The 115343-nt window shown below is 38.6% G+C and carries 95 protein-coding genes, 3 tRNA genes and 1 pseudogene (2 of these 99 cut by a window edge); 58 read left to right on the top strand and 41 right to left on the bottom strand.

The window, feature by feature from the left end; translation table 11 throughout:
- On the top strand, positions 1 to 496 hold the 3' end of the coding sequence (locus CTY47_RS15720; RefSeq protein ID WP_099465733.1) for a Gfo/Idh/MocA family protein. It extends 509 nt beyond the left edge of the window; only the last 496 of its 1005 coding nucleotides appear in the window; its start codon lies off the left edge, out of view; its stop codon occupies positions 494 to 496.
- Between the two features lie 33 nt (positions 497 to 529).
- Complete coding sequence (locus tag CTY47_RS15715) at positions 530 to 1927, top strand: putative oxidoreductase C-terminal domain-containing protein (protein WP_099465732.1); 1398 nt, start codon at positions 530 to 532, stop codon at positions 1925 to 1927.
- 94 nt (positions 1928 to 2021) lie between these two features.
- Here CTY47_RS15715 and gadC read toward each other — a convergent pair whose 3' ends face one another.
- Complete coding sequence (gadC, locus tag CTY47_RS15710) at positions 2022 to 3518, bottom strand: putative glutamine/gamma-aminobutyrate antiporter GadC (protein WP_099465731.1); 1497 nt, start codon at positions 3516 to 3518, stop codon at positions 2022 to 2024.
- Between the two features lie 232 nt (positions 3519 to 3750).
- Between gadC and CTY47_RS15705 the strand changes: the two genes are divergently transcribed.
- Complete coding sequence (locus tag CTY47_RS15705) at positions 3751 to 4518, top strand: potassium channel family protein (RefSeq protein WP_099465730.1); 768 nt, start codon at positions 3751 to 3753, stop codon at positions 4516 to 4518.
- A 383-nt stretch (positions 4519 to 4901) separates the two neighbouring features.
- On the opposite strand, the gene glsA is transcribed toward CTY47_RS15705, so the two are convergent.
- Both glsA and CTY47_RS15695 read right to left on the bottom strand, forming a co-directional pair.
- Positions 4902 to 5864 carry a glutaminase A gene (gene glsA / locus CTY47_RS15700; RefSeq protein ID WP_099465729.1) on the bottom strand — a complete coding sequence of 321 codons (963 nt, stop codon included), beginning with the start codon at positions 5862 to 5864 and terminating at the stop codon, positions 4902 to 4904.
- Positions 5865 to 5867: 3 nt separating this feature from the next.
- The gene (locus tag CTY47_RS15695) at positions 5868 to 7310 is read right to left on the bottom strand and encodes a glutamate decarboxylase (protein WP_099465728.1); all 1443 of its coding nucleotides are present in this window, start codon (positions 7308 to 7310) and stop codon (positions 5868 to 5870) included.
- Positions 7311 to 7517: 207 nt separating this feature from the next.
- Between CTY47_RS15695 and CTY47_RS15690 the strand changes: the two genes are divergently transcribed.
- The 3 genes from CTY47_RS15690 (at position 7518) to CTY47_RS16980 (ending at position 9892) form a co-directional block, all read left to right on the top strand.
- Positions 7518 to 8741, top strand: a complete 1224-nt coding sequence (locus tag CTY47_RS15690; protein WP_099465727.1) for an MFS transporter — start codon at positions 7518 to 7520, stop codon at positions 8739 to 8741.
- Positions 8742 to 8755: 14 nt separating this feature from the next.
- Positions 8756 to 9673, top strand: coding sequence for a DMT family transporter (locus CTY47_RS15685; RefSeq protein WP_099465726.1), 918 nt, complete (start codon positions 8756 to 8758; stop codon positions 9671 to 9673).
- A 66-nt stretch (positions 9674 to 9739) separates the two neighbouring features.
- Complete coding sequence (locus CTY47_RS16980; RefSeq protein ID WP_158228549.1) at positions 9740 to 9892, top strand: hypothetical protein; 153 nt, start codon at positions 9740 to 9742, stop codon at positions 9890 to 9892.
- A gap of 66 nt (positions 9893 to 9958) precedes the next feature.
- Here CTY47_RS16980 and CTY47_RS15680 read toward each other — a convergent pair whose 3' ends face one another.
- Together CTY47_RS15680 and CTY47_RS15675 are read right to left on the bottom strand one after the other, a co-directional pair.
- Complete coding sequence (locus CTY47_RS15680) at positions 9959 to 10297, bottom strand: pyridoxamine 5'-phosphate oxidase family protein (protein WP_099465725.1); 339 nt, start codon at positions 10295 to 10297, stop codon at positions 9959 to 9961.
- A gap of 4 nt (positions 10298 to 10301) precedes the next feature.
- Positions 10302 to 10805 carry a GNAT family N-acetyltransferase gene (locus CTY47_RS15675; RefSeq protein WP_099465724.1) on the bottom strand — a complete coding sequence of 168 codons (504 nt, stop codon included), beginning with the start codon at positions 10803 to 10805 and terminating at the stop codon, positions 10302 to 10304.
- 156 nt (positions 10806 to 10961) lie between these two features.
- On the opposite strand from CTY47_RS15675, the gene CTY47_RS15670 reads away from it, so the two are divergent.
- From CTY47_RS15670 to CTY47_RS15630, 8 genes are all read left to right on the top strand, one after another.
- The gene (locus CTY47_RS15670; RefSeq protein WP_099465723.1) at positions 10962 to 11552 is read left to right on the top strand and encodes a hypothetical protein; all 591 of its coding nucleotides are present in this window, start codon (positions 10962 to 10964) and stop codon (positions 11550 to 11552) included.
- Positions 11553 to 11555: 3 nt separating this feature from the next.
- The gene (locus CTY47_RS15665) at positions 11556 to 12434 is read left to right on the top strand and encodes a DUF2764 domain-containing protein (protein ID WP_099465722.1); all 879 of its coding nucleotides are present in this window, start codon (positions 11556 to 11558) and stop codon (positions 12432 to 12434) included.
- 2 nt (positions 12435 to 12436) lie between these two features.
- On the top strand, positions 12437 to 14194 hold the full coding sequence (locus CTY47_RS15660) for a V-type ATP synthase subunit A (protein ID WP_099465721.1): 1758 nt from the start codon (positions 12437 to 12439) through the stop codon (positions 14192 to 14194).
- Positions 14195 to 14218: 24 nt separating this feature from the next.
- Entirely contained in the window at positions 14219 to 15538 is a 1320-nt protein-coding gene (locus CTY47_RS15655) for a V-type ATP synthase subunit B (RefSeq protein WP_099465720.1), read from the top strand.
- 76 nt (positions 15539 to 15614) lie between these two features.
- Positions 15615 to 16238, top strand: a complete 624-nt coding sequence (locus CTY47_RS15650; protein ID WP_099465719.1) for a V-type ATP synthase subunit D — start codon at positions 15615 to 15617, stop codon at positions 16236 to 16238.
- Between the two features lie 134 nt (positions 16239 to 16372).
- A complete protein-coding gene (locus tag CTY47_RS15640) occupies positions 16373 to 18193 on the top strand; it encodes a V-type ATP synthase subunit I (protein WP_099465718.1) in 1821 nt (606 codons plus the stop codon).
- A 50-nt stretch (positions 18194 to 18243) separates the two neighbouring features.
- Positions 18244 to 18699, top strand: coding sequence for an ATPase (locus CTY47_RS15635; RefSeq protein WP_099465717.1), 456 nt, complete (start codon positions 18244 to 18246; stop codon positions 18697 to 18699).
- Positions 18700 to 18933: 234 nt separating this feature from the next.
- Entirely contained in the window at positions 18934 to 19467 is a 534-nt protein-coding gene (locus CTY47_RS15630) for a fascin domain-containing protein (RefSeq protein ID WP_099465716.1), read from the top strand.
- Between the two features lie 415 nt (positions 19468 to 19882).
- Here CTY47_RS15630 and CTY47_RS15625 read toward each other — a convergent pair whose 3' ends face one another.
- The 8 genes from CTY47_RS15625 to CTY47_RS15590 all read right to left on the bottom strand — a co-directional run bounded on the left by CTY47_RS15625 (position 19883) and on the right by CTY47_RS15590 (position 24623).
- Entirely contained in the window at positions 19883 to 20686 is an 804-nt protein-coding gene (locus tag CTY47_RS15625; protein WP_099465715.1) for an N-acetylmuramidase domain-containing protein, read from the bottom strand.
- 7 nt (positions 20687 to 20693) lie between these two features.
- Positions 20694 to 21113: a hypothetical protein gene (locus tag CTY47_RS15620; protein WP_099465714.1), complete on the bottom strand. Its 420-nt coding sequence runs from the start codon at positions 21111 to 21113 to the stop codon at positions 20694 to 20696.
- Positions 21114 to 21118: 5 nt separating this feature from the next.
- Entirely contained in the window at positions 21119 to 21355 is a 237-nt protein-coding gene (locus tag CTY47_RS15615) for a hypothetical protein (RefSeq protein WP_099465713.1), read from the bottom strand.
- The gene (locus tag CTY47_RS15610; RefSeq protein WP_099465712.1) at positions 21355 to 21969 is read right to left on the bottom strand and encodes a DUF2589 domain-containing protein; all 615 of its coding nucleotides are present in this window, start codon (positions 21967 to 21969) and stop codon (positions 21355 to 21357) included. The genes CTY47_RS15615 and CTY47_RS15610 overlap by 1 nt, the downstream gene beginning before the upstream one ends.
- A gap of 9 nt (positions 21970 to 21978) precedes the next feature.
- Positions 21979 to 22791, bottom strand: coding sequence for a hypothetical protein (locus CTY47_RS15605; protein ID WP_099465711.1), 813 nt, complete (start codon positions 22789 to 22791; stop codon positions 21979 to 21981).
- Positions 22792 to 22822: 31 nt separating this feature from the next.
- Entirely contained in the window at positions 22823 to 23698 is an 876-nt protein-coding gene (locus CTY47_RS15600) for a DUF2589 domain-containing protein (protein WP_099465710.1), read from the bottom strand.
- Between the two features lie 79 nt (positions 23699 to 23777).
- A complete protein-coding gene (locus CTY47_RS15595; protein ID WP_099465709.1) occupies positions 23778 to 24209 on the bottom strand; it encodes a LytR/AlgR family response regulator transcription factor in 432 nt (143 codons plus the stop codon).
- Positions 24210 to 24278: 69 nt separating this feature from the next.
- A complete protein-coding gene (locus CTY47_RS15590; RefSeq protein WP_099465708.1) occupies positions 24279 to 24623 on the bottom strand; it encodes a DUF3876 domain-containing protein in 345 nt (114 codons plus the stop codon).
- Positions 24624 to 24864: 241 nt separating this feature from the next.
- Between CTY47_RS15590 and CTY47_RS15585 the strand changes: the two genes are divergently transcribed.
- Together CTY47_RS15585 and CTY47_RS15580 are read left to right on the top strand one after the other, a co-directional pair.
- Positions 24865 to 26244, top strand: coding sequence for a BMP family ABC transporter substrate-binding protein (locus CTY47_RS15585; RefSeq protein ID WP_099465707.1), 1380 nt, complete (start codon positions 24865 to 24867; stop codon positions 26242 to 26244).
- Positions 26241 to 28319 carry a C13 family peptidase gene (locus tag CTY47_RS15580; RefSeq protein ID WP_099465706.1) on the top strand — a complete coding sequence of 693 codons (2079 nt, stop codon included), beginning with the start codon at positions 26241 to 26243 and terminating at the stop codon, positions 28317 to 28319. Before CTY47_RS15585 ends, CTY47_RS15580 begins: the two co-directional genes overlap by 4 nt.
- On the opposite strand, the gene CTY47_RS15575 is transcribed toward CTY47_RS15580, so the two are convergent.
- The 11 genes from CTY47_RS15575 to CTY47_RS15525 all read right to left on the bottom strand — a co-directional run bounded on the left by CTY47_RS15575 (position 28300) and on the right by CTY47_RS15525 (position 43172).
- Complete coding sequence (locus tag CTY47_RS15575; RefSeq protein ID WP_099465705.1) at positions 28300 to 29007, bottom strand: hypothetical protein; 708 nt, start codon at positions 29005 to 29007, stop codon at positions 28300 to 28302. The genes CTY47_RS15580 and CTY47_RS15575 overlap by 20 nt on opposite strands.
- A gap of 173 nt (positions 29008 to 29180) precedes the next feature.
- Positions 29181 to 30782, bottom strand: a complete 1602-nt coding sequence (locus CTY47_RS15570) for a DUF3857 domain-containing protein (protein WP_099465704.1) — start codon at positions 30780 to 30782, stop codon at positions 29181 to 29183.
- A gap of 5 nt (positions 30783 to 30787) precedes the next feature.
- Positions 30788 to 32749: a DUF3857 domain-containing protein gene (locus tag CTY47_RS15565; protein WP_099465703.1), complete on the bottom strand. Its 1962-nt coding sequence runs from the start codon at positions 32747 to 32749 to the stop codon at positions 30788 to 30790.
- A 2-nt stretch (positions 32750 to 32751) separates the two neighbouring features.
- Positions 32752 to 33870, bottom strand: a complete 1119-nt coding sequence (locus CTY47_RS15560; protein ID WP_099465702.1) for an AMP-binding protein — start codon at positions 33868 to 33870, stop codon at positions 32752 to 32754.
- 34 nt (positions 33871 to 33904) lie between these two features.
- Entirely contained in the window at positions 33905 to 34957 is a 1053-nt protein-coding gene (locus CTY47_RS15555) for an o-succinylbenzoate synthase (protein ID WP_099465701.1), read from the bottom strand.
- Between the two features lie 12 nt (positions 34958 to 34969).
- Positions 34970 to 35794, bottom strand: a complete 825-nt coding sequence (menB, locus tag CTY47_RS15550) for a 1,4-dihydroxy-2-naphthoyl-CoA synthase (RefSeq protein ID WP_099465700.1) — start codon at positions 35792 to 35794, stop codon at positions 34970 to 34972.
- Positions 35795 to 35802: 8 nt separating this feature from the next.
- Positions 35803 to 37467, bottom strand: coding sequence for a 2-succinyl-5-enolpyruvyl-6-hydroxy-3-cyclohexene-1-carboxylic-acid synthase (gene menD / locus CTY47_RS15545; RefSeq protein WP_099465699.1), 1665 nt, complete (start codon positions 37465 to 37467; stop codon positions 35803 to 35805).
- Positions 37468 to 37479: 12 nt separating this feature from the next.
- On the bottom strand, positions 37480 to 38574 hold the full coding sequence (locus CTY47_RS15540) for an isochorismate synthase (RefSeq protein ID WP_099465698.1): 1095 nt from the start codon (positions 38572 to 38574) through the stop codon (positions 37480 to 37482).
- On the bottom strand, positions 38571 to 39803 hold the full coding sequence (locus tag CTY47_RS15535) for a Cof-type HAD-IIB family hydrolase (RefSeq protein WP_099465697.1): 1233 nt from the start codon (positions 39801 to 39803) through the stop codon (positions 38571 to 38573). Before CTY47_RS15535 ends, CTY47_RS15540 begins: the two co-directional genes overlap by 4 nt.
- Before the next feature lie 45 nt (positions 39804 to 39848).
- Positions 39849 to 41756 carry an AAA domain-containing protein gene (locus tag CTY47_RS15530; protein WP_099465696.1) on the bottom strand — a complete coding sequence of 636 codons (1908 nt, stop codon included), beginning with the start codon at positions 41754 to 41756 and terminating at the stop codon, positions 39849 to 39851.
- A gap of 111 nt (positions 41757 to 41867) precedes the next feature.
- Positions 41868 to 43172, bottom strand: a complete 1305-nt coding sequence (locus CTY47_RS15525; protein WP_099465695.1) for an alpha-L-fucosidase — start codon at positions 43170 to 43172, stop codon at positions 41868 to 41870.
- Positions 43173 to 43270: 98 nt separating this feature from the next.
- Between CTY47_RS15525 and CTY47_RS15520 the strand changes: the two genes are divergently transcribed.
- The 17 genes from CTY47_RS15520 to CTY47_RS15440 all read left to right on the top strand — a co-directional run bounded on the left by CTY47_RS15520 (position 43271) and on the right by CTY47_RS15440 (position 61693).
- The gene (locus CTY47_RS15520; RefSeq protein WP_099465694.1) at positions 43271 to 45556 is read left to right on the top strand and encodes an ATP-dependent helicase; all 2286 of its coding nucleotides are present in this window, start codon (positions 43271 to 43273) and stop codon (positions 45554 to 45556) included.
- 196 nt (positions 45557 to 45752) lie between these two features.
- Positions 45753 to 46892, top strand: a complete 1140-nt coding sequence (nspC, locus tag CTY47_RS15515; RefSeq protein ID WP_099465693.1) for a carboxynorspermidine decarboxylase — start codon at positions 45753 to 45755, stop codon at positions 46890 to 46892.
- A 58-nt stretch (positions 46893 to 46950) separates the two neighbouring features.
- On the top strand, positions 46951 to 47904 hold the full coding sequence (gene ftsY / locus CTY47_RS15510) for a signal recognition particle-docking protein FtsY (protein WP_099465692.1): 954 nt from the start codon (positions 46951 to 46953) through the stop codon (positions 47902 to 47904).
- A complete protein-coding gene (gene rimO, locus CTY47_RS15505; protein WP_099465691.1) occupies positions 47901 to 49199 on the top strand; it encodes a 30S ribosomal protein S12 methylthiotransferase RimO in 1299 nt (432 codons plus the stop codon). Before ftsY ends, rimO begins: the two co-directional genes overlap by 4 nt.
- Positions 49200 to 49276: 77 nt before the next feature.
- Entirely contained in the window at positions 49277 to 49567 is a 291-nt protein-coding gene (locus tag CTY47_RS15500) for an HU family DNA-binding protein (protein WP_099465690.1), read from the top strand.
- The gene (locus tag CTY47_RS15495; RefSeq protein WP_099465689.1) at positions 49560 to 50828 is read left to right on the top strand and encodes an HU family DNA-binding protein; all 1269 of its coding nucleotides are present in this window, start codon (positions 49560 to 49562) and stop codon (positions 50826 to 50828) included. The genes CTY47_RS15500 and CTY47_RS15495 overlap by 8 nt, the downstream gene beginning before the upstream one ends.
- A 154-nt stretch (positions 50829 to 50982) precedes the next feature.
- Complete coding sequence (locus CTY47_RS15490; protein WP_099465688.1) at positions 50983 to 51978, top strand: AAA family ATPase; 996 nt, start codon at positions 50983 to 50985, stop codon at positions 51976 to 51978.
- A 102-nt stretch (positions 51979 to 52080) separates the two neighbouring features.
- Positions 52081 to 52950, top strand: coding sequence for a DUF58 domain-containing protein (locus tag CTY47_RS15485; protein ID WP_099465687.1), 870 nt, complete (start codon positions 52081 to 52083; stop codon positions 52948 to 52950).
- Between the two features lie 9 nt (positions 52951 to 52959).
- Entirely contained in the window at positions 52960 to 53970 is a 1011-nt protein-coding gene (locus tag CTY47_RS15480) for a hypothetical protein (protein ID WP_099465686.1), read from the top strand.
- Positions 53967 to 54953: a vWA domain-containing protein gene (locus CTY47_RS15475; protein ID WP_099465685.1), complete on the top strand. Its 987-nt coding sequence runs from the start codon at positions 53967 to 53969 to the stop codon at positions 54951 to 54953. The genes CTY47_RS15480 and CTY47_RS15475 overlap by 4 nt, the downstream gene beginning before the upstream one ends.
- A 14-nt stretch (positions 54954 to 54967) precedes the next feature.
- Complete coding sequence (locus CTY47_RS15470; protein WP_099465684.1) at positions 54968 to 55987, top strand: vWA domain-containing protein; 1020 nt, start codon at positions 54968 to 54970, stop codon at positions 55985 to 55987.
- 14 nt (positions 55988 to 56001) lie between these two features.
- Positions 56002 to 56739, top strand: coding sequence for a tetratricopeptide repeat protein (locus CTY47_RS15465; RefSeq protein ID WP_199163445.1), 738 nt, complete (start codon positions 56002 to 56004; stop codon positions 56737 to 56739).
- Positions 56740 to 56761: 22 nt separating this feature from the next.
- Positions 56762 to 58576 carry a BatD family protein gene (locus CTY47_RS15460; protein WP_099465682.1) on the top strand — a complete coding sequence of 605 codons (1815 nt, stop codon included), beginning with the start codon at positions 56762 to 56764 and terminating at the stop codon, positions 58574 to 58576.
- Between the two features lie 4 nt (positions 58577 to 58580).
- The gene (locus tag CTY47_RS15455; RefSeq protein WP_099465797.1) at positions 58581 to 59354 is read left to right on the top strand and encodes a tetratricopeptide repeat protein; all 774 of its coding nucleotides are present in this window, start codon (positions 58581 to 58583) and stop codon (positions 59352 to 59354) included.
- A 3-nt stretch (positions 59355 to 59357) separates the two neighbouring features.
- Positions 59358 to 60050 (top strand): phosphatase PAP2 family protein, encoded by a 693-nt coding sequence (locus CTY47_RS15450; RefSeq protein WP_099465681.1) that lies wholly within the window; start codon positions 59358 to 59360, stop codon positions 60048 to 60050.
- Positions 60051 to 60188: 138 nt separating this feature from the next.
- On the top strand, positions 60189 to 60464 hold the full coding sequence (locus tag CTY47_RS15445) for a DNA-binding protein (protein WP_099465680.1): 276 nt from the start codon (positions 60189 to 60191) through the stop codon (positions 60462 to 60464).
- A 116-nt stretch (positions 60465 to 60580) separates the two neighbouring features.
- The gene (locus tag CTY47_RS15440) at positions 60581 to 61693 is read left to right on the top strand and encodes a universal stress protein (protein WP_099465679.1); all 1113 of its coding nucleotides are present in this window, start codon (positions 60581 to 60583) and stop codon (positions 61691 to 61693) included.
- A gap of 532 nt (positions 61694 to 62225) precedes the next feature.
- Here CTY47_RS15440 and CTY47_RS15435 read toward each other — a convergent pair.
- On the bottom strand, positions 62226 to 63443 hold the full coding sequence (locus CTY47_RS15435) for a tetratricopeptide repeat protein (RefSeq protein ID WP_099465678.1): 1218 nt from the start codon (positions 63441 to 63443) through the stop codon (positions 62226 to 62228).
- Positions 63444 to 63483: 40 nt separating this feature from the next.
- Positions 63484 to 66090 carry a DNA gyrase subunit A gene (gene gyrA, locus CTY47_RS15430; protein WP_099465677.1) on the bottom strand — a complete coding sequence of 869 codons (2607 nt, stop codon included), beginning with the start codon at positions 66088 to 66090 and terminating at the stop codon, positions 63484 to 63486.
- Positions 66091 to 66296: 206 nt separating this feature from the next.
- Between gyrA and CTY47_RS17655 the strand changes: the two are divergent.
- The 9 genes and pseudogenes from CTY47_RS17655 to CTY47_RS15390 all read left to right on the top strand — a co-directional run.
- Positions 66297 to 66650: pseudogene (locus tag CTY47_RS17655) on the top strand (Clp protease N-terminal domain-containing protein); the annotation flags it as partial.
- A 258-nt stretch (positions 66651 to 66908) separates the two neighbouring features.
- Positions 66909 to 68852, top strand: coding sequence for an ATP-dependent Clp protease ATP-binding subunit (locus CTY47_RS15425; RefSeq protein WP_394340724.1), 1944 nt, complete (start codon positions 66909 to 66911; stop codon positions 68850 to 68852).
- A gap of 232 nt (positions 68853 to 69084) precedes the next feature.
- Positions 69085 to 71139: a molecular chaperone HtpG gene (htpG, locus tag CTY47_RS15420; protein WP_099465675.1), complete on the top strand. Its 2055-nt coding sequence runs from the start codon at positions 69085 to 69087 to the stop codon at positions 71137 to 71139.
- Positions 71140 to 71388: 249 nt separating this feature from the next.
- A complete protein-coding gene (locus CTY47_RS15415) occupies positions 71389 to 73707 on the top strand; it encodes a patatin-like phospholipase family protein (RefSeq protein ID WP_099465674.1) in 2319 nt (772 codons plus the stop codon).
- A gap of 76 nt (positions 73708 to 73783) precedes the next feature.
- Positions 73784 to 73860: transfer RNA gene (locus CTY47_RS15410), tRNA-Arg, on the top strand.
- A gap of 34 nt (positions 73861 to 73894) precedes the next feature.
- Positions 73895 to 73971, top strand: a tRNA-Arg gene (locus CTY47_RS15405).
- A 34-nt stretch (positions 73972 to 74005) separates the two neighbouring features.
- Positions 74006 to 74079: transfer RNA gene (locus tag CTY47_RS15400), tRNA-Arg, on the top strand.
- 82 nt (positions 74080 to 74161) lie between these two features.
- A complete protein-coding gene (locus CTY47_RS15395; protein ID WP_099465673.1) occupies positions 74162 to 75076 on the top strand; it encodes an ABC transporter substrate-binding protein in 915 nt (304 codons plus the stop codon).
- Positions 75073 to 76428, top strand: a complete 1356-nt coding sequence (locus tag CTY47_RS15390) for an ATP-binding cassette domain-containing protein (RefSeq protein WP_099465672.1) — start codon at positions 75073 to 75075, stop codon at positions 76426 to 76428. Before CTY47_RS15395 ends, CTY47_RS15390 begins: the two co-directional genes overlap by 4 nt.
- Here the strand turns inward: CTY47_RS15390 and CTY47_RS15385 are convergent.
- Positions 76425 to 77936, bottom strand: coding sequence for a PAS domain-containing sensor histidine kinase (locus CTY47_RS15385; protein ID WP_394340723.1), 1512 nt, complete (start codon positions 77934 to 77936; stop codon positions 76425 to 76427). The genes CTY47_RS15390 and CTY47_RS15385 overlap by 4 nt on opposite strands.
- Positions 77937 to 78087: 151 nt before the next feature.
- Here CTY47_RS15385 and CTY47_RS15380 point away from each other — a divergent pair, with 151 nt between their 5' ends.
- Positions 78088 to 80208, top strand: coding sequence for a Tex family protein (locus tag CTY47_RS15380; RefSeq protein ID WP_099465670.1), 2121 nt, complete (start codon positions 78088 to 78090; stop codon positions 80206 to 80208).
- 2 nt (positions 80209 to 80210) lie between these two features.
- Positions 80211 to 80708, top strand: coding sequence for a Cys-tRNA(Pro) deacylase (ybaK, locus tag CTY47_RS15375; protein WP_099465669.1), 498 nt, complete (start codon positions 80211 to 80213; stop codon positions 80706 to 80708).
- A 3-nt stretch (positions 80709 to 80711) separates the two neighbouring features.
- Here the strand turns inward: ybaK and CTY47_RS15370 are convergent, their stop codons facing one another.
- Entirely contained in the window at positions 80712 to 81278 is a 567-nt protein-coding gene (locus CTY47_RS15370; protein ID WP_099465668.1) for a cob(I)yrinic acid a,c-diamide adenosyltransferase, read from the bottom strand.
- 1 nt (position 81279) lies between these two features.
- Positions 81280 to 82596: a cobyrinate a,c-diamide synthase gene (locus tag CTY47_RS15365; protein WP_099465796.1), complete on the bottom strand. Its 1317-nt coding sequence runs from the start codon at positions 82594 to 82596 to the stop codon at positions 81280 to 81282.
- A gap of 82 nt (positions 82597 to 82678) precedes the next feature.
- On the opposite strand from CTY47_RS15365, the gene CTY47_RS15360 reads away from it, so the two are divergent.
- Positions 82679 to 84097 carry a phosphatase PAP2 family protein gene (locus tag CTY47_RS15360; protein WP_099465667.1) on the top strand — a complete coding sequence of 473 codons (1419 nt, stop codon included), beginning with the start codon at positions 82679 to 82681 and terminating at the stop codon, positions 84095 to 84097.
- 4 nt (positions 84098 to 84101) lie between these two features.
- On the opposite strand, the gene panB is transcribed toward CTY47_RS15360, so the two are convergent.
- The gene (gene panB, locus CTY47_RS15355; RefSeq protein ID WP_099465795.1) at positions 84102 to 84929 is read right to left on the bottom strand and encodes a 3-methyl-2-oxobutanoate hydroxymethyltransferase; all 828 of its coding nucleotides are present in this window, start codon (positions 84927 to 84929) and stop codon (positions 84102 to 84104) included.
- Positions 84930 to 85111: 182 nt separating this feature from the next.
- Here panB and CTY47_RS15350 point away from each other — a divergent pair, with 182 nt between their 5' ends.
- The 4 genes from CTY47_RS15350 to CTY47_RS15335 all read left to right on the top strand — a co-directional run bounded on the left by CTY47_RS15350 (position 85112) and on the right by CTY47_RS15335 (position 88552).
- Entirely contained in the window at positions 85112 to 85648 is a 537-nt protein-coding gene (locus tag CTY47_RS15350) for a GNAT family N-acetyltransferase (RefSeq protein WP_099465666.1), read from the top strand.
- Between the two features lie 65 nt (positions 85649 to 85713).
- Positions 85714 to 86721, top strand: a complete 1008-nt coding sequence (gene rhuM, locus CTY47_RS15345) for a virulence protein RhuM/Fic/DOC family protein (RefSeq protein WP_233202219.1) — start codon at positions 85714 to 85716, stop codon at positions 86719 to 86721.
- Position 86722: 1 nt separating this feature from the next.
- The gene (locus CTY47_RS15340) at positions 86723 to 87187 is read left to right on the top strand and encodes an alanyl-tRNA editing protein (protein ID WP_099465664.1); all 465 of its coding nucleotides are present in this window, start codon (positions 86723 to 86725) and stop codon (positions 87185 to 87187) included.
- Positions 87188 to 87280: 93 nt separating this feature from the next.
- Positions 87281 to 88552: a phosphoglycerate kinase gene (locus tag CTY47_RS15335; RefSeq protein WP_099465663.1), complete on the top strand. Its 1272-nt coding sequence runs from the start codon at positions 87281 to 87283 to the stop codon at positions 88550 to 88552.
- Between the two features lie 75 nt (positions 88553 to 88627).
- Here CTY47_RS15335 and CTY47_RS15330 read toward each other — a convergent pair whose 3' ends face one another.
- The 5 genes from CTY47_RS15330 to CTY47_RS15310 form a co-directional block, all read right to left on the bottom strand.
- Positions 88628 to 89431 (bottom strand): endonuclease/exonuclease/phosphatase family protein, encoded by an 804-nt coding sequence (locus tag CTY47_RS15330; protein WP_233202213.1) that lies wholly within the window; start codon positions 89429 to 89431, stop codon positions 88628 to 88630.
- Between the two features lie 173 nt (positions 89432 to 89604).
- Positions 89605 to 90906, bottom strand: coding sequence for a guanine deaminase (gene guaD / locus CTY47_RS15325; RefSeq protein WP_099465662.1), 1302 nt, complete (start codon positions 90904 to 90906; stop codon positions 89605 to 89607).
- 20 nt (positions 90907 to 90926) lie between these two features.
- Complete coding sequence (locus CTY47_RS15320; protein WP_099465661.1) at positions 90927 to 91823, bottom strand: cation diffusion facilitator family transporter; 897 nt, start codon at positions 91821 to 91823, stop codon at positions 90927 to 90929.
- 124 nt (positions 91824 to 91947) lie between these two features.
- Positions 91948 to 93273, bottom strand: coding sequence for a PhoH family protein (locus tag CTY47_RS15315; protein WP_099465660.1), 1326 nt, complete (start codon positions 93271 to 93273; stop codon positions 91948 to 91950).
- Positions 93274 to 93588: 315 nt separating this feature from the next.
- Positions 93589 to 95952, bottom strand: a complete 2364-nt coding sequence (locus tag CTY47_RS15310; protein WP_099465659.1) for an outer membrane beta-barrel family protein — start codon at positions 95950 to 95952, stop codon at positions 93589 to 93591.
- 307 nt (positions 95953 to 96259) lie between these two features.
- On the opposite strand from CTY47_RS15310, the gene CTY47_RS15305 reads away from it, so the two are divergent.
- Positions 96260 to 97792 (top strand): sensor histidine kinase, encoded by a 1533-nt coding sequence (locus tag CTY47_RS15305; protein ID WP_099465658.1) that lies wholly within the window; start codon positions 96260 to 96262, stop codon positions 97790 to 97792.
- A gap of 9 nt (positions 97793 to 97801) precedes the next feature.
- A complete protein-coding gene (locus tag CTY47_RS15300; protein ID WP_099465657.1) occupies positions 97802 to 98485 on the top strand; it encodes a response regulator transcription factor in 684 nt (227 codons plus the stop codon).
- A gap of 12 nt (positions 98486 to 98497) precedes the next feature.
- On the opposite strand, the gene CTY47_RS15295 is transcribed toward CTY47_RS15300, so the two are convergent.
- Complete coding sequence (locus tag CTY47_RS15295) at positions 98498 to 98752, bottom strand: TIGR03905 family TSCPD domain-containing protein (RefSeq protein WP_099465656.1); 255 nt, start codon at positions 98750 to 98752, stop codon at positions 98498 to 98500.
- 83 nt (positions 98753 to 98835) lie between these two features.
- On the opposite strand from CTY47_RS15295, the gene CTY47_RS15290 reads away from it, so the two are divergent.
- The 5 genes from CTY47_RS15290 to CTY47_RS15270 are packed head-to-tail and all read left to right on the top strand — an operon-like array spanning position 98836 to position 105499.
- A complete protein-coding gene (locus CTY47_RS15290; protein WP_099465655.1) occupies positions 98836 to 100137 on the top strand; it encodes a bifunctional folylpolyglutamate synthase/dihydrofolate synthase in 1302 nt (433 codons plus the stop codon).
- A gap of 20 nt (positions 100138 to 100157) precedes the next feature.
- Positions 100158 to 101591, top strand: coding sequence for an MFS transporter (locus tag CTY47_RS15285; protein ID WP_099465654.1), 1434 nt, complete (start codon positions 100158 to 100160; stop codon positions 101589 to 101591).
- Positions 101592 to 101610: 19 nt separating this feature from the next.
- Complete coding sequence (gene ispE, locus CTY47_RS15280; protein ID WP_099465653.1) at positions 101611 to 102420, top strand: 4-(cytidine 5'-diphospho)-2-C-methyl-D-erythritol kinase; 810 nt, start codon at positions 101611 to 101613, stop codon at positions 102418 to 102420.
- On the top strand, positions 102417 to 102995 hold the full coding sequence (locus CTY47_RS15275; RefSeq protein ID WP_099465652.1) for a class I SAM-dependent methyltransferase: 579 nt from the start codon (positions 102417 to 102419) through the stop codon (positions 102993 to 102995). The genes ispE and CTY47_RS15275 overlap by 4 nt, the downstream gene beginning before the upstream one ends.
- Positions 102996 to 103006: 11 nt before the next feature.
- Entirely contained in the window at positions 103007 to 105499 is a 2493-nt protein-coding gene (locus tag CTY47_RS15270; protein WP_099465651.1) for a S9 family peptidase, read from the top strand.
- Positions 105500 to 105589: 90 nt separating this feature from the next.
- Here CTY47_RS15270 and CTY47_RS15265 read toward each other — a convergent pair whose 3' ends face one another.
- Positions 105590 to 106591: a malate dehydrogenase gene (locus CTY47_RS15265; protein WP_099465650.1), complete on the bottom strand. Its 1002-nt coding sequence runs from the start codon at positions 106589 to 106591 to the stop codon at positions 105590 to 105592.
- A 169-nt stretch (positions 106592 to 106760) separates the two neighbouring features.
- Between CTY47_RS15265 and CTY47_RS15260 the strand changes: the two genes are divergently transcribed.
- Together CTY47_RS15260 and CTY47_RS15255 are read left to right on the top strand one after the other, a co-directional pair.
- Complete coding sequence (locus CTY47_RS15260) at positions 106761 to 108575, top strand: YgiQ family radical SAM protein (RefSeq protein WP_099465649.1); 1815 nt, start codon at positions 106761 to 106763, stop codon at positions 108573 to 108575.
- Between the two features lie 1088 nt (positions 108576 to 109663).
- Positions 109664 to 110383: an ABC transporter permease gene (locus tag CTY47_RS15255; RefSeq protein ID WP_099465648.1), complete on the top strand. Its 720-nt coding sequence runs from the start codon at positions 109664 to 109666 to the stop codon at positions 110381 to 110383.
- Between the two features lie 45 nt (positions 110384 to 110428).
- On the opposite strand, the gene CTY47_RS15250 is transcribed toward CTY47_RS15255, so the two are convergent.
- From CTY47_RS15250 to rlmB, 4 genes are all read right to left on the bottom strand, one after another.
- The gene (locus tag CTY47_RS15250) at positions 110429 to 112150 is read right to left on the bottom strand and encodes an N-acetylmuramic acid 6-phosphate etherase (RefSeq protein WP_099465647.1); all 1722 of its coding nucleotides are present in this window, start codon (positions 112148 to 112150) and stop codon (positions 110429 to 110431) included.
- A gap of 10 nt (positions 112151 to 112160) precedes the next feature.
- Positions 112161 to 114296 (bottom strand): hypothetical protein, encoded by a 2136-nt coding sequence (locus tag CTY47_RS15245; RefSeq protein WP_199163441.1) that lies wholly within the window; start codon positions 114294 to 114296, stop codon positions 112161 to 112163.
- An 84-nt stretch (positions 114297 to 114380) separates the two neighbouring features.
- Entirely contained in the window at positions 114381 to 114761 is a 381-nt protein-coding gene (locus CTY47_RS15240; RefSeq protein WP_099465645.1) for a RidA family protein, read from the bottom strand.
- A gap of 34 nt (positions 114762 to 114795) precedes the next feature.
- A protein-coding gene (gene rlmB, locus CTY47_RS15235; RefSeq protein ID WP_099465644.1) for a 23S rRNA (guanosine(2251)-2'-O)-methyltransferase RlmB crosses the window boundary here: on the bottom strand, positions 114796 to 115343 show its 3' portion. Its footprint extends 193 nt past the window's final position; 548 of the gene's 741 nt are visible here — the last part of the coding sequence; its start codon lies off the right edge, out of view — the gene reads right to left on this strand; the stop codon is at positions 114796 to 114798.

Below are 115343 nucleotides of genomic sequence, written 5' to 3'. Positions count from 1 at the left end.
GCGTAATGGCAAGTTCGGGAAGATCATGGGAGCAGACTGTTGTTCTCCAGCTCCTGGCGAACCATCTCATACCGACTTTGCTTGGTACGGTATACATGGTGTGGAAACTCTTTACACTGTAATGGGTACAGGTTGCAAACAAGTTTCACGTACGTCGGCAAAAGGTACAGATGTTGTAGTTGGTCTTTGGGAAGACGGACGTATCGGTACTTTCCGTGGTATTCGTCAAGGTAAGGATGCTTATGGTGGAACGGCATACTGCGAAGGCGGAAAGGTTCAGGTTGGCGAATATAGCGGATATGAATGCCTGCTGGTTCAGATAGTGAATTTTTTCAAGACAAAAGTTGTTCCTGTTACACCGGAAGAAACGATAGAGATTTTTACATTCATGGAAGCTTCCAACGAAAGCAAGCGCCAGGGTGGTTGCCCGGTATCTATGCAGGCTGTTTATGACAAAGCCAGATACGAGGCTGCTAAAATCGTTGCTAAATATTAAGCTGGATAAATAAGTAAAAAGACTTCGGTATTTATGAAATATGCACTATATCTTTTATCAATCCTCTTGTGTGCCTGCAATCCGGCATCGAAGAAGACAGTAGATAATTCCTCTGATCAGAACGGAGAGGTAAGACTGATAACATTAGCTCCCGGCCATTTCCATGCTGCATTAGTACAAAAGGAAGCCTTGGATGGTGTTGATTCTACTGTTTATGTCTATGCACCCGACGGGCCGGAATTGGATAGCCATCTTAAACTTATTCAATCTTACAATAGCCGCGAAGAGAAACCTACGCATTGGAACGAAGTTGTTTATCGTGGCAACGACTTCCTGCAAAAAATGCTGCAGGAAAGACAGACTGAGAAAAGTCATAACGTTGTTATGCTTGCCGGTAATAACCGCGATAAGACCGATTATATCCTGCAAGCTGTATCTTCCGGATTCAATGTCCTTTCGGATAAGCCGATGGCTATAGACAAAGCCAGTTTTGAAAAATTGGAGAAGGCATTTGGGGTAGCAGCTCAAAACAACGTAGTGCTCTATGATATAATGACAGAACGCTACGACGTATGGAGTGAGATACAACGTCTTTTGATGCAGAATCCGGAACTTTTCGGTGAACTCGTAGATGGTACGGAGAAGGAACCGGCAGTATCTGTTTCCAGCATACATCATTTTTATAAAGTGGTATCCGGTAAACCGTTGATACGTCCGGTATGGTATTATGATGTAGAGCAGCAAGGCGAAGGTATAGTAGATGTTACAACACACTTGGTAGACCTGATCCATTGGAAGTGTTTCCCTGAACAGATTGTAGATTACAAGAAAGATATACAGCTTCTTTCGGCTAAACACTGGGCAACTCCGTTGTCAAAACAACAATTTACTATGTCTACCGGATTAACTGAGTATCCGGATTTTCTCGGTAAATATGTTTCTGATTCCGTATTGAATGTTTATTCTAACGGCTCTTTTCAATATATGGCAAAAGGTAAGCTGATAGATTTAAGTGTGATATGGAACTTTGAAGCGCCTAAAGGAGCTGGAGATATTCATAAATCTATTATTCGCGGGACGAAAGGAACCATCTCTATTCTCCAGGGAGAAGAGCAAGGATTTGTACCGAAGTTATATATAGAAAGAGATAAAAAGATTAATAAAACCACTTACCGTCAGATGCTGGATCAGGCAATTGCCGACTTGCAGACGGAATACCCGGGAGTAGCCCTTAAAGAGGAGGGGAATCGTTGGGAAATCGTTGTTCCTGTTGACCTTCAGTCGGGACATGAAAAACATTTCTCGTCCGTTATAAGGAAATATCTCGGTTATTTGAATCAAGGGAATATGCCGGTATGGGAAATTCCTAATATGCTTACTAAATATTATTTAACCACAACAGCATTGAGTATGGCAGGGGACTCGAAATAAGTCCATACAACTACCTACGTATTTTATAAATAAGAAAGGATGTGTCCGTGAGGGATACATCCTTTCTTATTTAATAAACAGACAGATTTATGTATCAGGCTTTCGGTGCACTCTGGGTACTCTGTGTGTTTTGCGCATTGTTCTCTTCCCAATGGAACGGTTCAAATTGAGAATTAGGATCAACCCATGTCGGTTTCTTGACTGCGTAGATAATAAACGGAGCTGCTACTACAACAATTACTCCGATAAACAATACGGCAAACCATACGGTGTTGTTTCCTGTTGAAATCTGACTCGGTGGGATGAAACTTAATATGAATGCTAATAGTGAACCACAGAATCCAAGTCCGCCGACAATCCACATCAAACCGTTTCCTCCTTTACCAATACGGAAAGGACGGTTTAGTTTCTTCATTTTATAACGCAATGCGATAGCTCCCGAGAACATCAACATATACATTATCAGATAAAGGATCACTGTGAGCTGTGACAGGATTTGATAAAAACTTTGTACCGACGGCATAACAACGAACAATAAACTCAATAAAGTAACTGCTGCGCCTTGTATATACAGGATGTTTTTCTGTACACCTAATTTATTGGTTTTTTGGAAAAATGGAGGAAGATAACCTGCTTTACCAACAGCAAAGATACCTTTGGAAGGACCGGCAACCCATGTCAATACACCTGCCAATACACCAAATGCTAATGCTATGGCAATGACCGGAGACAGCCATGAAGCGTGTATATATTTGAAATAATTATCGAAGCCAACCAGCAAACTTTGTGTTAAGTTGATGTCCTTTTCAGGGATAATAATACCTAATGCGAATGTACCCAGCACGAAAATGATAACTGTGATTAAAGCGCCGATAAATACAGCTTTCGGATAGTTTTTAGAAGGATTATCTACATCTTTCACGTGGATACCACCCATCTCCATACCGGCATAGAACAAGAAGATACTAGCTGCCAGAACCAGGTTGTCGAATTTGGAGAAGTCCGGGAAGAAGCTGCCGCTGAAGTCCATATTGGAATGTCCCCCGGTTGCCAGATATACAATACCCAGGATAATAAGCAGGGCAGCCGGAATGATTGTTCCTACCATACCGCCGACTTTGGCAACTTTACCAACCCAACTTAAACCTTTCAGGGAAATAAAAGTAGCCAACCAGTAAATGATCAATACAATTGCCAGCGTATAATATTTATTATTGGCAAGCAACATATCTTCCGGATGATCCATTCCGATGAAGGCAATAGACACAGCACCGAATGTAAGTACGGTAGGATACCATATCGTACTTTCGATCCATTGCACCCATATTGCAAGAAATCCTAATTTTTTACCGTATGCTTCGCCTACCCATCGGAATACACCACCTTGCTTATCCTGGAACATGGCGGCCAGTTCGGCGGCTACTAAAGAAGTAGGGATCAGGAATACGATTGCGGCGAAAAGATAATAAAATGCCGAACTCAGTCCGTAAACTGCTTCGGCCGGCAGTCCGCGTAAAGATACAACTGCCGTTACGTTCATGATTGCGAGAGTAAACACTCCCAGTTTCACTGCTTTGTTAATATTTGCCATAGATTTATGTTTTTAAAAAGTGAATACAATGTCACTTTGCGTTTAAGTCTGTGGTAATAACAATACAACTCTGGAGATGTTTCATGACGGATTTGTCAAACTTGGTTAATTAACATATTTCGCCGTGGAACAATTTTTCTGATGCTTTTGTTATCGTCATTAATCAGGAAGTCGGGAAGACGAGTAGTTAGCTACAGTCTTCCCGACTTCTTAACTACTAAAAAATAATATAATGAAGATGGCTCTTTATGAAATCGTACTTCGTAAAAAGGGTATTTACGGAGTGTTGCACGTATTGATTTTGCTTATGTCCCTCTTTTTGGTGATAAGCATTTCGCTCGATACATTTAATAATATAGAATTCTACACGCAACCTTCATACAAGAAGATACAATTGTGGATATGTTTGTTTTTTCTTTTCGATTTCTTTCTTGAATTTTTCTTATCGAAAAATAAAGTGCGTTATATTCGTTCGCATTTTATCTTCTTTCTTGTAGCTATTCCCTACCAGTACATTATTCATTACTTCAAACTTGAATTTTCGCAGGAGGTAAATTACTTCATCCAATTTATTCCTTTGGTAAGAGGTGGATATGCCTTGGCTATTGTAGTTGGCTGGTTATCCTATAATAGGGCATCGGGGTTATTTGTTTCTTATATAACGATGTTGTTTGCCACTGTTTATTTTTCCAGCCTTATTTTCTATGTGCTCGAATTGGGAGTGAACACCGGGGTTCACAATTACGGTGATGCGCTGTGGTGGGCCTTCATGGATGTTACGACTGTAGGATCGAATATTGAGGCCGTAACTACAACCGGACGTATTCTGTCTGTAGTGCTTGCTGCACTGGGTATGATGATGTTCCCAATCTTTACTGTCTACGTTACAAGCATTGTGCAGAAGGCAAATGCTCAAAAAATGGAATATTATCAGAATAAAAATGCAGACGAAACCACAAATGCGGGCAAAGACGCTAAACCAAGCCAGCCGGAGAAATAAGAAATACCTTCAGCTATAACGAGCCGTATACGTCTGACCTTATTTTAATGATCTGCCGACCGTAGAACGACCGTTTTGTAATCGTCAGAGTAGTTTGCCGACTGTAGAACGCGCGTATTATGATCGTCAGAGTGGTTTGCTGACTGTAGAACGAGCGTATTATGATCGTCAGAGTGGTTTGCCGACTGTAGAACGCGCGTATTATAATCGTCAGAGTAGTCTGACGGTTTTAAAAGGACGATGTTATTAACTTCGTAGGTATTCCGAGAGAACGCAGGTAACACAGACGGCGCAGAGTAACGCAGACTTCTATTAATAATTAATATAGTCTGCGTTTATCTGTGCTCAGCCTGTGTTACCTGCGTTCCTTAATTCCGGGCTTTTTATCCAAATACAGCGTGATCTCCGCCAAAGACATTTAATCCCAGCTTGTTCATGATGTACTTAATGGCAAGCTGCGCTTTAACAGAGTTGCCTGATCCGTCCAATGGAGGTGCGAAAGCCGAGATACCGAACTGTCCGGGCAATACGCCCATTACGCCGCCACCTACGCCGGTCTTTGCCGGAATACCGGAGGTATAGAGCCAGTCTCCTGTATGCTCGTAGAAGCCAACGGTAGAAATCAGGGATGTGATTTTGGGTGACAAATCTGCTTCAAACACTTCTTTTTTGGTAACCGGATTTACTCCCTTGTTGGCAACCGTAGCAGCTGCTACAGAAAGTTGCTTGGCGGTAATTCCCAAAGAACATTGGCGTGTATAAAGATCAAGCGACATGTCGGGATCGTCGTAAATACGATTGTAATTCTTCAGCAACCAGGCGATAGAGCGATTGTTGAAGTTCGTAGCCGATTCCGATTTATACAACTCGTCAATCAACTGCGGAGCGCTTCCGCAAAGATCGGTTATGTTGGATACAATGGCATCCCATTTCTTTTTTGCATCACCTACCGGCTGAACCATACTACATGCTGTAATGGCACCTGCATTTACCAATGGGGTAGAAGGGTGGTCGTTTTCCAGCAATATGGCTATGATGGAGTTGAAAGGAAGTCCGGTTGCATCGGCTCCGATCATGTCCAGTAGCTTTTGCGCGCCGTACTGACGCAAAACAAGGATGGCGGTATGTACTTTTGATACCGATTCGATACCAAAGCGATACTCCGTATCACCGATTTCGACTGTTTGCCCGTTAAGCAGACAGATGCTGATACCGAAGAGGTTCTTGTCTATATTGGCAAGATAAGGAATATAGTCGGCATTCTTACCGTCCGTGTTGGACTTGAACTGGTTGTATGCCTCCTGTGCAACCTCTTTCAATTGTGTTAATGTTATATGCTTCTCCATAGATTACTTTTTTGTTGAATGCCCTGAACCGGTATGTGTATAGACTTTTCCTTTAATAGGAATATTTTTATCCTGGGCAATACGGGTAGGAGTAGGATATTCCAGTTTTTCAAGTTCTACAATGGCATTCTTAATGTCTCCAAGCAACATGTCGGCCATGTCTCTACTGAATCCCTGGCGTACGACAACACGCATAACTACGTAATTTTCCAGTTTTTCCGGTAATGTGTAAGCAGGAACCATCCAGCCGCTCTGCTGCAATTTATCCTGCAAGTCGTAAAGTGTCCATTTTGCTTTCTGTGCATATTCCGGTTTCAGATACCAAATGAATAGCGGGTTTACAACTTCCTTGCTGTAATTAACGAACGGAGCCATTTTGCCTATTTCGTTGTGGATGTATTTGGCAATTTCCAAAGAGTTGTACTGTATCTGTTTGTAACCTTCAAATCCCAAACGGATAAATTGGTAATATTGTCCCAGTATCTGTGCAGCCGGGCGAGAGAAGTTCAAACCTACCTGTGTAATATTGGCTCCCAGATAATTTACACTGAATGACATTTCATCAGGCAAGTATTGTTTACCTTTCCAGACAACCCAGCCTAACCCCGGATAAACCAATCCGAATTTATGTCCTGACGTACTGATGGAAAGAACCCATTTCAAGCGGAAATCCCATTTTACTTCGGGATTCAGGAATGGTAAAATAAAACCACCGCTGGCGGCATCTACGTGGATCGAAATGTCATAACCGGTTTTTGCATTGTAAGCATCAAGGGCTTTGTCAAGGGCTTCCACATCATCGTTCAGGCCTGTCCATGTAACACCTTGGATAGGGACGATACAAATGGTGTTTTCGTCACACATCTTTAATGCTTCTTCCGGATCAAGCGTTGTCTTGTCCAACGTCAAAGGTACCTGGCGCATTTCAATCTGCCACAACTGTGCGAATTTCTCCCATACAACCTGGAATCCGGCCGAGATAACAAAATTAGGCTTGTCTGTTGGTTTTCCTTGTGCCTGTCTTTTTTTACGCCAGCGCAACCATGCGGCAACACCCCCTAGCATACAAGCTTCGGATGAACCGATGGCCAGTGCGCCTGTTTTCCATTTTTCAGGGTCAGGAGAATTCCAAAGGTTAGCCATTATGTTGATACATTTTGCATTCATAACAGCAATTCTCGGATATTCCGTTTCGTCGATGTAGTTGATATTGATTGCCTCGTTCATCAATTTGGTTGCATAGTCATCCATGTATGTGGTAACGAAGGTTGCCAAGTTCAAACGTGGCTGTGTTTGTGCGAAGGTTTCGTCTTTTACCATCTGGTACGCAATCTCCGGGGTCGTAGGACCATCGGGTATTTTATCTACCGGAGAGGGATTCAACATCATTTCGGAACCGAAAATTGCCGTTTTGGCATCACCTTTTCTGAAATCTGAGTCTTTCATTTTGATTTAGTTTTTGATGTTAATAATATGTTTGAATCAATGGGAATTTATGTCCCATCGAGCGTTTATAGCCAAACAGATGTCTTTTCCGAATGTTTTGGCGTTTTACATTATTTGGCGTTTTTTAGTGCCGTAGCACACTCGACCGATATATGCAAAACTTTCATCGTATATGATTTGTTTTTCGTAGAATAAATACCGTATCTTATGAAAATACAAACAGGACAGGGAACCATCCCTTTAATCACACTGGTGGGCATATGGTCTATATCAGCCTTAAACGCGTTGCCAGGTCTGGCTGTGTCTCCTATATTGGGGAAATTGGCCGTCATTTTTCCCGAATCGACGGAGCTGGATATCCAGATGTTGTCGTCGTTGCCTTCCTTATTGATTATTCCTTTCATTATTTTGGCTGGTAAACTGAATGAGAAAGTAAATACGATATGGTTGCTACAATCGGGACTGGTCATTTTTGCGCTTAGCGGTGTGTTATATTTGTTGTCTGATAAAATGTGGCAGTTAATTGCCGTCAGTGCATTGATGGGAATCGGCTCGGGGTTGATAGTACCTTTATCGACGGGATTGATCTCTAAGTTTTTTATCGGGGCGTATCGTACCAAACAGTTTGGGTTAAGCTCTGCTATTACGAATGTTACATTGGTAATAGCAACGGTTGTTACCGGATATCTTGCCGAAATTAACTGGCATCTGCCATTTGCCGTATATTTGTTGCCTATAGTTTCCATTGTCCTGTCGTTTTATTTAAAGAATAATATGGATAAGGTGGAGCCGGCTACGGTTTCCGAAAAAACGATGTCTGTACCATCCGGCCAGGTGATTATAGAAGGTAAATTCGGAGTGGATATAAAGAAACTGATCCAGATTATGCTTTTCTATGGGCTAGCTACCTATTTGGTTATAATCATTAGTTTTAACCTGCCTTTCCTGATGAAGGAGTATAAGTTTACGAGTGGCAATTCGGGACTGATGATTTCGTTGTTCTTTTTGGCTATTATGGCACCGGGCCTTATGCTGAACCAGATAGTAGGCTTGCTCAGGAATAAGACGAAGTTTTACAGTTTACTGAGTATTGCTGTAGGAATGGCATTGATAGTAGTTTCAAGAACCGAGTGGTTGATTGGTTTGGGATGTATTTTAATAGGATTGGGGTATGGTGTTATCCAGCCGATTGCTTATGATAAAACTACGCGGACGGCTATTCCGAAAAAAGTGACTTTGGCGCTTGCGTTTGTCATGTCAATGAATTATCTGGCTATTTTATCATGCCCGTTCATTATCGATTTTTTCCAGTCGATGTTTGATATAAAATCTCAACAGTTTGCTTTTATTTTTAATGGATGTATTGCACTTATTGCGGCTGTCTTTGCTTATGTAAAACGAGATTCATTCTTATTTGATGATAAATTATAAAACAAGTATAAACAGTGAAGAATAAAAAGTTAGAAGCGAATATCAGTATGGTTGTCGGCAAGACATTCAGTGGTTTAAACATGAATGCCTTGAAGTATTTATTGCCGCTTTGGTTGAGTCCGTTGGTGGGAGCTACTTTTAGGTGCGTATTTGCAGCGGTGGCATTTTGGATCATAGGGTTGTTTATGAAAAAAGAGCCGGCTTCATCGAAAGATAAAGTAATGTTGTTTCTTTTAGGGGCGATCGGAATATATGGTTTTATGTTCCTTTACCTGATTGGATTAAGCAAAACTACACCCGTGTCGAGTTCTATATTCACCAGTCTGCAACCGATATGGGTGTTTGTAATCATGGTTCTTTTTTATAGAGAGAAGGTTACATTTATGAAGATTTTAGGCATTGCCGTTGGATTGGGAGGTGCCTTGCTTTGTATCCTGACGCAAAAAAGTGATGATTTGGCGGCGGATGCATTTAATGGGAATATGCTATGTCTGGCAAGTTCTGTTTTTTATGCCGTATATCTGGTGTTAAGTAAACGGGTTTTAATGTCGGTGGATATGATAACGATGCTACGTTATACATTTACGGGAGCTGCATTCTCCAGTTTAATCATTTTACCTTTTTATGGATTCGAGGCACGTTTGTTTTCGGATGCATTTCAATGGTGGCCATTTGCCGTGTTGATGTTTGTACTTATATTTCCAACTGTACTGACCTATTTCCTTGTTCCTATCGGGTTAGAATATTTGAGTACGACATTGGTTGCCATTTATGGTTATTTGATACTGATTGTGGCAACTATAACTTCTTTGCTTTTAGGCCAGGATCGTTTTAGCTGGATGCAAACGACAGCTATTTTGCTAATATGTTTTGGCGTTTATTTAGTAGAGATTGCTGAAGGAAAAGAGAAAAAAGCTGCAAATCTTTCTTAAAGGCAGGAACTAATTGTATATACAAAAATGTTACTGTGTTAGTATTAACTATAAAACGGATCTGCTATGAACAGAGAAAAAGCAAGAAGGAAGATGTTGAAGTACCGGTTAGCTTTGGGAGAACCTACAAACGATAAATTGGCAGTTATATATTCCGTAAAGGTAACGACTATACGGATTGTAGATTATCCTAAAAAGACAACAGATGCCAAGAAATAAAAAACATCCCGATGATTTTATAAAATGTTCCCGATGATTTGTACAAATCATCGGGAACATTTTTTCTTATGGAGCCAACCTTTCAATCTTCCATGTTTTATTGTCTCCATTCTGAGTGTATAAAATGCGGTCATGCCTGTTTTGTATTACTTGGCTTTGTGGAGAAATCCGGGCACCTATTCTACTTTTATAGGGTCTGTTGGCAAAGTAAGTATCAGATTCTTCGGGGGAACATTTTTCTACTTTCCCTTCGATGTGTATCTGCCTTTCCAGTTTATGCCATACAAATGATATTGATATATAAGGATTGTCTGCCAGTTGTTTCCCTTTCCGGCTTTCGTAGTTTGTGAAAAATATAAACTTTTTGTTTTCCAATCCTTTCAGTAAAACTGTACGGGTATGAATCTATTCAGTTTCCTATTTTCATTATCATAATGAAGTCGTTCATGTAATAGCCGTTTCCGATATGGTGGTCGCGGATTGCGACTTCTTCAAATCCCATGTGTTTGTAAAAGTTGACAGCCGGATTATGCCGGTTTACATATAATTCTATGGTAAAAGGGGTAGAACAGATGCTTTTCAGATAGGCAATGCCTTGTTCTATGATATATCTCCCTATGCCACTTCCGTGGGTTTCGGGTAGCGAGTATATTTTTTGAAAATTAAATAAATCATTTTCTTTTTTCTCGATAGATAAATAGCCTGCCGGTTCATCGTCTTTGAATATGATGAAAAACTGGTGATGTAATTCGTTCATTTGTTTGAGGATATTTTCCGGTGCATACATCATGTCAAACATGTAATCCAACTGTTCTTTGGATAGAATGCTTCCATATGTGTTTCCCCATGTACGGGAAGCCAGGGAACGAATTGTTAAACAATCGTCTGTTGTCGCTTTTTTGATTGAGAACATATTATATTTATTTTAAACGAACAAATGTACAAATTAAAATAAATGGGACTGCATTTTAGCTTGATTTCACATTTAAAATGAGGTTTATTCAAGGAAAAGAATATCTTTGTGGGCGTTTACTATAAATGAAAATATAATTTATAATATAAGTAGGAAATGGATACAAAAATTCAGGAACTGACCGACAAAATCTACCAAGAAGGAGTAGAGAAAGGGAATGAAGAAGCTGGACGGATTATTGCAGATGCTAATTCACAGAAGCAAACTATTATAAGTGAAGCAGAAGCAGAAGCAAAACGCATAGTTGCCGCCGCTGAAAAACAGGCTTCCGAATTGAAGAAAAACACGGAAGCAGAGTTAAAATTATTTGCTACCCAATCTGTTGAGGCGCTAAAGAGTGAAGTGGCAAACCTCATTACAGGAGAAATCGTTTCCTCAAATGTGAAAGCGGCTGTTTCTGATAAGGCATTTATGCAAAAAGTAATCCTTGATATGACAAAAGAATGGGTGCAAAATGAAGCTCTTACTATTCAGACAAATGATGCGGATGCACTTGCCAAATATTTTGAAACTAATGCTAAAGACCTGCTAAATAAAGGTGTCAAGATAGAGAAAGTAAACGGTAAAGAAACCTCATTCGCAATTATTCCGGCTGACGGCTCCTATAAAGTAACCTTTGGTGAAGAGGAGTTTGTGACATTCTTCAAGGAATTTCTTCGTCCGCAGTTGGTAGAAATGTTATTCTAAATTATGAGTAAGTATTATTACTTAATAGCCGGACTCCCCAATATTGCATTAGATGATAGCAAACTGACTTATTCTGTTGCCGAATTCAGGCAAGAGATAGATAATCAATTATCTGATGCTGACAGGATATTGATTGATCTGTTTTTTCTCAAGTATGAGAATCTGAACGTGATTAATCATGCCAAATATCCGGACAGAGACCCTGATCCGCGGGGAAGGATTACGTATGACGAATTCAACGAACTTTATAAGGCGTTGAAAGAAGAAGAAAAACCTCCTAAAAATAATAACATACCTTCTTATTTCGTTGAATTTTTCAAGCTTTATTTGGCAGAAGAAGCTAAGGAAAATAAAGGAGAAAAGGAGTATATTTCGTGGGAAGACCGTTTGGCTGCTCTATATTATGCATACGCGATGGATTGCGGGAATGCTTTTGTAAGAGAGTGGTTTGAACTTAACCTGAATATAAACAATATGCTTACGGCCATTACTTGCCGTAAATATGGTTTTGATAAGGCGGATTATATCGTGGGGCATAATGACGTTGCAGAAAGTATTCGTACTTCTAATGCGCGCGATTTCGGATTAGGCGATACTATAGATTATTTACCCGAATTACAACGGATAGCAGAAGAATCGGATCTTATAGTACGTGAAAAAAAAGTAGATCTTCTGAAATGGAAATGGCTTGACGATAACACGTTTTTTAAAACGTTTGATATAGAAAGTGTGTTTGCTTATCTGTTGAAGCTGGAAATGATAGAACGTTGGGTAACTTTGGATAAAAATACAGGCGAGAAAACGTTCCGTGAAATAATAGGCGCAATGAAGAAGGGAAGTGAAAACGCGTTGGAAGAATTTAAAAGAAACAATAATAAATAATTATGGCTACGAAAGGAATTGTAAAAGGAATCGTATCCAACCTGGTAACCGTTGAGGTGGATGGGCCGGTTTCTCAAAATGAAATCTGTTACATTTCCGTCGGAGGTGTGAAACTGATGTCGGAAGTAATTAAAGTAATAGGTAAGAATGCCTTTGTACAGGTGTTTGAAAGTACACGCGGTATGCGTGTAGGTGATGAGGCCGAATTCCAGGGACACATGTTAGAGGTAACATTGGGACCGGGCATGTTGTCGCGTAACTATGACGGTTTGCAGAATGACCTGGATAAGATGGATGGTGTTTTCCTGAAGCGTGGAGAATATACTTTTGCGCTTGATAATGATAAAAAGTGGGATTTCAAGCCATTGGCGAAAGCCGGGGATAAGGTTGTTGCCGGTGACTGGTTGGGTGAAGTGGATGAAAACTTCCAACCTCATAAAATTATGGTGCCTTTTACATTTCAAGGTACATTTACTGTAAAGTCCGTAATTGCGGCCGGGCAATATACCATCAACGAAACGATAGCTGTCCTTACAGACGAGAATGGTAACGATATTAATGTTACTATGATCCAGAAATGGCCGGTAAAGAAAGCTATTACCTGCTATAAAGAAAAACCCCGTCCCTATAAATTGCTGGAAACAGGCGTTCGTACGATAGACACTGTTAACCCGATCGTGGAAGGTGGTACCGGTTTTATTCCCGGACCTTTTGGTACTGGCAAAACTGTACTTCAACATGCTATTTCCAAACAGGCTGAAGCTGATATTGTAATTATTGCTGCCTGCGGTGAACGTGCAAATGAGGTTGTGGAAATCTTTACTGAATTTCCTGAATTGGTAGACCCTCATACGGGACGTAAGCTGATGGAACGTACCATCATTATTGCAAATACATCCAACATGCCGGTTGCTGCACGTGAAGCTTCTGTATATACGGCAATGACAATTGCAGAATATTACCGTAGTATGGGATTGAAAGTTTTGCTAATGGCGGACTCTACTTCCCGTTGGGCACAGGCGTTGCGTGAAATGTCCAATCGTTTGGAAGAACTTCCCGGACCGGATGCGTTTCCTATGGACTTGTCGGCTATTGTGGCAAATTTCTATGCCCGCGCAGGTTTCGTACACTTAAATAATAATGCAACAGGATCTGTAACGTTTATTGGTACGGTATCTCCGGCTGGTGGTAACTTAAAGGAACCCGTAACAGAGAATACGAAAAAAGTAGCTCGCTGTTTCTATGCGTTGGAGCAGGAACGTGCAGACCGTAAACGTTATCCGGCTGTAAATCCGATTGACAGTTATTCCAAATATCTCGAATATCCCGAATTTCAGGAATATATAGCTAAACATATTTCTCCTGTCTGGATCGAGAAAGTAAATGAAATCAAAACCCGTATGTTGCGTGGTAAGGAAATTGCCGAGCAAATCAATATTTTGGGTGACGATGGAGTTCCTGTTGAATATCACGTTACATTCTGGAAGTCTGAACTTATAGACTTTGTTATTTTACAGCAGGACGCTTTTGATACAATTGACGCCGTAACTCCACTGGCCCGTCAGGAATTTATGCTGGATAAGGTAGTAAATATCTGTCGTGCTGATTTTAAGTTTGATACTTTCCTGGAAGTTATGGATTATTTTAAGAAGATGATTAATATCTTCAAACAGATGAACTATTCCGAATATGAAAGTGACCAGTTTAAAAAGTTCAATGCAGAACTGGATGCTTTGGTTAAGGAGCGAGTTGAACAATGATAACCGTCAGCTAAAAATAATGTTATGGCAACAAAAGCATTTCAAAAAATATATACGAAAATTACCCAGATAACAAAAGCTACCTGTTCGTTGAAAGCAACAGGTGTCGGGTATGATGAGTTGGCTTCCGTTGATGGAAAACTGGCTCAGGTAGTAAAGATTATCGGCGACGAAGTTACGCTGCAGGTGTTTTCCGGAACAGAAGGTATTCGTACAAACGCAGAAGTAGTGTTTATGGGTAAAGCTCCTTCTTTGAAAGTTGGAGATCAGTTGGCAGGCCGTTTCTTTAATGCTTATGGTGATCCGATCGATGGCGGTCCGGTTCCCGAAGGAAAAGAAGTGGAAATTGGCGGTCCGTCTGTAAACCCGGTTCGTCGTCAACAACCTTCAGAGTTGATCGCTACAGGTATTGCCGGTATCGACTTGAATAATACATTGGTGACAGGACAGAAGATCCCGTTTTTTGCTGACCCGGACCAACCTTTTAACCAAGTGATGGCTATGGTAGCATTACGTGCTCAGTCAGATAAGATTATCTTAGGTGGTATGGGTATGACAAATGATGACTACCTGTTTTTCAAGAATACATTTAGCAATGCCGGTGCGTTGGACCGTATCGTTAGTTTTATCAATACAACGGAAGACCCTTCCGTAGAACGTATCTTGATTCCGGATATGGCTCTTTCTGCTGCCGAATATTTTGCAGTTCAGAAGAATGAAAAAGTACTGGTGTTGTTGACGGATATGACTAACTATGCCGATGCTTTGGCTATTGTGTCTAACCGTATGGATCAGATTCCTTCAAAAGACTCAATGCCGGGTTCTTTATATTCTGACCTGGCTAAGATTTATGAAAAGGCAGTTCAGTTCCCGGCAGGTGGTTCTATTACGATTATTGCTGTAACCACATTGTCTGGCGGCGATATTACGCATGCAGTGCCTGATAATACCGGTTATATTACGGAAGGCCAGTTGTATCTTCGTCGTGACAGTGATGTAGGTAAGGTTATTGTAGACCCATTCCGAAGCTTATCACGTTTGAAACAGTTGGTAACAGGAAAGAAAACGCGTGAAGATCATCCTCAGGTAATGAATGCGGCAGTCCGTTTGTACGCCGATGCCGCCAATGCGAAGACTAAGCTTGAAAATGGTTTTGACCTGACTGACTACGACAACCGTACATTGGCATTTGCAAAAGATTATTCATCAAAATTGCTTGCTATTGATGTTAATTTGGATACAACAGAAATGCTTGATGTTGCATGGAATTTGTTTGCACATTATTTCACTCCGGAAGAAGTAAATATTAAGCAGGCGCTGGTAGATAAATATTGGCCGAAATAATTCCTTCCGAACGAAATTGGAATTTCTCCCGAGAGAAGTTTGATTTTTTTCCGAATGGAATCTAAAATATATAAATATGGCAATAAAGTTTCAATATAATAAAACATCACTTCAGCAACTGGAAAAGCAACTGAAGATGCGTGAACGTTCCCTGCCTACTATTAAGAGCAAGGAAAGTGCGTTGCGTATCGAAGTGAAGCGAACCAAAGATGAAGCGAATAGATTGGAACTTCAGCTGGAACAAGAGATTCAGAGTTATGAAGACATGGTTGCTTTGTGGAATGAGTTTAATCCCGAATTGATTAAAGTGCAGGATGTGACTCTTTCGACAAAGAAAATTGCCGGTGTGGTTGTCCCTATACTCGACGAAATAAAGTTTGAAATAGGACACTACAGTCTTTTTAATGCCCCTGCCTGGTATACCGACGGTATCGAGTTGCTGAAAAAGTTGGCTCGTACGGGTATTGAAGCAGAGTTTTCGAATATGAAGCTGGAGTTGCTGGAGCATGCCAGGAAAAAAACTACTCAAAAAGTAAACCTTTTTGAAAAAGTGCAGATTCCGGGCTATAAAGATGCGATTCGTAAAGTGAAACGGTTTATGGAAGATGAAGAGAGTCTTTCTAAATCTTCACAAAAGATCATGCGGTCTAATCAGGAAAAACGTAAGGCAAAAGAAGAAAAAGAGGAGGCTGAAGTATGATAGTAAAGATGAGCAAATATGCCTATATGGTATACCATAAGGAATATGATACCTTTCTGAGCTCNTTCACAAAAGATCATGCGGTCTAATCAGGAAAAACGTAAGGCAAAAGAAGAAAAAGAGGAGGCTGAAGTATGATAGTAAAGATGAGCAAATATGCCTATATGGTATACCATAAGGAATATGATACCTTTCTGAGCTTATTGCGTGAACTGGGAGTTGTCCATATCCGGGAAACAAAGTCCATTACTGATGATGACAACCTTCAAAAACTTCTGTCTGAGCGCAAAAGGGTTAATGTCTTGATGCGTTTCTTTAAGAATCTGCATGCTTCAGAAAAGGATATCAAGTTAGCTCCGGCCCGTGAACTTGACAAAAAGGATGGTTTGAAGTTGCTTGATAAAATAGAAGAATTGCAAGAAAAGAAAACTCAACTTGTAGCTTATAAGCAATCTCTGGAAAAGGATATTGACTATATGTCGATATGGGGCGAGTTTAGTTATCAAAATATTAATCGTCTGAAAAGAGCCGGATATGATATTACTTTTTTTTCTTGTCCGACAGCTAAATATGAACCGGTTTGGGGTGAATTATATAATGCATTTCTCATAAATAATTTTCAGTCGATTACCTATTTTGTAACAATAACTAAAGAAGGTACATTGATTGATATCGATGCTGACCGTCCTAAAATGCCGGCAATGGGAATAGCCAAATTGAATATCCGCTACAAGAAATGTCTTCAAGAAATTAAAGATGTTGAAAATGAGCTGAAACGGATGGCCGTCGACGATTATAATACGTTGGATGCTTTTGACCGGAGTTTGCAAAACGAGTTTAATTTAGCAAATGCTTTAGTTCAAACGGATAAACAAGCTGGTGACAAGTTGATGTTATTGGAAGGATGGGTTCCTACAGAAAATGCACCGGCGATGGAAGCAGGTTTGGAAAAACACGGATATTTCTTCCACGCCCTGGAAATAGAGGAAGGTGATTCTGTTCCTATCAAATTACGTAATAATAAGTTCAGCAAACTATACGAACCGATTACACGTATGTTTTCGTTGCCTAATTATACGGAATTTGATCCCACGCCTTTCTTTGCCCCATTTTTCATGTTGTTTTTCGGGCTTTGCTTTGGTGACGGAGGATATGGTCTGTTAGTGCTTATAGTTTGTACGATTCTGAAAAGAAAGGTAAATCCTGACTTTAAACCCTATTTGACCTTATTCCAATATTTGGGATTAGCGGCGGTTATTGTTGGTACTTGTACAGGTTCATTCTTTGGTATAGAATTGGCAAAGGTTCCTGCATTTTCAGCCGTTAAGGAGTACTTTGTGAATAGTGATAATCTGATGACATTCTCAATTATTATCGGATTGGTTCAGATTATATTTGGTAAAGCTGTTGCAGCTTTAAAAACAATGTCTCAGAAAGGTACGAAATATGGTGTTGCTCCATTTGCATGGGTGTTTATTATCACGGCCTTGTGTTGTGTGTTTGGTCTTCCTATGTTGAATGTTCATTTACCGGAAATAGTATCTGATATCTTCCTTGGAATTGCCGGATTAGGGTTGCTGGTTGCTTTCCTTTACAATACGCCGGGCAAGAATGTATTCCTGAATTTCGGAACCGGATTATGGAACACTTATAATATGGCCTCCGGGTTACTGGGTGATACACTATCTTATATCCGTTTGTTTGCAATTGGACTGACCGGTTCCATTTTAGGAGGCGTGTTTAATTCACTGGCTGTGGATATGACGGAAGGTATGAATATTGTAGCACGTATTATCTGTATGCTACTGATCCTTCTGGTAGGACATTCAATTAATATAGGTTTGTGTACCATCAGTTCATTGGTGCATCCGCTCCGTCTTATTTTCGTTGAGTATTATAAAAATGCTGAATTTGAAGGTGGCGGTAAGGAATACAAACCTTTTAAACAATTATAAATAGTAATTTAAGTAACAACAAAAGAATAAATTAAAAAAACAGTTTTATTATGGGACCAATTTTATTAGCTTATCTGGGTATTGCATTGATGACAGGTTTAACTTTTATCGGCAGTAGTTATGGTGTTACAATTTGTGGTAACGCTGTTGTAGGTGCAATGAAGAAGAATCCGGATGCACTGGGTACTTATATTGCATTAAGTGCATTGCCATCTTCACAGGGATTGTATGGATTCGTTGGTTATTTTATGATGCAGAAGTTTTTGGTTGAAGGCATTTCATGGCTGACAGCCTGTGGTGTATTGGGTGCAGGTCTGGTACTAGGATTTGCCGGCCTTTATTCTTCTATCCGTCAAGCTCAGGTTTGTGCTAACGGTATTGCAGGTGTTGGTGCCGGTCATAATGTTTTTGGTGCAACTATGGTGATGGCCGTATTCCCTGAATTATATGCAATTCTGGCTTTACTGGTTGTTATTTTGATTGGAGGAACACTTCCGGTAGCATAATTAAATTAAAGAATAAGTTTTGAAGAAAGGCTTCCTTTTTGGGGAAGCCTTTTTTGTTGTTTAAAAGGGGAAAGATGTCCTTATAATTGTTTCAAAAAGTGGAATATTAAGTAATTCACAAAGGAAAATATACATTTCAGATATTAATTTTCCGGGTTCATTCTTTTAGATTCATCTTTGTAACGTAAGCTTACAAACAAAAGGATAAAAGTTTAATTTTTTAAGATTAGTGTTATGAATGTAGATTTTTCAAAGCCGTTATATATTCAATCGGCAGCTTTTAAAGAAGTTTTTCTTCGTATGGATGGTAGTAAAGTAACATCTAAAACAGGATCTGGAGGTGGTGTTGTAAACTGTCAGAAAGGTATGGAAGATACAGGAAAGTTTAATATTAAAGCACAGAGTGACGGTACTGTAACTATTGAGTCTGTAAAATATCCGGGCGTATATTTACGTATGGATGGCAGTGGCATTCGTTCGTTTGCCGGTGCAGGAGCAGGAAAGGTTAATTGCCAGTTTACTGCAGATGCTTGGGAACGCTTTAGATTGCATAAGCAGGATGATGGTTCATATACAATTGAGTCGGCTGTGTTTAATAATGTATTCCTTCGTATGGATGGCAATAATGCTTCTACACGTCCGGAAGGTTTTGGCGTGGTAAATTGCCAGTTTGGAGCACAAACATGTGAACGTTTCTATTTTGTTTCCGTGCCTGGTGACATTTTAGGGAAAGGAAAGGATATGTTAGGACAGATTCCCTTAAAATAAGGAAAGAGCAGGAAATTTTTTGTTTTGTAATAGTAGTTTGATGTAAAAGCGATGTCAGAGAATAGCTCTGGCATCGCTTACTAAATTCTAGATATTCCAAATAGCTTTCACCGAGCATTGTTAGTAGAATATTAAGAATTTGATTCAACTTTGTTGAAAATCAGATCAAATTAATGGTAATTATACTATATAATTGAATTAAAGATTATACTCGTTGTGCAGTTGTGTCAAAATGTTATGTTGATTTGTATGTCATTATTTTGTCATAATTATAATATTCATGTAATTCATGATTTTCTACAGATATAATTTTTTCGAACGTTTATTTTTATAAAATAAATTGCATGATAAACAGAAAGTCTATCATGCAACCAATTGTTTTTTCTGTGAAATGAAGAATAAAAGATAAGGCTACTTATTTTTGCTTTGTCAGTTCTTCGTATGCACTTTTTAATTTCAGGTGGTATTGGTGCTTTTCATAGCTGGGACCATTATATCCTTTTGCAAAATTTGCCCAGTCTTTGGCGATTAAGAATTGAGTTAATTTTGACTTATGTAGGAATATAATGAAGTGGCGGAGTTGATTTTGTTCGCTCTTTTTTTCTTTTTCCATAAAAACGATTACACTTTTTTCTCCGCATAATTTATGATTGCTACCCATAATTTGACCAATGCCGGAACTGATGCTCATCAAGGCTGCTACTTCATGAATCTTCATAGCTTCGTTTAAACGGTCATACTCTTTTATCCCTCCTTTATAAAGCTCTTGATTCCATGTTGGAGATAATATATTAGGATGTTCTTTTTGTAAAGGGACAGGATCAATGCCGACATTTTTTAGTTCTCTCCAGAAATGATGAGCTTCAAAAAGTATTGCAGGCTTACCCGGAGCCAAAAAACCACCACGTCCGCCGGTTTCAACTTTTAAAACGGCTTTGAGGCATGCCGGTTCTACATCTAACATATTTGCTGCTAAAATAATATCTTCTTCAGTTATTTTTTCTTGTGCAGGTCTGTTGGAAAATGTCAGAGCATCCCAGCATACAATACCCACAATGCCGTCGGTATCCAGGTTATGTTTACTTTGAAACAGAATGACATTTTCGCGTGTAGCTTCATCGAATGTACCGTTTATTTCTTGTTTATATCCGTTTTGAAGTAATAGCTCCTGAAGATAACGGACATCTTTACCTGTATTGCTTAATTTTATCGTCTTCATAATATGTCTATGTTGTTATAAATCTAATTTCAGAAAAAATTGGTTTCAAATCGGGAATTTTTACTTTTAGTATAGCTACTGTATTTTTGTGTATATTTCCGACTTTATCAGATAACTCAATATAGCCTTTCCCGTTTGGGAAAGTTACACTGTAATATAAGTAATCGGCCGCTTTGCGTGTTTCTAAAAGCCGTTGATCACACATGTGGAGGAAAAAAAGATAAGCATCTGTAAAGCTGTTTACTTTAATAATCCTTATTTCCGGATGTCGTTTGCTTTTAGCCTTACCAATCGGAGATTGATCTTTTAAAAGGAAATAGATTGTTTTTTGGTAACATCCATTTCCTTTTTGGTGATCGTTTTTTCCTTTACGGCTGACTAATTGCCATATATGCATCTTTAACTTACGAAAGAAATCAAATCCCATTTTTATTATCTGTTAAAATGACTTTTCTTTTCAAGATTATCTTGAGCTTGTTTTACTTTTCGTAAAGCATCTATTGCGGGTTTGGACTTTGTCCGGTCTATCGTCAGTTGTAGATGACACGAGGGACATTGTAATCCTCGGGATGTAATTAATTCATAGATTGATGTATGAATAAATTCTCCACATTGCGGGCATTTGAGCCCGACTTTTTGCTCACGGGCATTGTCTTCTATATTTGCCATTATTTACCTCCTTCTTCTTCGGTTACCTCTTCAACTTCAATATCCTCTACTTGCACATTGTTTGCTGTTAAATGGAGTAAGTTTGATAATCCGGAAGGCATATCGGCCTGACGCATTTTAACCTTGATTTTCATGTTGGCTGATAGGCTTTGCTGGATATTACCGGAACTTGTTCCGTCACTTTGTTTAGGTGCTAATGATGCACGAAGTTTGAATCCTCCATTATTATCCTCACTGACACTTTTTCCTTCTTCTGTAGAGAAATGTTCTTCAGTAGTCTCTGTTAACGCATCTAGAATTTTGATGTCAAAGTCGAAATCGGCTTCTTGAATTTGTAGTAGAGGCAGAGGTACGAGTGTTAACAATGGAATGCTTACACTTTGCTGTTTACTTCCATTCACATCTTGATTGGTATAATTGAAAGTCAGCATCCGTATTTTTCCTGTTTTACCCGTTGCCGGATCGTATGAATCAAAAGCTATTTTCATCAGATAATCCAGATAACTACGGGACGATAACGCGTCGGCTTCAATAGTTGCAATTAACGGACCTGCTATTAATTGCTGTAGTTCCATTACCTGGCTGCTATTGGTTCTTTTCTTTTTATCTTCCATAACTTTTGTTTATTTCATAACGAAGTCTTCATAGTTTTCTTCTTCTTCTAATTGCGAAAGGGAAAAACTGCGTGGACTAAATTTTAATTTAAACGAATGGATTGCTTCTTCCGGCATATTTATAAGTTCTTCGGCCGTAATAGCAACATCCAGTTGAGGAAAAGATTTGAACTTTTTGAAGTTAGCATCTTTAGAAAGTTTCTCAATTAATCCGGAAATAGCTTTTTGCATATTTGCATCTGCTGTCTCACGTAGTTTATCGCCTTCTGTACCAGAGAATAATTCATCAAGATCAGTATCATATAGAAATTTCTTTCGGACTACGTCAGTGATTCTACTTAATATAACTTCTTGTTTGATAGAACCATTGTTTCTGTCTACCGCTTCGTATATGTTTGACCGGAAAGCTTTTCTCATATTACGACTCAGAAAAGCCCAGAATTCTCTATGGAAAGCCGTTTCACTTTTAAGTCTTTCAAAAAAGTGTTTTTCACCTTCTTTACCCTCTATGTCCGAGGTCATTATAGTGGACATAACGCTACTGATTACAACTTTTGCTGTTTCTTCGCAAAGTTCATTCAGGAATTGCCTGAATTTATTGTACTTGATATTGAACTGTTGTTGACTTTCCGATGCATTTTTTACACCATACTTCAATTCTAATTCCATATCGCTTACCATAACGTTCGGTAGTTGGAAATCTTTTACTTTCCCGTCTTTTCCGTACGATTCGCTAAGAGCCAGCGAGTAAAGATTAGCTTCATGCTGTGCTGAAATGATGTCTCTTAAAATAGAGCCTATTACTGAACTTAACTGAGCCATAATATGATTTTTTTTAATTAACTTTTTACTTTTAATCTTCTATGCCGTCTTCTCCAGCATTATTGTTGGCTGATGCAGTTTCGACTTTGATTTCGACTTCCTTGCCGCCTTCTACAAATACTTTGTATGTACCTGCGCTCAATTCGATAACTTTACTGTCGCCATCTATCTTGAAGTCTTCTCCATTTGAGTTTCCGCCGCTAATTTTCAATGCTTTTGGAGACAACAGGCCGTTTTTGTCTTTGTACGTTGCTATTAAGCGTGCTTTTTCCTGTCCGTTAATTGTAAAACGGGTGCTGTTAACTTCCAATGTACCTTCAGGATCGGATACATCCAAAGCGTTACCTAATAATTCCAAAACTTTGGCAAGACCTGCAGGCATACTATCTTGACCGGCTTTTACAGCCACGTCCATAGTGTATTCTACACTGTACTTTGATTCTTCTGTAGCCTTAGAGTCTTTCTTTGATGAATAGTTGGCATTCATCTTTGCATCCATGTGGAACGGGCCTACTTTCAAACCGGCAGTCACTTCTGCACTACCGCCCATACTTGTGTTCTCTGATACTTCTGACGTGCTGGATGATGAAGCAGAAATACTGGCTTTAAAATTAATATCGATGCTATGGATAGCGATATAAGGAATAGGAACGATTGTCAACAAAGGCACATTCAACTGTACCATGCGTCCTCCTTGTAAGAATGAAAAAGATACGGTAACAGCTGTTTTTTCGTGTGTTTCCGGATCTTCGTTCAAACCGACTTCCTGAATAAATTTCCAGGTTGTTTGTGCTGCCATAGCCTGAGCTTCAATACATGCTTGTAATGGGCCGCCAATAATTGATCCAAAAGGAATTGCCTGCAATGCATTGGTTGCAACTTGCGACGGAGTTTTGTCAATAGCCATAATAATAATCTCCTTTTTTAATTGTTGTTTTTAATACTGTTGTTTTCGTAAGCTTACGATGCAAAACTATGGATAAACGTTAGTCGTGGAAATTATCTTCTTTAGTTGAAGGAATATCCTTTTTACTTTTTCGTTTTCTGTATTTGAATGGCGATTTTGTTTCTTCCAGTATATCGAAACATGCAGATACTTGTTGACTGTAAGGACTGCTTACAGGTAATTGTTTTTTTCCAACATATAATATATTTCCTATAAAAGCATCCACTTTATGCATATTTACAATATAAGAGCGATGAATGCGTACAAAGATGGTTGACGGTAATTTTTGTTCCATCTCCGTCAATGAATGAATAATAATAATTTTAGTACCTTGCATTAGATGAATTTCACAGTAACTTCCATCTACCTCTATCCATTGGATATCGGTATACAGATATTTACGGAAGAAATCTTTTTGGCGAATAAATAATCCGTCTTTTACATGACAGATAGATTCTGATTTTGTGTTCATGCTAAAAATAGAATTAAAGAGCTCGGTGAAAGCTATAATGAAATATCAGTGAATTACACTGATCATTTTTTATTTATATTCCTCTCTGATGTAAGTTCCACCAGGGGATAAAAACAGAGTACTGTCTTTCTTGCTATATGATATAAAAATACGTCCTTCTGCTTGAATATAGGTTCCATATTGAGTTTTTAAGATGGGATAAATAATGGGATATTTTTCTCTGTTTACAGTAATATGATGCACTATAGCAATGTAACCACTGTCTGTAGAAAGTATAGAGATACACGGTCGCCCTTGTATGCTTATCCAGTTTCCGCAGATGTAATCAATGGATGTATCAGTCTGTTTTTTACAATCATATAAAAATAAAAAACAATAGGAAAGTAGTATTGATGTAATGATAATTTTGTTCATAATATTGTAAATAGAATGATGTTTGAAGCAAAAATACAAGTCTGATTATTTTAGCAGCAAGAAACTTTTTGGATTATTATTTTTATTCTTTGGTTTAGGTATAATTCCGGATATATAGAAATTATCCGGTAATATTGTAAAAAGGAATATCACCAAACCAAAAAATAAAATTATTCCGTCAAGGGCATTCATCTAGTTTTGCAACCGAATCAATTTATAAATAATAAAAGGAGGTTGTATTATGAAATCTGTCACTTTAGCATTATTGGCCATATTATGTTTGTCTTGTTCAAAAGAAGAAGCAGATTATACAAATTGTAAAACAAGTAAAGAAGTTGTACAAAAGTTTCATTCTTATTTTTGTTATCCGGTAGATAAGCTGACATGCCAATTGGATGGATATATGGATGGTGAATACGTTGTTCAGGTTACGTCGAGTGATGTGCCATGTCAATTATTTTCAGATATTACAGGGATCAAAACTGCTCCTAAAGATTCGTATGAATATTCTTTTGTATCGGATGACGGTATTTCTATTCGGATTAATGGTAAAAGAACATCTGAAAATGCTATATATGCAACCTGGCGTATAAATATTCCTGAGATACCTGGAGTTTCAATAATCCATTTTGCTAGTCCGGATATAGCTAATGGAACAAACGGAGAGCCTGTAGGAGGAGTTCCTGTTATTTTTGTAGCAGGTACACGATATGAGGTCCGCGTATTATTTACTCCGGGTGGACTCGGTGACTTATCGTATAATGATGATATTTTCAGGGGAATATTGCAAGAACAAAAGCAAACAGGATTCTACTTACGATATAACAATCCTTTGAATATAGAAAAAGCGAAGGAAACTTTGGAACAATGGATGGCCGGAAATAATTCGGGTAATATTTATACGATTGTTGCAGGTAGTGAATATGAACAATATTTGAAGAATAGAATGCCTTCCTTTTTCTCTCAAAACTATTTGTTTTTTGAGACAGATGCTACGGATTTTACTTATCCGGTCTTTTGTTTTAGTGGTTACGGAGTATCATTTTTGACCGGAATAATGGCTTATTCATTTATTCAAGCAGACACGGCAGCATATTTGGGAGGGCAGCAAAAAGAACTCTATGTTGAAGAATGTTATGCAGGTTTTCGCGATGGATATTTACATGCCGGAGGCAAAGAAGTAGTTGCTAATTATCTTTCCTCGAATCCGGATGGTTTTGTTATGTCGGAGCAGGCATATAAAATGGCGGATAGTTTATATACACATTATCCGTTTTTGTTAGCCGTAGCAGGAGGTGCTAACAATGGAGTTTATCAATATCTACGGGAACATCCCCAAGTCAAAGGGTATACCGCAGGCGTAGATTGTGATCAATCTGCTTATTCTTCGCATATTATCGGTTCAATGGTAAAAAAAACAGGCGATTGTGTCGGTGCATACATACGTCAATGGATAGAGGGTAAAAATATTCCGATGCGTCAATTATACGGATTAGAGTCAGGATACACCTATTTCCAATTGGCTGATTCATACAAGCCGATGCTTGAACATATATTAAAAGGCAATTATTGCTTGGCTATAGAGAAAGAATACTCTTATCATTTATACGATAAATTATGAAAACAAATATATTGTTTTGTATCCTTTTTTGCAATTTGCTGCTTAGCGGTTGTATAGATGAAAGTGTTTGTAAAGTTTCAGACCGGAAACCATTAAAGGAATATCACATCGCTTTAGTCTTACCACTGGATGCGAAAGGACAGAGTAGATGGACATCCGTTATAAATTGGGCTTTGAATTCCATAAATCAGGCTTTGGTAGACCAAGAGCAAATAATAATTAAGCCTGAATGGTATAATGAAAATGATAGTAATATTGAACAATTATTTAAAAACCTGGCTAACCGGGATGATGTTTATGCAATTATAGGTCCTCTTTATTCCCGGAATGCTATTATTGCAGCACATCAATGTGCAGTCACCAGAAAATCTTTGTTACCAGTCCTGGCTTCTTCTGAGTTAATGATGAGAGAGTTTTCCCGTCAGGGATTTTTATGGTGTTTGACAGAAAATGATATTTCGCAATGCGAGATACTTTTGACACGAGCTTCACAAAAAGGAGCTAAAAGTGTTTCACTATTTGCTTGTAACGATAATTATGGAGACACTTTTATGGATTGGTTCGCTTTCCAGGCTACCGAATTGGGCTTAGACATAGATAATCTGGTGAGGTATGATAAAGCCAGTTTATCAGAACAAATGGAGAGTTTGCTACGTACTCAAACAGATTGTATCATATGTATTCCATCGGATACACTTGATACTCGCCAGATGATAAATTGCCGGAATCGTGTGTCTAATGCAAATCCTTTTCTTTTATTTTCAGATGTCGCTTTTCTTACTGAGCCTGATGAGACATTGGAGGGTATGGAAGGAATAGCACAGACACATGATCCGGAATCTGGATTTAGTATTGCTTATGAAGTGCATTATGGAAAAGAACTTGAATTTGGTTGTGCTCATTTTTATGATGCTGTGTTATTAACCGGATTAGCAGTGTTGGATGCGCATCTCACAGAAACGACAGATATAAATGCTTCTCTCAGACGAATTGTTGATGGTAACGGTGAAGATATGAATGGCTGTTCTGAGGAAGCCATTTACCAGATTGTAAAACAGATGAAAAGGGGTGTTTATCCCCGGTTAAGCGGAGCTAGCGGGCAGTTGCGGTTTGATCGTACTGTTTATACAAATGTGATCCATTCTGTATATTGTCATTGGATTATATATAATGGAAAATATTTAATATTGGAATATAATACATCAGACGGTTCCCGGCGAACGAATGCTTTTGCTGCTAATTGGAATTGGAAAGCTACCCGTATGCAAAACTTCAGTCAAGAATCCGAATTAAAATACCCTGAACAGAAAGGGCTTTATGCTTTAATTGTTGCCTCTTCGTCAGGATGGGAGAACTATAGACATCAGGCTGATGCGTATGCTTTTTATCAATTGCTACAGGAAAATGGATTAGATGACGACCATATCCTGTTAATTGCCGAAGACGATATTGCTTTTAATTCTCGGAATCCCCAGCAAGGAGTTGTGATGGTTACACAACAGGGAGAGAACGTGTATGATAATATTTGCATAGATTATAATCCTTCAAAACTCACTTTTGAAAGATTAAAGGCTTTACTATATGGAGAAGAAGTGGGTGCTTTTTGTTCTGGTAATACAGATAATCTGATTGTCTATTGGGTTGGACACGGAGAACCTCAGGGGCTTAAATGGCTTGAGAAGTTAGTGCCTGTGAATGTTGTAGCTGAAATGTTTTCTGAAATGGCAAAAGAGAATCGTTTTCGTAAACTCCTGTTTATTTTAGAGACTTGTTATGCTGGGAGGGTAGGAGAATGTTGCAAAGAGATTCCCGATTTATTATGTTTGACAGCAGCCAATGGTGATGAAACATCTAAAGTGAGTAACCATAGTGAATATTTGCATACGTGGTTATCGAATAGTTTTACAGATGCTTTATTTGAACAGTTGTTACAAAATGATAGTCAGAGTTTGTATAAATTGTATAATAAAGTATATAACCGGACGATAGGCTCGCATGTTTCAGTTTATAATGCGGAATATTTTGATAATTTGTATAACTCGTCCATAAATGAATTTATTTATACTCCTCATTGATCATATTAATTGTTTTATGGAGTACTTTCTGCGTATTTATACTTGTATTGGTTATAGATTTTGCCATTAACGGAAGTGTAGTCAGCATGTATTGACAAAAGGTGCTATCTTGTGCTATTTGCTTCCATTGCTCTTTTGCGGTCGGGACGTGTGCATTATTTGGTAGATGGGCATAGAAATTGGAGAGTTGTTCAATCCGAACTTCTCTATAGTGAGTATCCATATCTTTTATGATATTAATATATTCATAGCATTCAAACAATTGCAGTAATAATTGTTTGTTTTTCATTCGTTGCATGGTGCCTGATACTTTTGTCATATCTAAGGCATTATTTTTCAGGAACCAATAGTAATAAAGACGGTGATGATTATAATATCGGTTTACAATATTTTCGTCAATATTTTCTTTTTGGATGATATTACGGTAAAGTAATTCAGAAAATGCGATTTCATCTTTGCAGTGATTTTGTATGTTGGAAAGCTCAACTAAATCATACTCGAGCTCATTTACCATCATTTGCATAACCTGGCGATCTTCATTTGACTCTATATAATTTTCTATCAGGTTTTCGCCATAAAATGTGGCAGTAATGCTAATTATTACGACAGATAGTTCCGTTGTATAATCAGCCCACCAATCGGCATGTTGTTTAAACTTTTGATATAAAGCCTTTAGTAAACCAATCATGAATTATCTCTTTTTATAGGATAAATATCGGTATTCATCCCCAGAGAGATTAATCTATTTATTAGTTATGGTATTTTCTTTTCTGAACTATGTTTCTTATAAGATAAAAGCCCCGCGAATTATTATAATTTACGGGGCTTTTATTTGATCAATCTGGTGTAGAACCTGTTTCTCTATTTTTCTGAAAATAATAGTAATCTATTGTTTGGGTCCGTCCATTCATTAAGAAGAACACGCAAATCGCTATATTCAGCCGGAGTAAATTGTTGCTTATTCAATTCGATGGTGCGAATTACTTCAATGGTACTGTCTTTGGAAGTGATTGTTTGTGTAACTTTTCCGTAAGGCTTACTTACCACGGTCTGTCCAACTGGAGTTTTTAATGTTAATCCTTCAGCATTATTTATTGTGTAGGTAATTTCTTCCTGTAAAAGAGAGGGTATTTCAAACAATCCGGCGCGTCTGCTTGGCAATGATGAAATATTCCACGTATCTATACCTTTTGATAGAACAGGTAATGTGTAAATTATAAAACCACCTTTTGCCATAGAGGCATCAATATTTATTTCTTTGTTTTCTTTTATAATAAGAGGTTGGGTATTCACCTGGATTTGTTTTCCATCAAGTGTGAAAATGTTATCTAATATGCCCCGGGCTTTTACATTAATTGGTTCCATGTTAAAAGCTGACAAATACAGGTCTTTACCGTTGGAAGTCGCTTTTACCATAAATTTTTTTATACTGCGAATACCTGCAATGTTTGCATCCATATTTGCAGGATAGAAAGCAACTATTTCCGATTCTATACCAGCTGCATTAAGCATAGAACAGAGTAATTGTGTTTTTTCTGTTGCTGTCCCATAAGCGCTACGTAATACATCATCTGCGTTGCGAATGGTGAATCCTGTATAATCCAGAGGAATTGGGCATAGATCTATATTCTCAACAACATGGCGTTGAGTAATTTCTATCTTTTCTTTATCACTGGTTGCGTTTTCTGTAATATATTGTGCAAACGCTTTACTTTCATAATTCATAGAATTATTGAAACATTGTTTCATATATCCAAGAGCTTCGGATTGTGATGTGTAAGTTGTAGCAATAAGACGAGGCGTACCATCGTTATTCTCCGGTAGAAATGCTTCACGGGAAGAGGCTGGGACATTATGCAAAGTCCAATTTACTGTTTTTTGCCCGTTGCTGCTCGTCTCAATGGCTTTCGCGCTTGAATCATAGAGATGATACGTAAGAGTTGTGTTGTGAGGAACAATAATTGTCAATGAATACTCTTTTACCGGCGAAGTTGCAGATAGAAGCTCATCTATATCGAGTGCCGGATAGAATCCAGGCTTGGATATAATAGAATAATCCAGATAAATAGTAGCTCCTAACTCTAATCCGGTATGTACTACCACCATTTCTTTTAAGTTATTATAAGCCGGGGCGTCTGCTGCAAAACGGGGCAAGACTTCTACAAAAGCGTTTGGAGGAGTTTCAACAATAGAACCATCCTTTTGTACGGTATAAGAAGAATGTATTTGTAATTCCTGATATTGTGGGTTGTACAAAATGAAACTTTCTCCATACGTGCCATTCATAGCCGTATGAGTATAGAATGTCAACTCCATAGTGTAGCGATATTCCTGACTGCCATCAGAATTCAATTTGTATGTTTTTCCCACTTTCTTGTATTCTGCTTCTGATGCTGCAAATGCAGATATTGAGGTAAACAGCAAGCAAAAGAGAAGAACGGATATTTTATTTATTTTATTCATGGTTTTTATTTTTCAATTATTATATAGTCTCCGAAACTTTTATGGGCGTTTACTGCTGCACGGAATCCTTCCCAGTCGGCAGCTTCATAAACACGTTTTTTTAAGGAAAGTTTTTGATGAAACTCAATAGTATTTCCTTTTTGTTTGAGTGAGCCATCAAAATCGGCGGCTGTACTTTGTTTATGGTCTTCTTTGTCTGTTTGCATCATTGTATATCCTTTCGGCAATTGAATTGTTTCGTCCAATTCTACCAAACGGGAACAGGCATCTTTAAATCCGTAATTGCGGTTTTTTAAATCGGTGTTAATACGCAAATAGCTTTTTACCTGATTATACAAATTATTCATCACCATAGGTTTAAATATTATGTGTTTTCCGGCAACGGAAGCATATTGAGGAATCTCATATGTGAAAGTCATCCGTATAGGCGCTGCCTGATAATTTTTCGGATCTTTACCACAATCCACTTTTAGCAATTTTGCTTTAGGTGATATATTTAGCAATTGCTTTTCCAGAGTATTTTGCCAGTCAGACTGCCAACCTCGGGTAAAAATACTACGGATGTTACTGTCTGATTGTCCTTCTGCAGTAATAGTAAATTGTCCGCGTAAAGTACCATTAATATCTAATTTATTGTTTGCTTTGATACGTATATAGTGGTTTTCAGGTGCGGAAACAGGAGTAAGGCATAAATCGGAACCTTCAGGTACACCAGGCAAATAGTTCTGTTGCTGTTCGGCACTACTCCATAATTCACGGCAGAAAGGAACCCAGGTCGGATCGAGCGGCATATAAGTTCCATTAGATAATTTAACTACGGCAACACAATGATTAAAATGGTCTGCCGGAATACTTTCGACACGGCTGCCTGCCATTGTCATAGCCGGATAAGCTTCAAATCCTGCCATACGAAGGAATGAAATTAATGTCCCTGCAATATCTTTGCAAACACCACAGCGATCGGTATAATTCATTTTGGTATTATGAAGCGTAAATCCTTCTCCTTTCCCCATTGAGATGCCAGCATAACGGATATTGTCTGCAACCCAATGTGTTAAAACGGCAATCTTTTCCATTTCCGTGCTTTTGCCTTTTATCAGTTCATCTACTTTTTTCTGGGCTTCGGGTAGTGGCGCAAAGCTATTGTAGTCTTCGTTTACCTTATTAAACCAAAGAGATTTGTCTTGCCATTTGGGGGTTGACGACATCATCAGTTTGGGTGCACAGTCAAATAAGTCAACCATATTAGGCTCCTTTTTGAATGGCAGCATATCCTTCATTGCAAAAGTATAGACTTTCAGCCCGTCTTCATACCGCATTGACGAAGTACATTCTCCCTGATAGAATTGAAATTGCATATCTTTTTCCATAGGGATGGAAACTGTATATACTTTGCGTACGGTAGGTTCTGTAGCCCAGAAAGGAACAATGTCATAAAATTGTCCATACATAGGAGGGACGAAACGTGATTCATCATCATCTCCTGCTAGGAGGGCGTAGGTAAATCCTTTCTTTGCAATTTTATATTCTATAATATCACCGGGATAGAGACGGCCTACTTCCATCATGATTTGGCGTGCTCCCCAGTAAATAGCCCGTGCCGGTGCGGCATAGTCACAAGCTTGAGTAATATCCAGATTAATCACATCTCCGTTTGTACGATAGATTGTGACATAACGAAACTCTGCAAATGCAGTCAACGGGTCATAATCATATTTAATAATCCGATTTTGAACCGCTCCTTTAGGTGTTTGTACTTTTATTTTCTTGTATATTACAAAAGAGCCGGATCCCGAAGGTTGTACTGTAACGGCAGTGCTATCCAGTAAAGTGATACAATCGGCAGTTGCATACATTTTTTGTTTTTCGGTTGTTGGATCTTGCGGTAGCTGACAACAAGAGTTACTCTGTCCGTATGCTGACGAGTATATCAACAATGAAAACATTACAATAAATAAGTGTTTCATAATTATATAGTGTTATTTGTTACCTGTAATTTAATAGCGAGCTTTCTGCATTCCGGACGGTTTATCTTTCCATTACCTGTATATGGAATGGATTCTACCTTATAAATACGCTTTGGTTGCTGGTATTTGGGTAAAATCTCTTTTATGTGTTGTGCAATATCTTCTTCTTTTTCAATTAACAAAATAAGCACTTCTCCAAATTTAGGATCGGGAATAGAAGTTATAGCAAAGTTGCAGGAAATAATAGAATTAAGAGCTTTCTCAACTTGTTCTATCTGAATTTTGACTCCCCCGCTATTTACTACATTGTCTTTTCGTCCGATGATAGAGAAACTTCCATCAGGAAAAATCTGTGCTATGTCATTTGTCTCTAATATGTTGTCGCACACACAAGGTGCATGTATTGTTAATGTCTGTTCCTGGGAGAGTGAAATATTGACTGATGGGAATGGTATGTATCGTACAGATCTGTCTTTTCCGTTTATTTTTCGAAGAGCAATATGCGAGAGTGTTTCTGTCATGCCATAAGTCGAGTAGATTGAATTAGGAAGTTCTCTTATCTGTTTTTCCAAAGCATTGTCAATAGCACTTCCTCCAATGATTAAGATGTCAATTTGTTTGAGTCTTTCTGTTTCTTCCGTAACTTGTAATGTATTATAAACTTGCAAAGGAATCATGGCTGCAAAACGAAAAGGTATGTTTACGCCTGCCATCGGATGTCCGGATGGTGTACGAATAACCAGATTTAATCCGGCAACCAATGAGCGTACAACCATCATTTTCCCGCCCACATATTGTAACGGCATGCAGAGTAAGGCTCTGTCTCCTTTTTGCAGATTCAGAAATGAACAGGTCATTATTGCGCTTTGCATCATTTGTTCTTTCCGTACGGTTCGTTTTTTGGGGTTTCCGGTAGAGCCTGATGTTTGCAAAGTGATAGTTGGGGATTCATTGAACCAGTCTGCTAAGAAAGCATATAGATCATTTCTGAATTCGGTATCCTGATTCGTATCTGTTTTTAATAAATCCTCAATGTTATCTTGCGTATATACAACACCTTCTAATGTCAAATGTTGTTTTTTAATATCAAGTATATATTCTTTTAAAGTAGTTGTGTGCATAACTAACTGTTTGACAAATCACGATTCATTTCATTTATTGTTTAATAGAATAAATGTCGGGTTTCTTTCCATCTGGATTATACCATAGACAGTCTTTCTTGATGTCGAGCGGCATTTCTATATTATCGGTAAAAAGCAAACCTGTACCTAGTCCTTGCGGAAGTCGGTTGTCGTATGTTGCGCACCATTGAGCGATAGCATTCAATCCTATATTTGATTCGAGGGCAGAAGTAATCCACCAGCCGATTTTAAATTTAGCGGCTGTTTTTATCCATTCTTTGCATCCGGAAAAACCTCCATGTAACGATGGCTTTAGAATGATATACTGAGGTGAGATTGTTGTTAATAATTCTTCTTTTTCTTTTGAAGTGTTGCATCCTATCAGTTCCTCATCCAAAGCAATGGGCAAAGGAGACAATGTTGTTAGCTGAGCCATTTCTTTCCATTGTTTTGCACGGATAGGCTGCTCTATGGAATGAAGGTCTAACTCTGCTAATCGTTTTAGCTTCTCTAATGCATCTTTCGGCGAAAAAGCTCCATTGGCATCTACACGCAATTCAATTTCTTTGGAGGAAAAATGTTTACGTATATATTTTAACAAATCTATTTCTTCTTCAAAATTGATAGCTCCGATTTTTAATTTGATACACCGAAAGCCGGCTTCCATTTTTTTCTGGATTTGTTCAAGCATTTTGCCATGGCTTCCCATCCAGATTAGCCCATTTATAGGAATTCCGGTTTCACCCCGGGAGAAAGGAGTATTCCATAAAGCATAACTCTCGGTTTCGTAATGACGGACAGCCATTTCTATTCCGAATAGGATTGACGGATAGGGGCGAAGAACTTCCTTATCTATGATTTGTTTCGATTGAAAAGATTCACATACAATTTTCAGAATATTTTCATAGTCTGGCAAATCGTCACAACTCAAATTGGGCAGCGGGGCACATTCACCAATACCAAACCGTCCCGGTTCTTCCTTTGATGTGAGTATTAAATACCAACTTTTGCGTGTGGTATAAATGCCTCTGGATGTCCCGGCCGGTTGTTTGAAGTGTAAAAGACGGGGGAAGATTTGTATATTCATAAAACCTTTGTATTATGGGAATTTGGGATAATCTTCAAATTGTGGCCGACGTTTTTCCAGGAATGCTTTACCACCTTCCTGGGCTTCTTCTGTCATATAATACAACATCGTCGCATCTCCTGCAAGTTCCTGTATTCCTGCCTGGCCATCTAATTCCGCATTAAGCCCGGCTTTAATCATACGAAGGGCTAACGGACTGAGCAACATCATTTCTTCTGCCCATTGTACATATTCGTCTTCCAGTTTATCAAGAGGAACTACTTTATTCACAAGCCCCATATCTAAAGCTTCCTGTGCATTGTATTTTCTACAAAGGAACCATATTTCGCGTGCTTTTTTCTGTCCCACGATACGGGCAAGATAAGATGATCCGAATCCGGCATCAAAACTACCGACACGTGGTCCTGTTTGTCCGAATATTGCATTTTCGGAGGCTATGCTTAAATCGCATACGACATGTAATACATGTCCTCCGCCAATGGCGAAACCATTAACAGCTGCAATAACAGGTTTGGGCAGTGAACGGATTTGTTTCTGTACATCCAATACGTTTAAACGGGCTACGCCGTCTTTACCGATATAGCCTCCATGACCTTTGACGTGCATGTCGCCTCCGGCACAAAAAGCAACGTCTCCGGCTCCTGTCAGTACAACCACATTAATATCCTGCCGCTCTCTGCAAATGTATAGAGCATCGCTCATCTCTGTTGTTGTTGTTGGGGTGAAAGCATTGCGGTAGCGTTCGCGGTTGATTGTGATACGGGCAATGCCTTTATAGAAGTCAAATAGAATCTCATCGTATTCTTTAATAGTCGTCCAATCTCTTTTTGCTGACATATCTGTTTTTATTTAAGTTGGTGATAATAATCTTTTAATATTTTCACATCGTTTGCTTTATCTGTGAATACTTCCATCAATAATGGTTGTTCTGTAAATTCTGCTTGTACAAAGGTTTTCATAGCTTCTGCCAATTCTTCATCATTATGGACTTCCATATATTGAAATCCTCGCTCTGTTGCCCAACCTTGTGCCGTAGCGGAATGAGTTGCAGTAACAAACCGGTGTGTTTGTTCAGTCATCTTGAAACCTGGTAAAGACTGAAATATTTCTCCTCCGCCATTATTAAGTAGCATGATACGTACATTATTACGGATATAATTGTTCCATAAAGCGTTCATATCATAGAAAAAACTCAGGTCACCGATTACAATAAAGTTTAGTTTCTCCGAAACGGAAGCATAACCGATAGCAGTAGACATCGAACCTTCTATTCCGCTGGTTCCTCTGTTGCAGCATACTTCAACAGATTCGGGAATAGAAAAAAGTTGGGCATAACGAATCGTAGAGCTGTTAGCCAAATGCAAGGCCGATTCTGCAGGTATAGTTCTGATAAGAGTGCCTATGGCTGACAATTCCGAGTAGGGAACTTGTGGTTCTGGGATGTTTTTTGAAAGAGCTTCCCACATCTTTGGATATTCACAAATTTTGCTGCTCTCGAGCATGTAAGCTATTTTCTCCAAAAATTCGAACGGATCCATTTCTATTACAGTAGTTATGGAACCATACAGATCTGCCACTTCGCCGTCTAACGACACATGCCAATGTTCTTTGGGTGGATGTTTACGAAGGAGTTGTTTCAATCGTTTTGATACGATGTGGCCTCCATAAGTAATAACCAAATCTGGTATAAGTTTTTCTTGTTTATCACAGGGAGACGAATAAATTACTGCATCGAAATTTTTAATGGGAATTCCGGGAACAGTACGATTGCCCGTATGTTCGGTTAGCCAGGTAAAATGCTTGTATAATAGTTTGCAGATTTTCTTTTCAAACAAATAAATCAGATTCATTTGTCCGACAATCATCATGCGTTTATTGTACTTATTTAAACGTTCGATCAGATTATTGTATTCTTTATCATAGACATTTAGTCCCTGATAACGCGTGATAACGCGTACTTCTGGTAATTCTTCGGTAGTGAACTGGAATAAAGGTTCTGAAACCGGGATATTAATGTGTACCGGTCCTTTACCATGATGGTTGAGTTCCAACAGAGCTTCGTTGACCAGACGATTGCAGTACCATTCGTCTTCATCCGTGTGTATTTCAGGCAGGTTTACCGATTTTTTTACCAGGGAATTGAACACGCCGGGTTGTGGCAAAGTTTGCCCGTCCATTTGTCCGATCCAGGCGGAAGGCCGGTCTGCAGATATAACAACAAGTGGCACTTGCTGGTAAAAGGCCTCTGCTACAGCCGGGTGTATATTTAATAATGCCGTTCCTGATGTACAGCATACAGCAGCAGGTTTTCCACTTTGTAATGCTAATCCGGTAGCAAAAAAGCCGGCACTTCTTTCGTCTGTCACAGAGTAACACTGAAAGAAAGGATGGTTTGCTAATGTATGTACAATCGGAGCATTACGGCTTCCGGGACATAAAACAATATTACGGATGTCATATTCTTTTAACAAAGCTACTAATTGAAGAATGTTTTTTTTGTCTGAGTACATGTGTATCGTTTTTTATTTAAGCAATCGTTGCATTGTTTGCATCTTGTCCTGCGTTTCCTGCCATTCATCTTCCAAGGCGGAAGACGCTAATAAACCACCGCCGGCATATAAAGTTAATGCCTTTTCTTCAATATGCATGCAACGCAAATTGACATATAAGTCTGTTCTGCCTTGTGGCTCCAGCCATCCTATAAATCCGGAATAATAACTGCGGTCATATCCTTCATTTTTTAAGATGAATTGATAAGCCTCTTTTTTGGGTAATCCGCATACTGCCGGCGTAGGATGAAGCAAAGCTAATACATTTCCTAACTTATTGCTATCCGGTAAAGAGAAATTGAAATCACTTTTCAGGTGGGATACTTCTCCGGCACGTATGGCATAAGGACCATTTTCATGAGGCCTGATATTTAGGGATGCCAGTTGATGACGGATATAGAATGCTACCAACTGTTGTTCGCGCCAATTTTTGTCATCCCATTTTTGGGGAATTTCTTCATTTTGTATTGGTTGGGTTCCGGCAAGAGCTACAGTCTGCCATTGCCCGTTATTGCCGGCAAGCAGTATTTCCGGGGTACTTCCGATCCAGGTTCCGGTTGCAGGCGTATGGCACAGGTATATGTACGAACGGATGTAACGTTTAACCGCTGCATAATACATTGCACCGGGTGAAAATTCATCCTTTTTGTCAATTGTTCGGTTTCGGGATAAAACGAGTTTATCCAAATCACCTTTATGCAGAGTTTGACTGAAAATAGAGAAGCATTGTGCATATCTTTCTTTTTCATTCCGTTCGGATGAATTTTGGATTTCTTCCGGGAGAAATTCTTTTTTCTTCCGGATGTATGCTTTTTCTTCTGTAAACTCCGGCAGACTGAAACAGTCTGGTTGGATTAGCACAATGGGGTGTTCTTTACAAACCCGGAACGGAGCGATTACAAAACCACTCCGTTTATTCAAGTCTTCTATGTTATAAATTAAACAAGGAGAACCGGATGATTGCATCCGGAAATGGACTACATCTTCTCCGGGAATGCGCCATATGGCAAAACTTTTTCCTTGTTCTATTAACGAATCTATTATTCTTTGATTATCTTCTGTTGTCATTTCTTTTTCAGTATGCTGTTTACTACCCGGATGGAAGAAACCAGCTTATCGGTGGAAGTAAATACATCGACATTCCAGACATGTGATGAACGCCCTTTGTGAATAATGGTTCCTACGGCGCGTACAGTATCTCCTTCATGGGCCGACGACATGTGATTGCCGCTTACTTGCATACCGACAACAATTTCATCCGGTTGTGCCAGAATCATAGAACCCAGGCCGGCAACAGTCTCAGCTAGTGCTAAAGTAGCTCCTCCGTGTAAAATTCCAAAAGGCTGCCGTGTCCGTTCGTCAACAGGCATTGTTGCTTCAACCCGGTTTTCCGAAGCGTAAGTATATTGAATCCCCAGATTTCCCATTAGTGCATGACGTGCACGCATATTCAACTGTTCTAACGGAATTTCTGTTGGTCGGATAGCTGATAAAACAGCTTTTTCGACAGCAACAGCAACGCCGTCTTCATTGTTTGTTAAAGTTGTAATATCTACACATGCTTTTACCGAATCTTCGGCATTTCCCATCGCTATGCCTAGTCCGGCTCCCTGTAGCATGGAAACATCACACACACCGTCACCGATAGCAATTACTTCTTCCGGTAAAACGGATAGTTTACTTAATAATACACCTAATGTGTTTCCTTTATCAATAAACTGCGGAACCACTTCCAGAAAATAAGGCTCAGACCGAAATACGTCCAATACACCGCCTAACCGTTTCTTCCAATGATTTTCCAGACCGATTAACGCTTCTTCGTCATCACTTACCAGCATACATTTGCAAGGGGCGAAATCCACAGCTTCAACAAAATCGTTTACGCCTCTTATTTCCATATTACTGAGTATTGCTTCTTGCTTAATATGTTCGTTATCAGGTTTGTCTGTAATGATATAATCTTTGTGATAGGTGAAAATTGCAAAGTCGTTTTTCTTAGCTTTCTTGTCTATGTAAGGAAGCATTTCTGGATTTATCCGCTTTTCAAAAAGTAATTCTCCGGTTTGGACATTGATAATTTGCCCGCCGTTGTACGAAAGTATAAAACCTCCGTAATGATTTAATTCTAATTTCTTGGCTATCGGCATTACGCCATTGGTAGGCCTGCCTGATGCCAATACGATATGTATTCCCATCTGTTGTACTTTCAGAAGGGCGGCTTGTGTACGGGGTGTTATCTCTTTATTGTCATTGAGTAACGTTCCATCTATATCGAGGACTAATAATTTATACTTCATGGCGCCTTGATTTTAACTGATTAAAGTACAAATATAACGATATTCTTAATTTTTGTGGCCGGATTCCTGTTGTAAATTCTTAATGTACCGGTATAATTCTCTGTAAAAAGCATGCTGGGTTAATGTAGAAGAATCACCTAATATAATCAGTTTCATTCTTGCCCGGGTAATAGCTACATTCATCCGGCGGAGATCATTTAAAAAACCAATCTGACCGTTTTCATTGGCACGAACCAGGCTAATCATTATTACATCACGTTCCTGGCCTTGGAATCCGTCCACTGTATGTGTTGTAATAAGTTTACGATATGGTTTGAAGAATGTGTCTCTTTTGATAAGCCCCCGCAAATAATGTACCTGCGCTTTATAAGGTGATATAATGCCGAAATCAATGTTTTCTTCCAGTATGCGTTCTTTTCCTATTTTTTCTATATAAATATGAAGCTGGTCAATCAATAGTTCTGCTTCAGGTTTATTTATCCGGCTCATGCTTTCTGTGAGTTGAGTTTCTGCAAAGTCACATTCTTTCGTATCGATCCATACAATGGGCATATCGAAATCTAATATGCTCCGGTACTTTACTTCATTTGCCGATTCTAATTGATTGTGATAGAACCAACGGGATGAAAAACGCATAATGTCGTCATTCATCCGGTATTGTGTTTTTAACAGAGAAACAGTTTCCGGTTTCTTTATTGCAATCTTTTGCATTAAAGTCCGGTCTAATCCTTCACGCGCAGCTTCTATACATTTGATAGTAGGAGGTAGCTGATGATGGTCGCCGGCAAAAATAACACGGTCTGCCTTGGATATAGCTATCCAGCAAGCCGCTTCCAAAGCCTGGGCTGCTTCGTCTATAAATAAAGTAGTAAATTTCTTGTTCATTAATAACCGGTTGGCAGAGCCAACCAAAGTACAAGCTATCACCCGGGCTTCGTCAAACAGTTCGACATCAATTTTAACTTCCAATTCTGTTGCCCTGAATTTAAGGCGCGACAGGCGGTTGCGAACCGTATCTCTTTCATCCCGGTTTTTTTTGCGTATGGATGATTGTATGTCACGGATAGTTTTTCGTATGCTCCATAATTCTGCATAATCGGGATGGGCTTCAAAACGTCGTTCATAAGTAAATGATAACATTTTATCATTTACACGGGTCGGATTACCGATTCGCAACACATTGATGCCGCGGTCTACCAGTTTTTCCGAAATCCAGTCTACAGCTGTATTGCTTTGTGCACATACCAAAATTTGATTTTCACGGTGAAGTGTCTCATAGATAGCTTCTACCATTGTGGTTGTCTTGCCGGTTCCCGGAGGACCATGAACGATAGCTACTTCTTTAGCAGAAAGAACTTTGTTTACGGCTTCTTCCTGTGAGGAATTTAACCAAGGGAAACGGGAGAGGAAGAGTTGCCGGGTTTCAACAGGAACTTGTCCTAATAAAACATCACGTAAGTGTGAAAGACGATTGCCTTTAGCCTTCATTGCTTCCGATAATGCGCCGAACATAGTTTTGTAGCTGGTTTCGTCAAAATATAATTGGATACCGATTTCGGATGTGTTTTGTATATCTGTTAAAACAGAAGGAGTAGGTAAGGAAACGACCATGCAGTCATTTTCTACATAACTGATAATAGCTGAAAAATTCAGATAGCAGATATGCCCACCACTGTTTAACGTGAAAAAGCAGACAGGACGGCCGTATTCGAAGTTATGTTCAATGTCTTTATCTTGCAGTCTGTTAACCTCTACAACTAATTGGTTTAGCGAGTTGTAATAGTTAGATCCTACGTGTATCGGATACCAGCAAAAACCTTGTTGGATTCTTTTCCATAATCCGGTTTTCTCTGTTTGTTGTTTGTATGTTTCTTTTTCAAATTCATATTCTTTTTGCAGAAGATCATATTGGTGTTGCAGATCTGCAATCGGAGATATTATATTATTGGTCATCCTATAAGCTGATTTTGACCGGTAAAAGTACAAATATATTGAGCTTATAAGAAATCATCCCGATGTTTTTACTAAAACATCGGGATGATTTTATAAAATGATCGGGAAGATTTATTTGAGTTCTAATTCTACAACATAATCTATGTCGGTTGGAACTTCTGCCAGTTTCAAAAGCACTCCCTGCTTATCTTGTGTGAATCTGACAGGAGTTTTGTCTTTGAATAAAACGGCTTTTTGAACTTTTTTATCTGTAATAGGCAAGAATAATCCTTTATCTTGCAGCTCAAGAATGTGGACATATAATTTATTGTCCTTTTGAGTTGTTACTCCCCAGTCACGAGGAGCAACCAATCCACCGCGGGTACCATAAATTGTTTCACTGTAAACCTTCATCCAATCACCCATTTCTTTCAGACGTTCCACTGATACGGCAGGTAATGCACCATCCGGTTGCGGGCCTATATTCATTAATAAATTGGCATTCATTCCGGCTGCCCTTACCAGATAATGTATTAATGTTTTAGGAGATTTATAATCCTGGTCTGTGATCTTGTATCCCCACATGCCATTCATCGTATTACAAGTTTCGAGAGGAAGGTGGCTGATGTCCTGACCGGAAAGACCTGCTGTGTTTTCTCCTGGAAGGTCGCGTTCAAATATTTGGATATCCTCACCTGCAAAAGGAGTAATGTGGTGGTTGTTACCAATCAGACAAGCCGGCTGTAGCTTATGAATGTTTTCATACATTCCGGGGAATTGCCAGTCGAAATCCGGATCCTGGTCATGATCCCACCAGCCGTCAAACCATATTGCGCCGATTTTTCCGTAATTGGTCAGTAATTCTGTAAGTTGGTTATTCATGAACTGGTAGTATGTTTTCCATTCTCCGTGCGTGGTTCTTCCTGTTCCACGGCCGGTACGTCCCAACGGATAATAATCATCCCGGTACCAATCCAGTAACGAATAATAAAAATGAAGGTTTATACCTTGTTTATGACATTCTTCTGCCAGTTCCTTGATAATATCACGCTTAAACGGAGTTGCCTTTACAATATTATAATCTGTATATTTACTATTGAAAAGTGAAAAACCATCGTGATGGCGGGTTGTGATACAAATATACTTTGCCCCCGAAGCTTTTATTGCCGATACCCATTCTGCAGCATTAAAATTAGATGGATAGAAACCACCAGCCAGTTTGGCATATTCTTTATAGTTCAGGTCCTTATTCGTCATGATCCATTCGCCATCGGCAAGCATGCTGTAGAGGCCGAAATGAAGGAATATTCCAAATTTGTTATCCTGAAACTCTTTCCGCGCTTCCAAATTTTCTTTGGTTGGAGTGTAACCTGGCTGGGCGGTAGCCGGGAATGCTAGGCTGGCTGCCATTAGCAGACTCATAATTGATTTTTTCATTATTATGTGAATTTGTTGTTATGTGAACAAAGGTATAACTTTTATCTGTATTAATCAATACGAATTTTATACCTTTGCAATACTAAAAAGGATAGTTTGTGGAAGAATATTTGAATCAATTAAATGAAAATCAAAGAGAAGCGGTAATGTTTTGCGAAGGGGCATCTCTTGTTGTTGCCGGTGCAGGTTCCGGTAAAACAAGGGTACTTACTTATAAAATTGCCTGGCTGTTACAGCAAGGGTTACCGCCTCAGAGTATTTTAGCTCTGACTTTTACCAATAAAGCCGCACGGGAAATGAAAGAACGTATTGCGGCTATCACCGGCGAACAAGTGGCCAGACGCTTGTGGATGGGTACTTTCCATTCTATATTTTCACGTATTCTTCGTTATGAAGCAGAATATATCGGCTATCCGTCTAATTTTACAATATATGATGCATCCGATTCAAAGAGTCTTCTGAAGGCAATTATAAAAGAGATGCAATTGGATGATAAGGTGTATCGTCCCGGAATGGTTCAGAACCGTATTTCCAATGCAAAAAACGCATTGATAACGTGGAAAGCTTACGAACAGAATAAAGAGTTGGTAGAAAGTGATATAAATGCAAAGATCCCTTTGCTGCGCGAAATATATAAGCGTTATCAGAGCCGTTGCCAACAATCCGGAGCGATGGATTTCGACGATTTATTATTACAGACGAATATTTTATTTCGGGATCATCCGGCCATATTGGAAAAATACCGCAGGCATTTTCAATATGTATTGGTTGATGAATACCAAGATACGAATTTTGCACAACATTTAATTGTACAACGTCTTTGCGAAGAACATGGACGTATTTGTGTAGTGGGAGATGATGCACAGAGTATTTATTCATTTCGCGGGGCGAATATTGATAATATATTACAATTCAAGAATATATATCAAGGATGCCGTATCTTTAAACTGGAACGTAATTATCGTTCGACACAGAACATTGTCAATGCAGCCAATAGTTTGATAGATAAAAATAAAGAGCAGATACGAAAAACTGTTTATTCGGAAAATGAAGAGGGGAACAAGGTTGCAGTAATCGCTTCCTATTCCGATTATGAAGAAGCATACGCTGTTGCTGCCAGAATAAGCGAAATGAGGATGAACGGCCCAAAGTATGATTATGCAGATTTTGCTATATTATACAGGACGAATGCGCAATCACGTATTTTGGAAGAGGCTCTTCGTAAACGGAATATACCATATAAGATATATGGAGGTTTGTCATTCTATCAACGGAAAGAGATTAAGGATGTTATTTCTTATTTTCGTTTGATTATAAATCCGCATGATGAAGAGGCATTAAAGAGAGTGATTAATTATCCGACTCGTGGAATTGGCGATACAACAGTCAATAAACTTGTGGCTGCCGCCAGCCAGCATAATGTAAGTATGTGGACTGTATTACAGGCGCCTTTGGAATATGCTGTCTCTATAAATAGCGGAACTTCCAATAAATTAACCGCTTTCCGTGAATTAATTGAAGGATTTATTGAACAGGATAAAACCCTCTCAGCAGAAGATATGGCTGCACTTGTGGTAAAACAAAGCGGCATTATCAATAATTTATTGCAAGACCGTTCGGTGGAAGGAGTTAGTAAAACAGAGAACGTTCAGGAACTACTGAAAGGTGTTGCCGAGTATTGTGAAATAAGAAAGGAAGAAGGTGTTGAGCAAGTAACTTTAGCCGGTTTTCTTGCAGAAGTAGCTTTGCTGACCGATCAGGATAATGATAAAGAGGAACAGGCTAATAAAGTTACAATGATGACAGTGCATGCAGCCAAAGGTTTGGAATTCAGGAATGTTTTTGTTGTCGGGTTGGAAGAAGATTTATTCCCATCTCAATTGTCAAAAGATAATCCGCGCGCAGTGGAAGAGGAGAGACGTTTGTTTTATGTGGCTATAACCCGCGCAGAACAAAATTGTATTTTGACTTATGCTAAAAGCAGATATCGTAACGGACAAAGTTCAATATGTTCACCAAGCCGTTTTTTGAAAGATATTGATGGCCAGTATCTGGACATACCGTCATCGTCTGTAAACTCGTTTGATATTTTCGCATCTATGAGAGATAAATATCAGCAACGTCCGGCATTTACCTCTCCATTCCAACAACCCCAACCTTCTCATTTGACTAAAATCGAATCTGCAACTATAAGTACGTCGTCTGTAGCAAATGTAGACTTGTCCGGTTTGGTTGTAGGTGCCAAAGTTCGCCATGACCGTTTTGGCGAAGGAGAGGTTATGGCGATAGAAGGTACTGGAGGTAATGCTAAGGCATCGGTTGACTTTGTTCATTTCGGTCAGAAACAATTATTACTTAAATTTGCTAAACTAACTGTATTATAAATATTTGGGACATCCCGGATTTTGATGCCGACCAAATTGCAGCCGGTTGCCTACCATGTTCTATTTTAATGCTAACCCTGATAAAAGAAGACTGGCATGCAGATTTGTTATTTTGATTGTTTTAATGGTTGCAACAATGGAATTGTTATAAGATTTTCATACATTTGCCAGCTAATTATGGATAAAAGAGAACTAAATGATTGATATAAACAAAATCCCGTCACCTTGTTATGTGATGGAAGAACGTTTACTTCGGAATAACCTGTCCCTGATTAAAAGTGTAAAAGAGCGTGCCGATGTGAATATAATCCTTGCATTTAAGGCGTTTGCCATGTGGAAATCATTTCCTATTATTAGAGAATATATCCCTTATTCCACGGCAAGTTCTAAATATGAAGCGCAGTTGGCTTACGAAGAGATGGGAAGCAAGGCGCATACGTATTCTCCTGCTTATACAGAAGCGGATTTTCCTGTTATTCTGAAATATAGCAGTCATATTACATTTAATTCCCTTTCGCAGTTTGAGCGTTTTTATCCAATGATACAAGCTGATGGTAATAAAGTCTCATGTGGATTACGTATTAATCCGGAATATTCGGATGTGGAAACGGAACTCTATAATCCTTGTGCTCCCGGTTCACGCATGGGAGTTATAAGTGAATTGTTAGGCAATAAATTGCCAGAAGGAATAGAAGGATTACATTTTCATACATTATGCGAATCTTCATCTTATGACCTGGAGAAGACATTGATGGAGGTGGAGAAGCGCTTCGGCCGTTTTCTACCTTATATAAAATGGCTTAATATGGGTGGAGGCCATTTAATGACGCGAAATGGGTATGATACGGAGCATTTAATTGGTCTGTTGAAATCATTTAAAGCAAAATATCCGAATCTGGAGGTTATAATGGAGCCGGGAAGTGCGTTTGCCTGGCAAACAGGATTTTTGCTGACAACTGTTGTGGATGTTGTAAAAAATCATGGCATCAAAACGGCTATTATTGATGCATCATTTACTTGTCACATGCCTGATTGTTTGGAAATGCCTTATAAACCGGTTATTCGTCAGGCGGTGGATCCGGGAGAAGGCAAATTTAGCTATCGCATAGGTGGTAACAGTTGCTTGAGTGGCGATTATATGGGCGACTGGTCATTTGACAAACCTTTGGTTGTAGGCGACAAACTTATATTTGAAGATATGATTCATTATACAATTGTTAAGACAACTATGTTTAACGGTATTCCGCATCCCTCTCTAGCTTTATGGAGCAAAGAGGATAAATTGGAAGTTTATCGTACTTTCGGTTATGAAGATTATAAAAACCGGATGAGTTAATAAAAAAAGTAGTACTTTAGCGGTGTTGTTCAATCAGATATAAATTAAGTATTTAAATATGGGTATATTTAGCTTTTTCAGTAAAGAAAAGAAGGAAACTTTAGACAAAGGATTATCTAAAACGAAAGAAAGCGTATTTTCCAAAATTACCAGGGCTGTAGCAGGTAAGAATAAGGTGGATGACGAAGTATTGGATAATTTGGAAGAAGTATTGATAACATCGGACGTAGGTGTAGATACAACATTGAAAATTATTTCCCGCATTGAAAAAAGAGTAGCTCAGGATAAATACGTTAATACACACGAGTTGACTGCTATATTGCGAGATGAGATAGCTAGTTTACTTACAGAAAATAATACAGAAGATGCTGATGGTTTTACTATACCCGAAGAGCGTAAACCATATGTTATTATGGTTGTTGGGGTGAATGGTGTGGGAAAAACCACAACTATAGGAAAATTGGCTTATCAGTTTAAAAAAGCCGGTAAAAATGTATATTTGGGTGCAGCCGATACCTTTCGTGCAGCCGCTGTTGAACAGTTGGTTATTTGGAGCGAACGTGTAGGTGTACCTATTGTGAAGCAAAAAATGGGATCTGATCCTGCTTCTGTGGCATTTGATACATTAAGTTCTGCCAAATCAAATAACGCGGATGTTGTTATAATAGACACGGCCGGACGTTTGCACAATAAGATAAATCTGATGAACGAGCTTACCAAAATTAAAAATGTAATGAAAAAAGTTATTCCAGACGCTCCTCATGAAGTTTTATTGGTTTTGGATGGTTCTACAGGACAAAATGCCTTTGAACAGGCAAAACAATTTACAGCGGCAACAGAAGTAAATGCGCTTGCCGTAACTAAGCTGGATGGAACAGCCAAAGGTGGTGTAGTGATTGGTATTTCCGATCATTTCCGTATTCCGGTAAAATATATTGGCTTAGGAGAAGGTATCGAAGATTTACAGGTGTTCCGGAAGAAGGAATTTGTAAATTCATTATTTGGAGAATGAGAAAAAATAAGGTAGACGTTATAACATTAGGTTGCTCGAAGAACCTGGTGGATTCAGAGCAGATTATGCGTCAGTTTGTAGCCAATGGCTACACAGTAGAGCATGACCCTCATAAAATTAATGGTGAAATAGTCGTTGTAAATACATGTGGATTTATTGGCGATGCTCAGGAAGAATCTATTAATATGATTCTTGAATTGGGAGAAGCGAAGAAAAAAGGAAAGATAGGTAAGCTGTTTGTTATGGGATGTCTGTCTGAACGTTTTATGAAAGATCTGCAGAAAGAACTGCCCGAAGTAGACCATTTTTACGGAAAATTTAACTGGAAACAACTTATATCTGATTTAGGTAAATCTTATAACAAGGATTTATCTGCCGACCGTGTGCTTACGACCCCCAGCCATTACGCATATCTTAAAATTGCAGAGGGTTGCGATCGCACATGTTCTTATTGCGCCATACCTATCAGTACCGGACATTACCAATCTTTACCTATGGAAACTATTGAGGAAGAAGTGCGTTTGCTCGTCCGGCAAGGGGTAAAAGAATTCCAGGTAATTGCTCAGGACTTAACTTATTATGGGCTTGATTTATATAAGCGATATGCTTTACCGGAATTGGTAGAACGTATATCCGATATACCGGGAGTGGAATGGATACGTTTACATTACGGTTATCCGGCTCATTTTCCTTACGACTTATTGCGCGTAATGCGTGAGCGTGGGAATGTGTGCAAATATATGGATATTGCTCTTCAACATATTAGTGATAATATGTTAAAGCGGATGCGTCGTAATATTACTAAACAGGAGACGTACGACCTTATACAACGAATGAGAGAAGAAGTTCCCGGCATTCATTTAAGAACAACATTGATGGTTGGCCATCCGGGCGAAACGGAAAAAGATTTTGAAGAATTGGTTGAATTTATCCAGAAAATACGGTTTGAACGTATGGGAGCTTTCCCATATAGCCATGAAGAAGGTACATATGCATATAAACGTTACCAAGACGAGATTCTGCAGGAAGTGAAAGAGGAACGGCTGGACTATATAATGCGTATTCAGGAACGTATTTCTTCTGAAATAAATACCTCAAAAATTGGTAAAACGTTTAAAGCTATTATAGACAGGGAAGAAGACGATTTCTACATTGGACGTACAGAGTTTGATTCCCCGGAGGTTGATCCAGAGCTTTTGATTAACAAAGTCAATCGGCTAACCTTAGGCGAATTTTATAATGTAGAAGTCGAAGATGCACAGGCTTTCGACCTGTATGGCAAAGTGTTAGGTTGATATAAAAACTGTCAATAAGTTTGTCGGTTTACAAAAAAATAACTAATATAGCAGCTGAATCTAGATTTATGGAAAGTATGAAAAACAAAGAATTGATAGAGGAGGTTGCTAATAAATTAAACTGGACTGCACAAGATACTGCGGAAATGTTGTCTGCTTTCAATTCTATTTTGGGATCTAAATTAATCGATAACGATTCTATATATCTTTCGGGCTTTGGACAGTTTGAAATAAAAAAGAAAACGGAGCGGATTTCTGTTAATCCTGCAAATGGAAAACGTTATTTAGTACCTCCTAAATTAGTTCCGGTATTCAAACCGGGAACCACAATTAAAACAAAACTTAAAGAATTGAGTGATAATGAATAGCCGGCTCACAATACAAGATATGGCCGGTTTGCTTGCAGAGTATACTGGTAAAGATAAAAAGGAAACAGAACGTTTTCTCAGGGTGTTGGTTTCGGTTGTGATGGATGGTGTTTTTACCGATAAATCCGTTAAGATAAAAGGGTTGGGAACATTTAAAATCATAGCTGTAGAAAAACGTGAAAGTATCCACGTAAATACAGGGAAACGTTTTTTAATTCCGGAACATTATAAGTTTTCATTTCTTCCTGATAAGGAACTAAAAGAGTTGGTAAATAAACCTTTTTCATTCTTTGAAACAACAGAAGTTAATGAAAATGTGGATTTTTCTGATACAGACCAGTCTAATGACGATGATTCGGATAGAGAAGCAGAAGATGAATCTGTAGAGGAAATAATACCGGAAGAAAGAATTATTGACGAAAAATTTCCAACAACTCCCTCAGAGTCTGTAGTAGATATTCTTCAAAAAGAAGAACAGATAATAGAAACTTCTCAGGAGTCTTTAGAGGAGGTGGTAGTTGAAAAAAAAGAAGAACAACAAGAGGAGCAACAAAAAACTCCAGAAGCTGAAGTGCCGCCTATTGAACCTATTGAAGATGTATCCGGATCTGAAAAAAGAGTAAATGAATATGCCGATTATCCGGATTATTCTTTTCAGGAAGTTATGCGTGAAGATTACGACCGTAACGAGCACTCTTTTTTGAAACGGATGATTATCGTACTTTTTACATTCGTCTTGGTTGGTATTGTTGGCGTATATCTGTTTTTTGATTTCAAGCCATTTTTTACCTATAATTATAGTAATGGCAATAGCTCCTCTGAAATAGAACAGAAAGAAGAGCCTGGTAATGCAATACTTTCGGATTCATTGGATATGGCAGTAGTCGATTACAATGATACCTTGGATGTAACGTCAGCAGATACAATGACCGAAAAAATAGAAATACCCGAAAAAGAGTCGGTTAAGATAAAAGAGACCGTACAAGCTACAGCAAAACCTGCGAAAAATGATTTGGTAAAAGTCAAGATCAAAGCAGGTGACCGTTTGACATTGATAGCTCTTGAACATTATGGTCATAAGATTTTCTGGGTATATTTATATGAGCATAACAAAAATGTCATTGCAGATCCGAATAATGTTCCTGTCGGCACTGAAATAGTTATTCCCTTAGCAGAACTTTATGGTATAGATGCACATAGCAGTACTTCGATTGCTAAAGCTGCTGCTCTTCAAACTCAAATATTATCCGGAGGAAAATAAAAAGCACCTTTTTTAAGTAAAATAAAACAAAACGACAATATGCAAGTTAGTATTATTTAACTGCAAAAGTGAAGCTTACGAATTTAACATTTCTAATTTTGTGCATCTAAAAAAAGTAAAGCAAAAAACAGTAACAACAAAATAAAGAAATTCTATGAGTCAGACAGTAGACATTCGTGAGTTGAATGAGCGAATTGAAAGCAAAAGTTCGTTTGTGAACATGATTACGATGGGTATGGACCAGGTTATTGTTGGTCAGAAACATTTAGTTGAATCATTATTGATAGGTCTGCTTTCAGACGGACACATCCTGTTGGAAGGTGTTCCTGGTTTGGCAAAGACCTTGGCTATTAAAACGATGGCATCGTTGATTGATGCGAAATACAGTCGTATCCAGTTTACTCCGGATTTGCTTCCGGCTGACGTAATCGGTACAATGATTTATAGTCAGAAAAGCGAAGAATTCCAGGTAAAACAAGGCCCGATCTTCGCTAATTTTGTGTTAGCTGATGAAATTAACCGTGCTCCGGCAAAAGTTCAGAGTGCGCTTTTGGAAGCCATGCAAGAACGCCAGGTCACCATCAGTGAGCATACTTACAAACTACCGCAGCCGTTTTTAGTAATGGCTACACAAAACCCGATCGAGCAGGAGGGAACTTATCCATTGCCAGAAGCACAGGTAGACCGTTTCATGTTGAAGGTTATTATTAATTATCCGAAAAAAGAAGAGGAAAAATTAATTATCCGTCAGAATATAAGTGGTGCAAGACCTGAAATTAAACCGACACTTTCCAAGCAAGAAATAATTGAAGCACGCAATATTGTTCGTGAAGTCTATCTGGATGAAAAAATCGAACGTTATATTGTAGACATTGTATTTGCTACCCGCTTCCCTCAGGAACACGGATTGGCAAATTTATCCAACATGATTTCATTCGGAGCTTCTCCACGTGCTTCTATTAATTTAGCTTTGGCTGCCCGGGCTTATGCGTTTATTAAACGCAGAGGTTATGTTATACCGGAAGACGTTCGTGCCGTATGCCACGACGTAATGCGCCACCGTATCGGCTTGAGTTATGAAGCTGAAGCAAACAACTTGACCTCCGAAGAAGTTATCAGCGAAATTTTGAACAAGATTGAGGTTCCCTAATTATTGATACGTTCGGAAGAAATTCCGATTCCTTTCGGGAGAAATTCAAATTTCATCCGAAAGGAATAAAAAATCAGTTTAATAATTAAAGGAAACGAAACAATGGAAACTAGTGAACTATTAAAGAAGGTTCGTCGGATTGAAATAAAGACCCGTGGTCTGTCACGTAATATTTTTGCCGGCCAATATCATTCGGCATTTAAAGGTCGTGGTATGGCATTCAGCGAAGTACGTGAATATCAATACGGCGATGATATTCGGGACATCGACTGGAACGTAACCGCGAGATATGTTCGTCCTTATATCAAAGTATTTGAGGAAGAGCGCGAACTAACGGTGATGCTGCTGATAGATGTATCCGGAAGCCGGGAGTTTGGTTCCGTAAACGTAATGAAGAAGGAAATCATTACGGAGATAGCTGCAACATTGGCGTTTTCTGCCATACAGAATAACGATAAGATAGGTGTTGTTTTTTTCTCCGATAAGATAGAAAAGTTTATTCCACCCCAGAAGGGTAAAAAGCATATCCTTTATATCATTCGTGAACTGATTGACTTCCAGCCGGAAGATACAAAAACAGATATTAGCCAAGTACTGAAATATCTGACAAATGCAATCAAGAAACGTTGTACTGCATTCGTTATTTCCGACTTTATTAATAAGGGAAGTTTCAAGGATGCACTGACAATAGCTAATCGTAAGCATGATGTAGTTGCTATCCAGGTGTATGATCGTCGTGAGGCAGAACTTCCTAATGTTGGACTAATGAAAATTAAGGATGCAGAAACCGGTTTGGAACAATGGATTGACAGTTCTTCTGCTCGTGTTCGCGATGCTTACCAGGAATGGTGGCAACAGCGGCAGAGTGAAATGAGTGATTCATTTAAGAAATGTCGAGTGGATTCTGTTTCTATCCGCACGGAAGATGATTATGTGAAAGCATTGATTGCTCTATTTGACAAACGTAATTAAAGCGAACTAATGAAACTGATAAAGAAAGGCATACTGTTTATTTTACTGACTACTTCCCTGGTGGGCGGGAAGGTTTATGCGCAGAAAACCTTGATAGATGTTGCAATCGATTCGGCTGCCATATTAATCGGTGAACAGACAGTATTACATCTGACAGTGACGACGGATAAAGACCGTCCTGTACAAATAGTTATTCCTAACGATACGTTGACGACTGGCGTAGAAGTGTTAAACCTTTCTAAGCCGGATTCTGTGGATATTGAGAATAACCGCTTGTTAATTAAACAAGATGTATTGATAACCTCGTTTGATTCTTCCTTATATTTATTGCCGCCGCTGAAGGTGATAGACGGTTTAGATACCATTTATTCGAATCAGGTCGCACTAAAGGTTTCTACTATACCTGTTAATGCAGATAAACCGGAAGAGTTTAATGATATAAAGGATATATGGAAGCCTCCTTTTGTCTTGGCGGACTATTATCCGATCATTTATGGGGTGTTGCTAACTTTATTCCTGATCTGCGTAATTGCTTACGTTATCAAACGTCTGCGTAGCAAAAAATCGCTGATACCGTTTAAGAAGCCGGAACCAAAACTTCCGCCTCACGAACAGGCTATAAAGGAACTGGACGAAATTAAGCAACAGAAATTATGGCAGCAGGGACGTAACAAGGAATATTATACTTTGATAACGGAAACGTTGCGTAAGTATGTTGTTGAACGTTTTGGCGTCAATGCAATGGAAATGACTTCTGCAGAAATTCTGGATGTGCTCCGTGATGAAGCAGATGCAAAACCTGTATTAAATAACTTAAAGCAGATTTTGCAGTTGTCTGATTATGTAAAATTTGCAAAGATGCATCCGCTACCTGATGAAAATGATCTAAGCATGACTAATGCATACACATTCATTAATCAGACAATACGTGTGGAAGAAGTTGCTACTCCTGAAGCTGAAAAAGCAGAGGAAGTACCAGGAGAAAAGAATGATTCAAATATAATGAAAGAAGAAAAATGATATTTGCAAATCCCCTATATCTGTATTTATTGTTGTTACTCATCCCGATGATCGGATGGTACATTTACAAACTACGCAAAAGTCAGGCAAGTTTGCAGGTTTCCTCTTCTGAGGCGTTTAATGTACCGGGAGTAACATCATGGAAAGTATATCTGCGTCATATCCCTTTCGTTTTAAGAATGGCTGCTGTTGCAATACTTATTGTGGTTTTAGCTCGTCCGCAGTCAACAAATAGCTGGCAAAATTCATCAACAGAAGGTATAGATATAATACTGGCAATGGATATTTCCGGAAGTATGTTGGCTCAGGATTTGAAACCTAACCGTTTAGAAGCTGCCAAAGATGTAGCGGCATCTTTTATAAACGGCAGGCCGAATGATAATATTGGTTTGGTTGTTTTTTCGGGAGAAAGTTTTACTCAGTGTCCGTTAACTACGGATCATACAGTTTTGCTGAATCTTTTTAAGGATATACAAAGCGGTATGATACAAGACGGAACTGCTATTGGTTTAGGACTGGCTAATGCCGTTAGCCGCATTAAAGATAGTCAGGCTAAATCAAAAGTAATTATACTTCTGACTGATGGCTCAAATAATGCAGGAGAAATAGCGCCGGTAACTGCTGCCGAAATTGCCAAGACTTTTGGCATACGTGTATATACAATCGGCGTAGGAACAAAAGGCATGGCTCCATATCCGTTCCAAACGGCATTTGGTATTCAATACCAGAATATTCCGGTAGAGATAGATGAACCGACATTAAAGCAGATATCGGCAACAACAGGCGGTCAGTATTTCCGTGCTACGGATAATGCGAGCCTGAAAGAGATTTATTCTGAGATTGATAAGATGGAAAAAACAAAAATCAGTGTACAGGAATACAGTAAGAAACAGGAAGAATATAAGAACTGGGCCTTATTGGTATTTGCTTTGTTACTGGTGGAAGTTTTGTTGAGAAATACATTATTGAGAAATATACCATAAAATAAAAAAGGCTTATGTTTCGTTTTGCACATCCGGACTTTTTATACTTGCTGTTCATTTTGCCGGCATTAGTGGCATTTTATGTATATGCTTTAATACTGAAGAAAAAAGCAATTAAAAAATATGGTAACCCAGCTTTATTAGCTGAATTGATGCCAGAAGTGTCACCTAAGCGCCAGCACTTGAAATTTTGGCTGTTGTTCGGAGCCATTACATTGGTTATTTTTGTTATTGCAGGACCTCAGTTTGGTTCTAAACTGGAAACTGTAAAACGTCAGGGAATAGAAATAATGGTTTGTCTGGATGTTTCAAATTCCATGCTTGCCGAAGATGTCACCCCGAATCGTTTGGACAAGGCTAAACAAATGCTGGCTAAATTAACGGATGGTTTTACAAATGATAAAGTAGGACTGATCGTTTTTGCAGGAGATGCTTTTACACAGTTACCGATTACATCCGATTATATTTCGGCGAAGATGTTTTTGTCTTCTATTAACCCATCTATGGTTTCCAGCCAGGGTACTGCTATCGGTGCAGCAATAAACTTGGCTGCTCGATCATTCACGCCAAGTGAGACGTCGGATAAAGCAATTATTTTGATTACGGACGGCGAAAATCATGAAGATGATGCTGTAGGTGCAGCTAAAGCTGCTGCTGAAAAAGGTATTCATGTGAATATTGTAGGTATGGGTGAACCAAAAGGTGCTCCGATACCTGTTCCGGGAAGTAATAACTATATGAAAGATAAAGAAGGGAATGTTGTTATTACAAAGCTTAATGAGCAAATGTGCCAGGAAATTGCAGCAGCGGGAAATGGTATGTATGTGCGTGCTGATAACACAAATTCCGCTTTAAAAGCATTGGAAAAAGAGGTTGATAAAATGAATAAATCGGAATTGGATAGCAAAGTATATTCCGAATATGATGAACGGTTCCAGATATTTGCATGGATTGCTTTGTTCTTGCTGATTGCAGATTTTATGACACTGGATCGTAAGAATCGTATATTCAGGAAAGTGAAATTATTCTCTTAATTATGAATTGGACGATGAAATATATGCAGAAAACTATAATATATATATCGGCACTTGTGTTCTGTAGCGGAACTATATTTGCCCAGAAGGCTGAACGTAAAAATGTACGTGAAGGGAATAAGCTTTATCAAAACGAAAAGTATACGGAGGCGGAAATTGCCTATCGGAAAAGTCTGGATGTAAATCCCCGCTCGGTCGAAGGTACTTATGATTTAGGAAATTCTCTTTATAAACAGAAAAAATATGACGAAGCAGCCGAACAATATCAATTGATTGCCGGACAAGGAGAAAAAATGGTGGAAACACCGGAAGGTAAAGACCGTTTGGCTCAGCTTTACCATAATGTTGGGAATATTTTTATGCAGAAAAAGGATTATGGCAAGAGCGTAGAATCGTATAAACAATCTCTTCGTTTAAATCCTAAAGATGATGAAACGCGTTATAATCTGGCATTAGCTCAAAAGTTGTTGCAAGATCAACAGAATGAAGATCAAAGTCAGGATCAGCAGAATCAGGATAAACAAGAAAATAAAGATCAGAAAGATGATCAGCAACAACAACAGCAACAGAAACAAGACGATAATAAACAGAATAAAACGCAAGAACAGCCACAGCAAAACGAGCAAATGAGTAAAGATAATGCTCAGCAAATGTTGGATGCTTTCTTGCAGGATGAAAAAGATACGCAAGAGAAAGTGAAGAAGGCGCAAATGCAACAGCAACAACGGCGTAAAACAGATAAAGAGTGGTAATTAAAAGAAATATATAATCATAATGAGGAAATTAATTTTCTTATTCGTTCTTATATTAACAGCAGGTATTGCTGTAAAAGCAGCAGATGTAGTTTTCAAGGCTACTGCACCTGATGCTGTGGTAATGGGAGAACAATTCCGTTTAACTTATACTGTTAATGCCGAAGGTAAAGATCTTCGGGTACAGGAATTGTCTGATTTTGATGTTTTGATGGGACCATCCCAATCTACGTCATATAGCAGTAGCTGGGTAAATGGTCAAAGTAAAAGTGAAACATCTATTAGTTATACGTATATACTGATGCCTAAAAAAGAAGGTACATTTAATATTCCTCCGGCATCAATAAAAGTAAAAGGTGCAAATTATACGTCTAATGGATTAGTTATAAAAGTACTTCCACCTGATAAAGCAAATAACAGTAGCAATGGAAATGAAGGAAGTAGCAACAGTTCCGCTACTGCTATCGGTAAAGACGATTACTTTGTAAGGATGGAAGTGTCTAATCGGAATGTATTTGAACAAGAAGGTTTTTTAGTTACATATAAGTTGTATGCTACTCGTCCTTGTACATTGAATAATATGAAATATCCCGAGTTTGAAGGATTTTTGGTACAAGAGATAGATTTGCCCAATAAACAGTGGACACAAGAACATTATAATGGCCGTAACTATTTCACTGTCATATTTAGACAGACGGTGTTGTTTCCACAGCGTTCGGGAAACATTACAATCGATGGAGGAAAATTTGATGCCGTTATCCGTATAGCTACACAACAGAAAGTCCGTAGTATCTTTGATGATTTCTTTGATTCTTATCAAGATGTAAATAAGATACTCACAACAGCTCCTGTTACTATAAACGTTAAACCGTTGCCATCGGGAAAGCCTGCGTCATTTTCGGGTGCAGTAGGAAACTTTACCATGGCTTCTAGCATAAGTTCTGATAATGTAAAAACAAATGATGCTGTTACTATAAAATTAAAGATTTCGGGAAGTGGAAATATCAAGTTGATAAAAAATCCGGAAGTCGTTTTTCCGAATGATTTTGATGTTTATGATCCGAAAGTTGAAACAGACTTTAAAATTTCGACTGCAGGGGTAAATGGATCGAAAACGATCGAATATATGGCCATTCCCCGTTATGCAGGAGACTTTGAGATACCGGCCATTGCGTTTTCTTATTTTGATGTGAAAAGTGGCTCATATAAAACACTCACTAGTGAACCTTATAAGCTTCATGTTGAAAAGGGCAAAGAGGGAGAAGGTAATGCACCTGTTATGTCTAACTTTAGTAACAAAGAAAGTGTAAAGTATCTTGGCAAAGACATTCGTTATTTGAAGACCAAAGGTGTGACCTTTACATCAACAAATGATATATTCTTTGGTTCGGCTATGTATTTTATGTGCTATTTAGTGCCGACTATATTATTTGTTGTATTTTTCTTTATTTACCGTAAACAGGTCAAAGAGAATTCTAATATTGCGTTGGTACGTACCAAGAAAGCTAATAAAATGGCAGTAAGGCGTTTGAAAATTGCGGGTAAATTAATGAAGGAAAATAAAAAGGAAGAATTCTATGATGAAGTTCTTCGCGCTTTATGGGGTTATTTAAGCGATAAACTTAATATACCGCAAGCAAATCTTAGTAAAGACAATGTAGAAGCAGAGTTGACAAAATATGGAGTAGAAGAGACTCTTATTAATGAGTTTATGGATATCTTGAACACTTGTGAATTTGCTCGCTATGCTCCGTCCCAGGCTTCTGATGCAATGGATAAATTATATGATTTAACGGTAGATGCCATTGGTAAAATGGAGAATACAATTAAAAAGTAAGGAAATGAAGATACATAGATATATGAAGAAGATATTATTTTTCTTATTCTTGGTTCCATGTTTTGCATGGAATATAGTATATGCTCAAGATACGGCTATAAAAGAAGCGGAAGAAGCTTATACAAAAGAAAACTATAACAAAGCTATAGAACTTTACGAAAACATTCTGAAAAGTAATGGCGAATCGGCAGAGATTTTTTATAATTTGGGAAATGCATACTATAAAGCAGGAAAAATTGCACCGGCAATATTGAATTATGAACGTGCATTAGTTCTGGATCCAAGTGATGCCGATGCTCGTTTTAACTTGCAAATGGCAAGACAAAAGTCTATTGATAAAATTGAACCTATAGAGAATTTTTTCCTGACGGATTGGTTTAATGCAATTCAGAATAATGCAGCTGCAGATTCATGGGCTCGTATGGGAATTGTATGTTTTATCCTATTTATAGGCTGCCTTATTCTATTTTTCTTTTCAAGATGGATTCGTTTGAAAAAGGCTGGTTTTTACTTGGGGCTTGTGTTTTTGGTGTTGGTGATTTTTTCCAACATCTTTGCAAAACATCAGAAAGATGAACTAGTTAATCGTACGCATGCTATTGTTTTTGCACCTACAGTTACAGTGAAGAGTTCTCCGGATGCTAGTGGTACGGATTTATTCATACTTCATGAAGGTACTAAAGTATCTGTTAAAAGTACACTTGGCGAATGGAGCGAGATCGTATTGGAAGATGGAAATGTTGGTTGGATGCCAAGTAAAGACATAGAAAAAATCTAGCTAATGATAGAAAAATTGTTGGTTTATGAACGCGATGCGTTCTTTATGCTTAATGGTAGCAATTCTACTTTCCTTGATCAGTTTATGTGGCTTTATTCGGGCAAAGTGGTCTGGTTGCCATTGGCTGTATTTATTCTTTTAGTGATAGTATACAAAAAAAATTGGAAAGAATGGATTCTTATTTTATTGGCTATTGTATTGGTTATAACTTTATGTGACCAATTTGCTTCCCATGTATGTAAGCCTATTTTTACACGTTTCCGTCCGACTCATCATCCGGATTTTATGGATCAGGTGAAAACTGTATTTGGATATCGTGGAGGTAAATATGGGTTTATATCAAGCCATGCGGCGAATGCTTTTGGTTTTGCGACTTTGATGACTTTACTGCTGCGATACAGATTATTTACTTGGACCATATTTATATGGGCTACTTTGACTGCTTATTCACGTATATATTTAGGTGTTCATTTTATTACAGATATTATTCCCGGTGCAATAGCTGGTATAATTTTCGGTTATTTGACATATTATATATATGTACACGTACGTTGTAAGCTTGTTGATGGAGCAGGGGAGAAGCTACCTTCATTCATTTATACCACAAAGCAGAAGAATCTGATTGTTTATGCTATATGGGCTACTATTCTTATGATTTTGATATTCAATCAATTATTGATTAATTGTCTTAGGTGACATTTTGTTATAATATGTCGTAAAGCATAAGGGTTATAATGTTATTTCAATGAAATTAATTTGCTTCTGTAATTTTAAATTGCTAAGTTAGTGGCATCAAAATTAACATAAAGTATTAACCTTCAAAATAAGGAAGCCATGACAAAAACGATCACATTTAACGAATTGCGTAGAATTAAAGACAATTTGCCTGACGGCAGTACTCATCGTATCGCAGATGAATTGGGTATATCAGTCGAAACTGTTCGTAATTATTTTGGCGGACATAATTTTAAAGACGGAAAAAGCTGTGGTATACATATTGAACCAGGTCCGGATGGAGGATTGGTTGTTTTAGATGATACAACAATATTTGAGCGTGCTATACAGATACTTGCTGAAAAAGACGAAGTGTCGATAGCACAGGAAGCGTAAAGAAATTTTCAACTTTTATAAAAAATCCCATAGCTGAAATAAAGAGATGCTTTGGGATTTTTTTTTAGACCAACTTTTAGATTATTCCGATTGTTTAATAAATAAAATTAATTGGTATGGAAGACAAATTGGTTACATTAGCTATTCACACGTATGAAAAGGCTCAGATTTTGAAAACTATACTGGAAACAGAAGGTATTGAAGTTTACATTATGAATGTAAATCAGATTCAACCTGTAATTTCAGCGGGTGTACGTGTGAGAATTAAGGAAAGTGACTTACCACATGCTTTACGCATAATTGAAGACCATAAATGGTTAAGTGAAGAAGACGAAGCAGAAACTGAAACTTCTAAAACGAAAAAGGTTTTGATTCCAATAGACTTCTCTGATTATTCGATAAAAGCATGTGAACTTGGTATTAATTATGCACATAAAGTAGGTGCAGAAGTAATGTTGATGCATGCATATTTTAGTCCATATTTCCCGTCTGCAATACCAATGGGTGATACGCTTGCATACCAGGTAAATGAAGAGGAATCTGTTCAGAATGTATTGAAACGCGTACAAGTGGATATGCAAAATATCTGTACGCATATTAATCGGAAGATGAATTCTGGAGAATTGCCAAAAGTAAAATATGATTACGTCTTACGGGAAGGACTACCAGAAGAAGAAATCATTGCATATAGCAAAGATTATCATCCTACTTTGATTGTTATGGGTACTCGAGGCAAGAGCCAGAAAGACATGGATCTGATAGGAAGTGTTACGGGTGAAGTAATAGAAGTAAACAGAGTTCCTGTATTAGCTATTCCTGAAAATGTTCCATTTAATGATTTGGGCGAAGCTAAAAATATAGCATTTGCAACGTCTTTTAATCAACGTGACCTTGTTGCATTTGATGAATTTATGGAAATCATTAAAGGATATGATGTACATATTCATCTTTTTAATATTTCGACGAGTAAAAATGAATGGAATGAAATACGTTTGTCAGGAGTCCGCGAATATTTCAAAAAACATTATCCGGATGCTAATATAAGCCATACTGTTTTAGATGATGGAGATTTGCTGATTGCAGTAGAAAAATTTGTACGTGATAAACATATCGATGTTATTGCGCTAAGCACTTATCGTAGAAATTTATTAGCTCGTATGTTCAATCCAAGTATTGCAAGGAAAATGTTATTTCATACTGATACGCCGTTGTTGGTAATGCATGCGTAGAAAAAACACGAAAAAAATTATATGTATTTTGAACTATTGATATTGTTCCTTGTTATATAAATGAAAGCGACAAATAACCGTTGTCAATTTCATAATAATTTGTTAGTAGTATTTGTTTTTTCATATAAGTAGAGTTTGTTATTTGTTTGGTCCGTATGTAACTGGGAAGTTGTATACGGGCTTTTTTTGTTTTTGCATGAAATCAGGAGTTAATATGATATTCAAAGGCTTTGAATTATAATTATGATTATGTTTAATAGATATCTTGAAAGATAAAATTGGGAACTAAACAAAACTAATACAAAAAATAGCGTTACACCTAATTAAGTAACGAAATTATAAATATAATAATCTCAGACCACATTACTCGTGCGGATACAAAACAACGGAGTATATGCACCATTAGAGGCAGATTAAAATTAAAAGTTATAAAAACAAACAGTTCAGCAAGGCTAGCCTTGCTGAACTGTGATAAATGTTTTAGTTTTGTCCAATAACTGTAACGGTTATTTAGGACTAGTCATCATTATAATTATTGATTCATTTCAGCTTCTATGGCATCAAATTCTTTACCCATGTTTAGGTTATAATAGATGCCTCTTAATGCTGTCATATATTCTTTATCTTCTGGTTTCAATTGATGAGCTTTTTCATAATATGGAAGTGCTTTCTTGAATAAATCTTTAGCTTTAGCTAATTCTTCCTGATATTGTTTGCTATCATTGATCATGTTGGCTTCACCCTGTTTGTTTACACCTTGATTATAAAATATACGACCTAAGTTGCTAAGAGCATCTGTATAGTCCGGATTAAATTCTAATGCTTTACGGAAGAATTTTTCTGCATTGTCATAATCTTTCAAACCTGTTTCGTAAACTCTACCCATTACATTATAAAGTTCGGGATTATTGGGATCTTTAGCGATTGCAGTATTTAAGTATTCAATAGCCTTTTCATTTCTATCAGAGTAGATATAATTATTGATTAAGCTCATCAAATAATACTTTTCATCCGGGAACTTGATTCTACCTTCTTCTAATATTTTTTCCAGATTAACAGTATCTTTGGCTTGTTCATACTCATAACACAAATACTGATATACGTCATTCGCTCTATAGTCTGTGTTTTTTGCACGTTCCAATGCTGCAATAGCTTTCTGAGAATCGCCAAGTTGTGTAGCTGCAACAGCTGCATAAAATTGAACGGTCATGTAGTTTGAATCTTTTTCGGCAACTTGTTCGCCTTTGAACATTGGCAGATCTGAGATTTCAAGATATTGCTGGAAGAAATCATAAGCTTTGGGATAATCTTTCTGATCGAAATAATAAGCTCCACCATTTATATAATACAAGTGGTTAGCTCCCAAAATGCCTTTAATATCTTTTGTGAATTTAGGTTTTACTTTACCTTTTTCGTTGGGTAACTGATCCAATTCGTAAGCTTTCTTGAAATATGGTAATACATTACCTAATGCTTCATACATAACAGGTTCGTTTGGTTGTTGACCTAACACTTGTTTTGTTCTTTCGTTGCTGAACTGTTGGTCTTCAATAAAACCGGCAACATACCAAGTCTTAGGATCATCCTTAGACTCCGGATTTTCCAGAGCTCCTTTTATGAGAGTTCTTGCTTCAGTAAAATCCGGTTTATCTCCCTTTGCAATACTTTGAGCCTCGTTTACGGCTTTTTTCTGCGCGAATGAGGCAGATGCTGCAACACATAGTGCAACTGTTAATAATACTCGTTTCATTGCGATGTTAATTTGAGATTAATATTTCTATTTGTTTAAATTATTCTTCTGTTGTATTTTCAGGATCATTATCTTCGTTATTGATTTCATTATCAACATCTTCAAGACTTGTGTCCGAATATACAACATTTTCATTTACGGTTCTCTCACTCAAAGCTTCCAGTTCTGCTTTTTCTTCTGCTATTTTTTCTTCAGATTCAGACATCACTTTACAAACAGAAGCTATTTCATCATTTCGTTTATCAAGGTTAATCAAACGAACACCTTGAGTTGCACGACCTATTACATTCAAATCTGATACTTTTACACGAATAGCGACACCTGATTTATTTATAATCATTAAGTCGTTTTCTTCAGTTACATTCTTTATAGCAACCAGTTTACCAGTCTTGTCAGTAATATTGATTGTTTTCACACCTTTACCACCACGATTTGTTATACGGTAATCTTCAATGTTAGAACGTTTTCCGTAACCTTGTTCAGATACAACCAGTATCGTATCGGTTTCTTTATTCTTTACGCAAACCATTCCTACAACTTCGTCAATACCGTCTTCGTCGAGAGTCATACCTTTTACTCCGGTAGCTGTACGTCCCATTACACGAACTGCATTTTCATGGAAACGGATGGCACGGCCATTACGATTTGCTATTAATACCTCATTATTTCCATTTGTCATACAAACCTGGATTAATCCATCATCTTCACGTAATGTAATGGCATTTACTCCATTTTGGCGAGGACGGGAATATGCTTCCAATAAGGTCTTTTTAATTATACCTCTTTTGGTACAGAACAACAAATAGTGGGAATTGATGAACTCTGTATCAGTTGTTAACTTTTTAACACGGATAAAGGCATTTACCTTATCGCCCGATTCTATATTTAAGATGTTTTGAATAGCACGGCCTTTAGAGTTCTTAGCTCCTTCCGGTATTTCATAAACTTTCAACCAATAACATCGGCCTTTTGCTGTAAAGATTAGCAACGTTGCATGCATTGATGCAGGATATATATACTCAACAAAATCTTCATCACGTGTTTCGGAACCTTTAGCCCCTACTCCTCCACGACCTTGTGCCCGGAATTCGCTAAGCGGTGTACGCTTAATATAGCCCATGTGTGAAATTGTAATAATCATTTCATCATCAGCATAAAAATCTTCCGGATTCAGTTCTTCAGAAGCATATATAATATCGGTTTTGCGCTCGTCTCCAAATTTGTCTTTGATTTCCTGTAATTCATCTTTGATAACCTTCATACAAAGATCATCATTTTCCAGAATTTCTTTCAAATATGCGATTAACTTTTCAATTTCTTCATATTCTGCACGCAGCTTATCTTGCTCAAGTCCTGTTAATTGGCGAAGACGCATTTCAACAATCGCACGAGATTGAACATCCGATAATGAGAATCTTTCCATTAATCGCTCAATGGCTTCCACCGGACTTTTAGAAGACTTGATGATAGCGATAACTTCGTCGATGTTATCGGAAGCAATGATTAAGCCTTCTAAAATATGAGCTCTTTCTTCTGCTTTTTGTAATTCAAACTTAGTACGGCGAATTACTACTTCATGACGATGTTCAACAAAAGCTTTGATAAGGTCTTTTAAGTTCAGCAGTCTTGGACGGCCATTAACCAGAGCAATATTGTTTACACTGAAAGAGGATTGTAAAGCAGTTAGCTTGTATAATTTGTTCAATACAACATTTGCATTGGCATCACGTTTTACGTCCACAACGATGCGCATACCGCTACGGTCAGATTCATCATTAACGTTAGAGATGCCTTCTATACGCTTTTCGTTTACCAGATCAGCAATATAGCGAATCAGCTCTGCTTTATTAACCAGATAAGGAATTTCGGAAATAATAATCTTTTCATGATTGCCGTCTTGTTCTATTTCAGCTTTACCGCGTAATACAATACGTCCCCTACCCGTTTCAAAAGCTTCTTTCACGCCGGCATATCCATAAATGGTTGCTCCGGTTGGAAAATCAGGGGCTTTGATATATTGCATCAGGTCTTCTACTTCGATTTCTCCACGGGCATCAATATATGCCATACAACCATTCAATACTTCATTTAGGTTATGAGTAGGCATATTGGTTGCCATACCAACAGCAATACCGGAAGCACCATTCACCAATAAATTAGGTATACGTGTAGGAAGAACAGTAGGTTCTTTTAAAGTATCATCAAAGTTTAATTGAAAGTCTACAGTATCCTTATCTATATCGCGAAGCATTTCTTCGGCAAGTTTACTCAAACGAGCTTCTGTATAACGCATTGCAGCAGGGCTATCGCCGTCAACGGAACCAAAGTTTCCCTGCCCGTCTACTAACGGATAACGCATAGACCAGGTTTGTGCCATACGAACCATCGCAAGGTACACGGACGAATCTCCATGTGGATGGTACTTACCTAAAACTTCACCAACAATTCTTGCAGATTTTTTATAAGGTTTGTCGGATGTATTTCCCAGTTCATTCATTCCAAACAAGATGCGGCGGTGAACCGGCTTAAAACCATCCCTAACATCAGGAAGAGCACGAGAAACGATAACAGACATTGAATAATCAATGTATGCAGATTTCATTTCTTCCTCAATGTTAATCTTAATAATTCTGTCTTGATCAACCATTTAGTTTTATATTAATTACACTCAATATTTCACCTCTGAAAAAGTGCACTAAAGTAATGCTTTTCCGCTTATCACGAAAGCTTTTATCACGAAATTTTAGTTATAAAGCCTTTTCTCTTCCCATTTGTGAATAATGGCACGAAATTTGATGAATAGTTAGAAGAGATTATTAACTTTGCACATAGACTAGTACATTAATATATAGTATGAAAAATAATTATTCAAAAAGATTAATTGATGTGATTGAGTATAGCCGTGAAGAAGCTGCGAGGCTTCAAAACAGCTATATCGGACCGGAACACTTGATGCTTGGCATCATTCGCGATGGCGACGGGAAAGCCATGCAAGTATTGCGTGAGTTGAACGCCGATACTTTAGATATAAAGAAAAAGATAGAACAGGAAATAAAGAATACATTTGATTCGGAGGATTCAGTACATGAAATAGCAATCAGCAAAACGACAGAGCGTGTTTTACGTATGAGCATGTTGGAATCCCGTATGTTCAAAAGTGAAGAGACAGGTACAGAGCATCTTCTTCTGGCTATACTGAAAGAAGAATTTAATGTTGCAGCTAAAGTCCTGAATGAAGCAGGTGTCGATTATCGTGCCGTTTACAATAATTTGGTAAGCGGAACAGGATTAACCCGTATAAATGAGGATGATTTTGATGAAATAAGCGATGGATTTACAGATGACGAAGAGGATGATGAAGAGGAACGTTTTTCTGCACGTAAAGAATCACCTCGTGCACAACAAGGAGGAGCATCGCCAAAGTCATCTAATGATACGCCTGTCTTAGATAACTTTGGTACGGATATGACACGTGCTGCTGCCGAGAATCGTTTAGATCCGATAGTTGGACGCGAAAAGGAAATAGAGCGTCTTGCACAGATTTTAAGCCGTAGGAAGAAAAACAATCCTGTTCTTATTGGAGAACCGGGGGTTGGTAAATCTGCAATTGTAGAAGGACTTGCATTACGTATTATTCAACGCAAAGTCTCCCGTGTTTTGTTTGATAAGCGCGTAATCAGTCTTGATATGGCATCTATTGTGGCAGGAACAAAATATCGCGGACAGTTTGAGGAGCGTATCAAAGCTATTCTGAATGAGCTTTCAAAGAATCCGAATATAATTCTGTTTATTGATGAAATCCATACTATCGTTGGAGCAGGTTCTGCGTCCGGATCCATGGATGCAGCCAATATGTTGAAACCTGCTTTGGCACGTGGTGAAATACAATGTATTGGTGCCACAACTTTGGATGAATACCGGAAAAATATAGAGAAAGACGGTGCTTTGGAGCGTCGTTTCCAGAAAGTTATTGTTGATCCGACCACAGCCGAGGAAACTCTTCAGATATTAAATAATATCAAACCCCGTTATGAAGAACATCATAATGTTATCTATACACCGGAAGCATTGGAAGCCTGTGTGAAGCTGACAGAAAGATATATCAGCGACCGAAATTTTCCGGATAAAGCTATAGATGCATTGGATGAAGCAGGCTCACGTGTGCATATATCCAATATTGTAGTTCCAAAGAACATTGAAGAACTCGAAGCTAAGATTGAAGATACTAAGAACGAAAAACTGGCAGCCGTAAAATCTCAGAATTTTGAACTGGCAGCTAGTTTCCGGGATAAAGAGCGTCAGTTTCTGTTGCAACTGGAAGCAGAAAAGGCTAAATGGGAAAAAGAACTGCAGGAACATCGTGAAATAGTTGATGAAGACAAAGTTGCAGAAGTTATTGCCATGATGTCCGGTGTTCCGGTTCAACGCATTGCAAAAGCGGAAAACCTGAAATTGCTTGAAATGTCAGGAGTTTTAAAGAATAAAGTAATCGGACAGGATGATGCGGTACAGAAAATTGTGAAAGCAATTCAGCGCAACCGTGTTGGTTTGAAAGACCCGAATAAGCCCATTGGCACCTTCATGTTCTTAGGGCCTACCGGTGTAGGTAAAACATATTTAGCTAAGAAATTGGCCGAATATCTGTTTGACTCATCAGATGCTTTAATACGTATAGACATGAGCGAATATCTCGAGAAGTTTGCTGTGTCTCGTCTTGTAGGAGCGCCTCCGGGATACGTGGGCTATGAAGAAGGTGGCCAGCTAACAGAAAAGGTGCGTCGTAAACCTTACTCTGTTGTTCTTTTGGATGAAATAGAAAAGGCTCACCCGGATGTGTTCAACCTATTGTTGCAAGTGTTGGACGAAGGACGTTTGACAGATAGTTTGGGACGTAGAATTGACTTTAAGAATACAATTCTTATTATGACTTCAAACATCGGTACTCGTCAGTTGAAAGATTTTGGCCGAGGTGTAGGTTTTAATACGTCGCTTGCAGGAGAGACAGATAAGGATTTCTCTCGCGGTGTTATCCAGAAAGCATTGAATAAGGCCTTTGCTCCCGAATTTCTGAACCGTGTAGATGATATTATCATGTTTGACCAGCTTGACAAAGAAGCGATCCATAAGATAATAGATCTTGAACTGGAAGGTCTGTATAAGCGGGTGGTTAATCTGGGATATAAGTTATCTATTACAGATGCGGCTAAAGATTTTATCGCAACCAAGGGATATGATGTACAGTTTGGTGCCCGTCCGTTAAAACGTGCTATCCAGAAATACCTGGAAGATGAAATGGCCGAAATAATTATACGTGCATCAGTCGAAGATGGCGATACGATTTCAGTGGACTTTAATTCCGAAGAGCAGAAAATAACAACTGATATTAAAAAGAAAGAGGTTGCGGAATAGCCCCTTTTCCTCCCTACTCTATTTTGATTCCTTCCGAGAGAAATTCTTATTTCTTTCGGAAGGAATTTCTTTTTTTAGGGGATGATGTTTCGGAAATTACCGGAGGAAGACATACCGCCTGCAATAATGTCACCCTCATTTTACGTTATGTCAGTCATCCGGTTTTTGGCATTTATTTTGTATAAATAAGAGTAAATGATAAAAGTAATCAATAAATAAAAGACATAAGATTATGAGCAAACAAGGAAACATTGGTGTTACCAGCGAAAACATCTTCCCTATTATCAAGAAATTTTTGTATAGTGATCACGAAATCTTTTTACGTGAATTAGTGTCAAATGCTGTAGATGCTACCCAGAAACTAAAAACGCTCTCATCTGTAGGCGAATTTAAAGGTGATCTGGGTGATCTTACTGTTCACGTAAAATATGACGACAATACGATCACGATCTCCGACCGTGGTATCGGTATGACAGCCGAAGAAATAGATAAGTATATCAACCAAATCGCATTCTCCGGAGCCGAAGAATTTGTAGAAAAATACAAAAATGATGCGGCTTCCATTATTGGTCATTTCGGACTCGGTTTCTACTCTTCTTTCATGGTTTCAAAGAAAGTGGAAATTGTTACCAAATCATATAAAGAAGGTGCTGTTGCAATGAAGTGGAGTTGCGACGGTACGCCCGAATATACGATGGAAGAAACCGAAAAAGCAGACCGAGGTACTGATATTATACTATATATTGATGACGACAATAAAGACTTCCTTAATAAGGATAAGATTAACGGGCTGTTAACTAAATATTGCCGCTTCTTGCCTGTACCCATTGCTTTTGGGAAAAAACAGGAATGGAAAGACGGTAAATACGTAGATACGGATGAAGACAATATTGTAAACGATACCAAACCGGCATGGGTACGCAAACCCGCTGATATGACAGACGAGGATTATAAGAAGTTTTATCGTGACCTCTATCCAATGAGCGAAGAACCCCTGTTCTGGATTCATTTGAATGTAGATTATCCCTTCAACCTGACTGGTATTCTGTATTTCCCGCGTATCAAGAGCAATATAGACTTGCATCGCAATAAGATACAGCTATATTGTAATCAGGTATTTGTAACGGACTCTGTAGAAGGTATTGTTCCGGAATTCCTGACTCTGCTTCACGGCGTATTGGATTCTCCGGATATTCCGCTAAATGTTTCCCGCTCTTATCTGCAAAGTGATCAGAATGTGAAAAAGATATCTAATCATATCACTAAAAAAGTTGCAGACCGCCTGGAAGAAATATTTAAGTCGGAACGTCCTCAATTTGAAGAAAAATGGGATAGCCTGAAGTTGTTCATCCAATATGGTATGCTGACAGACGAGAAATTTTATGACCGCGCAGCCAAGTTTGCCTTATTGAAAGACGTAGATGATGTCTATTATACATTTGAAGAATACAAGGCATTGGTTAAAGACAGCCAGACCGACAAAGACGGTAATTTGATTTATCTTTATACGACTAAAAAAGATGAACAATATAGTTACATCCAAGCTGCAAAAGATAAAGGTTATAGTGTCTTGCTTATGGATGGCCAATTGGATGTACACGTTATTGGCCAACTGGAACAGAAGTTTGAGAAGACACGCTTTGTCCGCGTAGACAGTGATACTATTGATAATTTGATTCGCAAGGAAGATTCCGGAAAAGTTACATTGGATGAAGATCAAAAAAATGCTTTACAAGAAGTCTTCAAAAGCCAGATGCCTAAAATTGAAAAGACAGAATTCTATGTTACATTTGAAGCATTGGGCGAAAATGCTAATCCGGTTATGCTGACACAGGGTGAATATATGCGCCGTATGCGCGAAATGTCGTCTATGCAACCGGGTATGTCATTTTATGGTGAAATGCCGGATAGCTACAATTTGGTATTAAACACAGATCATTCACTGATCAAACAAGTTTTGACGGATGAAGAAAATGCATGCGGTGAAACATTAAAACCGATCCTTGCCGATTTGAAAGGTTGGCAGACTCGTCAGGCAGACCTTCGTGAAGCTCAGAGTAAGAAAAAAGAAGAAGAAATATCTTCCCAGGAAAAAGAAGATATGACAAATACAGACCATAAAATTGCAGAACTTCACGAAAAAGCCAATACTATTTTAAGTGAATATGCTAATTCCAATAATATGGTTAGCCAGTTAATTGATCTTGCTTTACTGGGTAATGGCATGTTGAAGGGTGAAGCTTTGAGCCGTTTTATCAAAAGAAGTGTTCAAATGATTGGTCAATAGTTATATATTAAAGAATCTTCTATTGCAGGCGCTTCATTATAAAAATGAAGCGCCTGTTTCGTTTTAATATCATCCCGATCATTTTACGAAATCATCGGGATGATTTATAAAAAACATCCTGATGATTTGAAAAGGTAGGTTTATTCAATAAGAAGTCCCGCTTTGAAAACAAAAATATGCAAACCTCTGTTTGTATTACATAAAATAACCTGTACATTTGAATCCATAAAACAGAGTTGAAGCATAAATATGAAGCAAATTACAATCCTCATAGCCTTTTTTTTTACACTTATACACCCATTGTCGGCTCAGAAAGTAGGTTTGGTACTTAGTGGCGGTGGAGCCCAGGGAGCCGCACATTTGGGAGTAATAAAAGCATTAGAAGAAAAAGGGGGACCTATAGATTATATAAACGGAACATCGGCCGGCGCAATTGTGGGGAGTCTTTATGCTATGGGATATACGCCCGAAGAAATGTTAGAGTTGATGTTATCTAAGGAATTTAGCTATTGGCAAAGCGGGACCGTGGAAGAAAAATATATCTATTACTTTAAAGAACCCTATCCTACTCCTGAGTTTGCTCATTTTTCAATAGATATGTCCGATTCTCTACAGATTAAAGCCAGCTTTTTGCCGCAAAGCCTGATCAATCCAATCCAGATGAATCAGGCCTTTATGGCATTGTTTTCGCAAGCAACGGCAAAAGCCGGATGGAATTTCGATAATTTGTTTGTTCCTTTCCGGTGTGTGGCATCCGATATTTATACTAAAAAAGCTATTGTATTTAAAAATGGAGATTTAGGGGATGCTGTTCGTGCTTCAATGACATTTCCCTTCTTCTTTCAGCCTATCTGGAAAGATAGTGTACCGCTTTTTGACGGAGGTATTTATGATAATTTCCCTGTTAATCCTATGAAAGATGCTTTTCATCCTGATTTTATATTTGGCTCTGTTGTGGCGGGGGGGAATAATAAGCCGTCCAGCAATGCTTATAGTCAATTGGAAACGATGATTATGCAAAAAACAGATTATGATGTGCCGGAAGATGAAGGTATGATGATTAAGTTTAATTTTCCCAATGTCTCATTACTAGATTTCCAAAAGTCAAAAGAATTGATGGATATTGGATATAAACGGACTATGTCTATAATTGATTCCATCAAACAACGTGTACCGAGAAGAGTCTCTCTGGATAGTCTGAATATGCGCAGAAAGGTATATAAAGAGAATCTTCCTCCCCTGATCTTCCAGAACATCTATGTTACAGGTGTTTCGGAATCTCAGCGTAAATATATAGAATCGCAGTTGCATAGAGACATTAATCGTGAATTTTCGATGGAAGAATTCAAGCGCGCATACTTTAAGATGCTCACTTATTCAAAGATAAAAGAGATTATGCCTCATGCGGTATACAACAGGAAAGAAAAGAAATTTGACTTGTATCTGGATGTGAAGATGAAAGAAGAAGTCTCTGTCGGTTTTGGCGGAAATGTATCGTCTCATCAGGCCAATCAGTTATATTTAGGACTTGGGTATCAATATTTGGGGCGTTTTGCCGCAGATGTGAATACAAATTTCCAGGTAGGTAATTCTTTTAGCGGAGTAATGTTGAACGGACGTGTCTATCTTCAGTCACGTATTCCATCCTATGTAAACTGGCAAGGTGTATATTCGGAAAGAAGGTTTTCGGAAAGCCAGTCTTTGTTTTATGAAGATGTTGTTCCTTCGTTCATAAAACAAAAAGAGTTATATATGAAACTTAAACTGGGCTTTGCCTTTTTAACGAAAGCTAAAGCTGAAATAGGTTTTGCTTACGGACAATTGAACGATTATTATCTGCAAACGTCGAAAGTGGCTTTTCCTGACGCATCATTTGATCGTAGCAGGTATGATTTATTCAGTGGTTCTTTAAGCATTGAGCAAAATTCATTGGATTCGAAACAGTTCCCCATTAGCGGACGTCAGCAGTTTGTCATTGCCCAATATGTTACAGGGATAGAGAAATATCAACCGTCTACGAATAAGTCATTAAAAGAGCCTTTCGAGCAGACAACTCATAGTTGGTTGCAAATGAAAGGCCGTTGGTTATGGTATCAACATTTAAATAATCTCTTTAATATGGGATATTTGGCAGAGATGGTAATTTCCAGTAAAAACCTGATGAATAATTACACATCTTCTGTTTTGCAAGCTCCGGCATTCACTCCTACTCCTCACAGTAAAATTGTGTTTAATGAAGCATTCCGGGCAAATCAGTATGTTGCTGTGGGAGTTTCTCCTATTCTTAAGTTCAGCAAGTTGCTTCATTTAAGATTAGACATGTATGGATTTGCTCCTTTGTATGAAATCAAGAAAAGAGTGATTCCCATAAATGATACATATATAGGTGTACCTTATTATGGTAAATTTCTTCATTCGTTTGATTATATGGGCGAAGCTGCTCTGGTATTACAATTACCATTCCTTTCTATCAGCTTGTATGCTAATGGATATAGTTATCCAAGTAAGAATTTCAATGTTGGGTTAAACATCGGTTACTTAATATTTAACCCTAAAATGTTAGACTAGGAAGACAAAAAACAGGATGAAATATTTGTATATATAAAAGAAAAGTCTACCTTTGCACTCGCAATCAAGAAATAATGGCCGCGTAGCTCAACTGAATAGAGTAGCTGACTACGGATCAGCCGGTTACAGGTTTGAATCCTGTCGCGGTCACCATTTCAAGATCAAGTTTAAACATAAATAGAAGATTGGCCGCGTAGCTCAACTGAATAGAGTAGCTGACTACGGATCAGCCGGTTACAGGTTTGAATCCTGTCGCGGTCACCATCTCGGATCAAGTTTAAACATAAATATAAAGATTGGCCGCGTAGCTCAACTGAATAGAGTAGCTGACTACGGATCAGCCGGTTACAGGTTTGAATCCTGTCGCGGTCACAGAAAAGTTCCAGAGATTGATATTCTCTTGGAACTTTTTCTTTTTCTACTATTTATTACCTTTGCCGTAAACTTTTCGTTTATGAAGTATCTCTGTCTGTTTATAGTTTTACTATACATTGTCGGGTGTAAAAAAACAGAAAAAGGAAAGGAACAGGATGTTATACGTGTTTCTGTTTTGAAAGGGCCTTCTGCAATTGCTTTTGCCCAATGTTTAGAATTTCCACCCGTAGTTAATGGAAAGGCAGTGTCTATTACTATTGCTGATTCTCCTGATATTATACAGGCATCTTTGATTAAGGGAGAAGCAGATATTGCGGTACTTCCTATGATAAGTGCTGCTAATTTATATAATAAAGGAATTCGTTATCCTTTACTAGGCTGTCCTTTATGGGGCACACTTTATTTAATAGGTAAAAATTCTCCTTCTTCTAAGAATGAATTGTACTTGTTTGGTACAGGTACAACTCCTGACATTTTGACTCGTTATTATTTAGATCGTAAAAGGTTGGCATATCCCATGAATTATTCATTCAGTACGGCACCGGAAGTATTGCAGGCTCTACTGGCCGGCAAAGCTGAAATGGTTGTTTTGAGTGAGCCTTTTGTCAGTATGGCTTTGCGAAAAGATACAACATTACGTATCATCGGAGATTTGAATAATCCTGAAGACTTATCTCCGGAATTCCCTCAAACTGCAATAGTCTGCAATATTTTACTTTCAGAAGATGCTTCACAGTTAGACAGTATATTACGAGCTTCATGTCAATTTGCAGTGGAACACCCTGTAGAGGCAATCAGAATATTGGAAGAAAGACATGTGTTTGCTCCCGGAATGCTTACTCCGGAAGGCATAGAACGTTGTAAAATTCATTATCAAACAGCAAAAGAAGCACAACAGAGTATCGATTCTTTTCTTCGCTTAATAGAGCAATATGAACCCAAAGCTTTAGGTGGTAGATTGCCAGATAGCAGTTTTATATCAAAAAGAGAATGAAAAAAAAGATAACTATATTATTTTCTATATTTCTATTGTTGATCGGATGGGAAGTCTTTGCCTATATATTGGACCAACCGGAGCTTATCCCTACCCTTCCGCGGTTAATACATACATTGACTGAGTTATTATCTGCAGAAACATTTTATTTTTCTATAGGAGCTACAATTGCCCGGGGAATAATCGGTATGGTATTATCGTTGGCTGTAGCTTCGGTATGCGCTAGCTTGTTTGCCCGATATGAGTTATTATATGAACTATTCCGCCCATTACTGATCATTATGCAATCGGTACCTGTTATCTCTTTTATTTTACTTGCACTTATCTTTTTAAATCCGGAGAGTATTCCGCTAATGATCGCTTTTCTAACTATGTTTCCTTTACTCACAGAAAATCTGACGAAAGGAATACGTAATTTGCAATCGGGATTTTCTGTGATGGCTTCATTATTTCATATAGGGAGATATAATACTTTGGTACAAGTGATCTATCCGCAGCTGAAACCATTTCTTTATAGTGGGCTGGCTTCTGCTGTTGGTTTCGGGTGGCGGGCTATTATTATGGGGGAAGTACTTTCTCAATGCACATTCGGTATTGGTAGTGAAATGAAACGTGCACAAAGTTTTATTGCTGTTCCCGAGTTAATGGCGTGGACAATTGTTGCTATTCTTGTCAGTTTTCTTTTTGACAAAGGAATCAATTGGCTTTCTGTCAGAAAAATAAATATTCGCTTCTCTTCATCTGTAAAAAGTGAAGAATATAATCTTTTCCCTATCTTGGTGTCTGAAGTAGGATATAAATATGGTTTTCACTCTTTTTCTTATACATTTGAACCGGGAAAGATTTATGGTATATCCGCGCCGTCAGGAGCAGGAAAAACAACATTGCTGAATTTGGTAAACGGAACATTAATACCGGTTCGTGGTAAAATAACAGCGAATCTTAATTATGGTATAGCATCTGTCTTTCAGGAACCGGAACTTTTACCGTGGCTTACTGTTTCAGAAAATATTGCTTTGCCTCTTGCCCGTTTGATACCTCAAAGTCAAGTACTGCAACAAATAAAAGAAATTCTGAAAGAAATGCAATTAAATGATGTAATAGCTTCAGTCTATCCAAGATCACTTAGTTACGGTCAGCAACAACGGGTTGCCATAGCCAGGGCATTACTGTATCGATCTCCTTTAATTCTTATGGATGAACCTTTTAAAGGGTTAGATGAAGCCGTACGTAACAGTATTATTGAATATATAAAGTCCAGGCAGAGAAAGAGTGGGCAAATCATTATATTTACATCACATAATGTTGATGAATTAAGACGTCTGGCTGATCAAATCATCTGCTTGAACTAATTGCTCTTAATCGGAAGGCAAGGAATTGTAAACCAAAATGTTGAACCTTTTCCTTCTTCAGATTCAACCCCTATTTTTCCATTTAATATGTGAATTATGGTTTTACAGATAGAAAGTCCTAATCCTGTACCTTGTTTGAAATTATTTAATTTCACAAAACGTTCAAATATGGTATTCCGTTTTTCTTCAGGTATTCCTATGCCTGTATCTGTTACGTACACATAAATACCTTTTTCAATTACTTTATAACCAAAACGGATAGATCCTTCCGTTGTAAACTTGATTGCATTGGAGAGGAAATTACTTAATACCTGCGTTAATCGTGTCTTTTCTGAAATAATGCTGTAATTGGAACCCGTATTTTCGAATATGACTTTTACATTAGGATCGATACGCATCTTGAAAGTGTATTCTTGTGTAGCAAATAATTCATTTAAAGAGAAAGATGAATAAATAAATTCCAATTTTCCTGATTCAATCTTAGAAATATCCAATATATCCCCTATCAACTGTAACAGAAACTCATTGCTAGACTCTATAATTTTCAGATATTCCTGCTTTTCTTGAGGATTCTCTGTCTGAGCCATTAATGTGGAAAAACCAACAATGGCATTCAGGGGTGTACGTATTTCATGACTCATATTGGCAATGAAGGCAGATTTCATACGATCGCTCTCTTCTGCCAACTGTTTAGCTCTCATGTCTTCTTCATGACGTTTGTCTGCTGTGATGTCCCGAAGTATGCCAATTGATTTATAAGGGCGTTTATCTTGGTCGTATTCATAAACTTCTCCTACTTTTTCATACCATACATATTCATCTTCCGTAAAGAAATTGCATCGGAAACTAAAACGAAGCGTATCTTGTTTTCCTGAAATAAAATCGATTGTTTGATCATGATACATCTGTTGGTCGTCAGGGTGAATTTTATCAGTAAAACTTTCATGGGTAATAGAAATCTGCTTGATTTGCCCGTTGTCCACTATTGAAATCTCTGCCGTGTTATTAATCATATCCCATACCCACGGATATATTCGCCCTGCCTGACAAGACATAGCCAGCCGTTTATTATATCGATGCAATTCGTCCTCGGTTTGACTTTGTTTTGTAATATCCCACGATATACCCAATAGATAAGGAGGTTTTCCTTCTCGTGGAACAAGTGTTTTGATAGTATCTATGGAGCGTAAGAGTCCTTGGGGATCGATTATCTGTTCTACGAAATGCTGCATTCTCCCTGTACTTACAATTTCCATATCTTTATCACGAAATGCTTGTGCGGTTACAGGATCAATAAATAAATCAAAATCTGTTTTACCTTCGACTTCATCATGATAGCGTCCGTACAGCATATTCATCATAGGACTGGAATATACGTAACGGAAATTATCTCCTGTGTCTTTCACAAACAAGTACATGGGAACAGTATTGACTATGTTAGACAATAAGCTGGAGAGGTCTTTGTAAGACTGTTTTAAAGAGTTGTTTATTTTATTCACGCTTTTGATGATATTCGTTGTTTATCAATGTATATCGGTTGGCAAATCTAATAAATGAACGTGAAAGGAACAAATATTCAGGTTAAGAACTAATCCGGCAAAACAGAATTAAAATGCAATTGTTATCTTTGTAACGTGAATCATAAATAAAATTACAATTATGCTATTTCATGCGCTTATTTCGCGTTTATTAAATATCCCAGCAGGACAAGTTGAAAGAACAATAAAGTTGATAGAAGAAGGAGCTACAATTCCTTTCATCAGCCGATATCGAAAAGAGGTGACAGGTGGTTTAGATGAAGTGCAAATCAGTAATATCAAAGATCAGCTGGATAAACTGACAGAGATAAAAAAGCGAAAAGAGACAATTTTAAATTCAATTGAAGAACAAGGAAAACTTTCACCAGATTTAAAAAAACGTATTGAAGACTCCTGGGACAGTACGGAAATAGAAGATATCTACCTCCCTTATAAACCCAAACGTATTACTAAGGCTGAAATAGCCCGTAAAAAAGGCCTGGAGCCTTTGGCTAAAGTAATAATGATGCAAAACGAAAGCCGGCTTTTTGATCGCGTTAAAGACTTTGTGAAAAATGAAATTAAGAGTGTAGAGGATGCTTTACAAGGTGCGCGCGATATTATAGCCGAATGGGTAAATGAAAACGAGGATGCTCGTAATACAGTGCGAAATTCATTTAGTCATACAGCTGTTATTTCTTCAAAGGTAGTAAAAGGTAAGGAAGAAGAAGGCACTAAATATCAAGACTATTTTGAATTTAGCGAACCTTTGAGCCGTTGTTCCTCCCATCGGTTGTTGGCCTTACGCCGCGGAGAAGCAGAAGGAATACTCCGCATAAGCATATCACCGGATACAGATTCTTGTCTGGATAGATTAAAAAGACGTTTTGTGAAAGGGCGTAATGATACTTCTGACCAGGTGGCTGAAGCCATAGATGATTCTTTTAAACGATTGCTTAAACCTTCCATAGAAACTGAGTTTGCCAATTTAAGTAAAGCTAAAGCGGATGAAGAGGCTATTCGTGTATTTGCAGAAAACTTGCGCCAATTACTTTTGGCTCCTCCTTTAGGCCAGAAGCGCGTATTAGGTATTGACCCTGGATATCGTACCGGTTGTAAGTTGGTTTGTCTGGATGCACAAGGCAATTTGTTACATAATGAAGCTATTTATCCGCATCCGCCACAGAATGAAAAGAACAAAGCTGCATCCAAAGTGGCTCAATTAGTAACAACATATGCTATTGATGCAATAGCGATTGGTAATGGAACTGCCAGCCGTGAGACAGAGCAGTTTATTACGAATATTCGTTATGAACGAAAGGTTCAGGTATTTGTAGTAAGCGAAAACGGTGCATCTATCTATTCCGCATCAAAAACTGCACGTGAAGAATTTCCAGAATACGATGTTACGGTGCGTGGTGCTGTCAGTATAGGACGCCGATTGATGGACCCTTTAGCCGAGTTGGTAAAGATTGATCCGAAAAGCATTGGTGTAGGGCAATATCAGCACGATGTGGAACAAAGCGCATTAAAGAAAAGTCTTGATCAGACTGTAGAGAGTTGTGTAAACCTGGTTGGCGTAAATGTAAATACAGCCAGCAAACATTTACTGACATACGTATCTGGATTAGGACCAACATTAGCACAAAATATTGTAAACTATAGAGCTGAACACGGCCCTTTTACTTCTCGCAAAGAGCTTTTAAAAGTTCCCCGTATGGGAGATAAAGCATTTGAACAAAGTGCCGGATTCCTTCGTATACAAGGTGGCCGAAACCCATTGGACAATTCGGCCGTACATCCGGAAAGTTACCCCATTGTAGAGCAAATGGCAAAAGATTTACAATGTTCTGTAGCGGAACTTATTTCGAACAAGGAGATAAAGAATAAATTGAAATTAGATAAATACGTTTCTGATAAAGTTGGTATGCCTACATTACTGGATATTATGGAAGAACTGGATAAACCGGGGCGGGACCCTCGTCAGACCATCCAGGTTTTTGCTTTTGATCCGGATGTTAAAACAATAGAAGATTTGAAAGAAGGGCAAATATTACCGGGTATTGTTACTAATATTACAAATTTCGGATGTTTCGTAGATATTGGTATTAAGGAAAACGGCTTAGTCCATATCTCGGAGTTAGCTGATAGATATGTTAGTGATCCTACACAAATCGTATCCATTCATCAACATGTAAAAGTAAAAGTACTTAGTGTGGATTTAATTCGTAAACGTGTCCAATTGTCTATGAAAAGCTTGTGATTATGAAAGAGAAGATAAATAAAACCAACGTAGCGCGGCTGCTTGACAAGGCAAAAATTGCTTATCAGTTAGTACCGTATGAGGTAGACGAGAATGATTTGAGTGCTATTCATGTAGCAGAACAACTGGGTGAAGACATTGAACAAGTATTCAAAACGTTAGTTTTGCATGGTGATAAAAGTGGCTATTTTGTATGTGTTATTCCCGGAGATCATGAAGTTGATTTGAAAAAAGCAGCAAAAGTATCCGGCAATAAAAAGTGTGAGATGATTCCTATGAAAGAATTACTACCCTTAACCGGTTATATTCGCGGCGGCTGTTCTCCTGTTGGTATGAAAAAACATTTTCCAACCTACATCCATTGTACGGCTCCACAATTTGATAAAATATATGTAAGTGCCGGGCAACGCGGACTGCAAATACAAATCTCCCCTACCGATCTGATCAAGGAAACCCAGGCTACAGTTGCTGATCTGATTGCTGTGTCGGAAGAAGAATAGCTTTTACCGGCCTCGTTTATAAAGAAACGAGTGCCAACGTTCTTCTGTCCCACCCTGACAGAATATGTCATACCGTGCCATAGCGAAAAACAAATCGGATAAGCGATTTACGAACTGCATGATAAGAGGTGGAACCGGATCTTTACGATTCAATGTACATAAACGGCGTTCGGCTCTACGTACAATTGTACGGGCCAAATGCAAATGTGCGGATACAGAAGTACCTCCCGGCAATACGAAATAGCTGTTCTCTCCCATTTTTTCTGACAACATATCTATCTGTTTTTCACAAAAAAGGACTAGGTCTTCTGATATTTTATTGGGATTCTTTACCCGGATTGCGGAAGGAGTTGCCACATTAGACATAACTGTCATCATTTCTCTTTGAATTCTTCCCAACAATTCCTGCCATTCATGTTCGCCTGGAAGTAATGTCCGGACAATCCCTATCTGGGCGTTCAATTCATCCAATGTTCCATTGGCTTCTATCCGTATGTCATCTTTATCCACCCGCTCTCCACCATGAATGCCGGTATGACCTTTGTCTCCTCCTCTTGTATAAATTCTCATTTTATTTTTCTTTCAGATAATTAATAAACCAAGTATTTAGGGATGAATCTCCCCAATATAAGTGAGTATAACCGGCCAATACATTTTTATAACGATATAACGGAGTATCTGCCTCCTTCCCTTTTGCCGTATAAGCTTTTGCTACCGAATGTAAAGTATCTGCCAGTGGGAATGTGTGAGAATAATGAAACTCGTGTCCTTTTAATTCATATCCATTATACAGTAAAGTGCGATAACCCAGAGTTAGTTTCATATTTTCCATTGTTGCTTTTTGTGGCAATAGGTCGGCCATCGGATAGCTTTTTCCATCCATTCCTACTATATGTTTGCAGAGATACATCATCCCCCCACACTCGGCAAGCAGCTTCCCTCCGTTTTCAGCATAAGATTTTATTGACGCCAGCATAGAATAATTCTTACTGAGCTTTTCAAGATATAATTCCGGATATCCTCCCGGCAAATAAACGAAGTCGGCTTCCGGCAGACATGTATCTTTTAGTGGACTGAAATAGGAAATACTCCCTATGCGGTTCAAGAACCGGAGGTTTTCTTCGTATGCAAAATTAAATGCTGCATCCTGAGCAACAGCAATACGGAAATTTTCATTTATTGGTGCAATATTTTCTTTAATTTCAGAGAGTACATTGCATGGCGTTAACTCAAGTAGACGATCTATGTTTACATATTGTTCTACCATGTCGGCTATTCGATCGGCAAACGATTCAAAGCAGAAATCATTATCAAGCGAGAGCCCTAAATGCCTGCTGGGAATATTTATATCCGGTTGTTTAGGCAAATATCCCAAGGCTTCTACTCCTACATCCTTGCAAGCCCGCTTCAAATATTCGTAATGTGTATCTGACGACACAAAATTAAAGACGGCACCAACCACTCTGACTCCTTTGTAAAAGTGTTTGAAGCCGTATAAAAGGGCTGCGGAAGAATAAGCTGTACTTTTAGCATTTACAATTAAAACAGCCGGAATATCCAATAAATGTGCAACTTCGGCACTGCTTCCTTTCATACCGTCAAAACCGTCAAACAGTCCCATAACTCCTTCGGTTATTGCAATATCGGCATCAGATGTATACCGGCTATATAGTTCTTGCATGTGTTTTTCGGACATCATAAAATAGTCCAGATTTATAGATGGGCGTCCTGATGCCATTGTATGGTGCTGGGTGTCGATATAGTCCGGTCCGCATTTGAAAGGTTGTACTTGCATACGGCGTTTCTTCAATGCCCGTAATAATCCTAATGTAAAAGTAGTCTTTCCACTCCCTGAAGAAACTCCTCCGATTAGTAAATGATATTTCATATCGTACATTTTAAGCAAATATAGACAAAATTCATTTTATAGTAACATCCTTATATTACCTTTGTATTGTTATTTATAATATATGAATTATAACGGTCTTATAACAGCAAGTTTAGTGGGATTGCTATTAACTGTAAGTTCTAGAAGTGTAGCACAACATGTAATAGACGAAAGAACCTATGTGGATGACTCAACGCGTGTTCGTTTATCATTATATTCTCCTCCTAACCGTTTTCAGCAAATAACAGATAAAATCATTTCCAATAAAGCTTTTCAGATGACTTATATAGGAGTTCCTCTGATTGTTTCCGGTTTGATTGTGAAAGGAGAAGATGATCATTTTCATGACTTACGTAATTCTTACATTCCTTCGTTCAGTAATCATTATGACGATTATTTGCAATATGTTCCAGCTGTGGCTATGATTGGACTTAAAATAGGTGGTGTTAAAGGAAGAAGTTCTTGGGGAAGAATGTTAGTATCTGATGCTTTTACTGCTGCTTTAATGGGCATATCGGTAAATGCTTTGAAATACAGTGTCCATGTAAAACGGCCAGACGGCTCTAAGAATAATTCTTTCCCTTCCGGCCATACGGCTATGGCTTTTATGACAGCTACCATGTTGCACAAGGAATACGGACTTACCCGAAGCCCATGGTATAGTGTCGGCGCATATTCTATAGCTTCCGCTACAGCTGTTTCCCGAATGATGAATAACAGGCATTGGCTTTCAGATGTGATGGTTGGTGCCGGAATTGGCATTTTATCTACAGAACTTGGTTATTATCTGGCCGATTTGATCTTCAAAGAGAAAGGAATTATCAGAAATAACCTTAGCTTTGAAAATTTCGATTATAAACGCAATCCTTCTTTTTTTGGTCTGTATATGGGATTTTCGTTAATGCCCACCCGGTTTGCGCTTTCTCCGACAGTGAATTTAAAAGCATCTCCGGGAAGTACAGCCGGATTTGAGGGCGCGTGGTTCATGAACCGGTATTGGGGAATTGGTGGACGTCTTTTAGCGACTAGCATGCCATTGTCTCTAACAGCGCCTTTGTCAAAGTCTATTCCTGTTGAAATAGCAAAGCGTGTAAAAAGATTACAATCCGACCCTCTTGATATTGCAAGTATTCATGTAGGCCCTTATGTCTCTTATCCTCTGACAGATCGCTTCCTGGCGGGAGCTAAAATATTAGTGGGATGCAACCTTGTACCGTCCAATACAATCTCAGTTTTATATATAAGTGAAAGCGGAGAAGAAAAAGAACGTGCAATAGCTAATGTGAAAACTAATTTTAGTGTCAGTTATGGCACAGGTGCCTCTTTGACATATATCGTAAAGCAAAATCTTAGTGTGAGAGTATTTATAGATTATAACTGTTCTCCTTCCCGGTTTGTTTCTTATTCGACTAACCTGAAAGGAGAAGCAGTACAATATGAAACTCATAAAACATTAAACGCTCTGGCTTTAGGAGCTTCGGTTAATGTTATGTTGTGGTAAAAGTCTAATATTGTTCTTTTTCGTTTGGAAAATCCTGTGTCTTCACATCCTCTATGTATGCTTGTACGGCACGGGTTATTTCTTCGGCAAGGTTTGCATAACGACGTAAAAAACGAGGCGAGAAACCTTGATTTATACCTAACATGTCATGCATTACCAAGACTTGCCCGTCTACTCCATTTCCTGCACCAATGCCAATAACCGGAATTGTTAGTTCGGAAGCTACACGAGCGGCTAATGCAGCCGGTATTTTTTCTAATACCAAAGCAAAACAACCTACTTCTTCTAATAAATGAGCGTCATCAATTAGTTTCTGGGCTTCTGCCTCTTCACGGGCACGAACAGTATAAGTACCAAATTTATTAATGGACTGAGGAGTTAATCCCAAATGCCCCATAATAGGAATGCCGGCACATAAAATACGTTCAATAGACTCTTTCACTTCGGACCCACCTTCCAGCTTGATGCAATCGGCATGTGTTTCTTTCATTACGCGGATGGCAGAAGCCAATGCTTCTTTTGAGTTCCCCTGATAGGTCCCGAACGGAAGGTCTACAACTACAAGAGCACGTTTAACCGCTTTCATCACAGACTTACCATGATAGATCATCTGATCCAGCGTAATTGGTAAGGTCGTTGTGTTACCTGCCATTACATTAGATGCAGAATCTCCCACCAAAATTACATCCATACCTGCCTGATCTATCAGTGTAGCCATTGAAAAATCGTAAGCTGTCAGCATTGAGATTTTTTCTCCGCGCTGCTTCATTTCCATCAGGCGATGGGTTGTTACCTTTCTATTATCCTCTAAGTCCCTTTTTGCAACTGACATAATTTTTTCTTTTAGTGTTACAGTCGGCAAAGGTACGGATAATACTTTTACAAAATATAAATAAAGAAAAATCATCAGTATCACTTTTATAAATCATCCCGATGATTTTATAAAATGATCGGGATAATTTTTACCGGACAAAATAACCTTATATCTTTGCTTTTATAATATGAGAATAAGATATGAAAGCAAAAATCAATGAAGACTATTCAATCCGCGAAGCAACTTTGGAAGATGCAAAAACAATCTGGCAGGCAATAGACCTGCATAGAGATTATCTGAAAACATGGTTACCATTTGTTCCTAAATTGCATACGGTTGAAGATGAAGCAGCTTTTCTGCATGCAACTCTATCAGTTCCATATCAAGACAGAAATATCGTATTTATGATAGAGAAGGGAAACGAATTTTGCGGTCTTATTGGTTTTGTAAATACGGATAATGTTAATCACCGGACAGAGATTGGCTATTGGTTGTTGCCTGAGTATCAGGGACAGGGAATAATGACACAAAGTGTAAAATACCTTAGCCGGTGGGCTATCCGCGAACGAAATATGCACCGTGTCCAGATATGCTGTGCTGTAGGTAATCATCCTAGTAACGCAATCCCCCAACGCCTTGGTTTTAAAATGGAAGGTACCATCCGTCATGGAGAACTATTATCTTCCGGCGAATATGCAGATATAAACATATATGGTATTTTGGAGAGAGAAATATAATTTTGAAAACAATTATGGAACAAGAGATCCAACTTAACGAACACAACAAGCAAGAATATCCCCCTATGCACACCGCTGATTTTAACCCATCCTTAAACGATATTATCATTTTTCAAACGGAAGATGGAGAAATTAAGCTGGATGTCAAAATGGAAAAAGATACCGTTTGGTTGACTCAAGCGCAAATGAGCGAGTTATTCCAAACAGACCGTACATCTATTGTGCGTCATATAAACAACATTTACAAAAGCCATGAACTAGAGATAGAATCAACCTGTGCAAAAATTGCACAAGTTCGTACAGAGGGGAAAAGGAATGTAACCCGATATATTCCTTTTTACAATTTAGATATGATAATATCGGTCGGTTATCGAGTTAATTCGATACGTGGCACCCAATTCCGTATCTGGGCCAACAAAATATTGAAAGACTATCTTATTAAAGGTTATGCCATCAACCATAAGATAAAATTAGAACATTATCAAGAGCTGAAAAACATCGTTCGCATCCTCGGTAATACGCTCAAAAACCAAGAACAACTAACATCCGACCAGTCCAAAGGTTTATTAGCTGTCGTAACCGATTATGTCTATGCTCTCGATACTTTAGATAAATACGATTATCAGCAACTCATCATCGAGGATACGACAAAAGGAGATAGATTTCATGCTACATATGAAAACGCAATGGAAGCCATTCGAAGCCTAAAAGGGAAATTCGGGGAAAGCGAACTGTTTGCACATGAAAAAGACCAATCATTCAAAAGTTCGATTTCAACCATTTACCAGACATTCGATGGCATAGAACTTTATCCCAGTATTGAAGAAAAGGCAGCCATGCTACTTTATCTGGTAACAAAGAATCATTCTTTCAGTGACGGTAATAAACGAATTGCAGCTATGCTATTCCTTTGGTTCATGGAAAAAAACGGAATACTCTATCATCCAGGCGGAAAAAAACGTATCGTTGATAATACATTAGTCGCCCTCACCTTAATGATTGCAGAAAGCCGTACAGAAGAAAAAGACATTATGGTAAAAGTAGTAGTAAATTTAATCAATCAAAATAATTAATATGGAACAAGAGATCCAACTTAACGAACACAACAAGCAAGAATATCCCCCTATGCACACCGCTGAACATATTTTAAATCAGACAATGGTGCGTATGTTTGGGTGTCCGCGCTCAAAGAATGCACATATCGAGCGGAAAAAGAGTAAATGCGATTATCAACTTACGGAAGAACCGTCTGCAGGGATGATGGCGGAAGTAGAACAACAGGTCAATATAGTAATTGATCAACATCTGCCCGTAACAATCGACTATATGTCTCGAGAAGAAGCCGGAAAAATTGTAGATTTAAGTAAATTACCCGAGGAAGCAAGCGAAACACTACGTATTGTAAGGGTTGGAGATTATGATGCTTGCGCCTGTATCGGGACTCATGTAAACAACACATCCGAAATCGGCCATTTTAAATTGCTTAATTACGATTATGCCGAAGGACGGCTTAGATTGAGATTCAAACTGACCGAATAATTATATAAATGTAACACCTAAATAAAATATTTTTGTGTAAGTTTGCACGCGGTTAAACGATACATTTTAATACAGAATTTAAATACAATAGTTATGCAAACAATTGACAATTTCAATTTTGCCGGAAAAAAGGCATTTGTAAGAGTTGACTTCAACGTTCCTTTGGATGAAAACTTCAACATCACAGACGATACTCGTATGCGTGCTGCTCTTCCTACTTTAAAGAAGATCTTGGCTGATGGTGGTAGTGTAATTATCGGTTCTCACCTGGGTCGTCCAAAAGGCGTTACTGACAAGTACTCTTTGAAACATATTCTGAAACACCTTTCTGATTTATTAGGTGTAGAAGTTCAGTTTGCTAATGACTGTATTGGCGAAGAAGCCGGCGCTAAAGCTGCTGCTTTAAGACCGGGCGAAGCATTGTTGCTTGAAAACCTTCGTTTCTACGCAGAAGAAGAAGGCAAACCGAGAGGTTTGGCTGAGGATGCTTCCGATGAAGAAAAGAAAGCTGCCAAGAAAGCCGTTAAAGAAAGCCAGAAAGAATTCACAAAGAGATTAGCGTCTTATGCTGATTGCTATGTAAACGATGCATTCGGTACAGCCCACCGTGCGCATGCTTCTACGGCATTGATTGCAGACTATTTCGATACAGACAATAAGATGTTCGGTTACTTGATGGAAAAAGAAGTGAAAGCCGTTGAAAAAGTAATGAACGATATTGCTCGTCCGTTTACAGCTATCATGGGTGGTTCTAAGGTTTCTTCAAAAATCGAAATCATCGAAAACCTGTTGAATAAGGTAGATAACCTGATCATCACTGGTGGTATGACTTATACTTTCACTAAAGCGCAAGGTGGCAAGATTGGTAATTCTATCGTTGAAGACGATAAGTTGGATCTTGCTCTTGATCTGATAAAGAAAGCAAAAGAAAAGGGTGTAAATCTTGTATTAGCCGTTGATGCTAAAATAGCCGATTCATTTAGCAACGACGCTAAAACTGCTTATGCGAACGTAAATGAAATTCCTGATGGTTGGGAAGGCCTTGATATAGGTCCTAAGACGATAGAAATCTATGCCGATATTATCAAAAAGTCTAAAACAATCCTTTGGAACGGTCCTACAGGCGTGTTCGAATTTGAAAACTTCACAGACGGTTCACGTGCAGTAGGTAACGCTATCGTAGAAGCTACTAAGAATGGTGCTTTCTCATTAGTAGGCGGAGGCGATTCTGTGGCATGTGTTAATAAGTTCGGTTTGGTAGATGGTGTGTCTTATGTATCTACAGGTGGTGGTGCTTTGCTGGAAGCAATCGAAGGTAAAGTTCTTCCGGGTATTGCTGCTGTTAAGGGCGAATCTTATAAATAAGAAAAGTTCATATAAATAAAATAAGGGTAGACATCACGTCTACCCTTATTTTTTCTCCCCCTAATAAATCTATTGTTAGAGCTTTATGTCTGTAACAAGCGGCAAGTGGTCTGACGCCATTGGTTCATTAATAGACACGCTCTGAGTAACGTTATATTTGTAACCTTTCTGCTTCAATCCCCAAACATAATCCAAGCATACTCTCGGAGTGTCGGATGGATAAGTAATGAAGCTTTCGCTACTCAATAGATCAAATTTACTTTTCATAATCTCTACCGGCTTACTACCCGGTTTCGCATTGAAGTCTCCCCCTATCAATACTGGTTTCTTTATTCCTTCTAACTCTTTAATTAAAATACCGGCCGATGTTACACGGTCTTTTTCTACCAACGAAAAATGCGTACTGCATACAACATAATCTTTAAAATCTGAAATGATTAATAAACGGGGTTCTTCGTCGCCCGGCAAAGGTACTTTCCGGATACTCTCCGGTTTGGTTCTGGTAAGCATACCTATGCCATATTTGCCTTTGGAACGGTCTACTGCATGACCGAAGATTGGGTACATACCTGTTAATTCCGATAATTGCATAATTTGATTTGCCCAATTAACCCTTTCTGTTACACTATCCACTTCCTGAAGAGCAACAACGTCAGGATTAACACGTTTGATTACTTCTGCAACCCGTGCGATATCCACTTCGTTATCCATCCCTATGCCAATGCGGATATTGTAACTCATAAAACGTAATGAAGATGGAGCTTTAGGCTTAATATCACCGTAAGATACTTTATCACGTACATCCTGTGCATACATTCCATTCAATGAAGAAAAGCCTACTAAAGCAACAGCCAATGTTTTGAATAGTGATTTAATCATAATAGTATTCTCCTTTTTGAAACATTCAGTTATCTATTCTTAAACCTAACCAACCTATTAGATTTAAATATAACACCTTTTATATTGTAAAACATTTTACAATAACAGACGGACAAATATAATAAATTTATTTATTAAAGCAAATATGTTAGGTGTATATTTTAAATAGATTGCTAAGCCTGGACACCCATTAAATAAGTGGCCTGAATGGCGCGGTCATCTCCTAATATCTGTAAACCGAAGAGTTTATTTTCTATGTTCCATTTTCCAATACGTACCAGATGCTCTTTGCGTAATTGCTGGGATGAGGTAGAAGCATAATCCACTACAATGAAATCGGCATTACAACCGGGTTTAAAATTTCCTATCTCATTTTCCAGATGTAAAGCTTTTGCACAGCCTAATGTACATTTGTATAATAATTCCAACGAAGATATAGGATAGCCGTTTAATTGCTGTACTTTGTAGGCTTCGCCCATAGTACGCAGCATTGAAAAGGAAGTTCCACCTGCTACGTCGGTGGCTAATGTAGTTTGCAAATTATAATAATTGGCTTGGGGCATATTGAATAGTCCGCTTCCTAGGAATAAATTGGAAGTCGGACAATGAGCTATAATAGCTTTGGCAGAAGCCAAACGTTCACATTCTTTTGTTGATAAATGAATACAATGCCCGAAAACCGTATGATCTGTCAGCAATCCTGTTCGTTCGTAAACTTCCAGGTAATCCGAGTGTTCCGGGCATAATGAAAGCACGGAAGCTATCTCGTCTTTATTCTCTGATAAATGGGTTTGTATATAGGTGTCCGGATATTCGGCATGCAAACGTCCGGCACTTTCTAATTGGTCCTGCGTACTGGTGATAGCAAAACGAGGAGTAATGACATACCGGTTACGTCCTTTCCTATGCCATGATTCTATTAATGAACGCGTTTCTGTTTCTCCTTTTCCGGTTGTGTCTAATATGTTTTCGGGGGCATTTCGGTTCATCAGTACTTTACCTGTCAGCATACACATATTGTATTCGGATGCTATGGCAAAAAGGGATTCTACCGATATAGGATGTACAGTTGCATAGGCCATACATGTAGTCGTACCATTCTTTAATAGCTCCCGGATGAAAAAACGAGCTATTTGTTCGGCATGTTCAGGCGAAGAAAATGCTTCTTCGGCCGGAAAAGTATAATCATTCAGCCAATCCAGCAACTGGCAACCATACATACCTATAATTTCTGATTGGGAGTAATGAATATGCGAGTCGATAAAACCCGGCATAATCAATTTACCCGAATAATCTGTTACGGGGATTCCCTGATAACGGGTATGTATTACATCATAATTACCTGACTCTACAATCTTCCCTTCGGAAACTACTAGTATTCCGTCCGGGTAGTAATAATAAGCATCTTTCCTTTCTAATGGAGAATCTGTAAAATAAAAAACTTCTCCACGAAATAACCGTATGTCTTTATTCATTTTCTACCTCGTCTAAATCTTTATTTTATTGGTTCTACGTGTAAACCGATATGAGTAGCAGAACCAAATCGTTGGCGAAGCTTTCTTTCTATTTCACACATAATTGTATGAGAACGTGCAACTGTCATCTGGCCATCCATACGAATATGTACTTCAATTGCAATATCATTCCCTATACGGCGCGTGCGCAAATTGTGAGGATCTTTTACCTCCGGAGATTCAGTAACTATAGAAAGAATTTCGTCTTCGACCTCTTTTGGCAACGACTTTTCTAATAAATCATTAATAGCCGGCATTACCAATTCAAATGAAACCTTAACAATGAAGATACTCACTATAACAGCAGCCAATGGATCCAAAACGCGCCATTTCTCACCTAAAAGAATTGCTCCACCAATACCTACCATGGTCCCTATAGATGAAAAAGCATCCGAACGGTGATGCCATGCATTAGCAATAACTGCCTGACTGTTCTGGCGTTTACCTACTAAGATTGTATACTGATAAAGTACTTCTTTTATGATAATTGAAACAATGGCTGCTATCAACGCAATGTTACCGGGACTTTCCAATGTTTCGCCTCTGAAATAAAAGTCGTATATCTTATTGGCTCCTTCCCAAAAGAGCCCTACTCCTACACATAACAAAACAATACCGATAATTGATGTGGCTAATGTTTCATATTTGCCATGTCCATAATCATGGCTTTCATCTTTCGGCTTGGAAGATATATTAACGAAAAGCAATACAATCATATCCGTAACAAAATCGGATAACGAGTGTACGGCATCGGCAATCATAGCACTACTATGCCCTGCAAATCCGGCAATAAATTTGAAGATAACTAATAGAAAGTTCCCTACGGAGCCAACCAGCGTTACCTTCATTATCTCTTTTTTACGAGTTTGAATTTCCATAATAAAGACATTAAATAGAGCTCCAAAGATAGGGAATAGTTAGGTGGAAATAAATAACAGTTGACGTGTAAATGGCAAAAAGAGCTTCTCAACTCAACCATTTCCCATGTCAACTGTATAATTTTTAAAGCAAATCTGATGCCAATTCGGATAATTGGCTGCGTTCTCCTTTTATAAGGTTGACGTGAGCAAATAATTCTTGTCCTTTCATTTTATCAACCATATAAGCTAAACCGTTACTCTGGGCATCCAGATAGGGTGAATCTATTTGTTGGATATCTCCGGTGAATACCATTTTTGTGCCTTCTCCTGCACGGGTAATAATTGTTTTTATTTCATGAGGAGTTAAGTTTTGAGCTTCGTCTATAATACAGAATGTCTCAGATAAACTGCGTCCGCGGATAAATGCTAATGCCTCGATGACCAGTTGATTATTCTTTTGTAAATCATCAATCTTGCGCGTATCCGGGCTTCCGGGTGCAAATTGGGCTTTAATTACATTCAAATTGTCGAACAAAGGTTGCATATAGGGGGCTACTTTCTGTTTTTCATCCCCCGGAAGGAATCCTATATCTTTATTTGCTAAAGCCACTATAGGACGAGCCAGTAATATCTGCTTATATATATTTGCCTGTTTTAAGGCAGAAGCTAAAGCTAGCAAAGTCTTTCCGGTACCTGCCTTTCCTGTTAATCCTACCAGTTTAATATTCGGATCATTCAATATTTCAAAAGCGAAACTTTGTTCCGCATTACGAGGTTGAATACCGTAGTTTGTACCTTTGTCTACCTTCTTTATTTTATCCGTAAATGGATTATAACGAGCTAGTACAGAGTTTCGTACACTCTTTAATATAAAGCATTCATTCGGATCCAGTTTTGATTTGATTTCCAGTAAATCGGAATCAACACCGTCTGCTGAAGAATATATTTTATCAATTAAATCGGGATCAATATTCTCATAAGTATCCTGGGCACGTTCAAAAATATCTACATTAATTACTTTATCCGTAATATAGTCTTCAACCTGAATACCCAGTGAACGGGCTTTCATCCGCAGGTTTACATCTTTGGTAACAAGTATTGTTTTGATCTTCGGATTCTTTTCCGCAATAGATAATGTGCAGGAAAGAATGCGGTGGTCTGCCGTCTTTTCCGGAAATGAAAGAGCTATTTTCTCCTGGTATTTATCCCCGGTTACAACATGAAGTGTTCCTTTTCCCGGCCCTAATGAAGCTCCTTTCAAAAAGAGATCGTTGCTGGTTAATGCATCCAGTTCGCGTACAAATTCACGCGCATTATAATTTATCTGGTCGCTTCCCTTTTTAAACTTATCCAGTTCTTCAAGCACCACAATAGGTAAATAAATATCATTCTCCTGAAAGTTCTCAATACATTTGTAATCGTGCAGGATAACATTGGTATCAAGCACAAAATTCTTCTTTGCTCCCATAACCTTTCGATTTAATGATTATTCAACATTGAACGACAAAATATGAATGTTCCTAAAAGAACATATATTATCTGCGTTCCCTACAAATATACTTATTTTAAAATATGAATGTTCGTTAGAATGAAAAGTTTTATAGGAGAAAACTATCTTATAAAGCTTATTTATCTTATTATGCCGGCATTTTAATGACATTAACAGTCTGTTTTATTCTTTTCTTCGTGAATTATTAACCGGCTCACAGATATGAAGAGATTAAATCACAGGTGCGAGCCGGTTAAAGGTTCTGGTATCTGGTTTTAGTTTATGATGAATATTTTATTTGCCAAAACGGGATGTGTCGATATTCTCATACTTCTTGGCTTTAAACCCTCCGAATTTCCAAACGAAAGAGAGAGTAACGCTTCGGTTATCATTCAATTTATTCAAATGGCTCCACTGGTTACCCTGATTAATAGTGGCTGTAGGTATTGAAGAACGAAAGATATCGTAGGCATTTAATGTCAGAGAACCTTTATTGCTGGCAAATGTCCATTTCAATCCCCCCGATACATTATATAATCGTCCCAAATCGTAGATTCCTTGAATAGCACCCGGAGCAACATAAGTTCCGTCAATATTCAGTTTCAAATTTGGTTTATCGGACAAATTGAATGTATTAGTCATATTGGCAATGCCTACATAGGTTTTCCGATTGAATGACATGCTATGAAAATGTTCACTTTTTTCCTGCATACGATAACCTTGCAAAGTTACACGTGCATTCCAGAAATGGCTTACCTTAAAGGGAACAATCAGGTTAAAACCCGTTTCCAGACTGTAATCCATATTCTCAAAACGGAATACATTCTTTAATTCCGTATCACTTTGATATGGAAGTTGCGTGAAATAATTCGGTTCATAATCGCAGAAAAACATCAATATATATTTCTGGCGGAAAATATAAATCAACTGACCTACGTATGAACGATATGGTTTGAGAAATGGATTCCCTACCACTTCCGAGTATGAATTCAATGGTGTAGATTGCGGACTTAGGGTCATATATGATGGAAAAGTTTTATCACTATTTACATTGAGTTGCAGGATATGTTTCTGAGAAAATACATAATTTAAAGAGGCTGTAGGAAATAAAGTCCAGTCATTCCATAAATTTGTTTTTTCATTATCGGAAATGTAATCGGAACGGTAATATTCTCCTTTTAAGGCAACAGTAGCAGAAAACCGTTTTCCGAAAGATTTGGAAACTTCGGCAAAAACGTTGCCCGTATAATCCTTTTGTACATTGTTCTCAAAAGATTCCATATCCAATTCATAACCGTTTCCTTTATCATATAGATATTCCAGATAATTCCTTGAATAAGTATAACCTCCGTTGATTCCGTAATTTACAGACCAACCACTCTCTGTCGATATCGTATGATTGGTAAATGCAGACCAGCGTGAAATATTTTGTTTTGTATAATTCAACATATCCGTCTTTGTCCCATCGTCTTTAGTATCTAAAAAATGTTGGTCTGAAGGAGATTTGTAATGTGTAAAATCCATTCCGGCAGTTAAACCTGTGTGTCCGTCATATTGCAAGCGAACATTTTGTAATGCGGAATGATCTTTGGATGTTGTGATACTATTGCTTTCGGATGATCTGTTTTCATTCATTGGGGTAAATACAGAGTTTGAAGCCTGGTCTGTATTTACCTTATAGGCATCCAGGTAATAGGCTGCGGAGAGTTTGTCTTTGTTGGCAAATGTATAATCTATTCCCAAACGGGCAACTCCGCTATTTTTATGTTTTGTCCTACGCCCGGACTGTTCTATTTCCGTTACTTTATCATCCAGAGTATGGCGGGCCAACATATTTTCTCCATCAAAACGACGCCCTTTTTCTCCGTTTATAAGGAAATCTATATTTAACTTGGAGTCAGAATAAATAATATTGGCATGCGCTTTGCCCCGGGCATAATGTTGCTGAATGTAATCTGTACCTACTTCTCCCTGGAATGAAGGCGTAGCAGACATATTCTTATCTAATATCACATTAATAACTGCACCTTTTACATTATATTTAGCTGGTGCGGCATACATAATTTCTGCTTTCTGCACGCGGGAAGCAGGCATGCTTTTTAGTAGTTGAATCAATTGCTGGAGGGACATTGTGGTAAGTTGCCCGTTCAATATAATGTTCAGATTATTTGTCCCGACCAATTGGATATCGTCACTTGTACCGGTAATGCCGGGAAGTTGCTTAATCACTTCAAAGGCATTAGTGGAAGTTTTATCTTTCATAAGTTGCGGAATATCGTAAGTCAGCTTCCCTCCTTCAATCTTTACTTGCGGACGTTCTGCTTTTACAGTTACTTCACCCAGTGTATAATCTTTATCGTCCAGTATAATAGTGCCGGCGTCTGCCGAAGTTATTTCTTTTTGGGCAGGTTCATACAGAAGATGTTGAAGCAATAAACGATATGTATGTTCTGCCGGTTGATTGAAGCAAAATAGCCCGAGACTATCCGATATCACGGCATCTACATAGGTTGAATCTAATGTTTGTAAAACAATAGTTGCCCCATCTATGGGTTGTTTTTGATTATCAACAATTTTACCATGGATGTTTTGGGCTGTCAGTATTCCGTTACAAGTAATAGACAAGATAAGTAGAGATGAGTAAAATATGCGCTTCATATTAATTTCTTTTATTGTTTTTGATATGACAAAGAACGGTGTTTAAAAAAAGAAACTATGTTATCATTCACTTACGAAGTGTTATCTACTCTTACCGGTAGTGTTATTTAGTCTTATCGCAAATCATACGGCGATCTTACGTGATAGCAGTATCATCCTTCCCGGTACGGCAGGATTGCTCTATATCATGTTTCTGGCCGGGCTGGAAATAGACTTGGGCGATTTCAAAAAAACAGTACGCGGAGCCTGACCTTCGGGTAAAATACTTTATCTATCTTTACCCCGGAAAAACAAAAGTTAGTTTTATATGAACACTCGTCTACGCTTCAAACTAATTGCTTTGCTCATAACTTTATCATTGGCAGGGTTGGTTGCCTTTCAGGGATATTGGTTGTACGGATTATATAATACGCTGTACGGCCAAATGGAAGTAAATATCCATGAAGCAATGAAAATTGCAGATTACAAAGAGATGTTCCTGCGTATGAAAGGAGAAAATGAAAAGCAAAACACTAAAAAAATAAAGACTATCTATTTCAGTTCCGACGAAAATACCGTTTCTTACAATGAAACAAACAAGATTCACCATACAGACAAGCAACCTAATGTAAATCTGAAAATAGATTACACGCAAGACGAAGACAGCCTTTCGGTAGACTCTACTTTAACCGATTATCTTACAACTATAAAACAACTGGAAAATATAGTACAACAGGCTTTCCATGCCAATATAGACCAATCGGAACCCATTGTATTCCGGGAATATAATAAATTCCTGCAGGAAGAATTAAAAGCAAAGAATATTGACTCCGAACATTTACTTATCGTGGCTTACCAACCAAATGATAAAGAGAAAATCAAAAGTTGGATGAACTTGAATAATGATTCACTGAAAAAAACCCATTATCAATATCCCATTGATACAACTGTTGTCGTTTCGGAGTCTGCAGACTTTAACCAATGGAAAAATGCAGCTTACTTCGATTATCCGATTCAATCCGATAATACAATCTATTATCGCTTATACCTGAAATCGCCAGCCCGGGTTATTTTAAATCAAATGAGCGGAATATTAGCATCTTCAATTCTTCTGTTTGCATTGATAGTAATTTCTTTTGTTTACCTGCTCCGCACTATTTTAAAGCAAAAAACGATAGAAGAGCTAAAGACTGATTTTACCAATAATATGACCCATGAACTGAAGACTCCTATATCTGTCAGTTATGCAGCTGTAGATGCCATGCTTAACTTCAGCGATGCCGTTAATGATAAGCAACGGAAGTATCTCACTATTATGAGAGACCAGCTTACCCGTTTAACCGGATTAGTAGAGCAAATCCTTACGCTCGCTGTAGAAAACAGGAGTACGTTTCGCTTGCATCCCGAACAGATAAATATCTCCGGTATCGTTGCATCCCTTACGGAACAATATAAACTGAAAGCAGATAAAAAAGTACGGTTTGTTACCGAAATACCCGACAAACTGGAGGTGTACGCAGATCATACCCATATTTACAATATGTTGAGCAACCTGATTGAAAATGCTATTAAATATTGTGATAAGGAACCATGCCTTATTACCTTAAAAGCAAACCAGTCACCTGATGGGGTTCGCCTTTCCGTTACAGACAATGGCATTGGCATTAGCGAAACAAATCAGAAGCGTGTATTCGATAAGTTTTTCCGTGTTCCCAGCGGTAACCTTCATAATGTAAAAGGATACGGACTGGGATTATATTATGTAAAAGACATGATGATAAAACATAAAGGGTTTGTTTCTGTAGAAAGTCATCCGGATAAAGGCTCTACTTTCACTCTTCATTTCATTAATCAAAAATAAAACAGGAATATGAACAAGATAAAAGTACTGCTGGTAGAAGACGAGGCTACACTTGCCATGATTATAAAAGACACGCTGGATGGTAAAGAATTTGAAATCATATTAGCTGCCGACGGAGAAGAAGGTATTGCCCGTTACAAGGAAACTAAACCGGATGTTATCGTATCAGACATCATGATGCCTAAAATGGATGGGTTTACGATGGTTCGGGAAATACGAAAGCACGATTGTACAATTCCTGTATTATTCTTGTCTGCCCGTTCTTCGGCAAATGATGTAGTAGAAGGTTTTGAATTAGGGGGAAATGATTATCTAAAGAAGCCTTTCGGCATGGCAGAACTGATCGTACGTATAAAAGCCCTTTTGCATAAAATAACCGTAAAGCAGCCGCAAGAGACATATTTCCGTATCGGACAATATGAATTTGACTCTATTACCCAAACCCTTTCTTTCTGTGATGATAAAGAGTTGCTTAGTAACCGGGAGTCGGAAATATTAAAACGGTTGTGTGAAAATATCAATCAAATATTACCTATGAAAGAGGTTCTACTGGACTTATGGGGAGATGATTCGTTTTTCAATTCGCGCAGCCTGCATGTATTTATTACCAAATTAAGGCATAAATTATCTCGCGACCCGTCAATTAAAATATTAAATGTACGCGGAATAGGATATAAAATGATTATAAACTAACGATGTAATGGTTCAAATACACTTTTTTAAAGCCTGTGCCAGTTGGTCCGGACAGGATGTACCGCGTCCATGACAGTCTATCCCTTCCATTCGATTGATTGCTTCATTTACATTCATTCCCACAAGCAGGGCAGATATCCCCTGGGCATTACCGTGGCAACCACCTATAATTTGCACATTGGTTATTACATCGCCCTGGACATCAATTAGCATCATCTTTGAGCAAACATCCCCCTGAGGCGTGTACACAACACGTTGTTGTTCCATTTCCTTTTATTCTTCATTTTTATTAACAGCAGGCAAAGGTAAAATAAAATTGACTACTTTTGCACAATACAAATCACAAAAACATGACATACGAAGATACATTACACTATTTGTATACCAGTATTCCGGTATTCCAGCACAGCGGTGCTTCAGCTTATAAACCGGGTCTTGGAACAAGTATAGCTCTTGATAATTACTTAGGAAATCCACACAAATCATACCGGACGATTCATGTGGCAGGAACAAATGGCAAAGGCTCGGTCAGTCATGTGCTGGCTGCTATTTTACAGCAATCAGGATATAAAGTAGGTTTGTATACCTCCCCTCATTTGGTAGATTTCAGGGAACGTATCAGAGTCGACGGAAAAAAAATATCTAAAGAATATGTAACCGGTTTTGTTGAACGCCACCGCCCCTTTTTCGAATCTCTCCATCCTTCATTTTTTGAACTAACATCCTCTATCGCATTTGATTATTTCCGCAATGAAAAGGTCGATTATGCCATCATCGAAGTTGGTATGGGAGGACGACTGGATAGTACTAATATAATCTCTCCTGTCTTAAGTATCATAACGAATATCAGCCTTGATCATACCCAGTTTCTGGGTGATACAGTAGAGAAGATCGCTGCGGAAAAAGCAGGGATCATTAAGACCGGGATTCCGGTTTTAATCGGAGAAGGATTAGATTCTTCCGTGGCAGAAGTATTCAGAGAAACAGCCCGCAAACAAAATTCACCCATTTACTTTTCTCAAAGTGTGGAATTAATTAATAATGCGATACGGACAGAAGATGGTTGGGAGATTGATTCATTGGAATTCGGGAAACTGCACGGAGAATTGGGCGGTTTCTCGCAATGCAAAAATAACCGTACAATATTGGCGGCACTCAGTCTTTTAACCCGTTCCGGTATAAACATTCCGATAGAAGCAATCCGGGAGGGTTTTAGCCACGTAACGACATTAACCGGGCTAATGGGGCGTTGGCAAAAGTTGCAAGACGAACCGAAAGTCATCTGTGATACAGGACATAATATAGGAGGTTGGAACTATTTGAGTTCTCAATTGGAAGGCATAGCCAAACACTATAAAAATCTTTACATGATAGTAGGCATGGTAAACGATAAAGACGTAGACGGTGTATTGTCCATGATGCCTAAAGAGGCTAACTACTTTTTTACGCAAGCATCTGTAGAACGTGCAATGCCGGCACAGGAATTTGCTTTGAAAGCATCCGCACACGGCTTATCTGGTATTACTTGCAAGACTGTTCGGGAAGCTGTGGAAAAAGCTTTAAAAAAGGCTGGCAAAGATGACATGATCTTTATTGGAGGCAGCACCTTTATCGTTGCCGATGCTATTCCCCTATTTCAAACAAACGAATAACTTAATTCATATCAAATATTATGACACAACAGATTCAAAGAAAACTAAGCGAGTCTAAAACAGCCCGCTGGAGCGTCTTGGCGCTTGTGGCATTCACCATGCTTTGCGGATATTTTATTACGGACATGATGGCTCCACTCCAAGATTTACTTCAAACGCCTGTAGGTGGAGGCGGTTTAGGATGGTCAGGAGATGATTATGGTAAATTTACCAGTGCATACGGATGGTTTAATGTATTTTTCCTTATGTTGATATTCGGGGGAATGATCCTTGACAAGATGGGTGTACGTTTTACCGGCCTTATGGCAACCTGTATTATGATTGTTGGCGTATTCATTAAATGGTTTGGTATCTCAAATAATTTCGACGGTGCGACAGTAACTATTTTTGGAACAGAATGGGGATATACATTACTGGTAGCTTCACTGGGATATGCAATATTTGGTGTTGGAGTGGAAATTGCCGGTATCACCGTTTCCAAGATTATTGTAAAATGGTTTAAAGGTAAAGAAATGGCTCTTGCCATGGGATTGGAGATGGCTTGTGCACGTATTGGAACAGGATTGGCCATAGGTATTACCCCATTGTTATGTAAAGCATTCAACAACTCTATTAGCATGCCGATTTTAATCGGATTAATATTATTATGTATAGGTCTGTTGTCGTTCATCGTATTTGTGGTGATGGATAAACGCCGCGACGAAGAACTGGAAAATACGGAAGAAGAAGCCGAAGAGCCGTTCCGTTTCTCAGACATCTTTTCCATTATTTCAATGAAAGGATTCTGGTACGTAGCTCTTTTATGCGTACTATTTTATTCTGCCGTATTCCCATTTTTGAAATATGCTCCGAGTTTAATGATCAATAAGTTTGGTATCGATCCTGAATGGTCTGGTGTGATTCCCGCTTTATTACCATTCGGAAATATTCTGCTTACTCCGTTTTTCGGTAATCTGTACGACCGTAAAGGAAAAGGCGCTACAATTATGATTATTGGTGCAATCATGTTGGTATTCATACACTTCATGTTCTCTATTCCTGCATTAAACAACTGGGTTATCGCACTCGGACTGATTCTTTTGTTGGGAATTGCTTTCTCCCTGGTACCATCGGCTATGTGGCCTTCTGTTCCGAAAATCATCCCCGAAAATAAACTGGGTACGGCTTATGCTCTGATATTCTGGGTACAAAACTGGGGATTGATGGGAGTTCCGTATCTTATCGGTAAAGTCCTTGATAAATATTGTATTACCGGATATGTAAATGAAAAACCGACATACGATTACACTATTCCGATGATGATATTTACCTGTTTCGGTATCTTAGCCCTTATGATTGCATTATTATTGAAGCGTGAAGACAGGATCAAAGGTTACGGATTGGAATTACCCAATATTAAAAAACCGGAAGAAGAAGCTAAAATCATTGCAGAAGAAATGATTGCAGAACCATAATATAAAAATATCAATAAATATGATTTGTTTTCCGAATGCCAAAATAAACCTGGGACTGGATATTGTAGGTAAACGTCCGGACGGTTATCATAATATTGAAACCGTATTTTATCCGGTTCCTGTAAAGGATGCCTTGGAAATAGTAATAGCCAAAACCTTTTCTTTTCATCAAACCGGTATTCCTGTTGATGCTCCAGTTGAAAAAAATCTGGTTGTTAAGGCTTTGAATATATTAAAGGCAAAGTATGAAATTCCACCACTGGAAGTTCATTTGCTGAAAGCCATTCCTTTTGGTGCAGGATTGGGCGGAGGTTCTGCCGATGCCGCTTTTATGCTGAAGCTGATTAATGATTTTTGCAAATTAGATATACAGGATGATGAATTAGAAAGAATAGCTTCACATATTGGTGCCGATTGTCCGTTTTTTATTCGTAATACCCCTGTGTTTGCGAGTGGAACAGGTAATCAGTTCGAACCTGTATCTCTTTCATTAAAAGGCTACTATTTATGCCTGGTAAAGCCGGAGGTGGCAGTATCAACCCCCGAAGCCTATTCGTTGGTTACTCCTGCGGAACCTGATATTTCATTAAAAGAGATTATCAAACAACCTGTGTCCGAATGGAGAAATAGCATGAAAAATGATTTTGAAGGCAGTGTGTTTCCAAAACATCCGGCAATAGAGAAAATCAAACAAACTTTGTATGCCCGGGGGGCTGTTTATGCTTCTATGTCCGGCTCCGGTTCATCTGTATTCGGATTATTCGAATCTCCAACCGATTTAAAGGAATACTTTAAGGACTGCTATATTTGGGAAGGAGCAATGGAATGAATGAAATAGCAAGCTTTTTTGATTCCTTAGCCGATCGTTGGGATGAACTTTGTACGCATGATGCGGATAAGATTAACACGATACTGGAACAAACCACTCTGCACAAAGGCTTACGTATTCTGGATATAGGATGCGGGACGGGTGTACTCGAAAAGTATCTCCTTCCCTATTCTCCCGCTAGTATTGTAGCTATAGATATTTCCGGACAAATGATTGAAATGGCGAAAAGCAAATATGCAACTTCAATTGTAGACTTCCGCCAAGCAAATGTATTGGATATGAAGGAAGAGTTGTTTGATTATATCATTGCTTATAGCGTTTTTCCTCATTTTGAACACCAGCAAGAAACAATTTCTCATTTGGCAGACCTTCTTGTTCCGGATGGAGAGCTTGTTATTTGCCATAGTGAAGGACGTAATAAGATAAACAGTCATCATAACAAGCATGCCGGCAAATTGTCTTTCGGTTTACCAGCAGCAAAAGAATTGGCGGATTGGATGCAACCTTATTTCACTATACACTCTATATACGATTCCGATGACTATTATTTGGTAAGCGGTTTACGCAAATTGTAAATATAATATATATGAAAAAAAGAACTTATTTAATTCCGGTATTATTGTTTGCTGCACTAGCACTTCAGGCAGCCACCGATGTAAAGGTAATGCAATACAAATATGCCGGTCCTATTGTGGTAAACAAACCGTTTATGGTTGACACCGTAAATGTAAACGGGAAGCCGTTTGAAGCAAAAAATCTACTTAAATCCACACTGCCGTTCGATCGGGCATTGTCTTCTCCCGAAATACTTCAGGCAGACACTGCCGGGTCTGTTTCTTTCCCGGCCTCGCAAAAAGGATATGCCCTTCATCTGTTTTCTTTCTTTTTAAATAGTGACAGATATGTGAAAGGTACACTGGAAGTAACAGGCAACGGCGCCTTTGACGTATATGTCAATAACAAATCTGTAGGGTCTACTTCTGAACTGGTCATGGAGCCGCGTCGTTATGAAATTGTTATTAAATACCTGACTGCAGAAACCGATACATGCAAACCTTCTTTTAAAACAATATTCAAAAGTAAGGAAGATGCAGTAGTTACAGCTTCGTTAAACCCTGAAAAGCGTTATACATTGAACAATATAATGGATGGCCAGGATTTCAGGGGAATAGGTGTTTCACCTAACGGTAAATACGCTTTGGTAAAGTACGTAAATCGTTTCCCGGAAGGTAAAAGCGAATCATATACGCAGTTAATGGATGCTTCAACCGGCCGCATATTGTTGCAGGATAACGGTTTTCTTACCAATGCCCGTTGGATGCCTGAGAGCAATTTATTCTATTATACGCGCAAAGGTCTGCAAGGTAAAGAGCTTGTAACCGTGGATCCGGCAACAATGAAAGAAAATATTCTGGTAAATGATCTACCGGACGGACATTTTATAGTTGCTCCGAATGAAGCATCTCTCTTTTTTACTATAGAAGAACAGGGACCTAAAGAAGGTAACGAATTGATCCGCGTGTTGGAACCCAGAGATCGTTTGCCTGGTTTCCGCGACCGTTCGTTTATCTGGCGGTATGATCTTCACACGGGGCTTTATGAACAACTGACTTTTGGTTACCAAAGTACGTATATTAATGACATAAGTGCCGACAGCCGTTATCTGCTGTTCAGTGTCAACGATAATGTATATACATCTTTGCCTCACGGACGTAATTCATTATATAGAATGGATTTGCAAACAATGGCAATTGATACCATCTGGGAAAAAAAACCTTATGTTAATCAGGCGGCTTTTTCTCCTGACGGAAAACAGCTTTTGGTGGCCGGTTCCGGTGATGCATTCGAAGGTATAGGCTTAAATATCAAAGAAGGGCAATTGTCGAATGATTATGACGGGCAACTTTTCCTTTATAACCTGGCCAATCATAAAGCAACTCCCTTAACAAAAGATTTCAATCCTAATGTAATAGATGCAGTATGGAATCGTTATGACGGACAAATCTATATCCAGGCAGAAGACCAGGATTACCAGCGCCTTTTTTCTTGTAATCCGGCTAATGGGAAAATCAAGCAGATTGCTTTAACCGAAGATATTATTACAGGCTATTCATTGGCTGATAACGCCCCTGTCTTGTTCTTCTACGGACAAAGCGTTTCTAATGCAAACCGCCTCTATGCTTATGATCTGAAAGGTGGAAAGAGCCGTTTGGTTTACGATCTTTCTTCCGATAAACTGAAAGACATTACATTGGGTGAAGTGCATGACTGGAATTTTACATCAACTGACGGAACTACCATTCAAGGACGTTATTACCTACCTCCCCATTTTGATCCAGGCAAGAAATATCCAATGATTGTTTACTATTATGGAGGTACATCGCCCACAAACCGTATGTTGGAAATGCGCTATTCAATGCACATGTATGCAGCTTTGGGTTATGTTGTCTATACGCTAAATCCTAGTGGTACTACCGGTTTCGGACAAGAATTTGCCGCCCGCCACGTTAATGCCTGGGGTATAAAGACGGCCGATGAAATTATTCAGGGAACAAAAGAGTTTTGTAAACAGCATGCTTTTGTGAATGAAAAAAAGATTGGCTGTATAGGTGCCAGCTATGGGGGCTTTATGACACAATACTTACAAACCAAGACAACTATTTTTGCTGCCGCTATCAGTCATGCAGGTATTAGTGCATTAAGCAGTTATTGGGGTGAAGGTTACTGGGGATTTGGCTATTGTTCCGTAGCTAACAAAGGTACTTATCCATGGAATAACCCGGAATTTTTCACAAAACAAAGTCCGTTATTTAATGCAGACAAGATAAATACCCCCCTTTTACTTTTGCATGGTAATGCTGATACAAACGTTCCTGTCGGAGAAAGCATTCAGATGTTTGCTGCCCTTAAACTACTGGGCAAAACAGTAGAGTTTGTTCAGGTAGACGGAGAGAACCACGGCATTGTAGGCTACAGCAAACGTATAGGATGGCAAAATACTATCTTTGCCTGGTTTGCCAAATGGCTGAAAGATGAACCGGAATGGTGGACAGCTATGTATCCGGAAAGGAAATTATAACTTTCCGCATGAAATAAAAAACAATCCTGTCAGTCAGATGAGACCGGCAGGATTGTAATGCAATATGAAGTATATTATAAGAAAAATGTATTACTTAATATTCGGGTTTAATGCATGCCATTCAGACACTGGTGGCAAAACTCCCATAGCAATTACTTCATCACGCAGAGCACAAAGATGTTCGTAGCTTTTTGCCAGAGCCGCATCTTCTTCCGGAGTTCCCTTGACATCTTTCAGTGTAACGCCGTCTTTTGTTATAGATGTTTCCCAAGCCATCATAATGTGATCGAACTTGCCGTTTGACACGTATGCTCCGGCAGGCCAACGGAATGGTTTGCCACCCATAGCTGCAGCAATCATTTCAATTGAAACATAAGACGGGCTCTGAAAAGAAGAACGACCGCGCAAAGCAATAATATTTGCACCGCCTTTAGTCACTTTTGCCTGGATTTCTGTCCACTGGTCTTTTGTCAAATCGGCAGTACCGATAATATCGGTTAGTTTCTTACCGTTTACTTCTGCTGTAGACGCATAAACAGCCATTTGTTCGCCATGACCTCCATAGGTACGACAATTGTTAACCAAATCCATAGAAATACCAAAATGTTTGGCCAGTTCGCTACGCAGACGGGTACTGTCCAAAGCAGCTAAAGTGGTAACCTGTGACGGCTTTAAACCGGAATATAATAACGTAATTAACCCTGTAATATCAGCAGGATTGAAAATTACAACAATATGTTTAACATCCGGACAATATTTCTTTACATTCTTACCGAATTCTTCTGCGATGGCAGCGTTACCTTTCAGCAAATCTTCACGTGTCATACCTGCTTTACGGGCGGCACCACCTGAGTTTACAATATATTTGGCTCCGGTTAAAGCTTCTTTTATATCGGAGGTAAATGTGATATTTACACCTTCAAAACCACAGTGAAACAATTCTTCGGCAACGCCTTCCAATCCAGGAGCGTAGGGATCATATAAGCAAAGGTTTGAAGTTAATCCCATCATAATGGCTGTCTGTGCCATGTTTGAACCAATCATACCTGCAGCACCTACAATGGTGAGTTTTTCGTCTGTTAGCGTCTTCATAAGATCTGTTTTTTAATTATATATTAATAACTGTTTGTTGCCAATCATTTTCTTTCCAGCAACAAATATAAAGATTCTAAATCAAGTACACCAATCATAAAAATGAATACTCCATAAGCAGAAGTTATAACTATGATCAGATATAACTACAATTTAGTACCTTTGCATTATGAAAACATTTAAACCGGACGTATGGTTGCCAACAACCAAAAAAGAAGTTGAATTACGAGGATGGGATTATGTGGATGTAATCTTATTCAGTGGAGATGCCTATGTGGACCATCCTTCTTTTGGTGCTGCCGTTATAGGGCGGATATTAGAAGCCGAAGGACTTCGTGTAGCTATTGTTCCGCAACCGGATTGGCGTGGCGACTACAGAGATTTCAAGAAACTGGGTACTCCCCGCCTCTTTTTCGGCGTATCAGCCGGAGCGATGGATTCAATGATTAACCATTATACGGCGAATAAGCGTTTACGCAGCGATGATGCTTATACGCCAGACCGCCGGGCTGGAATGAGACCGGACTATCCGAGTATTGTCTATACAAAAATATTAAAAGAGTTATATCCCGATATTCCTGTCGTATTAGGTAGTATAGAGGCTTCTTTGCGTCGGCTTACGCATTATGACTATTGGCAAGACAAACTGAGGCCGGGCATTTTGGCCGACAGTCCTGCTGATTTATTGATATATGGAATGGGTGAAAAACCAATAAGGGAATTAGTTCGTCGCCTGCAAGCCGGGGAATCATTCCATTCTATAAAAGATATCCGTCAAACCGTTTATTTGTCGGATAAGGCAGAACTACAGCCTGGCGATATAGAACTTTATTCGCACGAAGAGTGTCTGCGTGATAAATTAAAACAGGCAAAAAATTTTAAACATATTGAAGAAGAATCAAATAAATACAACGCATCCCGTATTTTACAGGCTGTCGGGAAAAAGACCATTGTTGTAAATCCTCCTTTCCCACCAATGACGGAAGAAGAGTTGGATGCTTCGTTCGATCTTCCTTATACGCGTCTTCCCCATCCTAAATACAAAGGAAAAATAATCCCGGCTTTCGAGATGATTAAATTCTCGGTGAATGTGCATCGGGGTTGTTTCGGGGGATGTGCTTTCTGTACTATATCTGCCCATCAGGGCAAATTTATTTCTTCACGAAGTAAAGAGTCCATACTGAAAGAAGTGAAAGCGATAACGGAAATGCCCGGCTTTAAAGGTTATTTGAGCGATCTGGGCGGTCCGTCGGCCAATATGTACCGTATGAAAGGCAAAGACGAGAAAATATGCAGCCAATGCAAAAAACCGTCCTGCATATTCCCTGTCGTATGTAAAAACCTGAATGCCGACCATACGCCTTTACTGGAAATATATAAAGCCGTGGACAGTTTGCCGGAAATCAAACGTTCTTTTATAGGAAGCGGGGTACGATATGATTTGCTTTTACATCGTTATACGGATGAAAACTTAAACCGGTCTGCACAGACTTATACGGAAGAATTAATTGCCCGTCATGTTTCCGGTCGTTTAAAAGTGGCGCCAGAGCACACACAAGACGAAGTACTTAAACAAATGCGCAAACCGTCTTTCCAATTGTTCAGACAGTTTAAAAAGATATTTGACAAGGTAAATCAAAGACAGGGCTTAAAACAACAGCTCATACCCTATTTTATATCCAGCCATCCGGGTTGTACGGAAACAGATATGGCCGAACTGGCAGCTTTAACAAAAGGATTACATTTTCAGTTGGAGCAGGTGCAGGACTTTACTCCTACTCCTATGACATTAGCTACCGAGATGTATTATACCGGCTATCATCCTTATACACTGGAGAAAATCTTTACGGCACGCAGTAAAGAACAAAAACTGGCACAACGACAATTCTTTTTCTGGTACAAACCGGAGTTTCGCCGGCAAATAACTCAGGCATTGCAAAAACTGGGAAGAAAGGATTTAATTAATAAACTGTTCGGCAGATAAGTTTTTCCTTGTCTGCTTTTCATTTAATTCAGATACCTACCCTATTCAATTCAGTTGCCTACCCAAATAGTGTCATATATGGGTCTCGATAAAAGGTCGTTTAAGGGTTCACTTTGTCACCTTCTGTCACTTTCTTCGGGGGGTGTTTCAAAATCTGAAAAATTATCCACAGATATTCTATACTAGCATACAACATGCTATTATAGATGATATTACAATACACTAACGAGGTTTTCAAACTCCTAAAAACGGTCAATGCAGATTTCATTTTAACACTCCCGCGAACACTTTCCCTGATGCTTAAATAAGCTGTTTATCGCTTCTTTAATATGGCTTTAGCCTAAGTTCAATTGCCGTCGGTTTCAACCGACGGATAGTAGAGCCTTCATCTTTCAAGGGCTTCAGCCCAATAAGAATGAGATAATCAAAAAGAGCTTTCCGAGAAGAAATTTGGCTGAAGCCAATACAGATATATCCCCTTTTAGTCCGTCAGCTGAAGCAGACGGCAATTGAAACCAGGCTAAAGCCATAAAAGAACAGGATGTATTGGCCATCCCAAAAGAAAGCTGTGCTTTCTTGTTAGCGGCATCAGCGGCTGGGCGTTAAACGCAGGTAAAAGACGCAGCGACGAAACCGGCGGCTGTCTGAGCGTAGCGAGTTCCGCTGGTTAAGCAAAGTCTTTTGCCGGAGTAGCCCGGACGGTGCAGCCTTGACCTTTTGGTTACTTTTCTGTCAAGAGAAAAGTAATAAAAAAGTGTTCGCCGGAAGCACTAAAGCGTTGCAGATATAATCCCGTGATAACAGAACAATAATGTATGTATCAGCAATTTACAACCGATATCAGATCATTTTGCAATTTTGGAATAAGCCCCGAAGATGGTGACAGAAGGTGACAAAGTGGAGGGTATATTATAATGTTTTTCCCGGTATGAATAACAGTCTTGCCGGTCGTGGGTTATCATGTACAAATTATATTCTCTTTCTAGTTTGTTAATTCAATACTTTTATTATATATTGTCACCTTGTTTGCTTTAAATCGGTCTGGTATATCTCTGGAATTTTATTTCAAATAATTTTAAACAGACTTTATGGTAATACTATATTTAAAAATCGCATTCCGCAATTTATGGAAATATAAAACACAATCGCTTACCGGCACTCTGAGTTTAGCTTTTGCACTAGCCTGTTTTGTCCCGGCTCTTTACTGGATGCGCTATGAGACTTCCTACGACAGTTTCTATCCTGGTTCGGATCATATTTACCGCATTTATTCAGTGGATAAACAGTCGGGTAAAGTAAACGAACTGGTTTCGGGTATTTTAGAGAGAAAACTGCAAGAGCAGTTTCCGGCAATGCAAGCTTCGAGCGTTTTCTTTGTCGAGCAAAATAATTGCAGTTCGAAAAAAATGCCGTACATCCGGCTGCATACGATCTTTGCGGACAATACTTTTTTCAGCGTTTTTCCTCAGGCTGTTATCTGTGGTAATGCACAACCGCTACAAGTTACAAATAATATAGTCCTTTCGGAAACGGTGGCCGTACGTATGTTTGGAGATGCGGAAAAAGCTATCGGGCAACAAATAAAGAGTACCTTATTTGATTGGCATCCGCCCTATACAGTTACTGCAGTTTTGAAAGATCCTCCGCCAAATACGAATCTTCCGTTTGATGCAATATTATATATCGAGGATTTACAAAAACAGAAATCTTTCATTGAAAGTTCCGTGAAACAGATATGGTCATTTGCTACTTTGCAAATGTATGTAAAGCTTCCTCCATATACGGGTATGGAAAGCTGCCAACAGTAATCCTGCGGATGTCGTAAAAAGCGAATGATAAAGGTTAATCCATAGCTAGACAGATCTGCTTTTTATCACATCATTCAATCTGTAATTATGGATTTCCAGTTGCCGCAGAGCTTCTTCTTCCGACATATGGAATAAGATATGTAATATTTTCTTTGCCCGCTTAATGAGCTTATTATTGATACATTCCACTTCCGTCATATAACTTCCATACACTTTGCCAAGTCGTATCATTGCGATGGTAGAGATGAAGTTAAGTACTTTTTTTGTGGCTGTACCGGCTTTCATCCGGGTAGAGCCTGCAATAACCTCATTACCGGTACGCAAGGCTATAACTTTATCGCTAAACGGAACAGACACAACCTCTTTTTCCTGTATAAAGACCGTATAAGCACCAATAGTCTTTGCATAAGCTAATGCGGATTGGACAAAGTATGCACTTCCGCTAACTGATATGCCAATAACAACATCCTTTTCCGAAACGTTTGCCAATATCATTTCGGGTACACAGCTGGCGTCTTCTTCAAAGTTTGTCTCAATATCGATTGCTGCATCTGCCACTCCTCCGGCAATTAATGTAAGAACACGTTCACGTGGGAAACCAAATGTACAAGCTATTTCCACCGTATCGACAGCAGCTAATCGTCCGCTCGTTCCTGCTCCTACATATATAAGACGTCCACCATTGCCCAGACGCTCTGCCATCTTGTCTGCAACTTCGGCAATGTCCTTTAAGGACTCAGACAATATAGTCCCGGCCTCCTGCTCGGTTTTCCATAAAAGAGATGCTAAACCTGCAGTATCCATTTTATGCAATTCAAGAGAAGGATCATACGGTTCTTCTGTAACAAGATTTTTATATTCGGGAATACATCGTAATGATTGGGCGTATTGTTCTCCCACTGCAATTAATAATGCACCTAATAAAGGCAATTCGTTTGCTTCCTGCACTAAACGGACTTCTATAACATCTCCGGTCAAAACCGGAGATACCTGTAATCTTGTTGTAATCTGTTCAGCCAAGGGATAACCTGCAGCTTGTACCGCATGGGCCAACCCGCCTCCTATCAGTATGAGATCTGTCCGGAACAGATAATAGGTCGTCCGTATTATTTGTACCAAACGTTCCAGATATTCATCTGTTTTTTCTTTATATGCAGCCTCTTTAAAAACTGCAACCAAATTATTATCAGGATGCACGGATGCAAGCAAAGATGCACTGGCCAGTTGATCATAACTGCCATCGGGTGTTTCTATACTACCCAATAACGGTTGGCTATAAGAAGGAGTCCATCTGCGTCCGTTTCTCCAAAGGGAGAATCCTAATCCTGTACCGATAGGCATTATGCCAACAGTACGATAGCCTTCCAGATATCCGGCTGCGGATGCTCCTACCGCAGCAGCATCCGCATCATTAGATAAAACAACAGGTACCTGATATTTATCTTTCAACCATTCAATCCATTTATTACTTTTCAACGGAGCCAGATGATCTGCAGAAAACAAGACCCGGGTTCCTGCATAATCTACTATTCCGGCAGTGGAAATCCCAATAGCACATACTTCACAATCAGGGCACACTAAAATATCCATCAATTCCTGAAGAGCTTCAATAAAGTCATCAACAGTCTTATCTGTTCCCAGACGACTTTTTACCCTTTTTATTCCTTTAGGATCGATCTTGTACTCTTTTATGCACTTCATATAAGGTACGGCAAGACCTTTTATCCAGGAGCCTCCAATATCCAAAGTTAAATATATGCGTTTCATATACTGTATTTTATTCCATCATCCACATTGCTTCTTTCATTTCCTTTGAGACATCCATGCCTTGTGTAAAGTCCCAATACGACCGGTCCTTTTCAACTAAAACCTGTGTGCCGACAATCCAGCTCTGGATCCATCCCGTAAGAGTAGACCATGCTCCCCATCCTGCATCGGCATTTGAAGCCCAATAGTCCCAACGGTTATAGTCGAAAGCACGCATCCATGCTCCGTCCAGATCTTTATGGTTCTCGCTTTTTACCTGAATACGGATTAAAAAGTCCGACAGCTTCTGAAGTGCTTCCTTGTATTGAGGATTTCCGGTTGCATGTGCAGCTTCGTTTAAAGCGAAGAAAGCAAAGTTGCATGTGTATAGCATATCTGCTACAGGATCGCCGTTCTTTGCAATCAGAGGAGCTTCATGCAATCCATAGTCACTATTAGATTTAGCACCGCCAAACATTCCGGTAGAACTACTGCCCAACTCTTCACGAATGGCACCACATTCCACCTGGTTCTTTAATACTTCCTGTACTATTGTATCTAGCCAAGCCCGGTGCTCCGGTGTATCTTCTACCTGAACCAGCCACGCTAATGGCAATACCATACGTGCACGTTCCTGCTGAATGCCGTTTGTCCATCCCCATTTATCAGGATAAGACTCCATTGTAATACGAATGCCTGATTTTGCTTTTTCCAACAAAGGCTTATATCCGGTTTTGTCGTATAACCACAGATAACAAGCCCACATCCACGATTCGAAATGGGGATGCGGATTGGTGTAGTCGCGTTCGCCATAATATTTCCAACCTTTTTCCAATATATCCGGCTCTTCTAACCGTCCCCCCTGGAAACCTTGTTTGCTGCATATCCTTAAGTTTGCAAGTATACATTCTACCACAAATTTATTCCAACGTTCGTTTTTCAAATAAGCCGAAGCCCCTATTACGCCTAACAAAGAGCGGGCATTATCATCATTATAGAATACATACGGATGCGTTTCAGACCAGCCTAAAAGGCCATAAGACGGACTGTTTTTATCTGCACGCGGACCTTTCCTGAAGTTCGCTTCATAAAACATATAATCCATCAGATGTTCTGAAGTTCTTTCATATTTCTTGTCATTCAGCAGATTGCCGGCAGAAGCCAGTAAAAAGGCGACTTCTCCTTGTACGTCATTTCGTAACCAATAACGATATTGTTCTGTACCATCATAATAAATAGTAGAAGCATGTCCTTCCAGAATACCGTCGGAACCATTTCCAACCAATTCGCAGGGAGGAACCGGAGGGCCAACAGGCATCAGCCCGTCACCTTGTATTTCCAATGCACGGGCTTTCCACGACGGATGTATAAAGAAGCGTCCGTTATACAGCCACTCTGTGCCTTTACGTATAGAAACAGCACGGGCATCAGCCGGCAATATAGCATCTTCGGAATAAGATGGTTGCGGGTCAGACTCCCACTTTGACAGAGTTATATTTTTTTTGTTAGCAACCCAGGATAGTATTTGCTCCCATACGGATTTCCATGAAGCGTTAGGAGCATATCGGGCAGTTTTAAAATTAGACAGGCACGACATTGCTATCATCGTATTTTTTTCCTTGAATAAAAGGGGAAAAACTTCCGTATCTGTCAAACCGTACTGTGCAATATCGAACCCTGCAACTTTTGCATACGAAATATAAGGATCTTTTACTGCCGCTTTATATATGTGGCAATCATTTAATGCCAACAAGCTCATTGGTTTTAACGTAGAAAAGAATTTGGAAGAAATGACACCCCGTTCCAATTTACCTGCATAAATATCTTTTGTTATCTGCACACCTGGATAATCATTGATAAACTCTACGTATAACCTTAATTGTTTCTGTTTAGCCAGCTTGTAAAGATCCTGGTTGATAACTGTTGGTTGATTGGGATATTCTGTTGCGGTTATAATAACACCGCTTCCTTTTGTTGCTTCTTCTATTGCCTGAGCAGGAGTGTCAAAACGTTTTACATTAAACGTTTCTTTAGTAAGTAACTGAAAAAGATCATTGTCCGCATGAGCACATATATTTATGGCGGTTTGCGACATTACGTGATGACTTAAAAAGGCTAGTAAAAAAACAAGTATGTATGGTAATAATTTGTGGTTATTTGATTTCATTCTAACTGTTATTTTGTGGTTTATTCTAAAATGAACAGAGGGAATACATCCAGATTGTCTTGAAGTACTCCCTCTAAATTATAATTAAGCCTTAACGGCAATTACTTCTATTTCTACCAGACCATTTTTAGGTAAGGTTTTAACGGCAACGGCTGAACGTGCAGGAAAAGAGCCGTCGAACTGCGAAGCATACACTTCGTTCATTGCTGCAAAATCTCCCATATCTGCTAAAAACACGGTAGTCTTAACCACATCATTAATGCTATAACCTGCCTCTGCCAGGATAGCGTGAACATTTTTAAATGCCTGAGAAGTTTGTTCTTTCACTCCGCCTTCCACAAAGTTTCCTGTAGACGGATCAATGCCTAACTGTCCTGAAGCAAACAGCATATTTCCTACCTGTATAGCCTGGCTATAAGGGCCTATAGCTGCCGGTGCTTTAGTTGTTGCAATAACTTTTTTCATTGTATATTATATATTTAGAATAAATAGTTCTCTCCTATTCTTTCATTCGTTGACGTACCACTTCGTATATTAGTATAGAGGATGCTACAGATACATTTAGGGATCCTATAGTTCCAAACTGAGGGATTTTTATCATGCTATCGCAAATACGGAGGTTCTCCATTGAAACACCTGTATCTTCGGCTCCCATTACAATTGCGACAGGGCCTTCATAATGTATATCTGTATAATTTTCTGTTGCTTTTTCACTGGCAGCATAAACTTTGACGCCGCTTTCCTGTAAAAAACGGATTGATTGGTTTATACTTTTTTCCTTACATACGGGTAAAACATGTAAGGCTCCAGCCGAAGTCTTCATCGCATCGGCATTCACAGTAACACTACCTTTCGCAGGAATAACAATCGCATCAACACCTGCACATTCGCATGTACGGGCTATAGCTCCGAAATTACGTACATCAGTCACACCATCCAATAATACTATGAAAGGATTTTTTCCTTGTTCGTATAAGAATGGAATTATATCTTCGAGCTTTTGATAAGTTATGGCAGACATAAACGCAATCACACCCTGGTGATTCT

The sequence above is a fragment of the Parabacteroides provencensis genome, assembly GCF_900232875.1.
GTDB lineage: Bacteria > Bacteroidota > Bacteroidia > Bacteroidales > Tannerellaceae > Parabacteroides > Parabacteroides chinchillae.
The sequence above is the reverse complement of the archived record's forward strand: the minus strand, read 5'-3'. Positions and strand labels throughout refer to the sequence as shown.

Bases quoted from the DNA above. Each gene is read 5' to 3' on its own strand.
- CTY47_RS15715 (WP_099465732.1), top strand. From the start codon at position 530: ATGAAATATGCACTATATCTTTTATCAATCCTCTTGTGTGCCTGCAAT.
- gadC (WP_099465731.1), bottom strand. From the start codon at position 3,518: ATGGCAAATATTAACAAAGCAGTGAAACTGGGAGTGTTTACTCTCGCA.
- CTY47_RS15705 (WP_099465730.1), top strand. From the start codon at position 3,751: ATGAAGATGGCTCTTTATGAAATCGTACTTCGTAAAAAGGGTATTTAC.
- glsA (WP_099465729.1), bottom strand. From the start codon at position 5,864: ATGGAGAAGCATATAACATTAACACAATTGAAAGAGGTTGCACAGGAG.
- CTY47_RS15695 (WP_099465728.1), bottom strand. From the start codon at position 7,310: ATGAAAGACTCAGATTTCAGAAAAGGTGATGCCAAAACGGCAATTTTC.
- CTY47_RS15690 (WP_099465727.1), top strand. From the start codon at position 7,518: ATGAAAATACAAACAGGACAGGGAACCATCCCTTTAATCACACTGGTG.
- CTY47_RS16980 (WP_158228549.1), top strand. From the start codon at position 9,740: ATGAACAGAGAAAAAGCAAGAAGGAAGATGTTGAAGTACCGGTTAGCT.
- CTY47_RS15675 (WP_099465724.1), bottom strand. From the start codon at position 10,805: ATGTTCTCAATCAAAAAAGCGACAACAGACGATTGTTTAACAATTCGT.
- CTY47_RS15670 (WP_099465723.1), top strand. From the start codon at position 10,962: ATGGATACAAAAATTCAGGAACTGACCGACAAAATCTACCAAGAAGGA.
- CTY47_RS15665 (WP_099465722.1), top strand. From the start codon at position 11,556: ATGAGTAAGTATTATTACTTAATAGCCGGACTCCCCAATATTGCATTA.
- CTY47_RS15660 (WP_099465721.1), top strand. From the start codon at position 12,437: ATGGCTACGAAAGGAATTGTAAAAGGAATCGTATCCAACCTGGTAACC.
- CTY47_RS15655 (WP_099465720.1), top strand. From the start codon at position 14,219: ATGGCAACAAAAGCATTTCAAAAAATATATACGAAAATTACCCAGATA.
- CTY47_RS15650 (WP_099465719.1), top strand. From the start codon at position 15,615: ATGGCAATAAAGTTTCAATATAATAAAACATCACTTCAGCAACTGGAA.
- CTY47_RS15640 (WP_099465718.1), top strand. From the start codon at position 16,373: ATGATAGTAAAGATGAGCAAATATGCCTATATGGTATACCATAAGGAA.
- CTY47_RS15635 (WP_099465717.1), top strand. From the start codon at position 18,244: ATGGGACCAATTTTATTAGCTTATCTGGGTATTGCATTGATGACAGGT.
- CTY47_RS15630 (WP_099465716.1), top strand. From the start codon at position 18,934: ATGAATGTAGATTTTTCAAAGCCGTTATATATTCAATCGGCAGCTTTT.
- CTY47_RS15625 (WP_099465715.1), bottom strand. From the start codon at position 20,686: ATGAAGACGATAAAATTAAGCAATACAGGTAAAGATGTCCGTTATCTT.
- CTY47_RS15620 (WP_099465714.1), bottom strand. From the start codon at position 21,113: ATGGGATTTGATTTCTTTCGTAAGTTAAAGATGCATATATGGCAATTA.
- CTY47_RS15615 (WP_099465713.1), bottom strand. From the start codon at position 21,355: ATGGCAAATATAGAAGACAATGCCCGTGAGCAAAAAGTCGGGCTCAAA.
- CTY47_RS15610 (WP_099465712.1), bottom strand. From the start codon at position 21,969: ATGGAAGATAAAAAGAAAAGAACCAATAGCAGCCAGGTAATGGAACTA.
- CTY47_RS15605 (WP_099465711.1), bottom strand. From the start codon at position 22,791: ATGGCTCAGTTAAGTTCAGTAATAGGCTCTATTTTAAGAGACATCATT.
- CTY47_RS15600 (WP_099465710.1), bottom strand. From the start codon at position 23,698: ATGGCTATTGACAAAACTCCGTCGCAAGTTGCAACCAATGCATTGCAG.
- CTY47_RS15595 (WP_099465709.1), bottom strand. From the start codon at position 24,209: ATGAACACAAAATCAGAATCTATCTGTCATGTAAAAGACGGATTATTT.
- CTY47_RS15590 (WP_099465708.1), bottom strand. From the start codon at position 24,623: ATGAACAAAATTATCATTACATCAATACTACTTTCCTATTGTTTTTTA.
- CTY47_RS15585 (WP_099465707.1), top strand. From the start codon at position 24,865: ATGAAATCTGTCACTTTAGCATTATTGGCCATATTATGTTTGTCTTGT.
- CTY47_RS15580 (WP_099465706.1), top strand. From the start codon at position 26,241: ATGAAAACAAATATATTGTTTTGTATCCTTTTTTGCAATTTGCTGCTT.
- CTY47_RS15575 (WP_099465705.1), bottom strand. From the start codon at position 29,007: ATGATTGGTTTACTAAAGGCTTTATATCAAAAGTTTAAACAACATGCC.
- CTY47_RS15570 (WP_099465704.1), bottom strand. From the start codon at position 30,782: ATGAATAAAATAAATAAAATATCCGTTCTTCTCTTTTGCTTGCTGTTT.
- CTY47_RS15565 (WP_099465703.1), bottom strand. From the start codon at position 32,749: ATGAAACACTTATTTATTGTAATGTTTTCATTGTTGATATACTCGTCA.
- CTY47_RS15560 (WP_099465702.1), bottom strand. From the start codon at position 33,870: ATGCACACAACTACTTTAAAAGAATATATACTTGATATTAAAAAACAA.
- CTY47_RS15555 (WP_099465701.1), bottom strand. From the start codon at position 34,957: ATGAATATACAAATCTTCCCCCGTCTTTTACACTTCAAACAACCGGCC.
- menB (WP_099465700.1), bottom strand. From the start codon at position 35,794: ATGTCAGCAAAAAGAGATTGGACGACTATTAAAGAATACGATGAGATT.
- menD (WP_099465699.1), bottom strand. From the start codon at position 37,467: ATGTACTCAGACAAAAAAAACATTCTTCAATTAGTAGCTTTGTTAAAA.
- CTY47_RS15540 (WP_099465698.1), bottom strand. From the start codon at position 38,574: ATGACAACAGAAGATAATCAAAGAATAATAGATTCGTTAATAGAACAA.
- CTY47_RS15535 (WP_099465697.1), bottom strand. From the start codon at position 39,803: ATGAAGTATAAATTATTAGTCCTCGATATAGATGGAACGTTACTCAAT.
- CTY47_RS15530 (WP_099465696.1), bottom strand. From the start codon at position 41,756: ATGACCAATAATATAATATCTCCGATTGCAGATCTGCAACACCAATAT.
- CTY47_RS15525 (WP_099465695.1), bottom strand. From the start codon at position 43,172: ATGAAAAAATCAATTATGAGTCTGCTAATGGCAGCCAGCCTAGCATTC.
- nspC (WP_099465693.1), top strand. From the start codon at position 45,753: ATGATTGATATAAACAAAATCCCGTCACCTTGTTATGTGATGGAAGAA.
- ftsY (WP_099465692.1), top strand. From the start codon at position 46,951: ATGGGTATATTTAGCTTTTTCAGTAAAGAAAAGAAGGAAACTTTAGAC.
- rimO (WP_099465691.1), top strand. From the start codon at position 47,901: ATGAGAAAAAATAAGGTAGACGTTATAACATTAGGTTGCTCGAAGAAC.
- CTY47_RS15500 (WP_099465690.1), top strand. From the start codon at position 49,277: ATGAAAAACAAAGAATTGATAGAGGAGGTTGCTAATAAATTAAACTGG.
- CTY47_RS15495 (WP_099465689.1), top strand. From the start codon at position 49,560: ATGAATAGCCGGCTCACAATACAAGATATGGCCGGTTTGCTTGCAGAG.
- CTY47_RS15490 (WP_099465688.1), top strand. From the start codon at position 50,983: ATGAGTCAGACAGTAGACATTCGTGAGTTGAATGAGCGAATTGAAAGC.
- CTY47_RS15485 (WP_099465687.1), top strand. From the start codon at position 52,081: ATGGAAACTAGTGAACTATTAAAGAAGGTTCGTCGGATTGAAATAAAG.
- CTY47_RS15480 (WP_099465686.1), top strand. From the start codon at position 52,960: ATGAAACTGATAAAGAAAGGCATACTGTTTATTTTACTGACTACTTCC.
- CTY47_RS15475 (WP_099465685.1), top strand. From the start codon at position 53,967: ATGATATTTGCAAATCCCCTATATCTGTATTTATTGTTGTTACTCATC.
- CTY47_RS15470 (WP_099465684.1), top strand. From the start codon at position 54,968: ATGTTTCGTTTTGCACATCCGGACTTTTTATACTTGCTGTTCATTTTG.
- CTY47_RS15465 (WP_199163445.1), top strand. From the start codon at position 56,002: ATGAAATATATGCAGAAAACTATAATATATATATCGGCACTTGTGTTC.
- CTY47_RS15460 (WP_099465682.1), top strand. From the start codon at position 56,762: ATGAGGAAATTAATTTTCTTATTCGTTCTTATATTAACAGCAGGTATT.
- CTY47_RS15455 (WP_099465797.1), top strand. From the start codon at position 58,581: ATGAAGATACATAGATATATGAAGAAGATATTATTTTTCTTATTCTTG.
- CTY47_RS15450 (WP_099465681.1), top strand. From the start codon at position 59,358: ATGATAGAAAAATTGTTGGTTTATGAACGCGATGCGTTCTTTATGCTT.
- CTY47_RS15445 (WP_099465680.1), top strand. From the start codon at position 60,189: ATGACAAAAACGATCACATTTAACGAATTGCGTAGAATTAAAGACAAT.
- CTY47_RS15440 (WP_099465679.1), top strand. From the start codon at position 60,581: ATGGAAGACAAATTGGTTACATTAGCTATTCACACGTATGAAAAGGCT.
- CTY47_RS15435 (WP_099465678.1), bottom strand. From the start codon at position 63,443: ATGAAACGAGTATTATTAACAGTTGCACTATGTGTTGCAGCATCTGCC.
- gyrA (WP_099465677.1), bottom strand. From the start codon at position 66,090: ATGGTTGATCAAGACAGAATTATTAAGATTAACATTGAGGAAGAAATG.
- CTY47_RS15425 (WP_394340724.1), top strand. From the start codon at position 66,909: ATGACACGTGCTGCTGCCGAGAATCGTTTAGATCCGATAGTTGGACGC.
- htpG (WP_099465675.1), top strand. From the start codon at position 69,085: ATGAGCAAACAAGGAAACATTGGTGTTACCAGCGAAAACATCTTCCCT.
- CTY47_RS15415 (WP_099465674.1), top strand. From the start codon at position 71,389: ATGAAGCAAATTACAATCCTCATAGCCTTTTTTTTTACACTTATACAC.
- CTY47_RS15395 (WP_099465673.1), top strand. From the start codon at position 74,162: ATGAAGTATCTCTGTCTGTTTATAGTTTTACTATACATTGTCGGGTGT.
- CTY47_RS15390 (WP_099465672.1), top strand. From the start codon at position 75,073: ATGAAAAAAAAGATAACTATATTATTTTCTATATTTCTATTGTTGATC.
- CTY47_RS15380 (WP_099465670.1), top strand. From the start codon at position 78,088: ATGCTATTTCATGCGCTTATTTCGCGTTTATTAAATATCCCAGCAGGA.
- ybaK (WP_099465669.1), top strand. From the start codon at position 80,211: ATGAAAGAGAAGATAAATAAAACCAACGTAGCGCGGCTGCTTGACAAG.
- CTY47_RS15370 (WP_099465668.1), bottom strand. From the start codon at position 81,278: ATGAGAATTTATACAAGAGGAGGAGACAAAGGTCATACCGGCATTCAT.
- CTY47_RS15365 (WP_099465796.1), bottom strand. From the start codon at position 82,596: ATGAAATATCATTTACTAATCGGAGGAGTTTCTTCAGGGAGTGGAAAG.
- CTY47_RS15360 (WP_099465667.1), top strand. From the start codon at position 82,679: ATGAATTATAACGGTCTTATAACAGCAAGTTTAGTGGGATTGCTATTA.
- panB (WP_099465795.1), bottom strand. From the start codon at position 84,929: ATGTCAGTTGCAAAAAGGGACTTAGAGGATAATAGAAAGGTAACAACC.
- CTY47_RS15350 (WP_099465666.1), top strand. From the start codon at position 85,112: ATGAAAGCAAAAATCAATGAAGACTATTCAATCCGCGAAGCAACTTTG.
- rhuM (WP_233202219.1), top strand. From the start codon at position 85,714: ATGCACACCGCTGATTTTAACCCATCCTTAAACGATATTATCATTTTT.
- CTY47_RS15340 (WP_099465664.1), top strand. From the start codon at position 86,723: ATGGAACAAGAGATCCAACTTAACGAACACAACAAGCAAGAATATCCC.
- CTY47_RS15335 (WP_099465663.1), top strand. From the start codon at position 87,281: ATGCAAACAATTGACAATTTCAATTTTGCCGGAAAAAAGGCATTTGTA.
- CTY47_RS15330 (WP_233202213.1), bottom strand. From the start codon at position 89,431: ATGATTAAATCACTATTCAAAACATTGGCTGTTGCTTTAGTAGGCTTT.
- guaD (WP_099465662.1), bottom strand. From the start codon at position 90,906: ATGAATAAAGACATACGGTTATTTCGTGGAGAAGTTTTTTATTTTACA.
- CTY47_RS15320 (WP_099465661.1), bottom strand. From the start codon at position 91,823: ATGGAAATTCAAACTCGTAAAAAAGAGATAATGAAGGTAACGCTGGTT.
- CTY47_RS15315 (WP_099465660.1), bottom strand. From the start codon at position 93,273: ATGGGAGCAAAGAAGAATTTTGTGCTTGATACCAATGTTATCCTGCAC.
- CTY47_RS15310 (WP_099465659.1), bottom strand. From the start codon at position 95,952: ATGAAGCGCATATTTTACTCATCTCTACTTATCTTGTCTATTACTTGT.
- CTY47_RS15305 (WP_099465658.1), top strand. From the start codon at position 96,260: ATGAACACTCGTCTACGCTTCAAACTAATTGCTTTGCTCATAACTTTA.
- CTY47_RS15300 (WP_099465657.1), top strand. From the start codon at position 97,802: ATGAACAAGATAAAAGTACTGCTGGTAGAAGACGAGGCTACACTTGCC.
- CTY47_RS15295 (WP_099465656.1), bottom strand. From the start codon at position 98,752: ATGGAACAACAACGTGTTGTGTACACGCCTCAGGGGGATGTTTGCTCA.
- CTY47_RS15290 (WP_099465655.1), top strand. From the start codon at position 98,836: ATGACATACGAAGATACATTACACTATTTGTATACCAGTATTCCGGTA.
- CTY47_RS15285 (WP_099465654.1), top strand. From the start codon at position 100,158: ATGACACAACAGATTCAAAGAAAACTAAGCGAGTCTAAAACAGCCCGC.
- ispE (WP_099465653.1), top strand. From the start codon at position 101,611: ATGATTTGTTTTCCGAATGCCAAAATAAACCTGGGACTGGATATTGTA.
- CTY47_RS15275 (WP_099465652.1), top strand. From the start codon at position 102,417: ATGAATGAAATAGCAAGCTTTTTTGATTCCTTAGCCGATCGTTGGGAT.
- CTY47_RS15270 (WP_099465651.1), top strand. From the start codon at position 103,007: ATGAAAAAAAGAACTTATTTAATTCCGGTATTATTGTTTGCTGCACTA.
- CTY47_RS15265 (WP_099465650.1), bottom strand. From the start codon at position 106,591: ATGAAGACGCTAACAGACGAAAAACTCACCATTGTAGGTGCTGCAGGT.
- CTY47_RS15260 (WP_099465649.1), top strand. From the start codon at position 106,761: ATGAAAACATTTAAACCGGACGTATGGTTGCCAACAACCAAAAAAGAA.
- CTY47_RS15255 (WP_099465648.1), top strand. From the start codon at position 109,664: ATGGTAATACTATATTTAAAAATCGCATTCCGCAATTTATGGAAATAT.
- CTY47_RS15250 (WP_099465647.1), bottom strand. From the start codon at position 112,150: ATGAAACGCATATATTTAACTTTGGATATTGGAGGCTCCTGGATAAAA.
- CTY47_RS15245 (WP_199163441.1), bottom strand. From the start codon at position 114,296: ATGAAATCAAATAACCACAAATTATTACCATACATACTTGTTTTTTTA.
- CTY47_RS15240 (WP_099465645.1), bottom strand. From the start codon at position 114,761: ATGAAAAAAGTTATTGCAACAACTAAAGCACCGGCAGCTATAGGCCCT.